This is a genomic window from Alterotamlana spongicola (assembly GCF_035818475.1).
In the GTDB taxonomy this organism is placed as follows: Bacteria; Bacteroidota; Bacteroidia; order Flavobacteriales; family Flavobacteriaceae; genus Cognatitamlana.
Window position 1 is genome coordinate 1,114,239 of the sequence record NZ_JAYMGV010000001.1, and the last position, 115,343, is coordinate 1,229,581.

The following is a 115,343-nucleotide window of genomic DNA, read 5'->3' on the forward strand; positions in this document are numbered from 1 at the left end:
TACTTGCCGCACGATCCATACGAGCCAAAAGCTCCCCTCCAAATAAATTATTCAATGGATTGGTTTCACTGGGTAAAACCAAGTCGGTCATTATTGTTCTGGATTGTTCTGGTGTCTTTGCTTTCATCACGTTTTTTTGATGTGCAAAGGTACAGTGCTTTTAAATAGTAATAAACTAAAAGTGTTAATTTATTATTCTACCTTAACAATTGCCATTTTACCTCTATATGGTATGTTTGTACTTGAAAGCAGCGATTCCTGAGCAGTTTTCAAATTATCATGCCTTTCATGATAAATAAAATATTTGCTGCTTTTGCCGTGAAAGAAATAATTAGCGTCAGTCAATCCGGAAGCTTCTAAATCTTTTAAAAAAGAGTCTCTTTTTGAGATATCACTATAGGTGCCTAACACAATGTAATAGCCACTATACATGTTTTCAACATCTCTAATTATTTGAATAATATTTGGGGTTTCACTATAATCTAAATCAATAGTGGGTTCTGAAGCAAGATCAATTGATGGCTTGTCAGCTTTAACAGCAGGATTTATGGTCTCATCTATTTTTTGTTCTGACAATAGAGTGTCTGAAGACATTTTTAAAGACGTAGTTTGTATGTTTTCTTTGTCAGAGTCTATCTTAATCCAAGCCTCTTTGTTATGTGTTTTCCTGATAACACGAATGGCTTCTAAAGCGTCTTTACCGGTTTCATAGCTACCATAAACCACTTCGTATAAACCAGATTTATTAATTCCAATATTTCTTGCTTTATACCCAAGTTCTTTAAGTTGCTTCACTTTTTTAATTGAGTTTTCTTTTACCCTGAAAGCCCCGGCAACAATATGATAATTGCCTGCTTGTTTTGTGACATTTAAATTAATGGCAGGTAGCGGATTTAGGCTAAATGTGGCTTGTTGAATTTTAGCATCAAGTTGCTGCGTAGCTTCTTCAAGTGCAATCTGATTATGTGTTTCAATTTGATTTACATAATATTTTGATGCCGCAAAACCTCCCGATGTTAAAGCTATTAATGCAATAGCCGCATATTTTAAATATGGTTTCGATTTACGTTTTTCAGGAGTAACAGAAATAGGAATAACCTTTTCTATTTGCTCAACCTCTTCTTTATAAACCTCTCGGGTTACTGCAGGTGAAACAAATTGAGATAATCCAAAAGAATCTGTTAAATAATTGAGGTGATAAGTAGGTTCAAATAAAATTTTACCTTCTTTATTAAAAACAATCTCACCAATATTTTTAAAAGTAAGTGTTTCCCCTTGTGTCAAATAAGATTTTAATAGTTTAACACGCTTAGCAACTTTTTTACTAGCAACCTCAAAAGGAATTTTTTCCACATCAGCAATATATCGTGCTAATAATCCATCACTTTGCTGAATTTGCTCATTAAATGAGACGACTTTTTTAGGTGCGTGAAATGTATTTGAAATATCATCAATAGTTGCAGATACACGTTGGGTTAAAAAGGCTCCAAACTCAGGAATGGTAACGCACTCATATCTATAGAGTAAATCGCTAATGTAGGTTTCTAATTGCATAATATCAAAATTAAAAAATTATGCTTTTAATTAAAATTTAGACTTAACTATTTATTAACAGTTCAAAAATTCTTTTATTGTAGCTTAAAAATCAAATAGATAGCATGACAAAAAATGACTTGCTTTTTACATTAGCGTTACAACATGTTCCAAATATTGGAGATATTACGGCAAAAAGACTTATCTCCAATTGTGGTTCTGCTGAGGCTGTTTTAAAAGAAAAAAGACAAAACCTTCTTAAAATAGATGGTATAGGAACGGCTATTTTAAGCGAATTATTTAAGGCACACCATTTAAAAGAAGCTGAAAAAGAAATGGAGTTTATACAGGCCAATAGTATCAAGGTATCCTATTTTCAGGATAATGATTATCCTGAGAAATTAAAACACTGTATTGATGGGCCCATTTTGCTATTTTATTCCGGAAATATAAACCTGAACAATAAGCCCCTGATTAGTATTGTTGGTGCTAGAAAAATTACTACCAATGGTGCTGCTCTTTGTGAAAGTTTAATAGAAAAATTAAAACCCTATGATCCGGTTATTATTTCAGGCTTCGCTTACGGAACAGATATTACAGCACATAAAGCAGCGCTCAAGAATAATTTGCAAACTGTGGCGTGTTTAGCTCATGGATTAAATCAGATTTACCCAAAAGCACATAAAAAATATATAGTTGATATAGAGAAAAATGGGGGATTCTTCTCTGATTTTTGGAGTACTGATGCTTTTGACAAGAACAACTTTTTAAAGCGTAACAGAATTATTGCCGGATTAAGTGAAGCGACTATAGTTATAGAATCTGCCGAAAAGGGAGGTAGCTTGGTTACAGCTGATATTGCGAATTCTTATAATAGAGATGTATTTGCAATACCTGGTAGGGTAACTGATAGCCAAAGCGCAGGGTGTAATAATTTAATAAAGTACCAAAAAGCGCATATGTTGACAACCGCTTTGGATGTCCCATATATTTTAAACTGGAAATTAGAAGATAATAAAAAGCCTGCTGTTCAAAAAAAACTTTTTGTTGAACTGGATGAAACTGAAAAAGTGATTTATAATTATTTAAAGGAAAATGAAAAGCAACAATTGGATGTTGTAGCTATTCATTGTAACCTACCCATTTTTAAGGTAGCCAGTGTTTTATTGACTATGGAATTAAAAGGTGTTATAAGGCCATTACCGGGTAAGGTATTTGAGGTTATTTAACCTTTCTATGTTTCAATATCCAACCTTTTCTCTAACCCTTTTCAAAACATTATCAGCAACTAATTTTGCTTTTTCTGCCCCAATAGCTAAAGCTTTATCCACTTCGTCCAGATTATTCATATAATAGTTATAACGTTCACGTGGTTTTGCAAACTTTTCAATAATAAGTTCAAAAAGTGCTTGTTTTGCATGCCCATAGCCATAACCACCATTTTCATAATTGGCTTTCATGTTTTCAATCTGGGTACCATCAGCTAATAAGCTATAAATAGCAAAGCAGTTACAGGTATTCCAATCTTTTGGTTCTTCAAGCGGTGTACTATCCGTTTGAATACTCATAATCTGCTTACGTAATTTTTTATCGGGTAAGAATATATTAATAATGTTATTCCTGCTTTTACTCATTTTTTCACCATCAATACCAGGAATAAGCTTAGTGTTTTCTTGAATTTTGCCTTCCGGAAGCACAAATGTTTCACCTACTTTAGCATGAAAACGAGAAGCCACATCACGCGTCATTTCAATATGCTGTAATTGATCTTTTCCAACGGGGATTATATTGGCGTCATACATTAAAATATCAGCAGCCATAAGCATAGGATACGTAAACAATCCGGAATTTACATCTTCCAGTCTATCGGCCTTATCCTTAAAGCTATGTGCCAGTGTTAAGCGCTGGTATGGAAAAAAGCAACTTAAATACCATGTTAACTCTGTTACTTGTGGGATATCACTTTGCCTGTAAAAAACTGTTTTTTCAACATCCAGTCCAAAAGCCAACCAGGTTGCCGCAGTAGAGTATGTGTTGTCCCGTAATGTTGCAGCGTCTTTAATTTGTGTTAATGTATGCAAGTTTGCAATAAACAAGTAAGAATCGTTTTCCGGGTTTTCAGCCATTTTAATTGCTGGTAAAATTGCACCTAAAATGTTTCCTAAATGTGGTGTTCCTGTACTTTGTATGCCTGTAAGTATGCGTGCCATAAATTTTATATAAAGCGCAAATTTAAAGATAAGTTATGCAATAAAAAAAAGTGGCATATGCCACTTTTATAAAAATGTAGATATGCTTTATTTTTTAAATAAACCGGCAACAAATAGAATGGCACAGGCTCCAATGGCTCCGGTTATTATATCTCCTAAAACCCCACCAAAAAGTGAAATGTTAAGTATACCAAACAACCAATTACCAACAATACCGCCAATAATACCGATAACAATATTTAAAAGGAGTCCAAAACCGCCTCCTTTCATAAGTTTTCCAGCTAACCATCCGGCAATTGCGCCAATTAACAATGCATAAAGTAAACCCATAATTCTTATAATTTTAAAGTTATTATGTTTTAAAGATAATCAATTTATAATAGTATTTTTGAAGCGCATGAAAATTGTTAAATACATATTTTGGACGTTATACCGCATTTGGTTTTATATTTTGGTAGGCCTGCCAATTCTGATTATGTTCCCGGTGCTTCTTATTTCAATTTCAAAAGAGTCATGGTATTCCTTCTTTTTTAAAATTGCGCGCCTTTGGGCCAAATTTATTCTAATAGGTATGGGGTTTGCTTATCAGGTTGAGCGAAATCAAACCCCTGAACAAGAAAAGAGCTATATGTTTATAGCAAATCATACCTCAATGACAGATATTATGCTTATGCTGGTATCAGTTAAAAACCCTTTTGTTTTTGTTGGGAAAGCTGAATTAGCTAAAATCCCATTATTTGGGTTCTTTTATAAGCGTACCTGTATTTTGGTAGATAGAAATTCGGCAAAGAGTAGACAAGCCGTTTTTTTAAGAGCACAACGCCGGTTACAATCCGGTTTAAGTATTTGTATTTTTCCGGAGGGAGGTGTGCCTGAAGAGCATATTGAATTAGATGATTTTAAGGATGGTGCTTTTAGGTTGGCAATAAATCATCAAATACCTATTGTGCCTTTAACTTTTGCAGATAATAAAAAGCGTTTGTCATATACGTTTTTTAGCGGAGGGCCCGGAAAAATGCGTGCTAAGGTTCATAAGTTTATATCTACAGAAGGGCTAACCGTTGATGATACAAAATTTTTAAATGATAAGTCGCGGGAAGTTATTCTAAATCAATTGCAATTATTTAATAAATAAAAAACTGCTCAGGGGATGAGCAGTTTCTTTGACATTGATTTTCGAGCTTAAATGAAAACCAATATCTAGATCTAACCAAAAACCTAGAATTTAATGGCAAATCCGGTATAAACACCTATAAAAAATGGTGTGAAATTACCGGAAGTATTGTTAAACGTGTTAAACTGATATTTAAACATGGGTTCTAAGTTTAAATCAATTTTCTTAGAAAACTTATAATTTAACCCAAATCCAAAATTAGCACTATAACTTGTTTTATTTAAGTTGTTATCCTCTCCTAAAAAGGTTCTGTTGCCATTGGCATTTTCAGAATAGACTCTATTATTATTCAAGAAAAAAGAACTAAACCCACCAATAACATTTACGCCCAATCTTTTTTGAGAAAGTGAATACTGAAATTCCAGGGGAATTTCTATATAACCAAAAGTTTGATTAATTGATATGTTTGAATTACTAAAAGACTCAGGGGTTTCGCTTGAATTTAAGGCTTCGCCGCTTACAAGAGAAACATTGGCATCATTATTTGATCTTGAATCTACATTTTTTAAGGCACTGCTACTGGTGTTACTAGATTGAAAAACTACCACATTGTTAGTGTTATACCCTAAATTAACCTTGTTTATACCTGAACGAATCTTAAGCTTATTATTAATAGCATAGCTGGTAGCAATACCATAACTCATGTTCACATCACCGGTTTTTGAGTTGTTATTAAATTGTTGGTCAATTGATGAACCCTTCCCTAAAGTGTTAAAGTAAACAGGCGCAGCATTTGGGGCAATACTCCACCTGTTTTGTTTTTCTTCTTCTTCAATTATAGCTTTATCTTTCTCAATGGCTTCTTCAATAGTTAATGTATTATCTTGTGTTTTGTTTTTGGCAACAGTGTTATTTGATGATGCTTTAATAATGTCTTTTGCCTGCGCTTTATCAATCAATATTTCGGTATTGCTTTCAGAATTGTTGTTTATGGGGGTGTCTGTGCTAGGTACAGTTGCAACACTGGTTTTAGAACTTTCTTCTTTAATAGGATTGATGTTTTCTTTGGGGGCTTCTATACTATTTGCAATAGCTATATCCTTTTGGATAGAATCCGTTTTACTACTTTGCGCTATAACATTTTTGTTAGGAACTGTATGCCCTTCGTTTTTATTTGTTGCGGTAGAGTGCTTTGCAATTGATGTTGGAGTCGTTTTAAGTTTTGTTATAGTTGCAGACTCAATGGTTGGATTATCATTTGAAGTTTGATTAGAAGGTATTTCGTCTAAATCATTACTAGTAGCAATGCCAGTATTAGAATCTTTTTTAACCGTGTTTAAAGGAGGTTCGATTAGATTATCATCATTTTCCTGAGAAGTATCTTTTGAATTAACTACCTCAATTTCCGGAGCGTTATCTGTGGTATTGAATACTAAAGTGCCAATAGTTAAAAGAAGCAATAACAGGGCAGCAATACCGGCATAACGCCACCAGATTGGTATAACGCGTCTTCTCTTTTTATTATTGAGTTTAGCTTCAATGTTTTTCCATACAGCATCCCCTGGAGTAGCTTCAAAATCTTTAAAGCTCTCCTGAAATAATCGGTCTATATGTTTTTTTTCACCCATTATAATAATGATTGTGAATGCCCTGTTTTATTATACTCCTCAATAGTTTGCACTAAAATATGCCTGGCTCTTGCTAAATTTGATTTTGAAGTGCCGATATTTATTTTTAGCATCTCCGCTATTTCTTTATGTGAGTATCCGTCAAGAACATACAAGTTGAAAACCAGCCTGTATCTATCAGGTAACTCCTGAATGATCTTTAACAGATAATCAATAGAAACAGCATTGTCTTCAATTTCTATTTCAACATCTTCAATGGTATTTTCATTGACCAGATCAAAAACTTTTTCACTTCTGTAGCGTTGCAATGCTGTATTAATTGTAATACGCTTTACCCAGCCTTCAAATGAACCCTTGCTTTGATACTGCTCTATTTTTTTAAAAATTGTTAAAAAAGCATCCTGCAAATTATCTTCAGCTTCTGCATGACTTCTTGAATACTTCAAGCACAAGGCAAATAACTTACTTGAAAATAGTTTGTATAATTCACCTTGTGCTTTAGTATCATTAATTTTACAATTTTCTATGAGTTGTTTTAAACTCAAGTTAAACACGTATTAATTAATACTTAAATATTATTCAACAACAGGAACTACAATTGTTAAATACTGATCTTCTCCGTTCTCGTCTTCTCCTTGCCAAAACTTAAAGATGTATGAACCATCACTGGTAACTATAAAATTTAAGGTGGCCTCGACCAATTCATCTTCAAGGTTTTCACAACTATCGTTTTCTAACACATAGTTTATAGGAGCAACCGTACGTTCATTATTTTCTTTTAAATAATAAAACTCTTTAAATCCATGACAGGTTGATGGCCTGAAATAAGAGATGGTAATAGGGTATGTTTGCCCTAGTTCAAACTCGTCAGGGATATCAACACTTTCCACAGGTAACACTTCAAAGCTATACCTGGTGTTGTCATCATCAGTGCTGCATGATACACATAGTACTAGTGCTAAGCAAAGTACAAAAAATCTTTTCATAGTAAATTAATTTAGGGTTTAATACATGTTTTGTACATGTTAGATGCTAATGAAAAGAAAAGGTTGCGCGTGAAGCAAAAAAAAATCCCGAATTAACGGGATTTTTTGTTATTTTTCTGAAACCATTGTTCTTACTTTGGTTTCAAGCTCTTCCATGAGTTCAGGATTATCTTTAATCAATGCTTTTACTGCATCCCTGCCTTGCCCCAGCTTAGTTTCGTCATAGCTAAACCAAGAACCGCTCTTTTTCACAATTTCATAGTCTACAGCTAAATCTAAAATTTCACCAACTTTTGACACACCTTCACCGTACATAATATCAAACTCAGCCATTTTAAACGGTGGAGCTACTTTGTTTTTAACCACTTTAACTCGGGTTTTGTTACCAGCAACGGTACCATCAGATTCTTTTATTTGTGTAGAACGTCTGATATCCAATCTAACAGAGGCGTAAAATTTTAAAGCATTACCCCCGGTTGTAGTTTCAGGGTTTCCAAACATCACTCCAATTTTTTCACGCAATTGGTTAATAAAAATCACGGTACAATTAGTCTTGCTTATTGATGAGGTCAGTTTTCTTAATGCTTGTGACATTAAACGTGCATGCAGCCCCATTTTAGAGTCTCCCATTTCACCTTCAATTTCGCTTTTAGGGGTTAAAGCTGCAACAGAATCTATAACAACAATATCAATAGCACCAGAACGAATTAAATTATCTGCAATTTCAAGGGCCTGCTCACCGTTATCCGGTTGTGAAATAATTAAATTATCAATATCTACACCCAGTTTTTCTGCATAAAATCTATCAAATGCATGTTCGGCATCTATAAAGGCAGCAATACCACCGGTTTTTTGTGCTTCTGCAATGGCATGCAAGGTTAACGTAGTTTTACCTGAAGATTCCGGGCCATATATTTCAATAACTCTGCCTCGAGGATAACCACCAACACCTAAAGCAATATCTAAACCTAACGAGCCCGATGAAATAGCATCTACATCTTCTATAGCGGCATCGCTCATTTTCATTACAGTGCCTTTTCCGTAGGCTTTATCCAGCTTGTCTAATGTAAGCTTTAATGCTTTTAATTTAGCGTCTTTTTCACTACTCATTTATATATTTTTTTCTGATGTTAAGCATGCTAAAATACTATATCTTTTGTCAGGATACAATAATAGTTTTCAACATTAAATTCCTAAAAAACAAGCATAGTTTTCTTTTTCTAAAAATAAATTTAAGGCTTAGACGCAACCATCTTTTATATTCTGCATCTACAAGTTAGACTAAGGAAAATTTTTTGCTTGAATCTATAAAAGAAGAATTTATTTTAGACTAACTCAAACTAAACTAAGAAAAAGGCACTTAAAGAATGTTTTAAGTGCTTTTTTTATACAATACATTGTGACAATCCTTTAAAATTGTACTTTTGCAGCTTAAAATATTCTTTTAAACCTTAAAAATTAGTATAGCATGCAACTGTACAATAAATTAAGTGCAAAAGAAAGAGCAGCGTTAATCGAGAAAGTAGGGAAGGATCGATTAACACTTTCTTTTTATCAATATGCCAAAATTGGCAATCCTCAGGAATTTAGAGATCAATTGTTTATTGTTTGGGATAAACTGGATGTTTTGGGCCGTATATATATAGCTCATGAAGGCATCAATGGACAATTATCATTACCGGCAGATCGTTTTAATGCATTTAAAGCGCACTTAGATACTATTGATTTTCTAAAAGACATTCGACTAAATATTGCTGTAGAGCAGGATAATATGTCCTTTCTGAAACTTAAAGTTAAAGTCCGTAATAAAATTGTTGCAGACGGTTTAAACGATGATGCTTTTGATGTTACTAATAAAGGCATTCATGTTGGTGCAGATACTTTTAATACACTTATTGAAGATGAGAAGACCGTTTTGGTTGATATGAGAAACCATTACGAAAGTGAAATAGGACATTTTAAAAATGCTATAACGCCGGATGTTGATACTTTTAGGGAATCCCTGGATATCATAGAAAATGATTTGAAAGATCATAAAGAAGATAAAAACCTGGTTATGTATTGCACAGGAGGTATTAGATGCGAAAAAGCCAGTGCCTATTTTAAATATAAAGGTTTTAAAAATGTATTTCAGTTAGAGGGCGGTATCATAGAATATACCAGACAGATAAAAGCACAAAATCTTGAAAATAAGTTTATTGGTAAGAATTTTGTTTTTGATGAACGCAGAGCAGAAAAAATAAGTGATGCTATCATAGCACATTGCCATCAATGCGGGACCCCTTTTGATGTGCATACCAATTGTGCCAATGATGCATGTCATTTACTATTTATACAATGTGATACCTGTAAGGAGGAAATGAATAACTGTTGTTCCACCAATTGTATGGAAATACATGCCTTACCATATGAAGAGCAGAAAGCCCTTAGAAAAGGACAGGGAAACAGTAATGATATTTTCAAAAAAGGACGCGCAGACCATTTGCCGGGCAAAAAGGATTTAAGAAACATTTTTGAAACTCTAAAAGGAGATAAGAGGTAAACATATATACTATGCAAAAGATAGAATTAATGGCACCTGCAGGAAATTTTGAATCACTTCAGGCTGCCTTAGATAACGGTGCAGATTCAGTGTATTTTGGAGTAGAACAGTTGAATATGAGAGCCAGGGCATCTATAAACTTTACCTTAGATGACTTACCGGAAATATCTAAACGCTGTAAGGCTAAAAACGTAAGAAGCTATTTGACTTTAAATACTATTGTTTATGATCATGATTTATCCATAGTAAAAACCTTGGTTAAAAAAGCAAAGGAAGCTGATATTACGGCAGTAATTGCTATGGATCAGGCGGTTATTGCTATGGCCAGGGAAGCTCAAATGGAGGTGCATATTTCAACACAAATCAATATTACAAATATTGAAACAGTGAAGTTTTATGCTATGTTCGCTGATACCATGGTGTTAAGTCGTGAGTTGAGTTTACGCCAGGTAAAAAAAATTACAGAGCAGATTGAAAAAGAACAAATAAAAGGGCCTTCAGGAAACCTTGTTGAAATAGAGATTTTTGGTCATGGGGCACTTTGTATGGCTGTTTCGGGGAAATGCTATATGAGTTTGCATTCTCAAAACTCATCAGCAAATAGAGGGGCATGTAAGCAAAACTGCCGAAAAAAATATACGGTTATAGATCAGGAAACCGGTTTTGAAATGGAGTTGGATAATGAGTATATAATGTCCCCCAAAGATTTATGTACCATTGATTTTTTAGATGAGGTTGTAGATGCGGGCATTAAAGTTCTAAAAATTGAAGGCAGAGGTAGAGCACCGGAATATGTTGCAAAGGTTATAACATGTTATCGGGAGGCTGTTGATAGTATTGAAAATGGTACGTATAGTAAAGATGAGGTCATATCCTGGATGCAAACTTTAGAAACTGTTTATAACAGAGGGTTTTGGAGTGGGTATTATTTGGGGCAAAAATTGGGAGAGTGGAGTAAAGGTTCAGGGTCTCATGCCACACAGAAGAAAGTTTATATAGGTAAAGGCACACATTTCTTTCCAAAAGCTATGGTAGGTGAATTTAAAATTGAGGCCTATAACATTAATGTTGGCGATACTATTTTGATAACGGGACCAACTACCGGAGCTCAGGAGTTGGTGGTTGAGGAGTTGTTGGTCAATGATCAGAAGTTAAGCGAAGGAACAAAAGGGGATATGGTAACCATAAAACTACCATTTAGAATTCGTCAATCAGATAAGCTTTACAAAATTGTTGAACATAAAGTAGAAGCGTAATGGTAGTTGTTACATTACAGCGAAATAAGTGTATTGGGTGCAATTACTGTGTGGAATTGGCACCAAGTCAGTTTCAAATGTCTAAAAAAGATGGTAAATCGGTATTGCTGCATTCCAATGATAAAAAAGGCTTTTTTACTTTAAAATCTAATGACGATTTAATTTTTGATGAATGTGACAATGCTGCAAAAGCCTGTCCTGTAAAGATTATAACGGTAAAACAGGTTTAACTAATTAAAATAGTCCTTTTTAAGTCCTGATAATAATCATATATTTACAGATTAGAAAACAGGTATGAATCTCCATTCGTAATAATCTAATTATTAACGAATTCAATATATAAAATATGGCTTGCGCAAGTTGCTCAACTAAAGACGGCTCCCCAAAGGGCTGCAAAAATAATGGTACTTGTGGGACAGATAGTTGCAATAAACTAACGGTGTTTGATTGGTTGGCTAATATGTCTCTTCCAAACGGTGAAAATCCTTTTAATTGGGTTGAAGTACGTTATAAAAATGGAAGAAAAGAGTATTACCACAACACAGAAAACCTCACCTTAAGTATAGGAGATATAGTTGCAACACAGGCTAAAGCAGGGCATGATATAGGTATGGTTACCCTTACGGGGGAATTGGTGCGTGTTCAAATGAAACGTAAAAATATACCTGACTCAATTGACGAATCCTTAAAAGTTTACAGAAAAGCAAGCCAAAAAGATATTGATGTTTGGCAGACAGCACGTGATAAAGAAGAACCCATGAAGGTTAAAGCACGTCAATTTGCTATTGATTTGAACTTGCAGATGAAAATTTCTGATATTGAATTTCAAGGTGATGCCAGTAAAGCTACATTTTATTATACAGCAGAAGAACGGGTAGATTTTCGTGAACTGATCAAAGTTTTTGCAAGAGAGTTTAGAACCCGAATTGAAATGAGACAAGTTGGGTTTAGACAGGAAGCTGCCAGACTTGGTGGTATTGGATCTTGCGGTCGGGAATTATGTTGTTCAACCTGGTTAACAGATTTTCGTTCAGTAAGTACTTCGGCAGCACGCTATCAGCAATTATCATTAAACCCACAAAAATTGGCCGGACAATGTGGAAAGCTAAAATGTTGTTTAAACTATGAGTTAGATACTTATCTTGATGCCTTAAAAAATTTCCCAAAAACAGATACTAAGCTTTATACAGAAAAAGGAACAGCAGTTTGCCAAAAAACAGATATTTTTAAAGGACATATGTGGTATGCTTATGAAGGCGAATGGATGAATTGGCATAAAATAACTGCAGACCAAGCTAATGAAATTATTGAATTAAATAAGCAAAAGAAGAAAATTACCAGTCTGGAGGAATACGCTTTAGACCTGGCAGAAGATACTAAAGCAGAGTTTGAAAACGTTGTAGGTCAAGATAGTTTAACACGTTTTGATAGTCCAAAACGGAATAAAAAACGTAGAAATAATAAAAGGAAGGGACATCAGGGTAATAAAAATACAGCATCAAACAAAAATGCGACACCAAACAAAAATCCAAACCAAAAGAATAAAAACAGAAACAACAGAAGAAAACCTCAAAATAATAAAAATGCTTCAAAATAGAGTTTTGTTATTTTTTTTAATGAGTTCTTTTGTTTTAGCATCATCCTGTGATTCTAATCGTGTGTTTGATGACTATAAACCTGTATCAAATAAGTGGCATAAGGATTCAGTAGTTAGTTTTAAAATTAACCCACCAGATTCTATCAATGCCTATAACCTGTTTGTTAATTTAAGAAATACCAATGCTTATAAATACAATAATTTATTCCTGATTGTTGAAATGGTTTTCCCTCATGGTAAAACAATAAAAGATACTTTAGAGTATAGAATGGCTGAGCCCAGCGGAAAGCTTTTAGGAACAGGCTATACTGACGTTAAGGAGAATAAACTATGGTATAAAGAACAGGTGGTTTTTAAAGAAGCAGGAACGTATACGGTTAACATTCAGCACGCCATGAGAGAACAAGGTAAGGTTAATGGCGTTATAGAGTTAGAAGGTGTAACAGATGTAGGTTTTAGAATTGAAAATATTAGTAATTAAAAAGTTTTATTGAGTGATTTTGTTAATACGAAATACAATCAAGATATATTAATACACTAGTACATGGCAAATGCAAAAAAAATAACAAAGGCAGTTCAAGACTTTTCAAAATACATTCGTTGGTTTTGGATACTATTTGCAGTTGGAATAGTATCTGTACTGCTATTATTTTTATTAGCTTCATGGGGGGCTTTTGGTGAGATGCCCGATCATACGGTTTTAGAAAACCCCAGAACAAATCTGGCTACAGAGATTATTTCTTCCGATGGGCAAACATTAGGAAAGTTTTATTTTAATGATAACCGAACCCCAGTAAGTTATGATGAATTGCCACAGCATTTAGTTGATGCTTTAGTGGCCACTGAAGATGCACGTTTTCATGATCACTCCGGGATTGATGCTAGGGGAACGGTAAGAGCTTTTGTTTTTCTTGGAAAAAGGGGAGGAGCCAGTACTATTTCACAACAATTGGCTAGACAATTATTTATCGGAGTAAGAGATAAAGAAAGTACAACCAGTGCCATTTTACAAAAGATACAAGAATGGGTTTTATCAATTAGGTTAGAACGTCAATATACTAAAGAAGAGATTATAGCCCAATACTTTAATATATATGACTTCCTAAATAATGCTGATGGTATTAGAAGTGCAGCTCGAATTTATTTTGGAAAAGAACCTAAAGATTTATCGTTGAAAGAATCTGCTATGTTAGTGGGCATGTTTAAAAACTCAGCATTGTATAATCCTTTAAGGAATCCTGTGGGAGTAAAAAACAGAAGGAATGTAGTGTTGGCTCAAATGTATAAATATGAATACATTGATGAGACAACAAAAGATTCACTTCAGCAAACAGAGTTAGATATTAAATATACACCAGAATCACACCGTGAAGGGATTGCAACTTATTTTAGAGGATATTTAGATGGGTTTATGAAAGATTGGATAAAAGATAACCCAAAACCAGATGGATCTAAATACAATTTATATAATGATGGGTTGAAGATATTTACAACTATAGATTCGCGTATGCAAAAGTATGCAGAAGATGCCGTACAACAGCATATGCCCAGGTTACAAGCTGAATTTTTTAATCAAAATACACCAAAACGTAATCCAACAGCTCCGTTTTTAGATCTTACAAAGGGTGCAATAGATACCTTATTATGGCGTTCAATGCGGCAATCAGAGCGATGGAGGCATATGAAATATGATTTAAAAAAGCCTAACAAAGAAATAGAAGAATCGTTTTATAAGCCTGTTAAGATGTCTGTTTTTACATGGAAAGATGGTAAGCCTTCAGAAATTGATACCATTTTAAAGCCTATTGATTCTATGCGTTATTACAAGTCTTTTTTAAGAACCGGAATGATGTCTATGAATCCGCAAACAGGTCATGTAAAAGCCTGGGTAGGAGGTATGAACTACAGACATTTTCAATATGATATGGTAAAACAGGGAAAGCGACAAATAGGTTCCACATTTAAGCCTTTTGTTTATACCGCTGCTATTGATCAATTGCATTATTCGCCTTGTGATGAATTTCCAGATACGCCCTTTTGTATTGAAGCCAATAAGTTTGGAAATCCTGAAGAATGGTGCCCTAAAAACTCCGGTGGAGAAAATGATTATGGAGGGACTAGAACCTTAAAAAATGCATTAGCAAATTCTGTAAATACGATAACAGCCAGGTTAATAGATAAAGTTGATCCGCAAACGGTTGTGGATTTAGCAGAAAAACTGGGGATAGAATCTGATATGTTACCAGTACCATCCATAGCTTTGGGAACACCTGATATTAGTGTGTATGAAATGGTTGGCGCCTATGCTACATTTGCTAATCAGGGTGTGTATACCAAGCCGGTAATGGTGACTAGAATTGAAGATAAAAATGGAACCTTGTTATATCAATTTAAACCGGAAACACGAGATGTTTTAAGTGCCGAAACAGCCTATGTAACGGTTAAGCTTATGGAAGGTGTGACCGAAGGAGGGTCAGGAACCAGATTAAGGCATTCCTATGCGAAAAACAGAACCGATTATAAAGAAATTATTACAGGTTATCCTTATGAGTTTAAAAACCCAATAGCAGGAAAAACAGGAACCACTCAAAACCAAAGTGACGGATGGTTTATGGGCATGGTACCAAATTTAGTAACCGGTGTTTGGGTAGGCGGTGAAGAAAGAGCTGTTCATTTTAAAACCATTACCTATGGTCAGGGTGCATCAATGGCATTGCCTATTTGGGGGTTATATATGAAAAGTTGTTATGCTGATGAAGATTTAAACATCTCTAAGGAAGAGTTTGTTGAGCCCAAAGAATTGTCCATTAATGTAGATTGTACTAAGGTTATTGATAATACTGCTGATGACAATCCTATTGAGGATGATGTTCCGGACGATTTGGAGTTTTAGAGTATTAATAATAAGTAAACGTATAAAATATAAAAGCCATTCTATCTTAGAGTGGCTTTTTTGTATGTCATTCAGAGCATATTGTCATTCTGAACGCAGTGAAGAATCTAAAAAGAAACTCACTCACTTTTAATGTGTTATAGTCTTTTAAATTAAGCTTGGCTAGACTGAGATTCTTCGGTCATTCCTCTCTCAGAATGACAAACTATTTATTTGGAATACTATGTCATTCAGAGCATAGCGAAGAATCTAACATTAGTAGTTTCGATTTAACTTGAGATCTTTGAAGATATTATCAGAATTAAGATTCGAATGACAAAGTGCTTGTTTGAACTATCCTGTCATTCAGAGTGTAGCGAAGAATCTACTTTCATAGCAAAAAGGTTATTAAGAACAATATGGAAAATCTTATTACATTTATATCAAATGAAAACTAAAGGCACACATAGTTATTACGTCTACATACTCACCAATAAAAATAAAACCGTGCTTTATGCAGGTGTAACAAATAATCTCAAAGAGCGTTTATCTTTTCATCAAAATCCTGAACCGTTTTCCAAAGCTTTTACTTGGTTTATTATGAGCATTTTTTTGAAATTGAAGAGACTATTAAAAGAGAAAAACAAATTAAAGGGTGGAGTAGGAAAAAGAAAGAGAACCTTATTACAAATTTTAACACTTTCTGGTCCTTTTTAAATGATAAAATATAAAGATTCTTCGGTCGTAACCTCCCTCTGAATGACAATCTTTTGTTTAAGTGTACTATGTATGTCATTCAGAGCATTGCTGAAAACAAAATATATTTAGTTTGAAGGTAGCTGGCAAAGCTAGTCGAAGAATTTAAATAAGCAATGCCAATAAAAACAAATTAAAAATAAGTGTTGAAATAGGAAATAGGCATTGGTCTATGGTTTTAATTCGACTTGAACATTCTTAAATGATATTATCTGAATAAAGATTCTTCAGTCGTAGCCTCCTTCTGAATGACAAATGTTTTTTATTTGTCATTAATTTCAACTTATCATTGAATTATTCGTAATTTTATAACGCAAAAACTGAATAATAATGATAAATAAAAAAGTTGCTCATGTTAAAGAAGCACTCAAAGGTGTTTCTGATAATATGACTTTAATGTTAGGGGGCTTTGGACTAAGCGGAATTCCGGAAAATTCAATTGCAGAGTTAGTTGATCTTGGTGTTTCCGGGTTGACCTGTATTTCAAACAATGCCGGTGTAGATGATTTTGGATTAGGCTTATTGCTTCAAAAAAAGCAGATCAAAAAAATGGTGTCTTCTTATGTAGGAGAGAATGATGAATTTGAGCGTCAAATGCTTTCGGGCGAATTGGATGTAGAACTCATCCCTCAAGGCACACTGGCAGAACGCTGTAGAGCGGCACAAGCAGGATTTCCAGCGGTGTATACCCCGGCGGGTTATGGAACTGAGGTTGCAGAAGGTAAAGAAACCAGAGAATTTGACGGAAAAATGTATGTTCTGGAATATGCCTTTAAAGCAGATTTTGCTTTTGTAAAAGCCTGGAAAGGCGATGAAGCCGGAAACCTGATCTTCAAAGGAACTGCCAGAAATTTTAACCCCAATATGTGTGGTGCTGCAAAAATAACAGTTGCCGAAGTGGAAGAGTTGGTTCCTCTTGGAACATTAGATCCCAACCAAATTCACATTCCCGGAATTTTTGTACAGCGTATTTTTCAGGGAGAAGTGTACGAAAAACGTATTGAACAACGTACGGTGAGATCAAAAAGTTAAAAATTAAAAGTATTTAAAGTGTGCTTAAGTTTAACTTCAAATACTTTTGGCACTTCTAACTTAAAACTTATAATATGTTAGATAAAAACGGAATAGCACAACGAATAGCAAAAGAAGTACAAGATGGCTATTATGTCAACCTGGGAATAGGGATACCAACTTTAGTGGCCAACTACGTGAGGCATGATATAGAAGTGGAATTTCAAAGTGAGAATGGGGTATTAGGGATGGGGCCTTTCCCTTTTGAAGGCGAAGAGGATGCTGATATTATTAATGCTGGAAAACAAACTATTACAACATTACCGGGAGCTAGTTTTTTTGATTCGGCTATGAGTTTTTCAATGATAAGAGGGCAGCATGTAGACCTAACCATTTTAGGAGCTATGGAAGTTGCTGAAAATGGCGATATATCTAATTGGAAAATACCAGGCCGTATGGTAAAAGGTATGGGGGGAGCAATGGATTTAGTAGCCAGTGCTGAAAATATTATTGTAGCTATGATGCACACAAACAAAAGGGGCGCATCCAAGCTTCTTAAGGCATGTACTTTACCTTTAACGGGGGTAGGATGCGTTAAAAAAATTGTAACCAATCTTGCGGTTATTGAAGTTACTGATAAAGGATTTAAGCTATTGGAACGGGCTCCCGGAGTTTCAGTTGAGGACATAAAAAATGCTACTGAAGGGGCCTTAATTGTTGAAGGAGATATCCCGGAAATGAATCTGTAAAAACCGAGGTCTATAACTTGATCGATAAAGTATCGATGAAATGTTAAATAAAAATGCATTTCATCGATTTTTTATGTTTTTAAACGAATATTCGAAAAATATATTTGATATTAGCAGTCCCCAAAAAAACCAAATTAATATATAGATTCCCCAAATCTATCATAAATTTTAAAACTATGAATATTGCAACAAATCTACCTGAACGACCTACTGATGATGAAAGCAAATTCAAAGAAACTTTAAAAGAAAATTTGCAGTTTTTAAGAAGTTTGTTTTATTTAACAAAAAAGGTTTTCATGCTTTAGCCTAATACTAAGTGCATGATTAAATAATTAACGTCGTTTAGAACAATAAGTTTTAAATGACGTTTTTTTTAGATCCCTTTTGGGATTGCTTCTATTAATTTTTTGGTATAATCTTTTTTAGGGTTACTATAGATCACATCAGCATCGTCCAGTTCCTCAATCTTTCCTTTATTCATAACCAACAATTGATCTGACATGTATTTTACCACAGCTAAATCATGTGATATAAAAATATAAGTAAATCCAAAATCTTCTTTTAAAGAGTTTAGCAGGTTTAATACTTGGGCTTGAACAGAAATATCTAAGGCCGATACAGATTCATCACAAACTATTAATTTTGGTTGTAAAGCAATGGTTCTGGCTATACCTATACGTTGTCTTTGTCCACCAGAAAACTCATGTGGGTATCTGTTAAAATAATCTGCAGATAACCCTACTTTGTTTAAAATATCTATAACTTTTTCTTTGCGTTCTAAATCAGAATTATAAAGATTATGAACTTTCATAGGTTCTAAAATAGCCAATCCAACTGGTGTTCTGGGGTTTAGTGAAGAATAAGGGTCTTGAAAAATAATCTGAATATCTTTTCTGATTTTTCTGATTTCTGATTTAGATAAGTTAGTAATATCAATACCATGATATAAAACTTGACCAGCGGTGGCTTTATCTAACTGTAAAATGGCGTTCCCTAAGGTAGATTTTCCACAACCAGACTCCCCAACAAGCCCTAAAGTTTCCCCTTCATAGAGTTTAAAACTAACATCATTAACAGCCTTAAAAGATTTTGCTTTGGTAAATAAACCAGCTTTTGAAAGGTATTCTTTTTCAACATTAATAACCTCTAATAATGGTGGTTTATTGTAGAGTTGTTTGTGGGTTTTATGGCGCTGCTCAGACGTAACTATTTCATTAGAAATATTATCATTTAAAAAATCTTGTATAGTGGGCAATATTTTTAATCTGCTGTCTAAAGACGGCCTGGAGTTTATTAAGGCCTTGGTGTAATTATGTTCAGGATTTTTAAATATATCTGTAACTAAACCTTGTTCTACAATATTACCCTTATACATAACCAAAACACGATGAGCAATTTCAGAAATTAAGGCTAAGTCATGTGTGATAAAAATGATACTCATTTTGGTTTCGGCCTGTAAAGCTTTTAAAAGCTCAATAATGTCTTTTTGAACGGTAACGTCTAAGGCTGTAGTTGGTTCGTCAGCAATTAAGATGTCCGGTTTGCAGGCTATGGCCATGGCAATCATAACCCGTTGTTTCTGACCGCCTGATAGTTCATGTGGATAGGCTTTAAAAATACGTTCGGGGTTAGGTAGTTTTACTTTCTCAAAAAGAGATATGGATTCAGCTTTGGCTTCGCTTTTTGTGAACTCTGTATGTTGTGATAGGATTTCCAATACTTGTTTTCCACAGGTCATAGAAGGGTTTAAAGAGCTCATGGGCTCCTGGAAAATCATAGCTATTTTATTGCCTCTGATGTTTTGAAAAGCTTGTGAAGAAAGCAAGGTTAAATCTTCATTTTCAAAAGAGATTGAACCGGTATTGATTTTTGAAATTTTCTTTGGAAGCAATCCTAAAATGGCCAGGGAAGACACGGATTTCCCAGAACCGGATTCGCCTACAATACCTAATATTTCATCGCTGTTTAAATGATAAGAAATACCATGAATAACGTCATTATCTCCAAATGAAATGGACAAATCCTTGATTCTTAATATGGGGTTTTCAGTCATTTAGATATGAATAATTTCATCATCAGTTAAAAGATCATCACCTCTTAATCGCAAAAATATCTGAGCTACAGCAATGGTATCTTTTTCGCAGTAGATGATGATACGGTCAATGTCCTGGTCTTCATAATACACCCTATACACTTCACTGCCGTCAATATCATCTTTAGGAGATGGTATACCTAGAACATTAGTGAGTAATTTTAATGAGGTATAGGTTTTGTAATCACCAAATTTCCACAATTCAAGTGTGTCTAAATGCGGAACCTCCCAGGGTTTTTTCCCAAAAAGATTGAGTTTGTAAGGCAGTTCTATGTTGTTAATTATCATACGGCGAGCAATGTACGGAAAGTCAAATTCCTTACCGTTATGCGCACAAAGCAAATGTTTGGTTTGACTAAAATGGGAAATCAATAAGTTTTTAAAATCTTTTAAAATTTTAATTTCATCACCAAAAAAAGATGTGGTTCTAAAGACTCTTAGGTCATTCTGAATGTTAAAATACCCCACAGAAATACAAACTATCTTTCCAAATTCTGCCCAAATGCCGGCCCGTTCATAAAATTCTTCAGCCGTATAGTCCTCTTTACGTTGATATAGCGATTTTTGCTCCCAAAGGGATTGTTTGGTTTTATCTAGGTCTGAAAAGTGTGGAGTTTCAGGAACCGTTTCAATGTCCAGAAATAATATGTCTTCTAAATTAAGTTTAGAGATCATAATCTAACATTTTATAACCCTCTTTAATATAAGCAAAAATATCTGAAGTAAAAGGCCCAACAAAAGCTCCTGACACTTTATCTTTTCCTTTTGAGTGACCAAGCCTTACAATAATAATATTATCATTTGGCTCTACAATAACATATTGACCAAGGTGGCCGCGCATCATAAAAAATTGCTTATTACCAATATTCTTTAGCCACCATCCATAGCCATATTCTGGATTTTTAGCAAAACGTGGTTTTAAAGATTTTGCTATAAAAGTGGAATCTAAAAGCTGCTTTCCTTTCCATTTTCCATGATCTTTATATAATTTACCAAATCTGGCAAAATCTTTAGCGTTACTGGCTATACAACAATATGCTTTTACCAGGTCGTGTCCTTTACTATCTACTTGCCATAGGGTAGGGTTTTCACATCCCAGAGGTTTCCAAAAGCTTTCGGTTAAATAATCATAAAGTTTTTTCCCGGTGGCTTTTTCAATAACCATAGCCAGCATTTGTGTATCTCCACTGGAATATTTAAAGTTTTTTCCCGGTTCATCAACCACCTTAAGCCCCAGCATAACTTTTTCCAGGTCATCATCAAAATAGGCACGGGTTACAATTGAAAACGGGGAATAGTATCTTTCATCCCAGGAAGTTCCGGAGGCCATGCTGGATAAATCACCAACGGTCATTTTAGCCGATAAGCCTTCATTAAAAGTTGGTAAAAAATCACTAACAGGCTGATCTAGACTCTTTATATACCCATCCTCAATGGCTTTTCCTAAGAGGCCTGAAACATAACTTTTAGCCATTGAGAATGAATTTGACCTGGAATTTTCACTAAAGCCATCATAGTAATTCTCAAACCAAATACTGTCATTTTTTATAATGACATAGGCAATGGAGCCATTAGTTTTGTTAATAGAATCCAAGCCTTTGGTTTCTTTAACAGTATTGTAATTTTTATGATTTGGCCAGGGCTGAGGACTATCATTTTCAATAGTTTGATTGTCAAAATATTTATAATCTTCTAAAAAAGCGGTGGTATGTCCCTTTAAGTAAATAGTTCTAACTGCTTTTATAAGGTAATCGGTATCTGTTATATAGAGCCCTAAAACTGTTAGCCCTAATACAATGACTACCCATTTAGCAAGTTTTTTAAGGAATTTCATAATTAAGATATTTAGGCGAACTAAATATAATAATTAAAATGCTATCGTAAGATTTAGCCTTCTCAATTTTCAAAAATAGATTCAAGAATAATTTTTAAGCCCCAATTCAAACTATCCCGGGCTTCAATATTGGATACATTACAAACATCTTTTGAGACAGAAATCTCATAAAATGAAACATACTATCACAAAATGAGTGAATATTCATAGCAAAAGGGTTTAGACGATTTTTTGAAACTTTAGATATCCCTGTTGATTTAGAGAATTCTCAAAGAGAGTCGGCTAAAGAGGAGGTTATACATCAGGTTATGGCTACGGCTCAGGACTATGATATGTAAATCAAACTTTAAAATAAACTTTGTTGTTTATAAGGGCTTTCATGCTCTAATAACCATTTTTTACGATGCAATCCTCCTGCATAACCAGTAAGAGAACCATCACTTCCTATAACACGGTGACATGGTGTAATAATCCATAAGGGGTTTTTGCCATTGGCATTAGCCACAGCTCTAATAGCTTTAACATCGCCCAACTGTTTGGATAAGTCTAAATAAGATATTGTTTTTCCATAAGGAATTTGTTCAAGCTGTACCCATACTCTTTTTTGAAAATCAGTACCCTGAGGGTTTAGTGTTAAATTGAATTGCTTTCTGTTGCCTTCAAAATATTCATTGAGTTGAAACACGCAATCTTCCAGTACTTCGGGAATAATATCAGTGACTTTTTCTTCAGAATTCAGAACAATAACTGAGCAAATACCATCCTTATCACCTGTTATTTTGGTAAAACCTAAAGGAGAATTGATAATGCATGTTTCCATTATTCGGTGGTATTATTATCTTCAAATATCCCTAACTTTTTTGCACGCTTTTCCCAGCTTTTTCTGGCAAGAACCTGTAAGTCTGACACATCATCACTTTCATCCATTATCTCTAAGCCCAAAAGGGTTTCAATAACATCTTCCATAGTCACTAACCCGCTTACAGAGCCATACTCATCAACTACCAATGCCATATGGTTTTTACTTTCTATAAGTTTATCAAAAAGAGTTGGAATGGGAAGGTTTCTATTTATGACTATAATATCGCGCTTAAGGTCGGCTAATGTTTTATGGCCATTATCTAGGGCCATTTCTTTAAAGATTTCATCTTTTAAAACAAGGCCTTTAATGTTATCGGGGTCATCAACGTATACCGGAATCCTTGAAAACCTAAGGTTCAGATTCTTTTTAAAGAAATCTTCAACCGTTGTGTTTTCATCTTCGGTTTTCATTACCGTTCTCGGGGTCATTATGTTTTTGGCAAATACCTCTTTAAAGGTTAAAAGATTCTTGATAACCTTACTTTCATTTTCCTGGAAAACACCTTCTTCATGGGCCATATCAGTCATTACCATAAAGCTTTCCCGGGTTAAAATACTACCGTGTCCATTACCTCCAATAAGCTTTGTGGTTAATTGAAGTAACCATAAAATGCCGGTCCATTTTAATGGAAAAATTAAAGCAGATAGCGCTTTAGCCGTAAAATTTGCTAAACCTCTCCAATAGGTGGCTCCTATGGTCTTTGGAATTATTTCTGAAGCCACTAAAATTAAAAAAGTCATAATAGCCGAAACTATTCCAACAGTATTAATGCCAAAAAGCTCAATTTTATAGGGTAGTTTTTCTGCTTCAATACCTACCATCATAGCACCTAAAGTATGTGCTATGGTATTGAGGGTAAGAATGGCGATAAGCGGTTTGTCTACATCCTTTTTTAAACGTTCTAAAGTTAATGCATAATCTTTGCCTTCCTGCTTCTTAACATTTATAAAGGTAGGTGTTACACTGAGTAAAACGGCTTCAAGAATAGAACATAAAAAGGAAAAGAAGATGGAAATGGTTGCCCAAAAGAGTAATGTGCTCATTAAAAAGTTTTTTATTTAAAAGCTAATTTACGAAATCAATTTCACAACATCTTTAGCAAAATAAGATGCTATAATATCTGCTCCTGCTCGTTTAAAAGCCGTGGTGGTTTCCATCATAATTTGATCATGATCCAGCCAACCTTTTTCGGCAGAAGCTTTAATCATGGCGTATTCTCCGGATACCTGATAAACGGCAACGGGAACATCAACTTCCTCTTTAATGTCCCGTAAAATATCTAAATATGAAATACCCGGCTTTACCATAACAATATCTGCACCTTCGTCAATATCCATTTCAGTTTCTCGAATAGCTTCAAAACGGTTACCATAATCCATTTGATAGGTTTTTTTATCTTTTGGAATATCAGCCAGATCTACCGGAGCAGAATCTAAGGCATCTCGGAACGGGCCATAAAATGCAGAGGCATATTTAGCCGAATAACTCATAATGCCGGTATTGGTAAACCCCTGGTCTTCTAAAGCTTCTCTGATGGTTAAAATACGTCCGTCCATCATATCACTTGGCGCTACAAAATCAGCACCTGCTTCAGCATGTGAAAGACTCATTTCTGCTAAAAACTCAGCAGTGTTATCATTAATAATTTGTCCGTTTTCAATAATGCCGTCATGGCCGTAAGCTGAATAGGGGTCCAGCGCTACATCTGTCATCACTAACATCTCCGGACATACATTTTTAACCGTTTTAATAGCGCGTTGCATTAAGCCATTAGGGTTTAAAGCTTCGGCACCTTTATTATCTTTTAAACTATCCGGTACCTTTACAAATAGTAATACCGATTTTAAGCCCATACTCCAAAGTTCTTTGACTTCGTTTTCCAGTAAATCCAGGCTATAACGATAGTAATTGGGCATTGACGGAATCTCATCTTTAACCCCTTTTCCTTCTACAACAAATAATGGTACTAAAAAATCGTTTGGACTGATTATAGTTTCTCTAACCAATGAACGAATGGCTTCGTTGGTTCTTAATCTTCTGTTTCTTCTTAATGGGAACATTGTTTCTTGTTTTTGCAGATTTAAGACCTGTCAGGTTTTCAAAACCTGACAGGTCTTATCTGATTTTGTTATACCCAGTTCACAGGGTTTTTTAAAACGTTTATTAATTTTTCTTCTTCACTGCCGGCTTCCGGATGATGATCATACACCCATTGTACATGAGGAGGTAAACTCATTAAAATGCTTTCTATACGCCCGTTGGTTTTCAATCCGAAAAGTGTGCCTTTATCATGTACTAAGTTAAATTCTACGTAACGCCCGCGACGAATTTCTTGCCAATTTCTATGTGCTTGTGTATATGACAGCTCTTTTCTTTGCTCAACAATAGGCGTATAGGCCTCAAGGAAACTATCTCCAACTTCCGTTACAAAGTCATACCACTGTTCCATGCTCATGGTATTGGAGGCTTTACAGTAGTCAAAAAACAAACCACCAATACCTCTGGCTTCGTTTCTGTGTGCATTGTAAAAGTACTCATCACAGCGTTTTTTGTAAGTGGGATAAAATTCAGGGTTATGTTTATCGCAGGCCATTTTACAGATTTGATGAAAATGTTTGGCATCTTCATCAAATAAATAATAGGGTGTAAGGTCTTGTCCGCCACCAAACCATTGATCTACAATGGCACCGTTTTTATCATACATTTCAAAATAACGCCAATTGGCATGTACTGTAGGGACCATAGGACTTTTAGGGTGGATGACCAGGCTTAGGCCGCAGGCAAAAAAGTCAACATCACCAACTTTAAAATAAGCCTGCATAGATTGAGGTAATTTACCATGCACTCCGGAAATATTAACCCCTCCTTTTTCAAATACGTTTCCATTTTCAATAACACGGGTGCGTCCGCCTCCGCCTTCCGGACGTTTCCAGATATCTTGTTGGAATTTGGCCTTACCGTCAATAGCTTCAAGCTTTGAGGTGATAGTGTCCTGTAAGTCTTGTATGTATTGGTAAAATTTATCTTTCATTGCCGTTTTAGATTAGTCTTTCAGACCTGTCAGGTTTTCAAAAGCTGACAGGTCTGATTTGTGTGCATGTTTAAAGTTTACTACACCACCAAAGATATTTAAAATATAATTTTGTTCTTTTGAAAGTGGCGTGTTATTAGAATTTATATAGGACTGATAAGAGGAGAACTTATAACTTGTAAAGCTTTTTACAATATTGTGTTTTTCTGGGTTTTTATGGATGTATAAAACTAAATTTTTTAAATAGTTTTCATCGAGAATTTTGATTCGTTTATAAGGCCGTTCAAAAAGTGTTCCTGTTCTGTTTTGTTGTTTGTTGAACGCTTTTGCATAAGCATTAAATAGATTAGAAAAAGCCTGAGTGGCTTCATCTTTAAGTACTTTAACAATGAGGTGAAAATGATTATTCAATAAGCAGTAGGCAATAATATCAATATTTTCCACCAAATGTCTTTCCATGAGTTTTAAAAAATAACTCATATTATCTTCATTTCTAAATGTAATACAGCTATTTATCCCTCTATTGAATATATGATAATAATGATCTTTTTCTATTTTTTCCACTGCTTTTGATTTTTGAGGCTTTTGAGACCTGTCAGGTTTTTAAAACCTGGCAGGTCTGTGTGTTATTCAATTTCATTATACAATTCATAGAGCTCCATATTTAGCGGAGCCTCTCCGGGAGGTGTAAATTCGTTCTTCAATGTTTTTATCCAGGTAAAATTACAATTTTCAGCTACTTTTATACTTCCAATATTACTTTTATGTACAATAATTTGGAGCGTGTTTAGTCTTAATGTCTCAAAAGCATAGTCTGATAGTATATTAATGGCTTCAGACATTAGGCCTTTTCCTTTATGCTCATAGTGAATACAATAGGCAAATTCACCTTGTTTCTTTGACCAATCCAATTCTTTTAAATAGATTAAACCAATTAGACTATGTGTTTCCTGCTCTTTTATTGTAAATAAAAATTCTTCTTTGAGTTCAAATTGCCTGGTTTTTTTCTGAACAAAAAACTTAGACAGATCCGGTGTGGTATTTTGCTGTATTGTCTTTGGAAAATAACGTTTTAAGCGATCTTCATTGGCAACCACAAAATTGCAAACATCCCAGGCGTCTTTTAACGTTATGGGGTCAATATAATATGAAGCAAAACTAAGTAGCATGAATTGATGTGTTTTTCAGTTTTAGCGCTTCAATAGTTCTTATTGATGCTGCTGTAACTGAAAGTGGAAGGACTAAAATTACACCAATAAAGGGAATTAATAAAAATAGAATGAAAACAATACCATTGCCTATGGCAAGCCCGCGATGCTTTCTCACAAACTGTATACTTTCCTTGTATTTAAAATGGCGTTCCAGCGTATAGTCCATATTACCAAAACCGGCATAATAAGACTGTACCATAAGAAGCAGTATTGTTGAAAAAATATTGACTACAGGGATAAATTTAAGCAAGAGGATGGGTAGGGTTATCAATAGCTCTACAATTAAGTTTCTGCCATTAATACGGATGCCTCGCCAGAGTTGTTGCATAAAGGAGGTATCTCTATGTGAAGGTGTTTGGTTTTGGGTTAAATGATATTCTATTTTTTCTGAAACGGGGCTCATAAATGGTGCAGACAGTGCCATAATGATATGTTTGAATACAATAAGCCCTATTACAATGATTATTAATCCGGATAGAATCTGGAAGGTGGTATTTAACCAGGAGTAAGTGCTCCAGCCGGGGAATATACTTATAATGTAATTGGCTATATTATCAGACAATCCGTAAGCCGATCCAAAAATGATACTGGCCGTAATAACACTGATCATCATAGGAATAGCATAGTATTTCCAAAGTTTTAGTTGGGAAATTAACCTGAAAGCACCAAAATATGCTTTAATTCCAGAAATGATGTGCTTTATCATAATGTTACTATTGCGTTAGGGATTGAGGCACTTGTTGAAGCTCCCCGACAAAGGAGGGAGCGACTGCCGAAAGCCTGACCTGCTTTTGTAACCATAAGTTGGTTTTTAAAACGTTATGTTACATAAAGAAGCAGGGAACGCCCATTTTTTCAAGCAATTTACTTGAATACCATTAATTCCCATACGCTTTTACAGCGTCAATAAACGCTTTGGCATGATCCAACGGAATGTTTGGCAGGATACCATGCCCCAGGTTTACAATGTATTTATCTTTACCAAATTCATCAATCATTTGATGTACCATTTTTTTGATTTCTGCCGGTGGTGACAGTAAGCGCGACGGATCAAAATTACCCTGGAGTGTTATGTTATTTCCGGTTAAATAACGTGCATTTCTTGGAGAACAGGTCCAGTCTACACCCAAAGCAGAGGCCTTACTTTTTGCCATTTCATTAAGTGCAAACCAACAGCCTTTACCAAAGGCTATTACCGGCGCATCATCTTTTAAGGCTTCAATAATCTGGTTGATATATTGCCATGAAAACTCCTGGTAGTCAGCAGGTGAAAGCATGCCTCCCCAGGAATCAAAAATCTGAACCGCATTACAGCCTGCTTTTACTTTTTCTTTTAAATAGGCAATGGTAGTGTCAGTGATTTTTTGAAGTAACTGATGTGCTGCAACCGGGTTGGTAAAACACAATTCTTTGGCTTTATCAAAAGTTTTACTGCCCTGACCCTGTACACAGTAGCACAAAATGGTCCATGGTGACCCTGCGAAACCTATTAATGGAATATCATTATTAAGGAGTTCCTTAGTAGCCTTAATAGCCTGATAGACATAGTCCAGTTCTACAGTAACATCCGGAACAATAACGTTATCCACGTCTTTTTGAGTGCGTACCGGATTAGGTAGGTAAGGACCAAAATTGGGTTTCATTTGTACCTCAATATTCATGGCCTGGGGAATAACCAGGATATCACTAAATAGAATAGCGGCATCCATACCATATCGTCTGATAGGTTGTACGGTAATTTCACTGGCTAATTCCGGTGTACGGCAGCGTGTAAAGAAATCATATTTTTCACGTATTGCAATAAACTCCGGAAGGTAACGTCCGGCCTGACGCATCATCCAAACCGGTGGACGATTAACCGTTTCTCCTTTTAGTGCTCTTAAAAATAAATCGTTTTTTATCATAGTTATTCGTCTTTAACTGTTAGTTTTTAGTTGCTGATGTTATGCGTTTGCCAGTACCAGTAACTAAAAACAAGTAACTACTATATATAATGTTGATTAACCAATTCAATCACGCTTTCCACTGTTGGGACTTTTGCCACACGAACATCTTCAAAATGTTTTCTGGCTTCTTTTGCAGTGGTTTCTCCAATACAAAAGGCAATAACTTCTGATTGGTTGTTCTGAACAAAACTATCTACTGTTGATGGGCTATAAAACATAACGCCTTCAATAGAATCTGCAACTTTAAAACCATCAAATTTAGTTTGATAGGCTTCAACTTCATTAACTTTTATGTGATTGTCTTCTAAAATTGTAGGTAAGGCATCTAATCTAATATCACTACAAAAATACGTGACTTCAGTACCTTCAATATAATCAACAAGGTATTCTGCCAACTTTTGTGCATTCTTTTCAGTGTGTTTTACTTGCCCTATTTTCTTTTCCACTAATCGTTTTGTTCTTCTACCTACGCAATAAATATTTTTAAACTGTAATTCATTAGGTGAAAAGTTTGTTGTTAAAGCTTCAACAGCATTTTTACTGGTAATGATTACATTTTGAATGTCGTTTTTTACTAAACGCGAATGTATTCTATTCAAACTTATCTTAATGAAATCTGAACTATCTGCAACTACATTTTCATGAAATAGTAAGCGCTGCCCTTCTGTAAAGGACTTGGTTGAAAATACGTTGGTTTTTTTACCGGATTGTTTAATCTTGTCCATTAGGCGTTTACCACCGTGTTCAATAACAAAATCTGCACAAAACCGGGCTAGGTCTTTATGTTCGCCCAATTTTTTTACACGGGTAACATCAATTCGTTTTGAACCGTCTTCACTAAGTAAAACACCTTTAAAGTTAACCTCTTCATTTTTAATATAGGCTAAAGCCCCAATTGGTGCAGTGCATCCGCCTTCCAATCTGTTTAAAAACTCACGTTCAATACCGGTGCAGATCTCTGTTTCTTCATGATTTAATGCGGCACAGGCTTCTAAAGAAAATTGGTCTTCCTCTAAAGCGGTAATCATTATAGCGCCTTGTGCAGGAGCTGGAATCATCCAATCCAGGTTGATAGCTTCTTCAGGGCGTATTCCAATTCTACCTATACCTGCAGCTGCAAATATGGCACCGTTCCATTCATTATTGTCCTCTAGTTTTTGCAAACGGGAGTTTACATTACCACGTAGATCTACAATGGTATGTGTTGGAAACCTGTTTAACCATTGCGCACGACGTCTTAAACTACCGGTGGCTATAACGGCATCTTTTGCACCTAAAAACTCCTCATTATTTTTAAAAACCAGGGTGTCATTAACATTGCCACGCTTTAAAACGGCAGCCTGAACAATCCCTTTTGGCAAAACAGTTGGGACATCTTTTAAAGAATGTACAGCTATATCTATGTCATGATTTAACATCGCAATATCTAAGGTGCGTGTAAAAATACCGGTAATGCCCAGCTCATAGAGTGGTTTGTCAAGAACTAAATCTCCAGTTGATTTTACCGGAACAAGTTCTGTTTTGTGTCCTAAATTTTCAAGTTGTTGCTGTACAATGTTGGCCTGCCATAGTGCTAATTCACTATCGCGAGTACCAATTCTTATGGTTTTAGACATGTTTTGTTGAAGGTTCTAACTGGAACACTTTTTTAATAAGTTCTAGACTTTCGTCTGTAGAAATATTATCATCCTTTAAATGATGCGCAAAGTGGTTAGTGATTTTTTGAATGATATTGTTACTGATCAACGCGGCCTGAGCTTCGTTGAAATCTGCATTTTTTCTGCGTTGTACATCCAATTCTGCGGCAGCAAAATCAGATAATTTATGTTTTAAAGCTTTGATTGTTGGCGCAAATTTTCTGGTTTCCAGCCAGCTGTTAAATTCAGCTTTCACTTCTTCTATAATAACTTCTGCTGTTGGAATATGCGCTTTTCTGGCTTCCAGAGTTTGATCTGTGATTTGAGATAAATGGTCTAAATGTACCAGAGATACATTGCTTAATTCCTCAACATTAGCATCCACATTTTTAGGAATAGACAAATCTAAAATCAATAACGGTTTTTCTGTTTGGATAATATGCTTGTCTATAGTTGGGCGTTGTGCCCCTGTTGCAACAATCAATATATCGGATGCCGTGATTTCTTCCTGAAGATTAGCATAATCTTTTACTATCAAATTAAACTTACCGGCTATTTGCTCTGCTTTGGTTTTAGTTCTGTTAATTAAAGTGATATGCTCATTTTTGGTATGCTTTACCAGATTTTCACAGGTGTTCCTTCCTATTTTTCCGGTTCCGAACAACAAAATATTCTTATCAGAAACGTTTTTAATAGTGTTAAAAATATATTGTACCGATGCAAAAGATACTGAAGTAGCCCCAGAAGATATATTTGTTTCGGTTTTTATACGCTTACTGGCTTGGATAACGGCATTGACCAAACGTTCTGTAAAATGGTTTAATAAATCGTGTTTTCTGGAAAGTTTTGCGCTTTTCTTTAATTGACTTATAATCTCAAAATCGCCAAGAATCTGACTGTCTAAACCAGAGCCTACCCGAAACATATGAGCTATGGCATCTTTGTTTTTATAGATATAAGCCACTTCCCTAAACTCTTCAACAGTTCCACGTGTGTTATCACAAAGTAATTGAATGAGCTGATACGGGTGTTGTGCAAAACCATAAATTTCAGTTCTGTTACAGGTAGAAGTAACTACCAAACTTTCAATATCATTTTCTTTGGCTTGATTAAGCAATATCAGTTTAGAGTCTTCATCCAAACTAAAGCGTCCTCTTATATCTGCATCGGCTTTTTTATAACTCAAACCAATGGCATAAAAGTAATTACTTTTTGATATGTTGTATTTCTGCATGCTTATACCTGAAATTGTGAAGCAAAAATATATGGAAGGTTTAAAAAAAAGTAACGCTAAAAGAACTTTTAATATCGTTTGTGGTTTTTTAGCGTTGTTTTTTTATAAAACATGATAAAAGTCATATTTTTGTAGTGAAACAGGCAAGTTTTGTCAATTTAATTTAGAACCAGTCTAAATAGAAAAAGAATGAATCAAGATTTAAATCCGGAAAAAAGTGTCGCTAAAAGTTCTTTTGAGGAAACACAGGTAGAAGATGGGGTTATTGTTTTAGCATATAAAAATGAAGCCCATGAGGTGCAATCTGTTGCAAAAGAAATAGATAGCGATTATATCCAGTTTCATTTTTGTGTAAAAGGATCAAGCCAGTTTGTATTTAATGAGGGGAGATACCGATTAAATATTCTTGAAGAAAACTCATTATTATTGTATAATCCACAACGCGAACTTCCAATACATTTAGAGATCAATCCGCATTCCTGGATTGTATCCATTTTGATTTCCATTAAAAAATTTCACAGTTTTTTTTCGCATGAGGCCGATTATATCACCTTTTTAAGTGAGGATAACAGGGATAAAAAATATTATAAAGACGGAATGATTTCGCCATCAATGGCTATTGTTTTAAATCAATTGATCAATTATAACCTCAATCAGTCCATCAAACCCTTATATTTTAAGGGTAAGGCCTATGAGTTGTTGAGTTTGTACTTTAACAGAAATGAAGATGCCAATATTGAGCAATGTCCGTTTTTAGTTGATGAAACCAACGTTATAAAGATTAGAAAGGCTAAGGATATTATTATTTCACGAATGGCAGAACCGCCAAGTTTGCAGGAATTGGCAGATGAAATAGGATTGAGCTTGAAAAAGCTTAAAGAAGGGTTCAAGCAAATTTATGGGGATTCGGTCTTTAGTTTTTTATTTGATTATAAAATGGAAGTCGCTAGAAAGTTATTAGAGTCCGGTGAAAATAATGTCAATGAAGTGGGGCATAGAGTTGGATACAGTACATCCAGTCATTTTATTGCAGCGTTTAAAAAGAAATACGGTACCACACCGAAGAAGTATGTGATGTCTCTGAATTAATAAATGTGTTTAAATGAAATACTTAACTCCGGAAATAGCATCGTTTTATAAAGGTATTAATGAAAAAACTTTAGCCCGAACCACTATGTCGTGCGGTATTTTTCAAGATTGTGACTATAATGAAAACCGATCTAAAACCTACTATCAGCAATGTATTGAAAACAAAGATCGCTAATTTAAATTGAGCTTGTTTATTTGGCATTGCAATTTCTATCGTATTTTTGTAACAACTAAAACTGTAAATGAAAAAAGGAATTCTACTAGTCAATCTTGGATCACCGGACAGCCCGGAGCCAAAAGATGTCAAAAAGTATTTAGGTGAGTTTTTAATGGATGAGCGGGTAATTGATATTCCTTATACGGCCAGGGCTTTACTGGTACGAGGTATCATCTTAAAAACAAGGCCAAAGGCATCGGCAGCAGCGTACAAAAAAATATGGTGGGATGAAGGTTCTCCTTTAATTGTGCTATCAGAACGCCTTCAAAAAAAAATTCAGGAGCAGGTTAATGTTCCTGTTGCTTTGGCCATGCGTTATGGGAGCATGACCATAAAAAACGGGCTTCAGGAGTTGGTAGATAATGGTGTTGATGAGGTGCTGTTGTTTCCCTTGTATCCACAGTTTGCCATGGCTACTACAGAGACTATAACCGTACTTGCTGAAAAGCTTAGACAGGACTTTTTTCCAAACCTGAGCATAAAGTCGGTTCCCGCATTTTATAATAAACCGGATTATATTGAAGTCCTTTCAAATTCAATTAAGAGGCATTTGCAGGATAAAGATTATGAGCACTTGCTATTCTCTTATCATGGTGTTCCGGAACGGCATATCAGGAAAAGTGATGTTACAAAATCCCATTGCAAGATTGATGGAAGCTGTTGTGCTACATCAAGTAAAGCACATGAGTTTTGCTACCGTCATCAATGTTTGGAGGTCACTCGTTTGGTAGCTGAAAAGCTTCAGTTAGAGGCAGGGTGTTATTCAACATCATTTCAATCGCGTTTAGGGTTTGACCCGTGGTTGCAACCTTATACAGACAGAACTATTGAACGTTTAGGTAAAAAGGGTATTAAAAACATGGCTATTGTTACTCCGGCTTTTGTGAGTGATTGTCTTGAAACCCTCGAAGAGATTGCTATGGAGGGCCAGGAGATTTTCCATGAAATGGGCGGTAAAACATTTACAACCATTCCTTGTTTAAATGATGACCGGGAGTTTGTTGATCTATTATCAAAATGGATAAACAACTGGGTAGAGACCCCTGTTACAATACACTAGTTTATGGAATACTACGGCTATATAAAATCATTTCATCTTATTTTTATAATAACCTGGTTTGCGGGTTTGTTTTATATTCCGCGCTTATTTGTTTACCAAATAGAAGCCTTTCATAAACCGTCTCCCGAAAAAGAGATTCTTGGTAAGCAGCTTAAACTCATGGCCAAACGGTTATGGTTTATTATAACATGGCCTTCTGCAATTTTAGCCACTGTATTTGCTATTTGGTTGCTTATTTTACAACCGTATTGGTTACAGCAACCCTGGATGCAGGTTAAATTGGCATTTGTGGCCCTGCTCTTTATTTATCATTTAAAAACACATCAGTACTATAAACAACTACAACGTGATGAGGTAAAGAAATCATCAAGTTTTATGCGTATTTGGAATGAGGGCGCCACCTTTATTCTTTTTGCTGTTATATTTTTGGTGGTCCTGAAAAGTGCCATCAATTGGGTTTGGGGTATTATTGGCATTATTGTATTGGGAATACTTATTATGTTGGGCTTTAAGATTTATAAGAATATCAGGGATAAAAACCCTGAAGCGTAAAGTGATTTAATCTGCTTATTGCGATATTTTTAAGAACTTCAGACATATAAAAAAATATAGCAGAACACCTTAAACAACCATATTTACTAAGGTTTAGTATATCATTTGATTTTTAGATCAGCCTTAGGAGGTTTGGTGCAATTATTGCTATATTTAGTGAGTCATAAATTATACATGAAATTAAAAAAACTCTCTTTACGTACCCGCATTTTCTTGGTCATGATACTACTTGTATTACTGGCTTCTATATTAATTTCAGCGGTAGCTATATACCAGTATAGGGAGCAGAGTCAAGATTATCATAAAGGGCGTTTAGAGCGTAAAGAAGAAAATATCAGAACCGATATCAAACGGTTTTTAAATAGCAGGTATAACACCTGGGAAGTAAAAACAGAGAATATTCCGCTGATTTTCAAAGAGGAAATATATAATATAGCCGATATACATAAACTTCAGGTGAACCTTTATGATTTGGAAGGTGGACTCCTTATCTCTTCAAAGGCCGGATTGCAAAACAATGTAACAGACGATTGTCTTGATGCACACATTATGAATGCATTGAGCAATACCATTCAGTTTAATGATGCCTTAGAAATTGCGGAACACAGGTATGTAGATAAACATAAAGAAAATGGAGAAACCTTTTTGTCCTCATACACCTATATAACAGATAGCAGGTCTAAGCCAATGGCCATATTAAACATTCCTTATTTGGAGAAAGACGATTTTTTAAACAAGGAATTGGAAGAATTTTTAACCCGAATTGGTTATGCGTTTATGTTTGTGCTGCTTATGGCTATAGCCATTGCTTTTTTGCTATCAAAGTTTATTACCAAATCCTTAAAGTCTATTAGCGATAAAATAAAAGCAACCCGGCTTGAGCGTCTCAATGAAAAAATTGAAGTAGATGATACCAGTGAAGAGATTTCTATTTTGGTGAACTCCTATAATAGCATGGTTGATGAGCTTGAAGAAAGTGCGGTGCAGCTGGCAAAAAGTGAACGGGAGCAGGCTTGGAGAGAAATGGCAAAGCAGGTGGCTCATGAAATTAAAAATCCGTTAACGCCCATGCGACTAACGGTTCAAAACTTTCAACGTAAGTTTAATCCGGATGATGACAACATACATTTAAAAGTAGACGAGTACAGCAAAACATTAATCCAACAGATAGATACCATGAGCTCTATTGCTTCAGCCTTTTCAAATTTTGCTAAAATGCCCGCACAGCAAAATGAAACACTTAATGTGGTGAAAATTGTAAAGCTGGCCTTAGATATTTTTAACGAAGACTATATTGCTTTCACACCGGATAAAGCAGAGATCATTGCAAAGTTTGACCGAACACAACTTATTAGAGTGGTTACCAATTTGGTTAAAAACGGCATTCAGTCCATGCCTGAAAATAAAACCCCTAAGATTGTCATCTATGTTGGCGAATCTGGTGATAATGTGGTAATAACCGTTGCCGATAACGGATCGGGAGTGGCCGAAGAGAACAAGGACAAAGTATTTGAGCCAAAGTTTACTACCAAAACCAGCGGTATGGGACTTGGTTTGGCTATGGTCAAAAACATATTAGAAACTTATCAGGGGAGTATTTCATTTGAGTCTGAAGAAGGCCTGGGGACTACGTTTAAGGTGATGTTTCCAAAAGAATAATCATTTTGTTTTAACATTAAAAACAGAAATCATGAGTTACAGCAACATACTTTTTGAAGCCTATAGTGGCATAGCAACTATTACTATCAACCGCCCCAGTAAGTTAAATGCTTTGAATAAAGACACTATTAACGAATTGCATTTGGCATTAAAAGAAGCGGATAGTAATAAAGACATTAAAGTTATTATTCTAACAGGTAGCGGTGAAAAAGCTTTTGTAGCCGGGGCTGATATCAGTGAGTTTGCTAATTTTAATATAGAAGAAGGTACTAAACTGGCGGCAAAGGGTCAGGCTGTGTTATTCGATTTTATTGAAAATTTGTCTACCCCTGTTATTGCAGCTGTTAATGGGTTTGCACTTGGTGGCGGTTTAGAGTTGGCCATGGCTTGCCATTTTAGATTGGCTAGTGATAATGCCAGATTAGGCTTGCCCGAAGTGTCTTTAGGGCTTATTCCCGGGTATGGCGGCACCCAGCGTTTACCACAATTAATTGGTAAAGGGCGTGCTATGGAAATGGTTATGACCGCCGGAATGATTGATGCCAATAAGGCCTTAGACTATGGCTTGGTAAATCATGTGGTTGCCCAGGAAGACCTGATGCCACTATGCAAGCAAATAGCAACTAAAATATTAAGCAATTCTTCAGTAGCTATTAGTGCGGCTATTACCGCTGTTAATGCAGTTTTTAAAGCTGGCGTCAATGGGTTTGATGTAGAGATTGAGGAGTTTGGAAATAGCTTTGGAACCGCCGATTTTAAAGAAGGTACTACTGCTTTTCTGGAAAAACGAAAGGCTGATTTTCCGGGGGAGTAGGGGATTGTTTAGCTTGTTTAGCGTTTAGTGTAAAATGCATTTTTATACATTTTAGACTGTGTTAGATGCTATTTTTGATTTATAATTACCCTTTATCAATTTATTACGAAGCTTTTTAATACATTTAAGAATTTCTAATCTATTCTTACTACTTTTAATCCATTTCGGGAGTCGACTAGCCAAACTTTTATTTATATTAGGAATTCGTTCTCTTAAGTCTGATTCAACATACCTTTCTAAAAAATCTAAATGCTCCAGATTCATTGCCCAAAGTATTTGACCACAACAAGGCACTTTTAAAAAATCCTCCATTTCAACTGTTATTGGAGCTAGTTTATACCATGAATCTATAGGCTTAAATTCTTTGTGATGTCCACAATGAATGCATGTTACCTTAAGGTCAAAAAAGTCCACAGGTTTACCGCATTTAGGACAGTAAACAATCCTATAATTGTAAAATTGACTAAATAGTTCTCCTTTGTCTTCAAATTTCTTCACTGTTGTCTAATAATTCACTTAACCAATATAAATCTAAAATGTTCGGTTCAATTATATGTCTTTGGTCATTAGTATCAATAAATATTATTTTAGATGTAGCTATAATAATATTCTCACCAAGATGGAGGTAGTAATTGGGTCAGCAATTAGCTGTTTGGCGTAAAACCAGCTATCTCCTTCAGTTGTGACTGATAAACCTTTAGGGTTTTCACCTCTCGGCTATGTAACATCAAGTAATTCCGGAAATTTTGTTCCTTTTTTGACAAGGTTTTCAAATTCTTTCCATAGTTCTTGCCTCAATAATATGTATTTGTCAAAATATTTCATCCCTCAGTTATACCTAATGTCAAACAAAGCTAGTCGAATTTTCTTAAAGTATCAAGCTTGATCACCTCCCCCATTTTGTTAATAACCCATTTTTTATTTAACAGTTTTTAGTATAAATAATACCTAATTTTAAAGAGCTATTCCACTCTGGTTTACATCCTGAATTTTAAGTATTATGAATCCCGAATCTGTTATAAAAGGCCGTGGCGCACAGCGTAAGGTGCACAATCGTTTTTTTGAATTAAGTCATGAGCTGCGTGATGACTTCCTGGAATTTTGTCAAAAAGAAGGCGAAATCCCGGATAAAAATAAAACCCGATACCTTCGGGTATTTCCTAAAACCATTATTAATCAGGTAAAAAGCCCGGATGTGGGTATGATGTATAGTATGAATCCCTATCAGGGCTGTGAACATGGCTGTATTTATTGCTATGCCAGGAATACCCATGAATATTGGGGCTTTGGTGCCGGTTTGGATTTTGAACGTAATATCTTAGTAAAAAAAGAAGCTGCAAAACTACTGGAAGCCCATATTAAAAAGAAAAGCTGGAAAGCGCATACTATTGTATTATCGGGGAATACAGACTGTTACCAACCGGCAGAACAGGAGTTTGGGATTACACGGCAATGTTTGGAGGTGTTTTTAAAGTATAAGCACCCGGTGGGTATTATAACTAAAAATGCCCTTATTTTAAGAGACCTGGACCTGTTAAAAGCGTTGACTAATGACAATCTGGTGGCTGTTAATGTGTCCATCACGTCACTGTCAGAAGAGACCAGGCGCATTTTAGAACCCAGAACAGCCACTATTAAAAGACGTTTACATACAGTTAAAGAATTAAGTGAGAACGGTATTCCCGTTAATGTGATGCTGGCACCTATAATCCCCTCTATAAACAGCCATGAGATCTTAGCATTGGCTAAAGCGGCCTCAGATCATGGGGCTTTGTCCATAGGGCATACCATTGTTCGGCTTAATGGTGCTATAGGAGAACTATTTACAGACTGGATAAAAAAAACCATGCCGGATAGGGCCGAAAAGGTTTTGCGCCAGATAGAAGATTGCCATGGCGGCACATTAAATGATTCAAGATATGGTACCAGAATGCGAGGCGAAGGCAAGATCGCTCAACAGATCAATGACCTGATAAAACTGGCAAGGCTTAAGTATTTTAAAGATAAAAGCATGCCCAAATTAAATTATGATTTACATGAATCTTATAAAACCGGTCAATTAAAGCTGTTTTAAATATAAAAAGATGAGCCATTACAGCCCACCTTTTCAACTAAACTAACTAATAAACTAAATTTTAATTGATCTTTTTTGTGAATTCTCTGCCTTTGGTATGAAAGACAATTTTAAAATGGCCTTCGTCCAAACCTCTTAATTTATATACCCTTTCAATGACTTTGGTGTTTTCAATCTTTTCTGAGTATATATGCCCTGAATTACTAACATCGGTTCTGTAAAAATCAATGTGAAGGGGCGTTTTGTCTAAAGATAGTTTTGAAACAAAAATAAGATCACCTTTTATTCTAACGAACGGTTTAAAGATGGTTTCCTTTTTTTCTTTGTCAAATAAAACAACGTTGTGCTTAACGGTAAATGGTATGATGTTAATCTCAAGGTCTTTATCAACCTCAAACATATAAGAGCCATTAGGTAAGGTAGTTAAGTCAAAACCTTTGGTGTAAACACCGGTTGTTTGCATAGACTCCTTATATAAAATATTCCCATTTTCATCTTTAATAGACAGTAAGTCGCCTTTCTTTATATGGTATAAAGTAAGGGAGGTTCTCTTAGCTTCATTTTTAATTTTGAAAGATGAAGCATCAGTGGCGAAACTTAACAGGGTAGCAAACAATGTTACCATTAAGAATCCTTTTTTTAAGTGTTTAATTACGTTTTTCATGATTTGGTTTTTAACGTTCAACACTACAAATTTATATTGATTGTAGTAAGTTTAAAACACTGATATTGACTAATTTATGTGCTAAATTATCTGTTGTTTTTACATCAATTTTGAGTTAAGTTAATCTAGTATAAAACCAGGTTAAGCCAGTATAGTTTTACTAAAAGATTACATGATGCATTGAAGCGATTATAGAGGCCAAAAAAGTTTTAGCAGATTTATGATAAAGGAAAAGTTAAAGCAAAAAAAAGTGGGTTACCACCACCCACTTTTCAAACTAAACTAAACTAAATAAGACATTAAACTAACTATTAATGAATATTGTGATCTCCTTGTTATCAGAGTGTATTGTTATTTTATAATTTTCTTTTTCTGTATGTAACGTTTCAACGAGACAAAGATATATTGCAAATATAAGGTGCAAAACATCAATTTTAGCTAATTTGTATGCTATTTTAACTGTTAAGCTTGTGTTAATAGCGTGTTAAGTTAAAATAGCACATAATAGAGGTAATTATATATATAATGTATGCATAATAAATAGTAATTTTGTTCTCAAATTAACCTGCTATGATTACAAAAAAGCCTACATTAAAAAAGATAAGCCCTGGTTTTGGTAATTCATTATTAGTGAAGCAACATGTTGAGCAAGTAGATAAGAACGATGCCTATTGGCATTTTCATCCGGAATTAGAGCTTATATATGTTAATAAAGGTCAGGGAAAAACCCATATTGGAAACCACTTGTCGTATTTTAATAATAGCCAGCTTATATTAATTGGATCTAATTTGCCACATAATGGATTTACAGATAGATTAACGGCCAATGGTACCGAAACAACCATTCAGTTCAAATCAAATTTTTTAGGGGATGATTTTCTTAATGTTCCTGAAATGTCACATATTGTCTCCTTATATGATAGAGCAAAAAAAGGCATCAGATTTCAAATTGATACCAAAAAGAAGATTGGGCGTAAAATTGAAAAATTATTAGAACACAATGGTCTTAAGCGTGTTTTAAAATTTTTAGAAATCCTTGATTTTTTAGCTAAAACCAGCGATTATACCTTATTAAATGCTGATGGCGTAGCTTTTGAAACTGAAGCACAAGACAGTGCTAAAATCGGCATTGTTTTTAAGCATGTGAATAAGAATTTTCAAAAACATATTGCTTTAGATGAAATTGCAGACAAAGTAAGTATGACGGTACCGGCGTTTTGTAGATTTTTTAAAAAAGCTACCGGAAAAACATTTACACAGGTGGTTAATGAGTACCGTGTTGTGCATGCTACAAAATTATTGTCTGAAGAAATTGAAATGAGTATTGCTGATGTATGCTATGAATGCGGATTTAATAATTTCTCTCATTTTAATAAAACCTTTAATGATATAACCGGAAAAAGTGCATCCAATTACAGGAAAGAAATTAAAAAGATGATCAGTTGATAGGCCTTATCAAGATAATGTTTTACCGATTGATTATAATGCAATAGCGTCTTGAGTATTCTTGAATAATTTCATTGAAAGCAAATTGCAAAACGGACTGTGGGATAATCTTATTTTTATAAAGATTTCTCGTCGTTCATTCCTCACTCTGTCGAAATGACAAATTAAATCCAGTTAAATTATTTTTTGCCGTTCCACTCGTTGTAAAATTGATCTAAAAAGCCTAACATATAGTTATGTCTGTCTTGAGCAATTTTAGTGCCAGTTGGTGTGTTCATCCTGTCTTTTAAAAGCAATAATTTTTCATAAAAATGATTGATGGTAGGAGCATTAGAGGCTTTGTATTCAGCCTTGCTCATATTTAAGTTGGGCTTTATATCAGGATTAAATAGAGCTCTGTTTTTAAATCCACCATAATTAAAGCAACGTGCTATACCAATGGCACCAATAGCATCTAATCTGTCTGCATCCTGTACCACGTCTAATTCTGGAGATTTGAATTTTTGAGTTTCATTGCCGCCTTTAAAGGAAATGTTTTCAATGATATTAACCACATGCTCAATTACTGTTGAATCTACATTAAGTTTAAAAAGAAATTCCCTGGCCAATTTAGGACCTAAAGTTTCATCACCATTATGGAATTTACTGTCGGCAATATCATGAAGCAGGGCAGCAAGTGATACAATAAATTCATCAACAGGTTCTGTTTTGGCTATCAAGAGACTGTTTTTATAAACACGCTCAATGTGAAACCAATCATGTCCCCCTTCAGCATCGACAAGGGTTTGTTTAACAAAAATGATGGTTTTATTAATTATTTCTGCTGAAGTCATAGCTATTAAATTTCTTGTAGAACAGAAGTGCCATTAGATTTATCTCCCGATGTCCATTCCCAACGCTCATAAAGTTTTATCTTTCCGTTGGTATCAATCTTTGGTTTAGAAATACAAATACCAGTCATTAATTCACCACTGGAATTAATCTGATGGTACCTCATGTCAATATTGCCTTGGTTGTCAACCACACCAATTAAATGCCCTTCTATAATATGATCTCCTTGATAGGTAGCTGTTAAAATGTTTCCCTTTTGTTTATAAACAAAAATAGTGTCAGAAGTGGTTTCACTGTTTTCTGAACTGGAAATAGGTTTAAATCTTTTGTTATTATAGTTAATCAATTGTAAACCATTGATTTATTTAATAATAGCCGGTTCCACCCATTTAAATTGAAATGAGTTCTCCGGTATTTTCATGCGTTCAGACAAGCGGTACATTCTGGCAGGAAGTTTCATTAAATAGTCTCTGGCCTTTTCAGCCTCGTCATTCAATCCGGTAATTTTATCAATTTCCCAACGCTCAATCAATTTTTGTAAAATATCTACGTAATCTTTAGACGTATAAACTCCTATACGTTGGGCAGTATTTGAAAATTCTTCAAAAGCTGACCCTATTTTCCCTCCCGTTTCTCTTAAAAAATGGGCAGGCATAGTTATTTTTTGCTTCATCATATAATGAAACGCCATCATCATTTGGCTGGGATCCACTTTAAAAATTCGCTCAACAAAATCAGAATAGGCATGGTGATGACGCATTTCATCTCCGGAAATGATCTGACACATTTTTGCCAATCTTTTATTGCCCTTTTTTCGGGCTATTTTAGCAACCCGATTATGGGAAACATAAGTGGCTAATTCCTGAAAGCTGGTATACACAAAGTTCTTATAAGGATCTCTGTCTGTTCCTATATCAAAACCATCAGCAATTAAATGCTGTGTTGTGATTTCAATTTCTTTCATATTAACTCTACCGGAAAGGTAAAGGTATTTGTTTAGTACATCGCCATGTCGGTTTTCTTCAGCAGTCCATTGTTTTACCCACTTAGCCCAACCATTAACACCATTAACCTGTTCAACTCCTTCCACATCCATCAACCAGGATTCATAGGTAGGTAAGGCTTCTTCAGTAATCATATCGCCTACTAAAACCACCCAAAAATCATAAGGCAAATCTTTGGCCAACTCTCTGATTTCTCTTATTTCTTCAAAAAAATCATCATCGGGATTTTCTGAATTTGGCAAAAAATCTGTGGGTTGCCAAATAGTTTCAATAGGAATTAAATATTTTTCCATTAAGGCATCGACGTCTTTTTCCAAAAACTTCATGACTTCTAACCTCTTATTCTTTAAAGACATCTGTGTTTTTTTAAGATTGTATACTACCTTTAATAGTGGTTTCAATACTATTAATAAGCGCTTCTTTATTTGCAAAGGTACTAACTTTTATAGGCTTATGTACTGTAAATGTAATGTGAGTGCCTAAACTCATAGGAAATTTTCCGTAACGGACTATTTTCCAGGAGTTATTAATGGTTACAGGAACTACCATAGCTGAAGGAATTTTTTTAAATAGAATTTCCAGGCCTTTGGTTTGAAAGGGTTTAGGTGTTCCGTTTTTGCTTCGGGTACCTTCAGGAAAAATAACAGCGGCACGCTTATTAGTTTCTATATATTCACCAAATTTCATAAGTGCAGGTAGAGATTGCCTTGGGTTTTTTCTGTCAATTAAAGCAGCTCCGCCATGACGCAAATTATATGAAACACTGGGAATGCCTTTTCCCAATTCTATTTTGCTAATAAACTTAGGATGATGTTTACGCATATACCAGGTAATAGGGTATATATCATGTAAACTTTGGTGATTGGCAACAATAATAAGGGGTTGATTGGTTTCTATATGGTGTGGATTTATATAAGTAAATCTTGTACCCAAAACATTGGCACATCGCATTAAACAAAGTTGTAAAGCATCAACACTTAATTTATGAGCCTGGTAGCCAAAAACATTAAAGCAAAACCATTGAATAGGATGAAATATTACCAATGTTAAGAAAAAACACAGATAATAAATAGCGGTTACAGGATATGATAATAGTTTTAACATGCCCCAAAAATAAGTAAAAACTTAGTTTTAATACTCAGCGATACAGGTGTTATTTTCGCATTTTATATTTGAGGGCGGATTGACAAATGCACAATCTGAAACCAAACCCCATTTTGAATTAAAGCTACGTTCTTTTTCATTATAGTTTTCTACCAGATTCTCAAGTTTTTCGGTATCAATAGAGGTGGAGTAGATAAGATAAGCCCATGGCCCGCCACAGGGTTTACTTCCCAGGCCAATATATTTACATTCTACACTTTCATTGTAAACAGAAGTACTTGCAAGTAACTCGATTTCAGTTTTTAAGCGAATTAATTCAGCCTGATCACTCTCAAAACCGGAAGTGCCATCATCGGTTTTGCATTGGGTACTCAGTAATGTGAAAATCAGCAGTACAAAAAGGGACAGAAGTATTTTATTCATCTATATAAGGTTTACTTATAGATGAGAACACAAGAAAAGAGTTGCGTTTAAAAACAAAAAAACCACGAAAAGTGTTCGTGGTTTTAATTTATCTAAAAGATATTCTTTTTATTTAGAGCTGCTGTTAACAATGATCGTTATAAGCATCAACCAAATTTTCTGCAATAAGTTCTGCTGGGCGGCCTTCAATATGATGACGTTCTAACATATGAACCAATTCTCCATCCTTAAATAAAGCCATACTGGGTGAACTAGGGGGAAACGGTACCATATAACCACGGGCAGCGTCAACAGCCTCTTTATCAACACCTGCAAAAACCGTTACAATATGATCTGGTTTTTTAGCATTTTGTAAACTCATTCTGGCACCCGGACGTGCATTGGCTGCTGCACAACCACAAACTGAATTTACTACAACTAATGTTGTTCCTTCTTTGGCTAAAGCTGCATCAACAGCCTCGGCAGTATGTAATTCTTCAAAACCAACATTGGTTAAATCTTCGCGCATTGGTTTTACTAATTCTGCTGGATACATATTTTTAAATTTAAATAATTAACATTTTCAGACTACAAAGATACCAATTGTGTAACAAAAGTGTAAAGCAATCAACTAACAAATATTATATTTACCCATAATTAAAATCTATTATTTGCATGAGTTTTTCAAAATGGATAGGAGGTGCTTTAGGCTGGTCTTTTGGTGGTCCAATTGGCGCTATAATTGGTTTGGCCATTGGAAGTGTTCTAGACAATTTAAGTAACGGAAGTGAGGGATCGTTTTCCGGTAGAGACTATAGGACAACCAGAACAAGACAGCGTCCTCAAACCCAATCTGGAGACTTTGAGGTAAGCCTTCTTATATTGGCTTCTGTTATTATTAAAGCAAACGGTAAGCAAGACCAACGTGAACTGGATTATGTGCGCCAACAGTTTGTTGGTATGTATGGCAAGGAACGGGCAAACCGGGCGTTTAAGCTTTTTAAAAGCATCAATAAACAACAGATCTCTGTAAGGCCGGTGTGTTTACAGATCAGACAAATGATGGACCATGCGTCTCGTTTACAGCTGATCCATTTTTTATTTGGTATAGCAAAGGCTGATGGGATTGTTACTGAGGATGAGGTAAAACAAATTTATACCATAGCTGGGTATTTGGGTATTAGTCCTAGAGATTATGAAAGCATTAAGGCCATGTTCTATAATAGTAGCGATAATGCCTATAAAGTGTTGGAAATAGACAAAAATGCCTCTGTTGATACTATTAAAAAAGCCTATCGTAAAATGGCTAAAAAATACCATCCTGATAAGGTGATTCATTTAGGCAAAGAACATCAAAAGGGTGCAGAGGAAAAATTCAGGCAGGTACAAGCAGCGTATGAACAGATTCAAAAGGAGCGTGGATTTTAATTAATTGGATTATAATTAGCATCAATATAATCAATAGCCTCCTGTTGCGATAAAACGGCAAATTTTTTATACCGCTTATGCACATCAACAATTTCGTCTAAAGCTTTTTCAACTAAAGTTTTATTTTCCCATGTATTGAGATGGGCGACAACAGTTTTTAAACAGCCATTTTTATAGGTTATTTGACCGAGTACATGGATTAGCGTATCTGTAACTCGTTTGGCTTCATCAAATTCAAGTGTTTTAAGAAGCGGTAAAATATCTTGTGGGTGGGTGCGTCCCCGTAATTCTATACCATGACATATCTCCCGCCTTACTTCTTTATCAGGGTGTTTTAGATAAGTTTTTGCCCAATCAAGCACCGGAACAGGGTTCTTTTGCCCCATTTTCTTAACAGAGCCAATAACAACATTCCTAACAGTGTGGTGTTTGTCAAATAAAGCGGTGTCAAAAAAATGTTGAACTGTTTTAAAATGAAACTTTCCAATTTCTCCGGCCGCATTTACAACGGTTTGACGTACTTTATCAATCTTGGAATTTAATAAATCGTTTAGGCTTGAAAGTATAGTTTGCTGTAATTCAGGTTTAGAATAAAAGCATTTTCCAATAGCTAAATATCCTGTTTTTCTAATGTAAGTATCCGGATCTGAGAAATAGCGTGTAATATGTTGGGTGTTACCATTTGATAAATCGTAAGTGATATCATCATTGATAGTTTTAACCAGTATATCACGTGCTTCCTTTGATAAATCGTAAAACCCCATTTTAATGAACTTCCAGTTTATACCCTACACCATGAATATTTATAATATTGATAGAGGTATCATCTTTAAATTTTTTGCGAAGTTTAGAGATAAAAGTATCTAAGCTCCTGTCAACAAAAACACCATGGTCTTCCCAAATTTCCTTTACAAGAGTATCTCGTTTTACCACCTGGTTTTGATGGGCGCTTAGTATGGCCATGAGCTCACATTCTTTTGTCGAAAGCTTGATCTCAACCGAATCTTTGATCAGTTTATTTTGATCTTTATAAAATCTATAAGATCCAATTTTTGAAAAAGGAAGTCCGGTCTGATTCAGCGTTTTTTGCTTTTGTTTTCGATACATAAAGCTTAGGCCAGTAATGATAAGCAAAACAATCAATAACAGATAATACTTATTTGCACTCCAAAATGATAACGTATCAAGAAACAAAACATGAATGGTATAGCAGGCGTTAGGGAGGTTTCTTCCACTACAGGGTACTATGTTTTGCTCTGTTAATCCCGTGATCTTAAAACTGTATGATACGGTTTCACTATGGCAATTAATAACTTCAACAATATAGCGCTTAGGTAAATCAGCATTTTTTAAACTATGACTTATGACATTTACCAAACTATCCGGAGTTATTGAGAGGGTGTTTTCAAATGTAATTTTATAGCTGTTTTCATTTAATTTGGTAATCGGTAAAATCAAGGAACTGGAATCTTTATTTATTAAAAGCAGTCTATTACCCACATCCCTAAGAGCCACTTTTACGTTCTCAGAGAAATGATTTTGAGTCGTGTTTTTATGGCATCCTGCCAATAGAATAACTAATGGTATCAGTAAGAATGGATTTATAATATGGGTCTTCAGTTTCATTGGTTTTAAATGAGACAAATAAAATGATTTTTCAAAAAATTTAAATCCGTTTCACACTTCTTTTACACTTTTTTCACAAGAATAAAAGGCATCATCTCTAATTTTAATCAAAACTTTTTAGATATGAAAAAAAATAATGTACTCTTAGTATTGATGCTATGCGTAGTATCTTTAATCTGGTCACAAAATGCTACCAAAATTGACACGACTTCAAGTGTTATTAAATGGACAGGTTCAAATCTGTTTAAATATAATAAACATTTTGGGACGGTTACGTTCTTAAATGGAGAGATAATAAAATCTAATAATATCATTATCGGAGGTCATTTTGAGATCAACATGAATTCCATAATCAATACAGATGGAAAATATAATGAAATGCTGGTTTGGCATTTAAAGAATGAAGATTTTTTTAATGTGGAGAAATACCCGGTATCCAGATTGGAATTCATTGAGGTCACGGCTACAAGTACCAATACCATTGCCGTAAAAGCAGATCTGACCATTCGTGATATTACAAACCCTATTGAGTTTACACTAAACCTTGAAGAGGTTGAAGGAAAACAAATATTCACTTCAAAATTTAGCATTGACAGAACCCGGTGGGGTATTGAATACAACTCAAAAGGAATATTAAGTACATTGAAAAATGAGGTTATTTCAGACTTAATTGATTTTGAGGTTGTTGTTGAAGCTATGGATAAAGGTAAGTGCTAATAAAAATCAGCTTAAATATTTTGTAAATTTGGTTAGGATCATAAAAACCTACCATGAAAAATATTTTTGCTTTAGAAGAAACCAATACCCTTATTGATAGAATAAATAAGCTGGAACCTACGTCAAAACCATTGTGGGGTAAAATGAGTGTAGATCAAATGCTGGCACATTGTAATGTAACCTATGAAATGGTTTATGATAATAGTCACCCAAAGCCAAAGGGATTAAAAAAAACATTGTTGAAGTTGTTTGTTAAATCGGCAGTTGTCAATAACAAGCCTTATAAAAAAAATGGAAGAACAGCCCCTCAGTTTTTGGTTACGGATTCCAGAAATTTTGTAAAAGAAAAAGCCAGGTTGGCTGATTATTTAACAAAAACCCAAAGTTTAGGGGCAGACCATTTTGATGGGAAGGAATCACATTCGTTTGGCAAGTTAACCACACAAGAATGGAACAATATGTTTTATAAGCATTTGGACCACCATTTAAATCAGTTTGAGGTTTAACTAACATGAATGCTTTTCCTGGATAAAACAAAAAGACCAACTATACAATAGTTGGTCTTTTTGTTGTTGTAATAGTCAGAACTTATAAGCTGGTATATGTTCTTGTTTCGTCACCTTTTACAAAGATCATAACTAATTTATCATTAGTATTCATGTAACTGGCTCTTAATTCCCAACCTTCATATTTGGTTGCTTCAATTAAGCATTTACGAACATCTGGGTTGTTTAAGTTTAAACGTAGTTCAGTAGCATTAACCGTAACTGTAAGTAGAAGCATCAAAGATGCACATAGTAAAGTTATTTTCTTCATTTTGAGACTTTTTAGTGGATTAATAAATTTTGTGTAAATCTATAACATATCACACTAGTTCCTAAAAATTATAGTTGATTGACCCATATCTACCGATAAATCAACCATTCTGCCCAAAATTAAGGCCTGATTATCCTTTTCGTGACCTGCCGGCATATTAAAGGCTATAGGAAAATTATATGCTGCCAGGGCATCTAAAATAAGCTGCTCAACTGAGGTGCCCCAAAGCGTTGTGTTTTTTCTAAGTTTGGTCATGTCGCCAATAATAACACCCTTACAATTGTTAAAATACCCGGCGCGTTTTAAACTTTGCAACATACGATCAATATGGTATTTATACTCCCCAATTTCTTCAATGAATAAGATCTTACCGGAAGTATCAAGGCTTGCATCAGAACCCAACATGGTATGGAGCATGGTTAAATTACCACCTACCAACAGTCCGGATGTGTTACCGGTTTTATTATATTTTGAACCTTTTAAATGATAACTTAACGGTTTACCAAAAAGTGTATTTTTAAATGTAGAAATGCTGGCTTCAATTTCAGATAAATCTTTAGTTAAACTCACACACATAATAGCGTGTAAACTCTCAACACCTATATTATGAATTTGATTATGAATAGCAGTAATATCAGAATAACCAATAACCCATTTAGGGTTTTGTTTAAATGCCTCCCAATTTAGTTTATCTAAAATTCTAACCGAACCATAGCCACCACGAGCACACCAAATAGCTTTAATATTGGGATTGTCCATAGCATTTTGGAAATCTTCACAGCGTTCATCATCAGTTCCGGCAAAGTGATTAGCCTGATTGAAAATATGTTTCCCTACAACAGTATGTAAGCCCCAGCGTTTTAATAAGGCTTTGGCTTGTTGGATTTCACCTGTTCGGTTTTTTAAAATTCCTGACGGAGCAACAATAGCAACAGTATCTCCGGCTTTTAAATATGGTGGTTGTTTCAAAGTATTGTTTTGTTTTTCAAAAGTTGAATTTTGTGCCGAACCTGTACTTATCCCAAGGAAAAAGGTAACACAAAACACGCTTATTTTTATTAGATTTTTAGACATAAGGTAAATGTACATTTTTTTTCTAAATAGCTTCTTAATTGACTATTTTTGTGGCTTTAAAAATATTTTTAGAACATTTGCCTCTTCGAGTGCAGTCGAGAGGTTTTAAGAGTGTATTGTCAATGGGAGGTCCCGACTGCGCTCGACCTGACATAATAGATATTAAAAATGAACAAACCAAAACGATATACCGTCACTACAGCATTACCTTATACCAACGGCCCCATTCATATTGGGCATTTAGCAGGAGTGTATGTACCGGCTGATATTTATGTACGCTATCTGCGTTTAACCGGCAATGATGTGGCTTTTATAGGAGGAAGTGATGAACATGGAGTGCCAATTACCATAAAAGCAAAAAATGAAGGCGTATCTCCTCAGGATATTGTAGATAAGTATCACGCGATCATAAAAAAATCATTTGAAGATTTTGGGATTACTTACGATAATTATTCACGTACATCAGCTCCAATACACCATGAAACCGCTTCAGAGTTTTTTAAAACCCTGTATGATAAAGGTGAGTTTATTGAAGAGTCTACAGAACAATTGTATGACGAGCAGGCCAATCAGTTTTTAGCAGACCGTTTTGTGGTAGGCACCTGTCCAAAATGTGGTAATGAAGAAAGTTATGGCGACCAATGCGAAAATTGTGGAACCAGTCATAATGCCACAGATTTAATTAATCCTAAATCAGCTATAACCGGAAATGTACCTACCCTAAAACAAACAAAACACTGGTTTTTGCCTTTAGATAAGCATGAAGCTTTTTTAAAAGAATGGATTTTAGAAGGTCATAAAAAAGATTGGAAACCAAATGTTTACGGACAGGTAAAATCATGGATTGATGATGGTTTGCGTCCGCGTGCCGTAACCAGAGACTTAGATTGGGGTATTCCGGTTCCTGCAGAAGGCGGAGAAGGTAAAGTGCTGTATGTTTGGTTTGACGCCCCTATAGGATATATTTCCTCTACTAAAGAGTGGGCTCAAAGAGAAGGGAAAAATTGGGAGCCCTATTGGAAAGATAAGGACACCAAGTTGGTGCATTTTATAGGAAAAGATAATATAGTATTTCACTGTATCATTTTCCCATCCATGCTAAAAGCTGAAGGGAGCTATATTTTACCGGAGAACGTACCGGCTAACGAGTTTTTGAATTTAGAAGGCAACAAATTATCCACTTCAAAAAACTGGGCTGTTTGGTTACCGGAATACCTGGAAGAATTTCCTGGTCAGCAGGATGTATTACGATATGTGCTAACTGCCAATGCCCCGGAGACTAAGGATAATGATTTTACCTGGAAAGATTTTCAGGCCAGAAATAACAATGAGTTAGTGGCTGTTTTTGGAAACTTTATTAACAGGGTAGTTGTACTAACCAATAAATATTACAATGGTCTTGTTCCAACACCGGCTGAATTATCTCAGTTAGATGAAGAAACTTTAGCCGCTGTAAAAGCTTATCCAGATGTTATTGCTAGTTCCATTGAGCGTTACCGTTTTAGGGAAGCAGGACAAGAACTTATGAATTTGGCGCGTTTAGGTAATAAATACCTGGCAGATGAAGAGCCTTGGAAGGTTATTAAAGTGGATGAAGAGCGTACTAAAACCATTATGTATGTCGCACTTCAAATAGCTTCAGCTTTAGCTACATTAAGTGAACCGTTTTTGCCTTTTACTTCAGAAAAATTAAAAAAGATATTAAAGATCAGTTCCAATGATGCAATACAGGAGCATCGTATTGAGAATTCATGGAACTCTATTTCAACTAAAGACGTGTTGCTACCAGCTGATCATCAAATAGGAAAAGCCGAATTGTTATTCTCTAAAATAGAAGATGCTACCATTCAAGCCCAATTGGATAAGTTGGAAGCTAGTAAAAAGGCCAATGAAGCAGCAAATAAAACTGTAGACCCTCAAAAAGACACTATTACTTTTGAAGATTTTACAAAGCTAGATATGCGTGTAGGGACTATTATTGAGGCAGAAAAAATGCCTAAAGCCAAAAAACTTTTGGTTTTAAAGGTAGATACGGGCATTGACATACGCACTATTGTTTCCGGTATTGCCGAAAGCTTTACAGCCGAAGAGGTTGTAGGTAAACGTGTAACGGTTTTGGTAAACCTTGCACCCAGAGCTTTACGGGGTGTTGAAAGTGAGGGTATGATTTTAATGACTGAAAGTGCTGATGGTAAATTGGTTTTTGTGAATCCGGATGATGTTAATGTGTCTAACGGATTGCAGATAAGCTAGTATGTATCAATTATTAATGGAATTGTGTTACCAGGGGCTATTTAAATTCTTGACAAAGCTTTAGAATAGGTAATGTTATAAGTCTGTGGTGCTCTAATCCATAAAAGTTTAATCAACGTAAATAATAATACACAAAAAGGTGACCTTTTCTTAAAAGGAGTGTCTTAATTATTGATTACTTTTAACTAACTTTATAAAAACCAATATTTATGAAAAAAATAGCATTGATTTTAGTGACTTTAAGCCTGTTGGCCTGTGGCGGTTCAAAAACAGTGAGAACGTCTAAAAAAGTCATTAAAGGCGATTGGACCTTAAGTTCAATTACATATAGTAAATCCGGGACATATAATGTTACCCTTTTGAATGACGAGAACAAGGAATGTTTTGAAAACAGTACCTGGAAGTTTATTCCTAATAATAATACAGGGATATATTCTATTAATGGTGTGGGGTGTAGTAGCGGAGACCGTAATTTTATATTTACCATTCAGGAAGTTGACGAGCTTACAGGACTGTATGATTTTTTGTTAAAACCAACAGATTCCAGGGGTAAGTCAGTAACCAATACTGGGTTTAGATTAACGTTAGCAGCCTTGTCTGATACGGTAATGACCTGGGAACAGACGCTTTCTGTGGAAGGAGAACCATTTGTAATCTCTATGAACTTTTCAAAGCTTTAGTTAATAAAGCAAAACTAAAAATCGATTTTTCACATATTAAATAAACAAAAAACATGAAAAGAATATCAAGTGTACTATTAGCCTTAGTGATGGCAGTTACTTTAGTGAATTGTAAGGCTGTGCAAAATGCGAATAACAAACAAAAGGGAGCCGTTATAGGGGCTACCGGTGGAGCTATATTAGGAGCAATTATTGGAAACAATGTTGGAAAAGGCGGTAATGGTGAGTTAGGAGCCGTAATTGGAGGTGTCATTGGAGGAGGAGCCGGAGTGCTTATTGGAAATAAAATGGATAAGCAAGCTCAGGAGATTGAGCAGGAGGTTCCAGGTGCTCAAGTAGAACGTGTAGACCAAGGGATAGTAGTTACTTTTGAAGATGGTAGTGGGGTATATTTTGACACCAATAAGTATAATATTAATTCGGCATCACAAACAACATTAAATAAATTGGTTGGGATTTTTAAAGAAAACCCGGATACAAATTTATTAGTAATAGGTCATACCGATAGTACAGGAGATGCAGGTTATAATATGACACTTTCAAAGAATAGAGCAACATCTGTTACAAATTACTTAAAGCAAAATGGTGTAAGTTCAGGACGTTTAACCACCAATTGGTTTGGAGAAACAAAGCCTGTACATGATAATGCTACTGCTGAAGGTCGTGCTAAAAACAGACGTGTAAATATTGTTATTTTACCAAATGAAGATATGATTGAGGATGCCAAGCGAGAAGCCGGTAACTAAAATAACATATTCCTTAAATATAAAATCCTGTTTAAATTTTAAACAGGATTTTTTTTGTATTTTACTTAGGGTCTTGAAGGGGGTGTAATGTTTATAACAAACAAAAGACTAATGGGGCATGCAAAAAACATTCACAGAATTTTCTACAAACGCTATTTTAAAAATAGGAGATGAATCGCTTTTAGAAGCTTATAAAATAGCTAAACAACCCGATTTATATACCTTTATTAGAACAAGTGATTCTACAGCAGAGATCGTTGTAGATAGTATCCCTTATATTATTCAGCCAAACAGTGTTTTGGTGCTTACAACAGTTCAGTATTTTCAATTTAAATCAGGGCAGAATTTAGTGGTCTATCAGTTTAACAGGGAGTTTTATTGCATAAAAGATCATGATCAGGAGGTAAGCTGCGCCGGATTATTGTTTTTTGGAAATGTACATTTTCCAATAATAGATTTATCTGTTGAGGAACAACGAAAATTCAAAATATTGCATGAAGTCTTTTTAGATGAATTGGAAACCAAAGATACCATCCAGGCAGAAATGTTAAGGATGCTTATGGCTCGATTTATAATCATCAGTACTCGGTTATTAAAAGCAAAAGAAGGTTTTGTAGAAACCGCCCAAAACGCTAAAATAGACTTGTTACGAAAGTTTAACCTATTAGTTGATGCATATTATAAAAGTGAACATAGTGTATCGTTTTATGCAGAAAAGCTGTTTAAGTCCCCAAAAACCTTATCCAATACTTTTGCAAAGTTAAACACAAGCCCATTACAGATAATTCATGAACGCATTATTTTGGAAACCAAGCGCCTTTTAATCTATACAGATAAAACTGCCAAAGAAATAGCCTATGAAGTAGGCTTTGAAGATGCCTCACATTTAAGCCGCTTGTTCAAAAAGCATACACAGTTATCACCTTCAGACTTCAAAAAACAACTTAAAAAAGCGATTTAGGGAAAAATTGACAACTACAAGGGTGTTATTATCATTTTATAATACCCATTTCTGATTCATCTTTGCAGTGTATAATTAAAACATCAAAGTCATGAATTTAAAACATATATCTATCTTCAATTTAATAGAAATATTTAGAGGAAAAAGAAAAGACGTGTTGAATACAATCACACCTAAAACACATTGCGAACAAAATCATATCTCAGATTTTTATTGTGATGCGGAGAAGCCACATATTACTTCATAAATAGTGGTCTTATTCTAAAAAGGAAAAATTGACAACTCAAAAGGAAACCTATACATGGTATCGCTCTTATAAAGGCGGCATCTTTGTACTAGGAATTACAAACCACAAAATTCGAAATAATAAATAAATTAAAAATTAAAATTATGAGCACATTTAATGTTCCAACAAGAGAAGAAGTAAGTGAAAATAATCAGGCTATTTTTGACAACTTAAACAAAGCTTTAGGATTTGTTCCAAATTTATATGCCACTTATGCATACAGTGATACAGCTTTAGAGAATTATTTAACATTTTCAAACGCTAAAACATCTTTATCAGCTAAAGAAAGAGAAGTTGTAAACTTAGCGGTAAGCCAGGTGAACAACTGTATTTATTGTTTATCAGCCCATACCGCAATAGGGAAAATGAACGGGTTTAATGATGAACAGATTTTAGAACTGAGAGCTGGAGAAGCTTCTTTTGACAATAAATTGGACGCTTTAGCAAGATTAGCCAAAAACGTTACAGAAAACAGAGGTAGAACAGATGCAGGAGTATTGGAAAATTTCTTCAATGCAGGCTATACAAAAGGGAATTTAATAGATGTAATTTCTTTGGTAGGCGATAAAACCATCTCAAATTATATTCATAGCACTACACAGATACCCGTAGATTTTCCAGAAGCACAACCTTTGGAAACTGAAACCGTATAATAAATAAACCTAAATAATTAATCAAGAGTACATAACTCACAACATTTAAAAACAAAAATCATGAAAAAAGTAATCTCAATTTTAGCAATAGTATTAGCATTTACATTCAATTCTAATGCACAAGATAAGATGAGTAAAGCAACAAAAACTATTGCTTTAGAGCAAACTAAAGGGGAGTTCACACAAAAGTCCTTAACCGTTAATGAAGGTACTTATGTGTTTAAAGTATCCAATAACCATGTTGGCAAAGATGTAGGTTTGGTATTGGTACCAAAAGGGAAAGATGCCAGTAACCCGGAAAACCATATTAAAACGGCTTATGTAACAACAGTAGTTAAAGATGGTAAAGTTGAAAAAACAAAGCCTACTACATTAACAAAGGGAGAGTATGTTTATTTCTGCCCGTTAAATCCAACACCACAATATACACTTACAGTTCAGTAAGTTTAAGTTTGGTTGATTAATAGTTGAAAAGGTTATCCTAAGTTTAGGATAACCTTTTTTTATAGCAGTATTGCTTTGAAAGAAGTAAAGGAAATCTGTAACTTTACAAAAAAGGAATATTATGTTATCAAAAACTATTGAAGAGTCATTAAATAATCAAATACGAATAGAAGCAGAGTCCTCTCAAATTTATTTGGCTATGGCATGTTGGGCAGAAGTAAAGGGATTGGAAGGCGTTTCTAATTTTATGTATGCACAATCTGATGAAGAGCGAGAACACATGCTTAAACTTGTAAAGTTTGTAAATGAGCGGGGCGGGCATGCTAAAATTTCTCAATTAGCAGCTCCAAATGTAACGTTTAAATCATTTAAAGAAATGTTTGAAAAATTATTTGAGCATGAAGTGTTTGTATCTCAAAGCATAAATGAATTAGTGCATATTAGTCTTCAGGAAAAAGACTATGCAACACACAACTTTTTACAATGGTATGTTGCAGAACAGATAGAAGAAGAAGCTGTAGCTCGTACTATTCTGGATAAAATAAATATGATTGGAGATGATAAAGGAGGTCTGTATCTATTTGATAGAGATATTGAAAATTTAACCGTTACAACTGCAGCAACAAATGCCCCTGAATAATTTTAACATTTTAAGCTTATTTAGATTTAATAAAAATAATTATATTTGCCCACAGATTTGAATATCATAATTCTACTGTGGGTAAAAAGAAACAAAAAAAAGCAATAAAAAAGCTAAGAAAGTTAGGAATAGACGTTCCTGATAAAGTTAAAAGCAGTTGTTGTAAAAAGTTTAAAAAAGGAGAAAATAAGCGTTGTTCAAAATGCCCTTGCTTTGATTTAATAAAGAAAGTAGCTTAAATACTTTTAAAAACAGATAAATTAAAAGACCTGTCAAGTTTTAAAACCTGGCAGGTCTTTTTAAATTAGCAGCATGATAGATTATATAACTACCAAGACCCAACTTCCTGAAGTATCTGTAAAAAATACTATTGAACTACTCAATGAAGATTGTACAATTCCTTTTATATCCAGATATAGAAAAGAACGTACCGGAAATTTAGACGAGGTTCAAATAGGAGAGATTGTAAAATACAAAGAACAGTTTGAGGCTATAGAGAAGCGTAAACAAGTTATATTAAAAACCCTGGAAGCGCAAGAAGTTTTAACGTCTGAATTAAAACAAAAGATAGAATCTGCCCCTAATTTAGCTGTACTGGAAGACCTGTACCTGCCCTTTAAAAAAAGCCGAAAAACCAAAGCTGAAAAGGCACGTCAAATGGGGCTTGAACCCTTGGCTAAGATTATTATGAGTCAAAATGCAAATGACCTGGAATCCATAGCATTTAGATATGTAAAAGGAGAGGTCAATGCCGTTGAAGAAGCCTTAAAAGGAGCACGACATATTATTGCCGAATGGATTAATGAACGTACCGATATAAGAAATCATATTCGCTATCAGTTAGAGCGTTTTGCCATGATTTCAACAAAAGAGGTAAAAACCAAAACAGCTAATGAAGAAGCACAAAAGTTTAAAGATTATTTTGATTGGGAAGAGCACTTAGGCCGTATACCTTCACATAGATTATTAGCCATCCTAAGGGCGGAAAAAGAAGGTTTTATAAGAGTGAAAATCAATATTGATGATGACCGTGCTTTAGATAAGATTGAAAACAGAATAATCAAATCCTATAATGCCTGCGCTGATCAAATTGAAATAGCCATTAAAGATGCATACAAACGTTTGCTGTTACCCTCATTAAGTAATGAAGCACTTGAAATAGCTAAAGAAAAAGCAGATGACGCTGCTATTCATGTTTTTGCCAAAAACCTAAAACAATTACTATTGGGTTCACCACTAGGAGAGAAGCGGGTCATGGCTATAGATCCGGGTTTCAGAACAGGTTGTAAAGTAGTCTGTTTGGGTGCTCAGGGTCAATTAAAATATAATGAAACCATTTATCCACATCCACCAAAAAGTGATAGCTCCGGTGCTATGAAAAAGATAAGCTCATTAGCCGATGCTTATAAAATTGAGGCCATAGCTATTGGAAATGGAACAGCATCCAGAGAGACCGAAGCTTTAATTAGAAAAATTCGATTTAAAAATGATGTCCAGGTGTTTGTGGTGAGTGAAGCCGGGGCCAGTATTTATTCCGCCTCTAAAATTGCCCGTGAAGAGTTCCCGGATTATGATGTCACCGTTAGAGGATCAGTATCTATAGGCCGCCGTTTACAGGACCCTTTGGCAGAATTGGTTAAAATTGACGCAAAGTCTATTGGTGTTGGGCAATATCAGCATGATGTAAGCCAAACAAAGCTTCAAAACGCTTTAGATTTGGTTGTTGAAAATTGTGTGAATGCCGTAGGCGTAAATATTAATACAGCCAGTAAGAGTTTATTGGGTTATGTTTCTGGGATTGGACCTAAGCTTGCTGAGAATATGTTTAATTACAGAAAAGAGCAGGGTGTATTTCTATCAAGACATGATATTAAAAATGTACCGCGTTTAGGAAATAAAGCTTTTGAACAATCTGCTGCGTTTTTAAGAATAAAAGCCCCGGAAAACCCCTTAGACGATTCAGCAGTTCACCCTGAACGTTATGTACTAGTTGCAAAAATGGCGAAGGATTTAGGTAAATCAGTTAGAGATTTAATAGGCAATAAACAGGTACTTCAAAATATAGATCTAAAAAAATATTGTACAGATTCAGTAGGTTTATTAACACTTGAAGATATACTTAAAGAGCTTGAAAAACCAGGATTAGATATCAGGGAGCAAGCTAAAGTTTTTACATTCAATCAAAACATAAAAACCATTAATGATTTACGAGAAGGACAATTGCTTCCGGGAATAGTAAACAATATAACAAACTTTGGATGTTTTGTAGATGTAGGTATAAAAGAAAGTGGTTTGATCCATGTATCAAACCTGTCCGATAGCTTTGTAAAGGATGTGAACGCGCATGTGCATTTACATCAACAAATCATAGTAAAAGTACTTGAGATTGATATTCCCCGTAAGCGAATTCAATTAAAATTACATAAATAATATATTGATTTTTAGTGGATTATGTTGTTTTGTGTTAATTTTAACAATTAAAATTTGGATTTACTAGACGAGTGGTCATATTTTTGCCGAGAAGTTCTATTTTATGTCTAAAACACTTAAACATGATGCCAAAGCAGATTTCCTTTTAGAAAAAGGAATGGAGATTTTATGGAGTAAAGGCTACAATGCTACAAGTGTAAATGATATTGTTAAGGCTGCCGATGTTCCTAAAGGCTCTTTTTACTTTTATTTTGATTCTAAAGAAGACTTTGTGGTTAGGGCAATTGAAAAGTATTTCAATGTAATGTTTACTCCGGCACGAGAAATTTTAGAAGATAAATCAAAATCACCAAAGACACGACTATTAAACTTTCATGAATTCAGAACAGATGTTCTTAAAGATGAAATGGGTTGTAGTATGGGCTGTATGGCATGTAATTTAAGTAGTGAAATGGCTGAACATAATGAAAAAATTCGTACTGCCATATTGCTTAAAACAGAGTTAGTCTTGTCTTTAATAACCGATGTTATTCAAGAAGCTAAAGATCTGGGAGAAATAACAAACCCGATGAAAGCAGAAGATATAGCTGCCTTTATTGAAGATGCAGGAAAAGGAGCAATGGTAACTATGAAAGAAATGAAAAGCTCGTATCCCATAGATAACGTTATGACTATGGTAAAGGAAGTACTGCTTAAATAATTTTTTTTAAATTAATTATAGACGACCGGTCAACTATTTTTTATTTAAATACTTGTCCTCTTTAATGATATAAGAAGCGTCTTAACAATAGAATGAAATGAAAAACAATCACGGTTAATATAATCGACCGGTCAACTATTAAAAACCAAACTATGAATGCATTAAAAAAGGCAAGTAATGCCACCAACGTATTTGCGAAGCATTGGGCCAACTTCGTAATAAAATTTAAATGGCCAGTCTTAATTGCTGCGTTATTATTAGCAATAGGGTTAGGATCTCAGGGAAATATGGAGTTTGACGGAGACTACCATGTGTTTTTTAGCAAATCAAACCCTGAACTTGAAGCCTTTGATGCGCTTCAGGAAAAATACACCAAAGATGATAATGTCATTTTGGTGCTCACTCCATCTAACGGTAATATTTTTACCAGAGAAAACTTAACAGCCATAGAAGCATTAACAGCCGAAGCATGGAATACTCCATATTCTTCAAGAGTGGATGCCGTAACCAATTTTCAGCATACCAGTGCAGTAGGGGATGATCTTTATGTTGATGATCTGTCTTATGAATCGTCTCTTAAAACAGATGCTGAAATTAAAGAAATAAGAGAGAAAGCTTTAAAAGAACCCTTATTAGTAAATAGAATTATTAATAAAGAAGGTAGTGTTACGGCTATTAATATAACAGTTAGGTTGCCAGGGGTAGATATTAACGAAATCCCGGGCGAGGTGACGCCTTTTGTTAGGAATATGATTTCTGATTTTAAGGAAAAGCATCCTGATTTTGAGGTGCACACCTCAGGTTTAATTCCCATGAATACAGCCTTTTTTGAAGCTTCAATGAATGATTTAAAGCTTACAATGATTATGCTAATTATTGTAATAATAACCACACTCATTCTTACCAGAAACTTGGTCAGTACGTTTGCAACCCTTATCGTTGTACTGTTTTCAATAATTAGTGCTGTGGGATTTGTTGGGTTAATGGATATAAAATTAACACCTCCCTCATCAGTTTTCCCTACTATGATTCTCACACTGGCGGTTGCGGACAGTATACATATTCTGGTTACCATGTTACAAAAAATGCGTAAAGAGGGGCTAACCAAAATAGATGCTTTAAAGGAATCTATGCGCTTAAATTTTATGCCTGTTTTTATTACAAGTTTAACTACCGTTATAGGGTTTTTAACCATGAATTTTGGAGATGTGCCACCGTTCTGGGATTTAGGTAATATTACAGCTTTTGGTATGAGTATGGCCTTCCTGTTTTCAACTACGGCTTTACCGGCTTTAATGGCCATATTACCTGTAAAGGCTAAAGTTAAAAAAGAAGGAAAAAAAGAAAGCCTGGGCATGTATAACACCTTAGGAAACTTTGTAGTTCAACAACCTGTTCGCCTTGCTATTATTTCAATAGTTGTGATTTCAGGATTGACCTTTTTGGCTACAAAAAACACCTTTAACGATGAGTTTATAAACTATTTTGATGAAACCGTTGAGTTTAGAAGCAACACTGATTATATCAGTGAAAACCTCACGGGGATTTATAATGTAGAATACTCCATTGGTAGTGGAGAAAGCGGCGGAATTAACAATCCTGAATATCTTAAAAACTTAAATGCTTTTGAGAACTGGCTTAAAGAACAACCGGAGGTTATTCACGTTAATGCCTTTAGTGAAGTGGCAAGGCGGGTAAACCGCTCCATGCACGGAGATGATGAACATTTTTATCGAGTGCCTGACAATCGTGAGGAAGCCGCACAGTATTTATTGCTATATGAATTGTCATTACCATTTGGACTGGACCTTAACAATCAAATTAATGTAGATAAATCTGAAACACGGGTTACAGTAACTATTGAAAATGTGTCCAGTGCAGAAATGATAGCCTTTTCAAAACGTGGTGAAAAATGGTTACGGGATAACGCCCCGGAAGCCATGCATACCATAGGTGTAAGTCCAACATTAATGTTTTCAAAACTAGGGTTCAGGCAAGCAGAAAGTATGTTTAAAGGAAATATTGTAGCCCTTATATTAATTTCTCTGGTACTCATGTTGGCTTTAAAAAATTTCAAACTGGGGCTGTTAAGTATTATACCTAATGTAACACCCGTATTGGTTGGTTTTGGTATTTGGGCATTATACAAAGGGCAAATTAACACCGGAATGGTTATAGTTTTTGGTATGACTTTAGGAATTATTGTTGATGACACAGTTCATTTTATGAGCAAGTTCTTAAGGGCCAAAAGAGAACTGGGATATGATTCAAAACAAGCGGTAATATATGCCTTTGAGACCGTTGGTAAAGCACTGGTTACAACAACTATAGTGCTATTAGCTGGATTTGCTGTCCTGTCAACATCATCATTTGCATTAAACAGTTATATGGCAAGAATTACGGTAATAATCATTTTAGCGGCGTTGATTATAGATTTTATACTACTACCATCTCTGTTAATACTAACCAGTAAAAAAGAAGACGCGGTAGTCCAACAAAATATAGAGCAAATAGCTTTAGATAAATAAACCATATTAAAAATTCAAAAAATGAAAAGAATAGTTTTTACAATAGCAATATTAAGTACAGTATTAACCGGAGCACAATCTGCTGAAGCACGTGGATTAGAAATAGCAAAGGCAGCCGAACAAGCAGATTTAGGATTTAAAAGCTCAACAGTGAACTTAAAGATGGTCTTAAAAAACAAAAATGGCCAGACCAGTGAGCGTTCATTAACAACAAGAACCCTGGAACTTACTGAAGACGGAGATAAATCGTTGATTGTATTTAATAGCCCAAAAGATGTAAAAGGCACTTCAACCTTAACATTTACACATAAAATAGGCTCGGACGATCAATGGTTGTTTTTGCCATCAATTAAACGTGTAAAAAGAATTTCGTCAAATAATAAATCCGGGCCTTTTGTAGGCAGTGAATTTGCCTATGAAGATTTGTCTTCAATTGAAGTAGAAAAATATACCTATAAATTTATTAAAGAAGATGGAGACCTTCTGGTGGTAGAGCAAGACCCGGTAGATCCTAAATCCGGTTATACACGTCGTTTGGTAACCTATAACAAAAACAAAGGGTACAGGATTGAAAAGGCAGAGTTTTATGATCGAAAAAATGCGCTTTTAAAAACCCTGGACTATTCTGATTATAAACTCTATAAAAATAAATTTTGGAGAGCAGGTACGTTTACTATGATAAACCATCAAAGTAACAAGGAAACCATACTAATGTTTTCTGATTATAATTTTGATGCTGATCTAACCGAAGAAGATTTTACCCAAAATGCTCTCATGCGAGCAGGAAATTAAGTTTGACTAACTCAAGTAAGCAACACCTTAAGCAATCATTATTTTGTGATGATTTGATGATTAATAGCAGGTTGTTTTTAGGTGTTGCTTTTTAAATGCAATTGTATTATGCAAAGACATTTTGTTTTTTGTGCAGTAATAGTTCTTGAATTAGTTCTTAATTCAATCCAGGCACAATCAAAAGAAAATACATTACAACAAGACTTTGAATTGGAAGTAGAAGCAGAATACCGGTATTTTTATGAGGCCCCGGCATTTAACGGGCAAAAGGATCATTTCCCTTCATTAGCCTTCACGCCGGAATATACGATTAAGTGGAATAAGGGCTATGAAGCTATAAATTTTATAGGTTTTTTTAGACTTGATAGAGATGATGCCCGTACACATTGGGATATAAGAGAACTCTACTACCAAAAAGCAAAACGTAACTGGGAACTGAGCCTGGGTTTAAAAAAGATCTATTGGGGGGTTACAGAAAGTAATCATTTAGTGGATATTATAAACCAAACGGACGGCGTAGAATCTTTTGACGGTGAACAGAAATTAGGGCAACCTATGGTACATTTTACTTTAACCACAGGCAGTGTGGGTAATTTTGATTTCTTTTACCTGCCATATCATAGAAAACGTACTTTTCCGGGAGAAAAAGGAAGATTACGATTTCCATTTGTTATAACTAAAGATGATATAAGTTATGAGAGTGACGCCCAGGAATGGCGGCAGGATATAGCGTTCAGATGGTCTCATTATTTTGGTGCATTTGATGTGGGAATATCACACTTTTATGGAAACGGACGTGAGCCTTTATTTACTTTTGAACCCAATGGAAACTTAAATGCTTTTTACCCGGTAATAAACCAAACAGGGTTAGATTTGCAAGTAACCCATAATGCCTTTTTATGGAAACTGGAATCTATTTACCGTTCGGCAAAGGCTCAGGATTTCTTTGCTTTAGTCGCAGGATTAGAGTTTACTTTTAGTAATATAGATGGGAATGGTTTAGATATTGGACTACTGGGAGAGTATCTTTATGATGAACGAGATGAACTGGCCTTAAACGCTTTGCAGAATGATGTGTTTTTAGGAAGCAGGATAGCGTTTAATGATACTCAGGATACCTCAATATTGATAGGTGGTATTTCTGATTTAGAATCAAGTAGCAAAATTTTTAGTATTGAAGCCTCCAGGCGTTTTGGGAGCACATGGACCGCTGAAATTGAAGCCAGGGTTTTTAATAGTATTGCTCCCGATGAATTTATTCTTTCTAATTTTCAACAAGACAGTTTTTTCAGGTTTACAATACGTAAATATTTTTAGACTAAAGACAAAACGTTATAAGTAATAGTATGGTACATTTTTCTTTAGAATCAGGGAATGATCATAAAGGTCAAGGAAAGCGTCTTGATTTTGAATTTAAAGAGTTTGAAGCCATTTTTAAACAATGTTTGATAGAAACAAAAGACCAAAGGACTATACAAGATAAGTTTGACACTGATTTGGTTGGACGTTTTTTAATAAACAGCTGGTTTGGAACCTTGCCCAGGATGAAATCTGTTGATGCCGTAAAACCATTGGAAGGTTTTAAGAATTTTATACTTCAGCAATTATTAAATTAATTCTGGCTATTGTATATATGCTGTGAATATAGAAACGCATCGGTTATATTTGTTTAACAAAAAAAGGAGAGACAGAACCTATACCGTTTTCTAAACTTATATAATAAAAACAAAAATGCAACCTTACTAGGTTGCATTTTTGTTTTACAGAATGGTATAGAATTATCTATTCATATTCTTTATTTGGTCTACAAAAGTATCCAGGTCTACCCCGTTATTTACAAGAGTTAAAGCTTTGTCAACAATGTATTTAACGTTTACGGCATGAAATCCAAGACCAACGCCAATTTTGTTTAAAAGTTTGTGCTCAGAGTTCCCTTTAATTTGGTCTACATGTACCATACGTACCAGATCATATAAACGTTCTAAGCGTTTTTCATAAGATACCGGCGGATTTATTGGATGCGATTTATAATCCTTTAAAATTTGCTTATATTTTTCTTCACCAATGTTTAAGTTGTGTGCTAATCGGTCTAAAAACGCCTGCTCATCAGGAGTAATAATTCCGTCATCCATAGCCACACGAACTATAGCAGCAAAATGTCCTTCATTTCGCTCTTTAAAACCACCATCAAATAACTTTGAAAACGACATATATCTTATTCTTTTTATATTGCCACAAACGTACATATTTTTTTTAAGATTCTAAATTGAATTATTAATTTTTTGAGAGCTATAATAAGGGGTAGGTTATCTTGAATGAGGTTGAAGGGTTACAATCCTTAATCATGGTTTTACGTTAAAAAGAATATTGTTGTTCTTAAGGAATTACACTCAAAATTATCAAGGCAAGTTCTTATATTTGCATCTCAAAACAAAATTAGGTGAGTAAATCAGCCTTGTCTCAAACCTACATTCAGGTTTTGCAAACGCAAAATCTGCAACATACTATTGCCCAACCTCAAAGTAAAGTACACTTAAAGGGCCTGGTAGGATCTTCGTTTTCATTTGTAATTTCTAGTACTTTTAAAGAAGTACAAAAGCCGTTTTTACTAGTGTTTAACGATAAAGAAGAAGCAGCACATTATCTTAATGATTTAGAGCAACTCTGTAATGAAAAAGATGTGTTATTCTACCCGGGAAGCTACAGGAGGCCTTACGATATTGAAGAGACAGATAATGCTAATGTCTTGTTGCGTGCAGAAGTTTTAAATCGTATCAATTCACAGAAAAAACCAGCTATAATTGTTACCTATCCCGATGCACTCTTTGAACAGGTGGTTACAAGAAAAGAATTGGAGCGTAATACACTTAAAGTAGGTGTAAATGATAATCTGTCTATTGATTTTGTAAATGAGGTCTTATTTGAATATCAGTTTAAGCGTGTAGATTTTGTTACGGAGCCCGGTGAGTTTTCGGTACGTGGGGGTATAGTAGATGTATTTTCATTTTCACATGATGAGCCTTATCGCATTGAATTTTTTGGTGATGAGGTAGATAGTATTCGTACTTTTGATGTGGAGACCCAGCTTTCCATAGAGCAGATAAAGAAAATTAATATCATCCCCAATGTCGCCAATAAACTGGTTGAGGAAAAACGTCAAAGCTTTTTAAAATATATAGCTCAAAAAACAGTAGTAGGTTTAAAGAATGCAGAGTTATTCTTTTCAAGAATTGATGATTTTTACAACAAAGCTGAGGAGGCCTTTAAAACACTTTCAACTGATATTAAACATGCGGAACCGTATGAGCTTTTTTGTAATTCAGAGTTGCTTAAAAAACAACTTTTAGAGTTTTCAATTATAGAGTTTGGGAGTACTTCAGTTTTTAATAATGGCAATAAAATTGTATTTAATACCACGCCACAACCGGCATTCAACAAACAGTTTAACCTATTAATTGAAGATTTAAATTCTAATCATAATAAGGGCTATACTAATTATATAGCATGCGTTAGTGAACAGCAGGCTAAGCGGTTTCAAGATATTTTTGATGATGTTGAAGAAGAGGTGTCATATCAAACCGTAGTATTGTCTTTGCACCAGGGGTTTATTGACCATGATACTAAAATAGTATGTTATACAGATCACCAGATTTTTGAACGTTATCATAAGTTTCAGTTAAAAAGCGGTTATGCTAAAAAGCAGGCCATTACATTAAAAGAACTTACCAATTTAGATGTTGGAGATTATGTGACTCATATAGATCATGGTATTGGACGTTTTGGCGGACTTCAAAAAATTGACGTAGAAGGCAAAAAACAGGAGGCCATTAAATTAGTTTATGGCGAGCGTGATGTCTTGTACTTAAGTATTCATTCCTTGCACAAAATCACCAAGTTTAACGGGAAAGACGGTAAACCACCCAAAATATATAAGCTAGGAAGTAACGCATGGAAAACCCTTAAGCAAAAAACCAAAGCACGTGTAAAGCATGTAGCATTTAACCTTATTAAACTTTACGCCAAAAGAAAAACCCAAAAAGGCTATCAGTACAACCCGGATAGTTATATGCAACATGAATTGGAAGCTTCTTTTATTTATGAAGATACTCCGGACCAAAGTACCGCTACTGCAGATATTAAAACGGATATGGAAAGTGAACGCCCCATGGATAGGTTGGTCTGTGGTGATGTAGGTTTTGGTAAAACCGAAGTAGCTATTAGAGCAGCCTTTAAGGCTGTAGATAACGGAAAGCAAGTGGCTGTTTTGGTGCCCACTACCATACTAGCCTATCAACATGCCAGAACGTTTAGACAGCGCTTAAAAGATTTTCCGGTAACCGTAGATTATTTAAATCGGTTTAGAACAGCTAAGGAAAAAAGAGAAACACTTGAAGCTTTAGAACAAGGTGGGGTAGATATTATTATTGGAACCCATCAACTGGTAAATAAAAATGTTAAGTTTAAAGATTTAGGCTTGTTAATAGTTGATGAAGAACAAAAATTTGGAGTTGCGGTAAAAGAGAAGTTAAAGACTATTAAAGACAATGTGGATGTACTGACCTTAACGGCTACACCCATCCCAAGAACATTACAGTTTAGTTTAATGGCTGCAAGGGACTTATCGGTTATTACTACTCCACCACCTAACCGGTATCCTATAGAAAGCCATGTTATTCGCTTTAATGAGGAAACCATTAGAGATGCTGTGAGTTATGAAATTGAACGTGGAGGCCAAATCTTCTTTATCCATAATCGTATTGAAAATATTAAAGAAGTAGCAGGCATGATTCAGCGCTTAGTACCAGATGCAAAAATTGGTATAGGCCATGGACAAATGGATGGTAAAAAACTGGAGCAACTTATGTTAGCGTTTATGGATGGCGCTTTTGATGTTTTGGTGAGCACAACTATTGTAGAAAGCGGATTGGATGTGCCAAATGCCAATACCATATTTATCAATAATGCCAATAATTTTGGATTAAGTGATTTACACCAAATGCGTGGTAGAGTAGGACGAAGCAATAAAAAGGCATTTTGCTATTTTATAACACCGGAATATTCAGCAATGACTGATGATGCCAGAAAACGTATCACAGCGCTTGAACAGTTTACAGAATTGGGTAGTGGTTTCAATATTGCCATGAAAGATCTGGAAATTCGTGGTGCAGGAGATTTACTGGGAGGAGAACAAAGTGGATTCATTAATGAAATTGGATTTGATACCTATCAAAAGATATTGAATGAGGCTATTGAAGAACTCAAGGAAAATGAGTTTAAAGAGTTGTACAATGAGCCCGAAGGTGATAAAGTTTATGTAAAAGATGTCACTATTGACACAGATTTTGAATTGTTATTCCCAGATAGTTATATTAATAATATTGCTGAAAGGTTAAACCTTTATACGCAACTAAATAATTTAAAATCGGAGGACGAATTATCTGTTTTTGAAAAAGAATTAGTTGATAGGTTTGGAGAATTGCCTAAACAAGTGACCGATTTGTTAAAAAGTGTCCAAATAAAGTGGCTGGCCATTAGAATAGGGTTTGAAAAAATTATAATGAAACAAGGTAAATTGATAGGCTATTTTATAAATGACCAACAAAGTAGTTTTTATCAAAGCTCCGGTTTTACCAAAGTATTGAAGTTTGTACAAACCAATCCTGCAGCGTGTAAAATGAAAGAGAAACAAACCAGAAACGGATTAAGGTTAATGTTGACCTTTGATAATATAAAAACAGTAGAACAAGCTTTAAATGCTTTACAACCCATTGTGGCTTAATAATTGTTTTGATTTTAATTATATGACAATGAGACGTTTATTTTTTATAACATTTTTAATTCCGGGTTTGCTGTTAGCGCAGCATAGTATAAAGGGTGAGTTTTCTCCTGCTAAGGATTATAATGTGCTTTTATTGTATAAAGTTACTCCAACAATATCGGAGTATGTTTCAAGTACTAAAGTAGATGAGGAGGGGCATTTTGAGTTTGAGCTGGATTCTACAGTTGTAAAAGGGGTGTACAGAATAGTGTACGCTGTCCCACAGGAAGATTATAATTTTGATATAATTTATAACGGAAAAGAAGATATTGAGTTGCGTTTTAATTCTGAAACAGGTGTAGCCTATAAAAGTTCATTTGAAAATAAACTATTGGCATCCTATACCAATAGTATGTCTATGGTTACCCATAGTATAGGAAACTATTTCAGGCAAAAAAGCAAGGATACTACAGCTTTAAAAGCCATATTTAAAACACAAAAAGAGACGCAATCCAGTTATGAAGAAGCTGCTAGAGGCACTATAGTTTTTGAGTTTATTAAAGCTAACAAGCCTTATACCCCGGATAAATATTTAGATATTAGAGCATATATCAGCGCATTAAAAGCACATTATTTTGATGCTATAGATTTTAATAATGCAACGCTTCAAAGCTCTAATTTCTTATCAGAAAAAATGTTGAATTATGTTTTTGGAATGTCTTCTAAATCAAAAGATAATTTGACAAGTTATAAAACCAATATAGATGCATTTTGTGATAAAATGAAAACGGTGCCCAAGGAGATTAAACGGGTTTTGCTTTTAGATTTATGGCAGCAAATGGTAGATTTAAAGCTTGAACCTGTTGCAAATTATATTTCTGAAACGTATTTAATGGATGTTGCAGTAGCTTTAAATGATCAGGAACTTTTACATGCGTTAATTTTATATAAAGACCTATCTAATGGTGCTAAGGCTCCAGACTTTTCTATAGAGCTAATTGAAAATAATAAAAAAGTTACCAAAAAGTTAAGCCAGTTAGATGCTGCCGAGCAATATATTATTGTGTTTTGGAGTAGTGGATGCTCTCATTGTTTAGATGAGGTGCCACAGTTACAAACCTTTATTAAATCAAAAGAAAAGAATAATGTAAAAGTTGTAGCCATTGGTTTGGAAGACGAACCCATAGCATGGAACGCACTAATTGAAAAGTACCCGGAATTTATCCATGTTTATGGTAAGGATAAATGGGATAATGAAACTGCGAACAATTATGGCGTTACATCAACACCTACCTATTTTGTTTTGAATAAGAATAAAGAAATTATTGCAAAACCTGAAAATTTTGATGCTGTAAAAGCTTTTTTTGATAAGGACTAACTCTGTGTTATTTTAGAGCTTTATCAATTTGATAAGTCATTCTTTCAATGAGATCACTTTTATAGCCAATTTCAAATAATTGAATGGTTCCCTTTCTGTCAATCACAATATTAGTTGGATATGCAGAAACCCCAAATTTATCAGCAATCCATTTTCCATCAGGAACGATATCATAATTAAATTTCTTTTTACTTAAGAAATCAGAAAGCCTATATTCAGGATCAGTTGCTATGGCTATAAAGTTTACTTTTTGATCATGATCATTGTATATCTCTTTTAATTTGTTTAGTTGTGGAATCTCTTTTTTACAAGGGGGACAAGTAGTAAACCAAAAATTAAGAACAATTACCTCTCCCTTCATATCCTTACTTAATAATTTTTCGCCCTCCATAGTGAGCATATTGAATCGTTTTAAAGGTTTTCCTATATTTTCAAATCTTGCTTTTGCATAACGCTCTTTACTTTTGTTCTTTATGTTATCATACTCTTCCTTAGTATAAATTTTATAATCATCTAATGAAAATATCGAAGGGTCTAATTTTTTGTGATGAATAGTTTTTGCAACTACCTGATAATGTCCATATTTTTTACTGTATCCTGGATATTCGAGTAAAAACCCATCAACCTTATATTGATTGCAATAGCGTAAACCTAATTTTTTAGTATAATAAATATCTCGTGGTAAACCTTTAACCATTTGAATGGCTTTATTGCATTTCAAACCTAAAATAGTTTTACTTTCTTCAGGTTGCAGACTAACGTCCGTATTTGGGTTTTTAAAATCATAAGCAATTCCTGATTTTGATGTTTTGGAACTCTGGCTACAACGATACAATTTTTCTTTATCGTAATCCAAAATGACAAAGCTATTCACATTTATGTTTTTGTAAATCTTTTGCTCTTTCATTTTGCTTCCATTAAAGACCACAACAATATTGTCATAATAATCGAAGGCTTCTTTCTGCGCGTTGGTTAATTCATTATCATAAATAATTTCATAATTAATTATAACTTCTGATTGAATCCTATTAGCACCGGGATATTTCCATTGAGCATATATAGATTGGCTAAAGAAAAAACAGATAATGAATAAAACAGGAATGGTTTTTAGAGGATAGTAGGCTTTCATATAAGCTAAAATAAAAAAATAAATGTCATAAATTCCTTATATTAGGAATATACGTGTTTTACTTTTTAAAAATGATAAAAAGCGTTTTCTAAATGCTCAATATTAAAGTTAGTGCCTTCTTTAATAATGGCAATAATATCAAAGCGTACTTCAACATCTAAATTGTTGGATATAACATATTCATCTACGGCTTTTACCAAACGTTGGATTTGTTTTGGTTTTACAAAATCCTGTGGGTTTCCAAAGTCGGCTGTAGATCGGGTTTTTACTTCAATAATAGCCAATGTATCGTGGTGATGTGCTATAACATCCACTTCGGCTTTATCAAATCTGTAATTACGTTCAATAATATCATAGCCTTTTTTTAAAAGAAAGTCTACCGCTAATTGTTCGCCTTTTTTACCAAGCTCATTGTGTTGTGCCATTGTGCTAAGATATTATTTTTGTTTTTTGAAAGGAAGAACGATTAGATTATGTCAACCATTGAATATCTTAAATTTAAGATTCTTCGCTGTGCTCAGAATGACATAGTGCCCTAAACAAACGGTTTGTCATTCAGAAGGAGGAAACGACTGAAGAATCTTTATATCTTATCATTTAAAAAAGACCAGGAAACATTAAAATTTGTAATAAGGCTCTCTTTCTTTTTTCTACTCCATCCTTTAATTTGTTTTTCTCTTTTAATGGCCTCCTCAATTTCAAAAAAATGTTCATAATAAATCAAATAAAAGCATTTATACTTAGCAGTAAAAGCTTTGGAAAACGGTTCAGGGTTTTGATGAAAGGATAAACGCTCTTTGAGATTATTTGTGACACCTGTATAAAGAACGGTTTTATTTTTATTGGTGAGTATGTAGACGAAATAATTATGTGTGCCTTTAGTTTTCATTTGATATAAATGTAATAAGATTTTACATTTTGTTCTTAATAGCTTTTTTTGCTAAGAGATAGATTCTTCGACTAGCTTTGCTGGCTACCTTCAAACAAAATACATTTTGTTTTCGGCAATGCTCAGAATGACACAGTGCCCTAAACAAACGGTTTGTCATTCAGAAGGAGGAAACGACTGAAGAATCTTAGCTTAGGCAGAATTAATTTAAAAGACTATAAAGCATTAAGATATGATGTGAGTTTCTTTTCAGATTCTTCGCTGCAACTCTGAATGACATTAGCCTCTAAACAAAAAGAAATCGTCTTTCATATGTTCAATTTTACCATCTTCATTGGTAATGATATAATCAATGGCCTGTGACGTAAAATCTTCACCTTTTTCAGTTAGGGATACAATGTTTTTGTCTAATTGAATCATATTGTTTTTTAAAGCCAGATCCAAAACTGTTTTGGACCGTACTTTTTGCCAATTGATATGTTCATTAAGGTGATTGACATGGCGTTCCCTTTTTTCGGAATGATTTTTTAGGTGTAATAAAAAGGTTAAAAGAGACACTTCTGTACGTTGTTGTTTTTCTCTGTAAAGCACGGCAATAACCCCTTTGTTGGGTGCAAATAAATAAACCAACAAAAAAACCAAGCCCAACATGGTTGTTATGGATCCTGCAATAGAGGCATCCAGTCCATGAGCCAGCCAATACCCGGAAATAGCACAAAACACGCCAAAACAGATGGAGTAGGTGAGCATGCGTTTTAAATCATTAGTAAGCAAATAGGCTGTTGCTGCTGGTGCAATCATGAGTGCTACCACTAAAATAGCGCCAACGGCATCAAAAGCGCCAACGGTTGTAATGGAAGATAAGGTCATTAATCCGTAATGAATGGCTATAGGCGAAAACCCTAGGGAGGCTGCTAATCCGGCATCAAATGTACTTACTTTTAATTCTTTGAAAAAGGCTATTAGCAAGCCTATTGTTATAATTAAAATGCTTCCAATAACCCAGAGCGATTTGGGACCTATATCAATACCGGATATCATTAATCTGTCAAATGGTGCAAATGCTAATTCACCAAGCAATACAGCATCTACATCCAGGTGTATATCATTGGCATTTTTGGCAATCATAATAACTCCAATACTAAATAGAATAGGGAATACCAAACCTATGGCTGTATCTTCTTTTACAAGTCCTGTTTTTTGAATATATTCTACTAATACTACGGTTATAATTCCGGTTACTGCAGCCAAAAGAATAAGCAATGGAGAATTCAAATCCTGAGTTATAAAGAACCCAATAACAATGCCTGGTAAAATAGAATGGCTTATAGCATCACTAATCATAGCCATTTTTCTGAGTACTAAAAATGTACCCGGAATAGCACAGGCAATGGCAACTAAACTGGCAATGAGCTGTATTTCAAACTGGGCACTACTCATGGGTTTCATTTTGTTGATTATACAAATTGGTTGCTGTTTTAAAGCCTTCTTCGGTAAGGCTCCACATATTGCCTTCTATTCTTACGTAATTTTTTCTAACTAATTTTTGAAGGGAGCCTTTTGTAAAACCTTGGAAATTATTTAAAATTTTAATAGCATGGGGATGTGAAATATTCTCATGGGTTTCTGCTATACGAAACATAAAGGCTAAGGTTTTATGAAGTTGCAGATCCCGTCTGTTTTTTATAAACCTGATCTGTTTAAATAATAAGCCTCTGCTTGGAGAAAAAATGAATGAGAACACTACAAAAATTCCGGCAATGATTACTATAACCGGCCCTGTAGAAAGATTGTTTTGACTAGCGCTAATAGCTGTTCCAAAAACGCCTGCAAATGCGCCAAAAACAGCAGCCAATATAACCATAACCCCTAAGCTGTTTGTCCATTGTCTTGCAGCAGCAGCAGGGGCTAATAACATAGCACTCATCAAAACAACACCCACGGTCTGTAATCCAAGAACAATAGCTAAAACTATAAATGTAGTGATTAAAATATCTATGAATTTGGTGTTGAATCCTAAAGTTTTGGTATAATCAGCATCAAAAAGAAGCATCTTAAATTCTTTCCAAAAGAGCAATAATACCAACAGGCAAAAACCGGTTACAATGGCCATCATCCAAACATCACTTTCAACCAGCGTAGCAGCTTGTCCAAAAAGGTATTTATCTAATCCTGCCTGATTGGCATTGGGTTGTTTTTGAATAAAGGTTAGTAATAACATGCCAAACCCAAAGAACAAGGATAGGATGAGCCCTAATGCTGTATCTGATTTTAAATGAGTTTTACTTATAATACCACGAATCCAGAACGTTCCAATGAGTCCGCTAACCAAGGCTCCCAATAATAAGATGTTGCTATCTTTGGCCCCGGTGATCAAAAAAGCTATGGCTATACCCGGTAAGGCAGCATGTGAAATGGCATCACCCAACAAGCTTTGCTTCCGTAGTACTGCAAAACTTCCTAACATACCGGTAACAGCACCAAGAATTGCGGTTCCTAATGTTATGGTTCTTAGGGTGTAGTCTGTGAAAACTAGTTTTATGTATTCTGTGAAGTCTATAGTGCTTAGTTTTTAGAGGTTAGTTTTTGATTTGAAACCGCTGCTCTAGTAAATTGAGAAGATAAAGCATAGCGTTCTGTTTTTGGAAAGGTGTCGCTAATTTTATAGATTAAATCAACAAAGTCTAAAGCTTTATTATAAACTTTTAAATCTTCAAATTTGAATTTTATCTCTGACATAAATTTTAGTTCATTTTTCTAACCTCTAAGGTCAAGTGACTAATTACTATTCCTGAATACTCACTTTATAATTGATACCATAGGTTTTTGTTAAATTATCATCATTGAAAATATCTTTTACTGGCCCGGTAGCTATCTTTTTTACGTTTAAAAAGGTTACCCAATCAAAGTATTCCGGAACGGTTTGTAGATCATGATGTACTACAATAACAGTTTTCCCGGCTTTACGTAATTCTTTTAAAATATTAATAATTGCAATTTCGGTTGTGGCATCTACCCCTTGAAAGGGTTCGTCCATGAAATATATTGATGCATTTTGTACCAGTGCCCTGGCTAAAAATATACGTTGTTGCTGCCCTCCTGAAAGCTGACTTATTTGTCTGTTTTTAAATGCTAACATGCCTACTTTTTCTAAAGCTTCTAAAGCGGCTTTTTTTTCTTTTTGCCCCGGACGTTTTATCCAGCCTAAGCTTCCGTAGGTGCCCATCATTACTACATCTAATGCTGTTGTTGGAAAATCCCAATCTACACTGCCCTTTTGCGGTACATAAGCAACTAATGCCCGTTGTTTTTCATAAGACTTACCATAGATACTAACGCTTCCTGCTATAGGTTTTAAAATGCCTAAAATAGACTTAATAAGTGTTGATTTTCCGGCGCCGTTGGGGCCTACAATGGCCATGAGTACTCCTTCCGGGATTTCTAAATCTATATCCCAAAGTACAGGCTTGTAATTGTAAGCTACTGTTAAATCATCTACCTGTACAGCAATATTTCTTTGTGAATTGGAAATTTTTTCTTTAGCCACCTTATTTTATTTTTACTTTAAATGTTCCTTTTGTCTTGATACAAAACGAACTAAAAATCAAATCCATCTGAGGAAATTCCTTAGGAACAAGCATTTTAAAAATCTCATGCTTGGAGTTGCGATTCGCTGTTACGTTTTTCGCTCATTATTTCTACAGGTTGATGATTCCAACCTAGTTGGAAATTCAAGTTCAATTTATATTTTCAGTGTTATTATTCGATGTATTGATATCATTTTACTTTCCTATTTATTTTAGCCCTGATAGCAACGGCATCCTTTTTTGAGGGACGAAAAAAAGATACAGTGGATAGCAGGAAACAGCTCCAAATTATTTTAAAGCATTTACTATGGTATTCACATTATATTTAAACATACCGATATAGGTACCTTCAATGGTTCCGGTATCTCCTAATGCATCTGAGTATAATGATCCTCCTATTTTAACGTCATGCCCTTTTGAGTTAACCGCGGCCTGTAAGGCTTCAATAGTACGTTTAGGTACTGAACTTTCAACAAAAATAGCTTTTACATTATGTTCAATAATAAAAGCAGATAATTTCTGGACGTCTTGTACTCCTGCTTCTGTTGCTGTTGAAAGCCCCTGTAGACCAACCACTTCAAATCCAAAAGATTTACCAAAATAGTTAAAAGCATCATGTGCGGTAACTAAAATACGCTTTTCTTTAGGAAGTGTTTTAATGGTTGATTCTATTTGTGTTTTTAAAGTTTCTAATTGTTTGATATAGTTAGCGCCGTTGGTTTCAAAACTGGCTTTTTGTTCCGGAATGGCTTCTGCTAATTTTTTAACTATAAATTGTGTGGCTTGAATCCAATAGTCTGTGTTAAACCAAATATGCGGATCATAGTTTGATGCAAAATATTCAGAACCAATTAGGGTATTTCTATCTAAGGCGTCTGAAATAGCAATGGTTTTTTTGTTTTTCATTTTTTCAAAAACTTCAACCAGTTTACCTTCCAGGTGCAATCCGTTGTAAAAGATGATGTCAGCATCAGCCAATTTAGAAACATCACCTTCGCTGGCTTTATATAAATGCGGATCTACACCACTACCCATTAGCCCTTTTAAATTGATATGATTTCCTCCTATGTTTTTAACCAAATCTGTGATCATAGAGGTTGTGGTTACTACATTGAGTTTACCGTTGGTCTCTTTGTTGTTTTTACAACTTAAAAAGACCAGGGTTATTACTAAGAATACTATTGTTTTTTGCATGGCTAAATTTAATTTAAAGTAAATCTTAATCCAAAAAATAATCGTCTCCCCTGATTGGGGGCAAACACATATGATGGATCAAAGGTAAGCGCATAAGGATTGTTATCGGTAGGTAGAACACCACCGGGTTGTACTATAATGGTTTGTCCGGTGACAGGGCTTGTGGCTGAAACGGGTTGATCTGTTTCATTGAAATCTACATCCTTATCAAAAGGATCTTCAGAACGGGCTATAATAAAAGGATTGCCTTTGTTTGGTGTCCAGTTCAACAGGTTCTTTATGCCTCCATAAATTTCAAAATTTGTGATGCCATTATAGGTGAATTGTATGTTCTGAATACTCCAGGTAGGTGAATATTCGCTTCGTGGGTCTAGTTCTCCCAGTAAAGGTAAACGCATTGGGCCATATATGTTTCCGGTGTAATCTATGGTAAGATTTGTTGGGAAATGCCTGTATGATAAGGACCAGACTCCTGAAAAACTTTCGGTTAAAATTTGTTTGGTTCTTATACCGTCTTCTTTTTTTGATACATCTTGAAGTGTAGCACCTATGGAACCTCTTATACCACTACCAAAAACGGCATCAATATTTAAGCTTATTCCTTTTGTTGTAGAGTATCCGTCTAAGTTTCTGTAGAATATTTTATTGGGATCGGTGTCATAATCCGGAATTATGGCATTTGTAAAATAGGTATACCAGGCTGATGCATCAAAAGTAAATAGCATGCCTTGTTTGGCATAAAGCTTTTTTAGATAGTTTAGTGTTACATTGTAGGATTGTTCGGGTTCCAGGGTGCCTTCAATAATAACATCTCTTGCTCCGGTTAAAGCAGCATGTTCCTCTGTAAACAGGTTAACAACCCTAAAGCCTGTTCCTGCATTTAATCTGATAATATCATCTTCTGTGGGTTTATATCTATAGGCTATTCGTGGTGTGAAAATAGAACCATGACGCTTATCATAATCGTAACGTGCTCCTAATAAAAGGCGTTGTTTTTCACTCAAAGTAATTTCATCTTGAACAAAAACAGATGGTATGGTAACTTCATCAGGTCTTTCTGTGGCTGGTGTATTATCATTATAGAAATTATAACGGGCGGCTAAACCAAAAAGTAGATCATGGTTTTCCAATGGTTTGTCCCAAATTAACTGCCCGAAACCAATACGTTGTTTTGCCAGATATGGCGTGTCTCCATAAACTGAATTTTGATCATGATCTGAATATGAGAACTGTAAGGTCATTTTTTCTTCTATAGGTAGCTGATAATTTCCAATCAGTTCATAGCGTGAGGTATAAATACTTTCTCCGTAGACCTGGTCACCTCCTCTAAAACCTTTATTCCATTGCATTTCACCTCCCCATCGGTCTTCATAAAAATAACGGCCGGCTAATGAAAAAAGCCTGTTGTTCTTTCGTTTAAAGCTCCATTTTTGGAATACTGAAATACGATCCTGAAGTGTAACGTCTGTGAAATTATCGTTATTATTATCTATAGGGTTTGCATAGTTATAATAATTAGCTCCCACCAAAACATTGGCTTTTTTACCAACATTGGCTTTAAATCCAAGATCAACATTGGCTTCGCCCCAACCGCTTACAAAGCCATCGGCAAAAAATAAAGGCGCATGTTCCGGTAATTTGGTAATGATATTAATCAAGCCGCCTACAGCCTCGCTACCATATAATGATGATGCCGGGCCTTTTACTATTTCTACTTGTTCTATTAATGAATTTGGAATGCCGGACAAACCATAAACGGTAGATAAGCCACTTACAATGGGCATACCGTCAATTAGAACCAAGGTGTACGGGCCTTCTAAACCATTAATGTGAATATCACCGGTATTACAAACATTACAATTAAGTTGAGGCCTTACACCGTTTACATTTTGCAAGGCTTCAAAAATATTGGGTGTTGGATTTTTTTTAAAGAACGCCGGAGAGTAAACTTCAACAGGTACAGGACTTTCCAGTCTGGATACCGCTTTGAGGGTACCGGTAACGATAACTTCGTTTAAGTGCTCTGTTTCTTCCAATTCAAAATTAACTACAACTGTTTTTTCTCCGGTAATAACTACACGTTTTTCTACATTTTTATAACCGGTAAAAGAAGCTACTATAGTATAAGTTCCATTAGGTATGTTATTAATGGCATAGTGCCCGTTCTCATCACTGGAACTCCCTTTTACCGTGTTTTTTATATAAATATTTACATAAGGTAATGGGCTATTTAAAGCTGTTGTTTTTCCGGTGATTTTTTGAGCGTTTACTACAAAGCTTAAAATACTTATTAGAAATATACTTAGGTTTTTCACAAATAAATTTTTTGCAAATATAAAATAATTTTTAGATTAGTCTAAAAATTATTTTAACGTTATAATTATTATATATTTGTGGTAAGACTAAAATTTAAGTATGATCACCCAAACAGAAGAAAATTATATCAAGGCTATTTATCATTTGGGAAAATATGGAGCCAATAACGTAAGTACCAATGCCATTGCTAAAGAAATGGAAACAAAGGCATCGTCTGTTACAGATATGGTTAAGAAGCTTTCTGAAAAAGGCTATGCAAATTACAGGAAATATCAGGGTGTAAGCTTGACAGAACTGGGGAAAGAGATCGCTATTAATATTGTAAGAAAGCATAGGCTTTGGGAGGTTTTTTTAGTTGATAAACTAAATTTTTCATGGGATGAAGTTCATGAAGTAGCAGAGCAATTAGAGCATATAAAGTCTAAAAAGCTGATTAGTCAGCTGGACGAGTTTTTAGGATTTCCTGTGCATGACCCGCATGGTGACCCTATTCCTGACCATATGGGGAACATTAAAAAAGTTGATAAAATCCTGCTTTCTGAGGCTAAAGTTGGTGATGATTGTATTTGTGTTGGGGTTCAGGATTCGTCGTCAGAATTCTTAAAGTATTTAGATAAAAATGGGATTGCCCTTGGAACCGGATTAAAAGTTTGTCACCGAGAACCGTTTGACAATTCTATAACCATAAGGTTAAAAGACCAGGAGCTCATCATATCTAATATGATCGCAAACAATTTGTTTGTAAAAGTGTCTTAGTTTTAAAAATTAATGACAACCACAGTTATCATCTCCACATGCTTTTTGGGGTTTTGATTTTTTCCAGAAGAATTTTTTAATCAGAAAGAAGCATGCCAAAATCAAGGCACTAAAGACTAATATATTTTGAATAACAGTGTTCATATGTATTCAGTCGAATTTTTCTTGTAATTATTTCAAAAACTGAAAAGCAATCAATGCTACAATATATGCAAAAAAGCTCATAATAACCAGTTGTAAAACAGGCCATTTCCATGTATTTGTCTCTCGCTTTACAATAGCTAAGGTACTCATACATTGCATGGCAAAGGCATAAAATAGCAAAAGGGATATTCCTGAAGCAAATGTAAAGAGAGGACCACCTAAAATAGGGTTTACCTCATTTGCCATTTTGCTTTTAATGGTTTCTTCATCATCACTGCCAACACTGTAAATAGTAGCCAGGGTACCTACAAAAACTTCGCGTGCGGCAAAACTGCTTATTATGGCAATACCTATTTTCCAATCATAACCCAATGGCCTTATGGCTGGTTCTATAGCACGACCTGCAATACCTATAAAAGAATGTTCTAATTTGTGAGAAGCTATTTTGTTTTGTAATTCGTCTTCATTAAGGTTTTGGGATGTATATTCCGTTTTAATAATATTATCTGCATTATTAAATTGTTCGCCCGGGCCATATGAAGCTAAAAACCAGAGTACTATTGAAATGGCTAAAATAATTTTACCGGCTCCAAAAATGAAGGCTTTGGTTTTTTCAATGACTGTTAATGCTACATTTTTAAAAAGCGGTAGTTTATAGTTGGGCATTTCAATCACAAAAAAAGATTTGCTTCTTATTTTAAGTGCTTTGTTTAGTAAGTATGCTGAAAAAACAGCTGTTCCAAACCCTATTAAATACAGAAGCATCAGTGTTAATGCCTGGTAACTTAAACCTAAAAAACGCCCTTCAGGAATAACCAATGCTATTATAATTAAATATACAGGAAGTCTTGCAGAACAAGTTGTGAATGGTGTCACTAAAATGGTGATTAAGCGTTCTTTCCAGCTTTCAATATTTCTGGTGGCCATAATTGCTGGAATGGCACATGCTGTACCAGAAATAAGAGGTACAACACTTTTTCCGCTTAAACCAAAACGTCGCATAACTCTGTCCATTAAAAAGACCACGCGGCTCATATAACCACTTTCCTCCAGAACAGCTATAAAGAGAAATAAAAAGGCTATTTGCGGAATAAAAATAACAATGCCTCCTAAACCGGGAATAATACCCTCTGCCAATAAATTGGTAAAAGAACCTTGAGGCAGGTTATCTTTAACCCATTCGCTTAGCAAAGCAAAAGCGTTATCAATAAAATCCATGGGTACAGTGGCCCAATCATAAATGGCTTGGAAAATAAGCAGTAAAATGAAAAAGAAAATAGCATACCCCCAAACCTTATGAGTTAAAATTCTATCTAGTTTTGATCTTAAATCTTTAGCCTGGCTGGCATCAATAGTTTGTCCAACTTTTAAAACAGTATTAATAAATTGATAGCGTTTTATGGTTTCTTTTTGCTGCAAACGTTTTAAATCCCCGCTGCTTTTAGTCTTAAAATCGGCAACTGCTTCAAAATCTTTTCTATCGGTTTTGCCAAAATTGACATCTTGTGTAATGACCAGCCATAATTTGTATAACAATTGATTTGGAAAAGCCTTGTGAAGGTTTCCAAAATATAATGGGTCAATAGATTTAATGTCTAAACAAGGTTTAGCTGAAACTTCCTTATGGTTGGCTATTAAATTTTTCAGGTGATCAATGCCCTCATTTTTTCTTGTACTTATCAGTGCAATTTTAGTTTGAAGCTGTTCCTCTAAATAATCAATATCTAATGAAATGCCTTTATAGCTCATTCTATCAGCCATATTAATGACCAATAGTGTTGGAATCTGTAAATCTTTTATTTGTGTAAAAAGTAATAGGTTCCGCTTTAAATTTTCTACATCAGTTACTACTACGGCAATATCAGGGAAATCTTTATCGTTTTGATTTAACAATAATTCTATAACCACATTTTCATCAAGCGAAGAGGCATTAAGACTATAGGTTCCGGGTAAATCTATAATATGAGCTTTAACACCCCTGGGAAGTTTGCAAATACCTTCTTTTTTCTCAACTGTAATACCGGGATAATTCCCTACTTTTTGGTTTAGTCCTGTTAAGGCATTAAAAACTGAAGTCTTGCCGGTGTTAGGATTGCCTATCAGCGCAACATTGATTTGCTTACTCATTAGCTGCTTTTTCAATTAATATATGAGAAGCCGTTTCTTTTCTAATAGCCAGATGTGACCCGTTGATATTTAAATACATAGGATCTTGAAAAGGGGCCACTTGAACAAGTTCAACGGCATTACCTGGTAAACATCCCATTTCAAGAAGTTTAAGTGGAATATGAACAGACGAAACATCAGTAATAATGGCGCTTTCTCCTCGTTTTAAATGTGCTAAAGTGTACTGCAAGCTTATTTAGATTGATTTTAAAGAAGCAAAAATAGTGTAAAATATCAGGCTAAAAAAATTGTTCTTTAAAAACTATTTGGTGTATTCTTTTTTTAATATGACTATATCATTAAGCAACCTATCAATATCTTTGGTATTTGTACCGTCGTAGAATCCTCTAATCTGGCGTTTTTTATCAATAAGCATAAAATTCTCGGTATGTATCATATCAAAAGGGCCACCGTCTCCATGGTCTTTTACTGCTAAATAACTTTTTCTGGCCAGCTTATAGATCTCTTTTTTATCACCGGTGACCAAATTCCATTTTTTATCATTAACCCCTTTTTTTAAAGCATAGCGTTTTAGTTGTGCTACAGAATCAATGTCGGGGGTTACAGAATGTGAAAGGAGCATGATGTCGTTGTCATCCATAATTTTATTCTGTATTTCAGCCATATGATTAGTCATGATAGGGCATATGGTCTGGCAGGTAGTAAAAAAGAAGTCTGCTATATAAATTTTGTTGTTATAATCTTGGTGTGTTATGGTTTTTCCATTTTGATTGATCAGGCTAAAGTCTGCTATTTTATGGTATTTTTTTTGATGCTGAATAGTACTGTCTACTAACTCGGTACTTATCATAGCCGGCTGGTAAACGGGCAGTGGCTGGTAAACATTTAATGTGTTATAGATGAGTGCAATAATGATGATAGAAATAACCCCGAAAACAAGAGCAAAAATCTTATAGTCTTTAAAAAATGATAGCATGAAGTAATAAGTAAAATTTAATGCCTACAAAAATACAATGAAAAAATAGACTTGTAAGTTGATATTGAAACTTAAATTCGTGTTAAAACCATGACGTTTATTTAATAGGTTTTTCAAAGTTGGTTTAAAAGCTTACTTTTGTGCGATTATAAAAAAATGTTAGACCATAATATATGGAGTTTGTTATAAAAATATCTCAGTTTTTGTTAAGCCTTTCCTTGTTAATTATTTTGCATGAATTAGGGCATTTTATTCCTGCAAAGGCTTTTAAAACCCGGGTAGAAAAGTTTTATTTATTTTTTGATGTTAAGTTTTCTTTGTTTAAAAAGAAGATAGGGGAAACGGTTTATGGTATTGGATGGTTGCCTTTAGGGGGCTATGTGAAAATTTCCGGAATGATTGATGAAAGTATGGATACTGAGCAAATGGCACAAGAACCACAACCTTGGGAATTTCGCTCTAAACCGGCATGGCAGCGTTTAATCATTATGCTTGGTGGAGTCACAGTCAATTTTTTATTGGCTATACTTATTTATATAGGGATGAGTTATTTTTACGGAGATAACATTTTACCCAATGAAAATATAAAAGACGGACTGTTAATTGAAAGTACTGTGGCTAATAAAGCAGGGCTTTTAACCGGGGATAAGATCTTAGCTGTTGATGGTGAGACTATTGAAACGTTCTCTGAAATTTCAGAAAAGGTATTGTTTGGGAAAGAGATTCTTATTGAGCGCGACGGAAAGCAATCAACAGTAAATATGCCTGAAGATTTCTTAGCACAGCTGATGGATGCTAAAGAAAAAGGTTTTATTAGTTTAAGGCAACCATTTGTGGTGGTTCAGGTTCCGGACACTTCTTATAATAAGAGCAGTGGACTCAAAGCGGGTGATATTATCATTGGAATGAATGGCAATACTACCAAGTATGCCGATGAAGTTAAATTAGCCCTTGAAACATATAAAGGACAACAGGTAACAGCAACGGTAAAACGTGATGATAATGAAATTACTGTACCACTTGAGGTTAGTGATGAGGCTAAATTAGGCCTTGTGATTGCCGGAGGGTCAACATCTGAAACTTTAGAAGCCTTAGGCTATTATGATTTTGAAGTAAAGGATTATGGTTTTTTTGAATCATTTCCTGTTGGTTTAAAAAAATCTAAAGATAGAATTGTGTCCTATTGGGATCAATTAGGAGCCATTTTTACACCCAGTACAGGAGCTTATAAGGGTGTAGGTGGATTTAAGGCTATTTATGATATTTTTCCAAGTACCTGGAGTTGGCAGGTATTTTGGGGAATAACCGCCTTTTTGTCTATTATGTTAGGTGTTTTAAACTTACTGCCAATTCCTGCTTTAGATGGCGGACATGTAATGTTTTTACTATATGAAATGGTATCTGGAAGAAAGCCGGGAGATAAATTTATGGAGTATGCGCAAATGGTAGGCTTTTTTATTTTGATAGCCTTGGTTTTATTTGCCAACGGTAATGATATTTATAAAGCTATTTTTGGATAATTTTTTAAAAAAATATTTGCAGTAATTAAAAAACCAGCTATATTTGCACTCGCTAAAGCAAAAAAGTATCTTCCTCTTTAGCTCAGTTGGTTAGAGCATCTGACTGTTAATCAGAGGGTCCTTGGTTCGAGCCCAAGAAGAGGAGCATAATTAGACAAGCCATCAGAAATGATGGCTTTTTTTGTGCCTAATTTTTGCGAAGCCCTATTAACTCTAGTTAAAAGCTCTATTACCTCACTTTGTTTCTTGGTTCGACATGCATTTTTAGAAATAATTAATTTTTCCGGAAACATCAAACCAAGTAAAATGTTCTGTTGCTCAAAGTTACTATCTTCAAAGAGTTGAGGTATTTTTTTAATTGTTTCACATGCTTTATTAATAGTTTTATTTGATACCTCTTGTGCATCCTTAATCATTTGTAATTCTGCTTTTAAATCTCTTAAATTTTGATTGTATCTATTTGAGATTCTATTAAAAGTATCTATACCAATATCTTCATTTATTAATTTGTCCTCAACAGTTTCAAGAGCCTTTATAGTGTCTTCTATTTTCTTTTCAATTACTATTTTATCTTTTAGTTTATTTCCTCTTTTTTCCTGTTGTACATCAATTAATATTTCTTTGTAAAGTGCTAACACATTATCGCTAACAGATATTTCTTTTAATATGTCGTTTTTAAGCATTGTATGCGCCTTTTCAGAACGAATACGATTCTTGCATCCCTTTCTACAATGATAATAGTAATAAGTGCCCCCATTCCCCCTAGATGGGCTGCCAGTTAAATTACCCCCACATAATTCACATTTTAAAAAACCTCTTAATGGCAAATCCTCATTTTTTTTACTTGGAAATTTTGCTTTTTTCTTCTTACCAGTAAATATGTTTTGAACTTTATTAAATGTTTCGATATCGACTATAGCTTCATGTAATCCTTCAATCCAGTATGTATCATCCTTTTCAAATTCAGGAACTTTAGTCATTCCGGTATATACTGGATTCTTTAGCACATTATAAAAAGACTGTTTGCATCCAGTATAACCACGATTTCTAAAATCTTTTCTTAACTCTTCGAAAGAACCAATGCAAAGAGATGCTTCGTGGAAAATCTCTCTTACTAAATTTGCGTCTTCATTAGGTGTTAGAGAAGCATATTTATCATACCAAAACCTTTTATATCCGTATGGTGTACGACCAATCCAAGCTCCTTCTTTGGCTGCTTTATGCATACCATTTCTCGTTCTTTTAGATATTTTATCATTTTCAATCTCTGGTGACACTAGATATATTGATAACATCATTTTATTGTCTGGATTTGTTAAATCCAACATCTGCTCAACAGCGTTTATTTCAATTCCCCAATTATCGAAATTTCTTAATTTAGTTAAAGCTTCTTCCATGTTTCTAGAAAACCTATCCCATTTTGTAAATAGTACTTTATCAAGAGACTTACGATTTGCTTTAACATACGCTTCTAACTTTTGCCATTCAGGACGATTAAAATTTTTAGCAGAATGGTCTTCTTGAAATTCAGCAATTATTTCATATTTATTTACTTCGCAGTATCTTTTTAATACCTCTAATTGATAATCTCTACCATGACCATTATTTGCTTGGTCATCTGTACTTACTCTTGTATATATTATTACTTTCATTATTTATTTTTTTAATTATTAAACTTTTCTACTTTTTATTATTTTTTACTTTTTTATTTACTTAGCTGGATTTCAGCTATTTTGTATAACACTTTTCTTATTTTCTCTATTTCTTCTTTTGAATATTTAATCCCATTTTTATTTAAGATTTTACTGCATTTTGTAACATTTAACACTACTATTTAAATTAAACAAGGCTCATTGAGATTTATTTTTTCTTTAATGAGCTTATTCTTTTAACGTCCTCTGCTGTGCTAAACCCTTATGCGGTGCAAACGTGACGTGAGATAAAATCTCAATTTTAGCCATAGAAATAGCTAGATGCATATACTTATGGTATAGCACCAATTAGTTTTAAAAATATATTTTCCGGAATTTTAAAAACTAGAGACGCAATAAGGCTATCAACACTTAAAGACATCTGAAAACTAAAACTGATTTTTTAGCTATACACAATTATTTATAACTTCCATCTGAATAATCACGTATATGGCAATTATATATAATTTTTTCTTTGGTGTCAAGTTTTTTTTAGATTTTTTTCAATAAAAGTTGAAAATGACGGCCCTATTTCTATTGTTTTAACAAGATAAATGAGAATAATTAAATTAAATTATTTTTTTTGCGTAAATCAACTCTTTGCTATCTTCTTAAAAAATTCTGCTTTTCCTTGTAATGCAAGTCCTTTTTTCATCCAATGCATATTATTAAGTAATAATTTGAATTGCTTTTGTGTTACTCTTATTTTATTCATAATTAATACCATCTTCTATTAAATTATTTCCCAAAATGTCCCAATCAGTTCCGTTCATACCTTCCTTGGTACAATAGAAAATACAAGGTTTGTAATCATCATATTTTTCAACGTGGATTCTATTGCCATCAAATAGATTTTCTAAATCCTTTTTTACAGAATAATGATAATTAGCATCTTCAACATCTAAAACGAAATGATTATGATGTGCTTCATCTCTATTTGAAAATGATTCAGTTGTATAAAACATTCTTATACTCGATTCAGCACCATATTTATTTTCTAAAAAATGATATGTTTTGTCCATAACATCTCTACAAGCATTTTTACTAAGTTCATTGGAGTATGAAACTGTGCACCACCATTTCCATGGCATTTTAAATAATTTATGCTCTAATGAATCTGTTTTCTTCAAACATTTTATAGTATTTAAATAGCTTTTATTATCTAAAATAATTTTGAAAATTTTTGAAGAAACATAATTTTTTAATAAGCTATAATGATATTTATCAGGTCGTCCTTCTATAACCAATTTGGTATTGGGGTTATTCTTTATTAAATCCTTTTTTAATCTTTTTATCGTTCTTTCATTCTTATTAGCCAATTTGGCAAATTCTTTTGTTACATAATATTTTTTAAATTCCATTAGTTAAGACATGGGTGCATCAATCCCAATACAAGATGCCTCTCGTTATTATAATTAAATAGTAGATAAAACTCCTGTAAAAGTCAATACTTTAAAAGATATTTTTTTCATTATCTAAGTAGACAAATGTCCACATATTGATTTTGGTCTGAAATAATTACTACTATTTATAAATATGTTAGAGTTATACTAAAGACCAAAAAGTTATAATCTTTTTATAAGAAAGGTAATTTGTTATAGGTAAAATGTCTATTTAGTTTTTGTAACAAATCTTAGGGAGTGAGGTATTAACCAATTAGAGCCATTCTTGAAAAACCGTTAAAAAAGACTAAAAGTTGATATTTTAGGCCTCTTTGTACCCATACGCAGGAACCTTTTTAACTTTTATTTTGGGAGATGTATTTATCGAGATTTACTGATTGTAATATCACGTCTATTTCCATTAGGGTCTAGCAACATACCTTTTAAGTTGCCATTACAATCTATAACAAGCATTCCTCTTGTTCGAGAGTTTCGGGAAGCGTCAAAATTACCACCAGTTACCATTAAGTCAGTTATGCTTATTTGGTTATTAACTAGTAATTTCCACTTGCCTTCCAATCGTTTTCTATTAACAGTTATGATGATTTGGCTTTCAACCCATTGGTCTCTAGCGTGGTCGAAGCGGTCAGTAAATCTAACATTACCACTACCATTTAACTTATAGTTACGCTCTTTGGTTAGTTGTTTTAATAACTCGTTTGTAGATAGCGAGCAATAATTTACATTATTGGTTTTATTGGTATTGTTTCTATTATACTGGCTATTTACTTCGGTTTGTTCAATAGGTCTATTATTAGTTCTATTTGTTCTGGACGTTGGATTAGAAGCTCCCCAGATGTCATCCCCGAATGGGATATAGATTAGGATTAGTGCTGCAAATATGATATAACCCCAATAATTATCATCTTTTTGTTTTTTAGGTTTTTCCATGATATTGATTTGTTAATTCAAATATATTAAAAAACAATATAATGCGGAATTTTTTCCGCATTATTCTTTAAGACAAGCCATTACTTTGTTTAATATGGTCAGTCTAAAGAAAAAAATATGTAATTATATTGCTGAAGAATGGATTAGTAAATCTAAATCTAATCGACAGTTTGCTGAAGACCATGCCATTGATGAAAAAGTAGTTAGAAGAATTTTAAAACCTGAAGGTAGTGGTATTTCTTTGACAACTTTGGAGAGAATATGTGAAGCTCGTGAGATTAAAATCTCCGATTTTTTTCAAATGATTGGTGAGTAAATGTTAAAAAAATAAGCTAAAGAACTGAATCAATATATTTATCATCATTGTATATTTGTTTAGCCCATTCATAGAAATTGCCTAAATAATCTTCATCTTCCTCATTTGTTGGTCTAGGTTTGCTTTCTACTTGTCTATTGATGTCGTCTAATATAGATTTATAGCTTTCATTTAAAGCTTCTGCCCTTAGGTCATTAAAATCTAACATCATATCGATTGAATAATAAATAGAATGTAGCTTATAGGTGATTTCAAGATACTCATCTGTTTTTTCATGATTGCCATCATGTTCTTTTTCCAAATCGTAGAATATAGCTTTATTGTTAAGTAAACTCTCCGTATGCATAAAATCAACAATTCTGTTTCTAAATTCTTCTTTCCATTTTAATCTAGCTTCTAATTTAACATTCTGCTTCATCCTATGCAAAGCAAAGAAACCAGCTAATAAAACAGTTACTATAGGAATTAATATTTTAAAGACGTCTAGCCACCAATTAATATCATTCATAAATCTTTCGTTCGAATTCAATTTGCAAAATTGAAAATAACCTATCTATAGAATATTATTCAATTCGTCAGTTATTAAAAAATATAATCTTTGTAACATAAAGAAAAGTGTTACAATAAACTGTCCCAAGAGATACATAACAACAAAAGTAAACCCCATTTCAATATACTGGTAACAATCAGTTTTTAAAATATGATTTAAAAGAATTAGTAAAAAAATAAGAATACCTAAAATTATATTGTATAAAGTAATCTTAGCAATTTGTGTCATTCCAATTTTAAAACTTTTGAAATTGTCTTTGTCTTTATTGGGATTTAATTGTTCAGCTTTAATTTTTGAACCTATACTTAATAACAATGAAAAGAATAACCCAGTAAAAATAGCTATACCAGTGGTAATGTAACTTTCTAAATCAGAAACCGAAATGTTTTTCCATAATGATAACCCCCCTAATGCCAATGGTACTATATAGAACATCGAATAAAATGTGAGCTTTCTCCAAAACCCAACTATTTTTTCATCATCACTATCCTTTTGTATACTATCTAGGGCATCATTTCTAATATTCTTAATTACATTGAAGTCCAACATGATTAATTATAATTTAGCTTCTTTTTTTACTTGTGCCATTTCTAAATCTACTAATTTTTTCATTTCTTCAAAAACAGGAGAATTATCTATATCAATACAATTATTAGGAACTAAGATGCTTGGAATAATGTTAATAGTTTCTTCGCTATCATCTAATACTACGGTTCTTGCTTGCTTGTAGCCATCATCATCACAAACGTATGTTGCTCTTATTTCATAATCTCTATTACCAATAGAAAACCCATGCTTTTTTAATGCATCTTTAAATTCTTTTTTATCTATGGTATTATTACTACTATATTTAATATTACTTAGTTTAATCGTTGCTTGTCTAGCTTGTACCGAATTTGTATCAAAAACACTCCTTTTACTTACAAGAATAACATCTCTTAGTGATGAACGTCTCATAAATTCTTTTTGACGTTTTTTGGTTGTGGTCGCACTAACTTTACGACCAACTAAAGAATAATTATTCTCATTTAATACTTTCTTCAAGATAGCATCAAAAATTGGTTTAATACTAAGAGAGCCATATTTTTGTAAAAAGATATAACCTGATTTTGAATTTGCCGGTAACCATATACGAGCAAAAAACTTAAGTCCTATGGTTTCTTTATCAGACAACTCACTGGTATCTCCATTTTCATCAATAAGGTACTGCTTTAATCCTGTAATACCACCATTTATTAATATATCAATTGTTCTAGTATCTTTGTTAAATTCATTTTCTTCCAGAATAGCACCGTGAGTATTCTTATCATTTTTAAAAGTTCCTAAATCAAATACTTTTACAACATCTTGAACAAAACCTGTTTCAAATTTATTGTGTTCTTCTGGGTATGATTCACTTAAAAAAGTATTGTTATCGATTGCTTCTGAATCTTTTGAATGTCTTTTTTTTATTCTAAATGAGTACATTCCCAAGAATAAATTATGCGCCATATATTTTTATTTAAATATTTGTATTTGAAAATTAAACTATTCAATAAGTATATTTATAAACTAATAGTAAATATAGTTTATCTTATATAAACAAATTCTACGGAAATCCGCAGTGCTATTAACTTTTCAAGGAGAGGTTATAAATATACAACTTACATTTAAAATAAGAAATTAATTACAAAATATAATTGTTTTATTTTTTTGAAATTATTAAATCAAGTAGCTTAAAATGTTTATTGATAATGTCATAGAATGAAACAAACCTCATCAATTCTTTATTAAAATGGTTTGAAATAATAATATTATGGGAGCAAAAAAAGTTTAACAGAAATGTTGGCTTTTTTGTTAATGTTAGCTGTCATACTACATCACCAAGTTCTGCAAAAAGAATAATTGTATGTATGAAGTTAAAAATTGGGTTAAGCACATGGCTTCAAATTAGCATATATAATTTATATGTTATTTTGACGAAAATCTTCAGTTATTTTGAAACCAACACTAGCTTTATGTTTTTCGTTTTTTTTCTTCTCAATACTTGATAGACTTACCATATCTACTCCTAATTCACTCAATTTATTGTCAAGATATATCTTATTAACGACCCTTTCTTCAATTGGGAAAATGATATCTTCCTCATTAGCCAAGTGATTATCATAATTATTAAAAGGGATGAAGATTTGATATGAAATTATACCATAGGAAAGTAATAAAGTATAATAAGGCATTTTGTGAGTGTTTTTACATATCTTTTTTCTTAACAATACGGCTATAGGTTCTGGAAACATAGTTGGATTTCCACCGATTTTACGAAATACATTAAAAAAGGGATTGTTCTTATGTTGGGTAGAATTTTCAGACATTAACCAATTAACGGTGTTACTATATTCGGAGAACTCATCATCTGGCAACATGCATAAAGCTATCTTCACTAATGATTTATATACATCATGAGGTACATATGATGGCATTGTTACATTGATATTCATTCGTTCATTTTCTTCATCATAAACAAATGCATCTTCATTTTCTGGGTCATGGTTTTTCTGAACTATTGTTCCAAATTCTTTAGCTTGAAAATCACTTGTTTTAGTTTTGAATTTCGGAAAACCTTTTTTTCCTCTAATAGTTGAAAGGGTGTTAAATATTCCAGCAAAATTGAATAACGAATCTTCTAATTGACCGAAATATTGGTTGCAATTATCACATTCGAAATAGGAAAAATATTTCTTATTACCCATAAATTCTGGCATAATATGAGCTTTCATTTTAAATGTAGTTTCTTTTGAGTTTTTACCACAAAATCGACATTCTCTATCTTTTTTGTTTCCTAGAAATATTTTCTTTTCAGGGGTTAGTATATAAAAGCCATTATATGCTTTAGAAAATAAACTGTCTTCACCGACACATGGGATAATTGAAACTTTTGTCATTATTAAAGCACTTTTTTACGGATAATATTTTATAGATATTATTATCATTCAACTATTACTTTTATCTTTATTTAAGATAATAAATAAAAGTAAAAAAACTATGATAGAGAAGCATGAGTTTAATGGATTTACATATAAAATGGATACCATCAAAGGTGATTTAACAGGTTTTGAACTTGTTCACGGAAAGGCTAAACCAAAATCAATTTACAAATATTATGGGATTAGTTCGTTTTCTATCGATGCATTAAAGAATGGATATTTTTATGCTTCACATCCAATGGAACTCAATGACCATCTTGATTCAAGTAATTTTCTACTTGGAGCTTCTAAGCCAATAGATTATGAGTTTTATGAGAGGTTTTTAGGAGAAGCATATGGTAAAGAAATAGAACAATTGAAAAAGTATTATGATGATGACAGTGTGAGTAAAGATGGTATATTTTATTCAACAGGTTTCATATCAGAATTATGGCAAGTTATGTCCAACATTTTTGGTATAATATCATTAACAAGTCAAGATAAAAGCGATTTGATGTGGCCTCATTATACAAACGAAAAAGGTTTTCAAATAATGTTTGAGACTGAAGAATTGGAAACGAGTATTAAGGCGCAGATTGGTGATGACGAATGTCTAGGGTTATTTCCTATGAATTATTGTGAAAATCTTTACCCTATAGATTTAAGTGACTTTAGCTTCTTTCATACACCATTTTTATATTTAACTAATGTAAAAAAGAATTCTTGGGCTTATGAAGATGAATGGCGATTTATAGTAAGCAAAAAGAATATGGGTATTCCATTTAGTAAAGTTGGCTTAGACCCTAGGGATGACCATAAAGGTGATAAAGAAAATAGACGAGCTTATTACGATAAAAATATTATTAAAGAAATTACGCTTGGGAACAATTTCTTCACAGGAAGAGAATTTGACATTGATAGGAGTGCTAAAGACTTCATTATTGTTAAACCATTAAAGTCTAAGAATAATTGGAACTATCAAGACCACATAGACTTTTTAGAGTATGTCTATGAAAATTTTAGTGATAGATTATATTACTCAGGTAAAACTTTCAATATCAATGACGGTGACCAACCTTATCTTATAAGAACCAAAGAAAGGTTAGAAATTGAAAATTTAGGCGATAATAAGTATAAGTTAACTAGAACCAACGATTTTTATTGAAAATCTATACTTTTAAGAAAGTCATTAACTTAATCATAGTTTTTCGATTATTCGAAAGTTCTCGCAACTAGCATGAACTCAAAAACACTTACTATTACTCTCGTAGAATAAAGCAAACTTTGTCAATTCTTCATTAAACTGGTTCGACATAACCATATTAAGAGGAGCAAGTGTAAAAAGCCTTAACATCAAGATGTTGAGGCTTTTTTATTTTTTTTAGGCTCCATAGTTCAAGGGATAGAACAAAAGTTTCCTAAACTTTAGATCCAGGTTCGAATCCTGGTGGAGTCACTGTTTTTTACAAGACTTTTTTAATTTATACAATTCTCGATCCCGGAAAAGGGTAAAAAATCAAATATGCTGTTCTTTTTTAATACTAAACTATTTAAGAAACAGCTGCTTTAACCGCTTCAACAGTTTTTTTGGAATTTCCTATAAAAATTTGATCATCAACAATAATTACAGGCCGACTTAAAAAGGTATAATGCTCTAATATATAATGTTTAAAATCACGTTCTGTCAATTCCTGGCTTTTTAAGTCCATTTCTTTATAAAGTTTTGAACGCTTACTAAAAAGTGCTTCGTAGCTTCCTGCCAGTGCTTTCATCTGTTCAAGTTGTGCTACGGTGATCTCTTCGCTTTTTATGTCTTGTAGTATAAATTCAGAAGAGAGGTTAAGTTCTTTTAAAATTCTTGAACAGGTACTACAGGTTTTTAAATAATATACTTTTTTCATATTGTGTAATGTTTTAAAAAGCAAATTAAAACTATATTTATCGAAAATTTAAATAATATGGATTTTACATTTCAGGTTCTCAATAATATCAGAACAATCTTTAATAAAATTATTGAAAACAATACTTTAGAAGATCTAAATAAAGTGCCTAAAGGGTTTAATAATAATATTATATGGAATATTGGACATATAGTGGTTACTGAACAATTATTAGTGTATAAATTATCCGGATTAGAAACAGCACTTTCTGAAGAGATGATCAATAAGTATAGAAAGGATACAAAACCTAATGGGCATGTTAGCCAGGAAGAAGTTAATGAAATAAAAGGTTTATTGTTTTCTACCATTCAAAAAACACAAGACAATTATAATAAAGATCTGTTTAAAAACTATAATGCCTACACGGTTTCAACTACTGGTAATACATTGAATAATGTTGATGAAGCTCTGCAATTTGCAGTTGTTCATGAAGGACTTCATTACGGATACGTCATGGCTCTTTTAAAGGCTATTAAAAACTAAAAGAGATTCAACCTCATTAAAGGGGATTAAAAACTCTGTGATACCACTCAAATAAGGAGCAATTTCATAGGCATTGTATAGTAAAACCACACCATCTTCATTATAGGAGATGTTTTTGGGTAGATTAAATGTGTTGATGTCCAGGGCTAGGTCCTTATCAGAAACAGACTTTTGAAAATAAGGCTTAGCTATTTTGTTAAAGGCCATAAGATTATTGAACAGCTTTTCATTAGGAATCAAATGTCCTGATTCTGCTTCAAAATTTAAAAAGGAGATGTGTAATGAGCCATGGGCGCCTCCGGTGTTGACGTAAGATGTTATAGAAATACTAATAATTTCATCAGATTGGTATAATATTTCCCCGTCAATCTGTGCTTCCCAAACCTGAATGCTTTCAGGAAAATCCGTTTTAAAAGAGATATAGTCCGTATTAAAGCGTTTGATGCCTTCTTTAACTGAAGTTGCCGGATTATCAATATCATCAATATGCAATGCACTTATCACAAGTTTTTCTATCTCAGCATTTATTTGACCGGAAACCTTTTCATGGCCTTGGGCTTTAGGAATATTAATGTCTACAATATTGTTTTTAGGAACAGAAATATGGATTTCTGAAAAAGAAAGGCTAGGCTCTTTTTTACATCCTGAAGCAATAAGAAGAAAGCAACTGAATATGAGGACATTTTTTAGGCGCATTATTTTAAATTTAAAAAGGGAAATGACATTTGGTTTAGAACAGTAAATAGCAATAATGTTAGGGAATGTTGATGCGTGGTAGTTTAATCTAAATAAAAGATATAACCAACATTTAACCATAACAGCCAATCGTTATGTTTATTGGAGTCTAATTGATGATTAAGGCCATCAACCCAATCACTATTAAAATAATATTGGCCTCTAAGGTCCAGCATCAAATCAGAAACCTTGGTAAGCTTATAGCGAACACCAATACTTGTTACAAGAGACCATGTGCTTCCGGGTGATGCATCAACCGACCCCGGATCCCATAAAGGATAAAAATTACTGGCATCGGTAACATCTCCAATAGCATCTTGGTTTGGATTTTCATAAGTGGTACTGACTTCAGGAGTAAAATAAGTATAATGAATACCTAAGCTTATAAACGGTGCAAAACTATAAGCAAACCCTTGAAAATCACGAATACTCAAAGGGAAAAATTCAAGCTGGGTACCAATATCCAGATTTTTAGCTACACCTTTATGGCCTCTTAGCTGTTTAGCTCTCTCACTTTGCTTACTGGGGTCTACCCATTTTCCAAAATGTTCCAGATTGGTTCTGTTATATGACAATTCATTCCTTAATTTAAAATGGTCATTAAAATAAGTGTCGGTGGTATAACAGTTACAATCTGCGCTGTATGAGAAATTCAGATAATGCACTATTCCTATTCCATAACCCATATTTCCAAAGTTGGTTTTAGGGTTGTCTCTAATACCATAATCTGATCTAAATTGTACAGGGCCAGCTATAACACCCAGTTCATGAGAAAAGCTAAGTTGTGCATTTGAAGTGTATACTAAAACAAACAAGCAAAATGCAGAAGCAAAATGTTTCAATTTATGCATAAAGAGGTTTGTTTTTTGAGGCATTATCTCAAACAAATATATAAAAAGAGATTAAAGAAACAAATATTAAAAAGAGACTATAACTCAAATGAAAAATAAATATTGCGAAATATAAAATAAAGACTAATATTTTTTGAAGATAATGTATCTTTGCCTCAATAAATTAATTATTCAATAATTTTAATGCATTAATTGTGTCTATGAAAAGTAATGTTGAAGCATTTTTAGAACTGGTAAAACAAAGAAATGGAAATGAACCAGAGTTCTTGCAAGCCGTGGAAGAGGTTGCAGAAACTGTAATTCCTTATATCATCAAAAATGATATATATTATGGCAAAAATATTTTGCTCAGAATGGTTGAACCTGAGCGTGTAGTAATGTTTCGAGTTTGTTGGGTTGATGATGAAGGAGAAATTCAGGTTAACAGAGGCTATCGGGTTCAAATGAATTCTGCAATTGGTCCTTATAAAGGAGGGTTGCGTTTTCATCCTACTGTTAATTTAAGTATTCTAAAATTTTTGGCTTTTGAACAGGTGTTTAAAAACAGTCTTACCACATTGCCAATGGGAGGCGGAAAAGGTGGTAGTGATTTTAATCCAAAAGGAAAAAGCGACAACGAAATTATGCGATTTTGTCATGCATTTATGAGTGAATTGTTTAGACATATAGGACATAATACAGATGTCCCTGCTGGTGACATTGGAGTAGGAGCCAGAGAAATTGGCTTTCTTTTTGGAATGTACAAAAAGATAAGTAATGGGTTTACCGGGGTATTAACCGGAAAAGGAATGTCCTGGGGAGGTTCATTAATTAGACCAGAAGCAACCGGTTACGGGACAGTATATTTTGCTCAAAAAATGCTTCAAACCAAGAATGATGATATAGAAGGGAAGGATGTGGTAATTTCCGGATCCGGAAACGTGGCGCAATATGCTGCAGAAAAAGTACTCCAGCTTGGCGGTAAGGTTTTAACACTGTCTGATTCCTCAGGATATATATATGATGCAGATGGTATAGATGCAGGAAAGTTAGCTTACGTTATGGAGCTAAAAAATATAAAAAGAGGCAGAATTAAGGAATACTTAGAAGTTTATCCCAATGCCAAATTTGTAAAAGGAGAAACGCCCTGGGGTGTTAAATGCGATATTGCATTACCTTGTGCTACACAAAATGAACTCAATGAAAATGATGCAGAAATACTTCTAAAGAACGGTTGTACTTGTGTAAGTGAAGGGGCCAACATGCCCTCTACTAAAGAAGCCATATTGGCATTTCATAAGGCTAAAATATTATTTGCTCCAGGTAAAGCTTCTAATGCCGGAGGTGTTGCAACCTCAGGTTTAGAAATGACTCAGAATTCTTTAAGGTTTAAATGGTCAAGAGAAGAAGTTGATAATAAGCTTAAAGATATCATGTCTGATATTCATGCATCTTGTTTAGAATATGGTAAGGATGAAAATGGCTATGTAGATTACGTAAGAGGGGCCAATATAGCTGGTTTTGTAAAAGTGGCAGACGCTATGTTAGCTCAGGGTATTGTATAAAGAAAAATCAAACAAATATAAAAAAGCTTCCTAATTCAGGAAGCTTTTTTGTTTAAAGTATATTATTTTAAACTAAAACTCGTTAGTTATAAATATATTTGAATAACCAAAAAGTAAAAGTATTTATGTCCAAAAGAATAGTAATTTTTATACTTTGCTTATTTCCTTTATTGCAGTTCTCTCAGGATTTCTCTGCACAGTGGGAGGGACATTTTTCATATAATAACATAAAGGATGTTAGTCAGGGAAATAATAAAATTTTTGCAGCGGCCGATAATGCTATTTTTAGTTTTGATATTCAAACAAATGAAACTAAAGAGATTACAACTGTTAGTGGCTTATCCGGTGAAACCATATCAACCATTCATTATAGTGAAACTTATGAACTGTTAGTTGTAGGTTATGAAACCGGACTTATTGAAATAGTTTTTGATAATGATACCAAAGTAATAACTGTGGTAGATATTTTAGATAAGCCTACAATTCCGCCTAATAACAAAATGATTAACCATTTTAATGAATTTGAAAATGTTGTATATATATCAACAGGTTTTGGAATTTCTGTTTTTGATTTGGATAGGTTAGAGTTTGGAGATACTTATTTTATTGGTAGTGGAGGGTCTCAAATACCAGTAACCCAAACTACCATTTTTGAAGGTTTTATTTATGCCTCGTGTTTTGCGGGTAACGGTATAAAAAAGGCAGATGTTTTAGACCCTAATTTAATAGATTCCAGAAATTGGCAAACTATTGGTTCTGGCAATTGGATGAGTATAGAAGCTCAATTGGATAAATTATACGCTACAAATACTAACAGGAAAATTTATAGTGTGGTAAATGATGTAACCAATGAAATATTAACCTATACAAACACGCCATTAGATTTAAGATCAGTTAATCAAAATTTGATTGTTACAACACAAGATGAAGTTTTTGTTTATGATGTAGATTTTAATGTGATTTCTCAGGTGGGGATCGATCCCCTTTTTGAGACTTCATATCGTGTAGCAACAGTAGATCAGGACAATATTTATATTGGGACTAAAGACTTTGGTGTGCTGAAAACGCCTCTTAATAATCCTATTGTTTTTGAAGAGATTCATCCGGATGGCCCTCTGCTGAATATCCCATTTTCTATTCAGGCAGAACCAAATGGATTGTGGGTAACATTTGGTGAATATAACCTGTTTTTTAACCCTTATCCTTTAAATAGCAGAGGGATAAGCCATTTAAAGGATGATGAGTGGATCAATAACCCTTATAGTGAAGTTTTAGAGGCTAAATGTTTAAATTCAATTGCCGTAAGCCCCTTTAATAATACTCAGGTGTTTTTAAGTTCTTTTTTTAATGGATTATTAGAAGTTAATGAAGACATTCCAACTATTTTATATAATGAAACCAATAGCGGCTTAGAATCTTTGGTTTTACCAGATAATCCGGATTATATAGATATCAGGGTTGGTGCTTCGGCTTTTGATAACAATGGATTACTTTGGACCATTACCAGCAGAATTGACAGACCGTTAAAATCTTATAACCCTAATAATAATCAATGGGAGTCTTATAGTTTTACTGATATTATTCCGGATGGCTTTTCTGATGAACTGGGGTTTAAGGACTTGGTCATTGGTGATGACGGAACCAAATGGGTGGCTGGTTACAGAAATGGCCTTATTGGGTTTAATGAAAACAGAGGCAATACACTTATAAAAAAAATAGAAGAGGAAGACCAAAACATGCCAACCGATTTTGCAACCGCATTAGCAATTGATAACCGAAATCAATTATGGATAGGCACTTTCAAAGGGCTTAGAGTTTTATATAATACTTCAAATTTTTTCACAGATGATAATATAAGAGTTGAAGAAATTATTATAGAAGAAGATGGAATTGCTAAAGAGTTGTTATTTCAACAAAATATAACGGATATTGAAGTAGATGGTTCTAATAATAAATGGATAGGAACTTCAGATTCCGGGCTGTTTTATTTTTCCCCTGACGGTCAAAAAACCATATTTCACTTTACAAAGGATAATTCACCATTACCATCAGATGGGATAAGAGATGTCTCAATTGATGGGACAAAAGGAATAGTCTATATTGCCACAGAAAAAGGTTTGGTTTCATTTCGTTCAGGAAGTTCCAGTCCTATTGAAAATTTAGAAAAGGCTTTTGCGTATCCAAATCCGGTAAGGCCCGGGTTTAATATGCTTGAAAAAAAGATTAAGATCAAAGACATTTCAGAGCATGTAAATATTAAAATTACCGATATTGAAGGTAATTTAGTTGCCGAGGCACAATCAAGAGTTAACCAACGTCACAACGGTTATAATCTTGAAATTGACGGCGGTACCGCTTATTGGAATGGGAGGAATCTGGCTAATAATACAGTAGCATCAGGGGTGTATCTTGTTATGCTATCAGATTTAGATACTTTTGAAACCAAAGTCATAAAACTAATGGTTGTTAGGTAATGATTATTTCTACTCAGGCTATTGTATTGTCAAAGTTAAAATTTAAGGATCATGATTTAATCGTTAAATGCTATACACAACAAAAAGGCGTGGTTAGCTTTTTATTAAGAGGGGTGTTAAAAAGCAAAAAAGGACAATTAAAAGTGGCGCACTTTCAATTGTTATCTCAATTGCAAATAATCATGAATTTTAAGAATAACAGATCCTTACAGCATATAAAAGAGGCTAAGCTCAGTTGTATGTACGTTAGTTTACATACCCATGTATTAAAAAGTGCAATAGTTATGTTTTTATCAGAAGTACTGAACAGTACGTTGCAGGAAGAAGAACAAAATGAAAACCTGTATAGTTATTTGGAAAATACATTGTTATGGCTGGACTCTCAATCTGAATATTCTAATTTTCACTTGCTGTTTTTGCTAAAACTGACCAAATATTTAGGGTTTTATCCAGACGTAACACATATTGATTACCCTTATTTTGATCTTATAGAGGGGAGGTTTAAGTTGAAAACGGTAAATAAATATAGTATAGCAGGAGAAAATATAGTACTTCTAAAACAGCTTTTAGGCACAACATTTGATGCATTACCAAATATTAAGATCAATGCAAAACAAAGACAATCTTTTTTAAGTATGATTTTGCTTTATTTTGAACTACATTTGGGGAGTTTTAAAACGCCTAAATCACTACAAGTTTTTAATCAAGTTTTTAGTTAAAACATGAAACCGTTTTCTGCTCTTTTACTCTTTCTACTTGTTACAATATCTTTTCAGGCTCAAAATGTAAAAGTTTTAAACAAAATAACTAAGGAACCTATATTTGGAGTAGCTATTTATAATTTAGATAAATCTAAAAGCACCGTTACTAATTTTAGAGGAGAAGCAGAACTAAGTGAGTTTTTGGAAACAGAAACCATTTATTTTAAACATTTATCACATGTTTTAAAACAGCTTACCAAACAACAATTGGGAACTTCTAATAAAATATATTTAGAATCAAATACCCAGGGGCTTCGGGAGATTGTTATATCGGCTTCAAAATTTCAACAGAGTAAAAAAGATATTCCTCAAAAAATAATTAGTATAGATTCCAGAAATATTGAGTTTAATGTACCACAAACCAGTGCAGATGTATTGGAAAACTCAGGACAGGTTTATGTTCAAAAAAGTCAATTGGGGGGAGGTAGTCCTATGATTAGGGGCTTTGCAACTAACAGGTTGTTAATCACCGTTGATGGTGTAAGAATGAATAATGCTATTTTTAGAGGGGGCAATCTGCAAAATGTCATTTCAATTGATCCGTTTTCTATTCAGAGTACAGAAGTGACCCTGGGATCTGGTTCTGTAATTTACGGAAGTGATGCTATTGGTGGGGTGATGAGCTTTTATACTCAAAAGCCATTGTTATCCTATACAGATTCCTTGAATTTTAGTGCTAATGTTTTAGGGAGGTATGCGTCTGTCAGTGAAGAAGGAACGGGGCATTTTGATTTCAATTTAGGATATAAAAAATGGGGTTTGGCAACAAGTGTTAGTTATACCAATTTTAATGATTTAAAAATGGGAAGGCATGGGCCCGAAGATTATTTGAGATTTGAATATATTGAAACTGTTGGAGGTCTTGATAAAATTGTTAAAAATAGTGATCCGCTAACACAAAGGTTTTCTGGTTATAATCAAGTTAATGTGATGCAAAAAGTGCGTTTTGAGCCCTATGAGAATTTAAGTTTTGACCTGGGATTATTTTATACCGCTACATCCAATATTCCAAGATATGACAGGTTGCTCCGCTATAGAAACGATGAACTGCGTTCTGCTGAATGGAATTATGGGCCACAGCAGTGGTTTATGACCAATCTACAGGTAACAAAACTAAGCAGCGGATCAAATTTGTATGATAAAATTAAAGCCACTATAGCCTATCAAAATTTTCAGGAAAGCAGAAGCGATAGAGATTACCAATCTTCAATACGAAATGTAAGAGAAGAAGCTGTTGATGCGTATTCTTTTAATATAGATTTAGAAAAAACACTTAGCCCTAAAACAAAGGTGTTTTACGGAGCAGAATATGTTTATAATAAAGTGATGTCTCTTGGACAAGAAGAGGATATTTCAAATAATACAACTACTAAAACGGTTTCTCGGTACCCGGATGGAGCCACCTGGCAATCTGCAGCAGTTTATTCCAGTGTAAAATATAAGCCTAATGCTAAGTTTGTTTTTCAATCAGGATTAAGGTTTAATCATATTATTTCCAGGGCTGATTTTATTGAAAATAATGCATTTTTAAACCTGCCTTTTGACAGGTCAGAAAACAGGTCTAGTGCGTTAACGGGAATAGCTGGCATAAGCTGGTCTCCAAACAAGATTTTGCAGTGGAAGTTAAATGCGTCATCAGCTTTTAGAGCCCCTAATATTGATGATATAGGGAAAGTATTTGATTCAGAACCCGGCTCTGTAGTGGTTCCAAATGAACATTTAAAACCGGAATATGCCTATGGTGGAGAGCTTGGATTAAAATTAGATTTTGATAATAAGCTTATATTGGATATGAATACGTACTACACGTATTTAGACAATGCATTGGTACGTAGGGATTATAGTTTAAATGGGGAAACAGAAATTATTTATGATGGTGAATTAAGTAATGTCCAGGCTATACAGAACGCTTCAAAAGCCTGGATTTACGGATTTGAAATAGGATTAAAACTAGCTCTGACCAATCAGCTTGATTTAAGTGCTCAGTACAATATTACTGGAGGAACTGAATCTGAAGGGAATATAGAAGTCCCGGTAAGGCATGTAGCACCAAATTTTGGAAATACGCATTTAACCTGGACTGATAAAGCGTTAAAATTAGACCTGTTTGCCAGGTATAATGGTGAGTTGTCATACAATCAATTAGCTCCATCAGAAATTCAAAAAGACTATATTTATGCGTTAGATGCCAATGGAAACCCTTATAGTCCATCCTGGTACACCCTTAATTTTAGAACCCAATATCAGGTAACAGCCTCAACTTTGGTGACAGCTAGCATTGAAAATATTACGGACCAACGTTACAAAACCTATTCGTCTGGAATAGCTGCTGCCGGCAGAAATTTCATCCTGGCTTTAAAATATAGCTTATAAAATTTCTTATATAAGGAATACATAGTATTTACTCCACTCTAAATTAATATTGAAACTATTTTTTAATGACTTTTTGGGTTACCCGATCACCATTTGATAATGTAATTTTGACAATATATATACCATGTAAATGAGGTAATTTATAAGTTTCAGAACTGCGGATACCGCTTAATTTGTATAATTGCCTTCCTGAAAGATCAAATATTCTAACAGTTTTAATTTTTAAGTGATCAGAGGTTGAGATTTGTATGTGATCATCATCTAAGGCTTTAATGTTTACAACATCAGTATTATTGGCGTCTGTTTCATTCACAGTTAAGGTATTGGCCTGAAAAACAATTTCAAAGCGTTCGTTAAACTCACCGGCATCAGAGGTAAATGTATAATCTGAGGACGATAGATCATGTATTCTATTTAATGTGTTATCTTTTAGGTATATGGGGTTTTTAGCTAAAAAATTGCCTTTGGTCTGAGCGATTGAAAATTTGTAAATGGTTGGCGTATTAACGTTAGTTATGTAACCTAGCTTAATAGTTTCATTTTTATTAATACTATTAATATGCTTACCCTGAATTGCATATTTTGCATCTTGATTTTCTATGGATGAATATAAAATTGAAGTAAACCCGGGAGAAATTAATTTAGGAGCATCAAAAGCATGGCCGTCATAATTATCTGTGGCATTATTAACATAACCAACCAGTATTTGATTAAAGATACCGTTATCAGAGGTTAAATTTACCCAAAGCCTGTTTTCTAAAGAGTTTTGGGTACTTGATTGTTTTGAGTTTGCACTTTTAAAAAACTGATTGTTACTAGAGTTATCAGGTGTTCGCATAGCATTGGTGAAAGTAGCCGTACCGGCCGACAAGGCCTTAACAAAAAAGCCCTGACCAGAAGGTACAAATCCATTAGGGATGGCAGTGGGAACTCCTCCTGCAGTGCCACCGGTACCAACAGTAAAAGTGGCATAATCATTAATATTGAAATTATATCTTTGATTTCCGGGGTTTGCTTTATCCGGAGGTGAGGCTTGAGACCAAAAGTACGCAACACCATCTATAATTGAAGCATTAGCATAATGAAAGGCTGCAAAGTCAATTGCAGAGGGATAGGGGTTTCCAATAAGGTTCAAGCGATTTCCGGTATTGGCAGCATTAAAGGTAATATTTACAGGTACATTACCAGTATTAAACGCCCCTTCAAAAGTAGCATAGTCTGCAGCATTAGGAACATAGAGTTGACCGGTTGTTACGGCATAACCTACTCCGGGAGTAATAGAGGTACTAAAAAAAGCTCTCTGCCAGTCATTGCCATCATCATCAATATTATCTCCATCGTTATCAATAAAGTTATTAGCATTAAACCAAAACCGTCTGCCTATGTTAGGAAATACATTTCCAATAGTTTCCCCAGCTACAGGTGAGCTCCAATAGGTATAATAATACCATTCTGCCTTAGGAGGAGTTTCTTTATTGACCTTGGCCAACCCTCCGGGATTTACAGTAAATGTTCCCCCTGATCTGTTTTGAACAAAATTACCCTGAGTTTCAACGATTAAAGTACCATCTACAGTAACCTCATTTTGTATGGCAAGATAAGTACCATTTTCAACAGTTAGTGTAACCCCGGGGTCAATGGTCAAACTACAGGCATTGAAATTACCAAGGCTTGTACTGTAATCAGAAGAAATTATAACAGCTGTGCTTAGATTGGGAGTACCAATCCAGCTACCATTGTACGTGACGGTTGAGGCACATGTACCGACAGCTGAGCAAGTATATGTACAGGTTCCAAAAACAGGCCTGTCAGCAACAGTATTTGAATTTGTTTGATACCAGTTGGTGGCATTAACGTTGGCTGCGGTTTCTAAAATAAGCTCCAGATTAGAGGTTTCGGTACACAAATATTCATGATTGTCAAAATTACCTAAGTCAATAGCGGTAATACCTTCTGTTAAACCGGGAGGTACTGCGCTATCGTCTCCATTGGTGCCATCTACGGCATCTGTCCACCCGTTGGCATTTGCAAAATGTACTGCGTATAGAAATGTTGGATTAACAAATAGACTGCCCTGATAGGCAATGAGTTGATCTCCGGGTACGTATCTGAAAAGAAAGCCATTCTCAGTTTCTACAGCACTGCCTGTAGAGGCCGAATATGTATTTGATCCGGTGTCTGTAATAACTATTTCTGTACCACATGACAGATCAGATGCTGCCGTCCAGGTTACAATCCCTTCAGGAGTGGGCTGGCCTGAACCACTTAATATAACCCCACCTTCTACATGCCAGCTTTTGTCGGTAAAACCAATTTCAGTACCACTAAGCACATCGGTTAGTAAAAGAAAAGAAAATTCATTAGGCGGACGAGCATTCACCCCGGTTATAACAAGGTCGCCTTCTTCCAGGGTAGTTTGTCCAAAACTTAAACTACATATTAAAAGCCAGGCTGATAATACAACAATTTTTTTCATAGCTATTAAGTTTTAAAAATCTGAGGATTTGGCTTTTTATAAGTATGGAATAGTATATTCCTTTTTTAACACGTAATTACCGTAGCCTCGTTAACAGAACATTCGTTTTAGTCAGGCTATTGATTTACCCTACAAAATTATAGCTTAAGGTGTTTTTAAAATTTACCATATGGTAAGTAACGGTGAAATGCTTAAATATTCGATAATTGTGATTTTGATATTATGTTCCAAATTTCCTTCCTTGCAGTATAGCTTTTACCTTGTGTTTTGTAAAAAACTAAGATTTGGCTTTTATAACTTTTTATGTGTTTTGTTTGTTTATCCTTGTTATTTTTGAAAACATGCAGCAATTAAAAAAAACATATACGTTACAAGAAGCTACCAAAAAACTGGAGCATTATTGTGCGTATCAGGAACGTTGCCACCAGGAGGTTAGGGCAAAGTTAGAATCCATGTATATGATACCTGAAGCCATAGATGTGGTTATAGTTCATCTTTTGGAGCATAACTTTCTTAATGAAGCACGTTTTGCCAAAGCATTTGTAAGCGGTAGGTTTAAAATAAAACATTGGGGGCGCTGCCGTTTAACTATAGAGCTAAAGAAACGAGGTATATCTGAAATTAATATCAATCAGGCACTGGCAGAGATAGAGGAGGAGGACTATATTGAGGTTTTTACAGGTTTAGCTGAAAAAAAAGTAAAATCTATAAAAGAACATAACGTTTTTAAGAAGCGTAAGAAATTTGTTGATTATTTCCTGTATCGTGGCTGGGAGTCTTATTTAGTGTATGAAAAAGCTAATGAGCTAATTAAATAATTGAGGTTTATCTTAATTGCAGGAAGTGAAAGCTCATAAAAAAAGCAATCTGAATAAACAGATTGCTTTTTTAAAAATGATAATAAGGTCTTATAAACTAAAAGCAGCACCAAAGCTAATAGTAAACTGATTGTGTAATTTTTCAGCCGGAGTTAAAGTACCGGTGTCATATTTAGCTAACGGGGTGTTAAGCTCTGTATAAAGGCCAAAACCGCTGGTAAAAAAATAACGCATACCTAAATGGCCTCCAAAATTTTTAAGACTAAAATTTAATCCCGGGTAAATATCAAAGTTTTCATCAATGTTTAAAACATTGCCAAGGTTGGCATTAAAACGTCCTTTTACATCAAAACGGTGTTTGAATTTAGCATTTATAGCATCTTCAACACTTAAAGCGTAAGTTGAAGACACGCCTAATGAGATGTTCTCTCCAAGGCCAAAATCATAACTGGCATTAATACCCGTTGCATTGCTTTGAACATTTGCACCTACTTGAAACTTGTTGTCATTTGCACCAATATATGCCTGAGAATTTACTAGAGAAATACTTAATAGAGTAGCTAATAAAATTAATTTTTTCATGGTCTATGTCTTTAATTTAAGTCGGCAAAGATATTATAAGTTTATTAAAAACAAACTTAAATTTAAAGCTGTTTATGGGTTCTTATTACAGCTTGCTCATTTTTCCAATCAATCCATTGCTGGCCTTTAATTCTGCGCATTAAATTATCATAATTACGCATTACAAGAACGTTGTAAACGGCTTTGCCAAAGTTTTTAGGATGTCTGGCAATAGCTCTCAAACTCATTGAAAAACCAGGTGTCACATAACGCATATAATGCCAATACCCTTCAGGGATGTATAAGACTTCGCCATGATTGAGTTGCGTTTTAAAGCCTTTAGCTTTTTTTAGCATAGGCCACTTTTCAAAATCAGGGTTATTAAAGTCAATATCTTCTCTGGTGATTAAGGAATGTGGAATTTTATAAAGGAAATCATTTTGTGTTTGGTCAAACAAAATACATTCTTTCTTACCTTCAAAATGAAAGTGAAAAATATTGGCCAGATCAATATCATAATGCATGAAGGTGTATGAATCACGTCCACCAAAAAATAGCATAGGTATGCCTTTCATAAGGCGTAATCCAAAATCAGGAAATGTAAAATCCTTTTGTAATTCGGGTATTTCTTTAAGGGCATTCCACAAAAAAATACGAAACTTAGTAGGTTCACGTTTTAGTAAATCAATATATTCACTAAGTTTCATCCTGGCATGTGGCTCATTAAAACCATCTCTGTAATCTACCGGCCTGTCATCATAAAGCGGAACTGTTAAATCACCACCAACACGTTTCATATAGTCTAAATTCCACTTAGTATAGGCGGGCCAATCTTCAATAAAATTCTCAATAACCACAGGCTTTTGTGGCTTAAAATAGAGTTTTAAAAAATCCGCTTTGGTAATGGTTTTTACCCGCGGAACGGTTTGTAAATTTAAAGACAAGGTTTTGTTTGTTTGATAGGGTAAAGTTAATAAATCAGTATTAAATTGTAAATTTATTTTTAGGGTTCACCTGCCTTTATCCTGGATGTATTTGGAGAACAGGAGAGGGGCTTACGTGTGTGTAAGGGCGCTATCTTTTTAAACTACAAGATAACATCAAACAAGGCTATTGTTTTAGTCCTTAACTCAATAAAATAGAACTATTAAAATGTAATTACTTTGTAATAAAAGAGCTCTTTTATTTTAAAACTTTGGACTTTGCTTTAGCGGCTTCATTACGTTCAATAGTATGGTCCGGGCGTGTCCATTTAGGTTTTTCTCCCAAAGATTTATATTGAGAATCTTCAGATTCAATCGTTTGTGGCTGCACTTTTTTGGTAAATGGCTTTTGAGGCTTCATCCCCAAAAGAGCAAACATTTCCATATCTTCATTCACATCAGGGTTTGGAGTAGTTAATAGCTTATCTCCCGCAAAAATAGAGTTAGCCCCTGCAAAGAAGCACATGGCTTGTCCTTCTCTGGTCATCTGTGTTCTACCGGCACTTAAGCGCACCTGAGTTTCCGGCATTACAATTCTTGTAGTTGCTACCATACGTACCATATCCCAAATAGAAACAGGTTTTTGATCTTCTAAGGGGGTGCCTTCAACAGCTACTAAAGCATTAATTGGTGTTGATTCCGGTTGCGGATTTAAAGTAGAAAGTGCTACAAGCATACCCGCTCTGTCCTCTTCACTTTCTCCCATACCAATAATACCACCACTACAAACGGTAACATTGGTTTTACGAACATTATCTATAGTATCTAAACGGTCTTGATAACCACGGGTAGAAATAACCTCTTTATAGTATTCCTCTGAAGAATCCAAGTTATGGTTATAGGCATATAATCCGGCTTCGGCTAAACGCTTGGCCTGGTTTTCGGTAACCATACCAAGTGTACAACAAACTTCCATATCCAGCTTGTTAATGGTACGAACCATTTCTAAGACCTGGTCAAACTCTTCACCGTCCTTAACATTTCGCCATGCCGCACCCATACAAACACGAGAGCTACCGGTTGATTTGGCACGTAAGGCCTGAGCTTTAACCTGTTGAACAGACATTAAATCGTTGCCTTCAATATCAGTATGATAACGCGCTGCTTGCGGGCAATAACCACAATCTTCAGAACATCCCCCGGTTTTTATAGATAATAATGTTGAGACCTGAACCGTATTAGGGTCATGGTGTAACCTGTGTACAGTAGCCGCCTGGTAAAGCAACTCCATAAAAGGTTTGTTATATATCTCTAAAATTTCTTCTTTAGTCCAGTTGTGTCTAGTCTCGCTCATAATTAGGATAGTTAATCAACGCCAAAAATACTAATTAAATAACACAAACATTTATTTTTTAATTATTAAGTATCACTACCGGTATAATACTGAAAGGTACTTTGTTTGAGGTAATTTAACTTCAAGATGGCTATATCCTGTTATATAAAAACCATTAACGCTTAAATATGAATAGAATAAGCGTATTTCTAAAGCACCCAAATAAGAAGATTCCGTTCTATTACTTTAAATATTTACACAGAAAAGCAGTTACTAATTATTTAGACTATGTCTGTTTTAAAGAATAATTAAAATAAAAAAGCACCACTTTAAGTGGTGCTTTTTATAAATTTAATCTTCTACTATATCAGTAGAATTATCAACATCTTTTTTAGGAGGTATCTTCTTTGGCTTTATTTCAACCGTTTCAGCGTCTTCTACTTCTTTACCACTCAAATATTCGGGCAATTGCATGCCGGCCATGTTAAACATGTCCTGTAATGGTGGTACAGATTTATACATACCTGATAAGAAATTAGCGGTTGAAGATTTACCATTTTTAGAACCACCGTTTTCCCAAACGGTAACTTTATCAATCTTAATGTTTTTAATGGCCTCTGCCTGGGTTTTAACAAGTTCCGGAAGCTTGTCTGCAATGAGCAATAGCACAGCATCCTTGGAGTCGTTTCCGGCAGCTTTAACAATCTGGTCTAAACCTGCTGCTTGTTTGGTCAATACTTCATATAAACCTTCAGCTTCAGCCTGGGCTTTTAATAAGATTGCATCTGCTTGTCCCTTGGCAATTCTTCTAATATTTTCAGCTTCAGCCTCTGCATCAATCTCTACCTTTCGTTTATCGATTTCAGCTGGGACAATAATATCAGCTAACTGAGAAGAGCGCTCTCTTTCGGCCCTTGCTACTTCAGCTTCTTTTTCAGCGGCATAGGCTTCTTCTAAGGCTTTTGCTGCTTGTACTTTTTCTGCTGCTATGGCACGCTTTTCAGCTTCGGCTTCCCGTTCTCTACGCTGCGCATCAGATTCAGCGATAGAAATTTTTGCAATATTTTCGCCATCAATAGCTCGGGCATTAGCTTCAGAAGTTTTGATCCGTTCCTCTTTTAACGCCTCAGCTTCACCAATTTTAGCCTGAGCAACGGCGCTTGCTGTTTGAACGCGCTCTGTTTGACTGGCATTAGCTTCACCAATTTTAGCCTGGGCGTTTGCAGCGGCAACCTGGGTTCTTTCATTTTGCATGGCGTTTGCCTCACCAATTTTGGCTTTAGCATTCAATTCAGCTACCTGAGTTCTTTCATCCTGTACGGCATTGGCCTCTCCAATAGAGCCATCTCTGGTTTTTTCTGCAACCGATTTACGTGCTGCATTTATAGCATGGGCTGCGGCTTCTTTACCTAAAGCTTCAATATAACCTGACTCGTCAACAATATCTGTAATGTTTACATTGATAAGTTTTAGCCCCACTTTTTTAAGCTCAGATTCTACACTTTTTGAAATATTTGATAAAAATTTATCCCGATCTGAGTTAATTTCTTCAATGTCCATTGAGGCTACAACTAAACGCAATTGTCCAAAAATAATTTCTTTGGCCAGTTCCTGTATATCACTCATAGCCAAACCTAATAAACGTTCAGCAGCATTTTGCATAACACCCGGTTCTGTTGAAACACCTATGGTAAAACGCGACGGTACATTAACTCTAATGTTTTGTTTAGAAAGAGCATTTACCAGATTTACTTCTATTGATATAGGAGTTAAATCAAGAAATTCATAATCTTGAATAACAGGAAAAATAAAAGCTGCTCCACCATGAATACATTTGGCAGATTGACCGCCACCTACTTTACCATAAACTACCAGTATTCGATCAGAAGGACAGCGTTTGTAGCGTCTAATAAGAATAATGAAAAATAGAAAAATGAAAAGAATTGCTGCAATTACAGCCATAGGAAAGCCTATATTAAAGGCTTGAAGTGAAATTGTTAATAGCATATATTATTTGTTTAGTTGTTCTACAATTAAGATACCGTTTTTGGTAACTTCTTTTACGGTAACTACTGTTCCTGATTCTAGTTTGGTTTCAGAGTCTGTTAGAGCTTCAAGTTCTCTTAGAGCACCCTGAATTCTTATATGGGCTTTTCCAATGGAAGACCTGTTAGCTCCTATAGTTAGGTAAACCTCTCCTACACCGCCAATAGCATTTTTATAATTTAATGTTCCACTATCATTTAATTTGTGCATATAATAAAACATAGCAGCCATGATTGACATCATGATTAATCCGCAAATTAAAGCCACAATTATGGTTGTGGGCTTAGAAAATCCGGCATCAATACAGGCTATACCACTCCAGCCAAAAAGGGTAAAGAAACCCACTAGGTTTTTAAAGGTGATAAATTGAAATCCAATACCGGTGTCTGCATCAATTTCGGTATCTGTATCCATGTCGCCTGCATCACCACCAACAAATGTTGTAATGATAACAATGGCAAATATCAACGATCCTAAAAGGGCGATGCTCCAAAATACCTTTGGAAAGAGTTCTAAACCTGAATACCACTCCATAGTCTTAACGAATTAAAAAATTAATGATTTAAATGTAAGACTATTTAAATACCCTTACAATATTATTTTGAAAGTAAAATAGAAACCGCATTTCCGCCAAAGCCTACGGCATTAACCAGAATATTTTTAAACTTTTTAGGAGGAGTAGCGTTATCTATATAAGGTACATCAATGAACTTTTGATGCTGTAACATGAGAACAGCAAGTTCAATATTAAGAGCTCCGGATGCTCCAAAGGTGTGACCTATCTTCCACTTATTGGTAGTTAAAGCTGGTGTTTTGTTACAAAATATTTTTTCTATGGCTTTAAATTCTGAAAGGTCACCTTTTACAGTACCGGGAGCGTGCATCACTATAGCATCTACCTCATTGGGATTTAGTTCTCCCAAAGCCATTTTCATAGATTTTTGGAAACATTTGGCATCACTGGATATAGATATGTTGTGTTTTAAAATTTCGGTGGCATAGCCATAGCCTTTTATTGTAGCCAGTGCATTTTCTTTAATACCGCGTTCTAAGCAAACCATAGCGGCACCTTCACCTAAAATCATGGTGTTTTTGGACTTGTTAAAGTCTAATGCCCTACAGGGAAACGGATAGGTATCATCAGCCTTGGCATAGATCTTTAGGGCCTGCATTTGTGCAATGGTAAATGGGGTAAGCGGAGCTTCACTACCTCCCACTAAAAATTTATTGCACATCCCGGAATTTATCCAGGCTATACCATTAAGCATGGCATGAAGTGCCGTAGAGCAGGTTATAGAATGGCTGATTTCCGGACCTTGGGTTTGTAAGTCATGGGACACCCACGATGAAATATTCCCCAAAGTCGTGGTAGGAGAGCTTAAGGTTTCTGCTTTATTATTTTTTAAAAACGAATCGTAGTACGTTTCAAAGAGCCCGGTAGCTCCCCTTGATGAGCCTATGTTTATTCCAAAGTTATCAGAAGGCTTCCAGTTGGCCTGTTTTATGGCTTGTCTGGAGGCATATATGGCATATAAAACGGAATGATCCAGCGATTTATATTTACTGTCAGACTGTCTTAATCTTCCAATCTCCTGTTGGGCTTCTTCTGGTATTTCAGCAACAAAAACAGGTGTTTCTAAAACCTCTTTTGTGGTTAAGCAATGCTGGTTGTTTTGATAACTTTCCCAGGCTTCTCCTGGTGTTTTTCCCAGTGGAGAAATGGAGGAGATTGCAGTAATTGAAATATGTTGTTGCAAGAGCTTTATTTTGCATGCAAAAATACATTTTCTTAAATTTAAACAACAGTATAATTAATAAAATTAAGACCTCCTCAAAATTTCAAATACGCCAGAAGTCCAATCTGGACTTCACTGTATCCATTGGTTTCCCATGTGGAGTCATTGGTATAACGGTATCTGAAGAAAAATTTATTATCGCTATTTTTTGAAGGCGTAAAAAAGGTTGACAGTTCATACCGATGAAGCCAGCTTTTGCTTAGCTTTCTATGGTCAACAAAATCCTGTCCGGAGCTTACAGCAAAAAACTCTTCATTGTTTGGTACTATGGTTCTAAAAGGCCTGAATCTTATATAACCACCAAACCGTTCCTCCGGTCTTATCCATAGCATGATATCAGGATATAACCGGATCATATTTGTGATTTTTTCAATGGTTCTTGTTGGCGGTGGCGGTTCCTGGTTTGAAGTAGTTGCCCTTTCATCAACCACTTTGATTCTACCATAATGTGCTCCGGCATTAAGTTCTAATCTGGTTTTTACCAATGGAAAATCAAAAGAAGCAATGTTCAGGTCTACTCCCACCGAAACATTTTCATGCTTTACCATTTCAAGATAGGTGGTGTAAAAGTCAACAACTTCCACATTGTTTTCAAATCGGTTGGATTTGAATAAGACCAATTCTCTATCATCTTGTCCAATTTTTTGCCAGGACAGGTTAAAGTTTGCATAATTAGCAAATCCAAAGTTTGAGCTTCTGCCAAAGCCTAAATTCATTCTTTTGGTCCAGATAGGTATTTTTTTATTGACCTCCATTTGAAGCAAGCCGTTTTCAGCATCTTGTTGAAAACCATTAAAATCTGTATAAGTATTTACACTTAGTATTTTAGAAG

The 115,343-nt window shown here is 34.3% G+C and carries 111 protein-coding genes and 2 tRNA genes (2 of these 113 cut by a window edge); 49 read left to right on the plus strand and 64 right to left on the minus strand.

Annotated features, from left to right (window positions below; genetic code table 11):
• Together VOI54_RS04915 and VOI54_RS04920 are read right to left on the minus strand one after the other, a co-directional pair.
• Positions 1 to 127, minus strand: partial view of an acyl-CoA thioesterase gene (locus VOI54_RS04915; protein WP_326281603.1) — the start only. 383 nt of this gene lie to the left of the window's left edge; 127 of the gene's 510 nt are visible here — the first part of the coding sequence; its start codon is at positions 125 to 127; its stop codon lies beyond the left edge, outside the window.
• Between the two features lie 65 nt (positions 128 to 192).
• Entirely contained in the window at positions 193 to 1,554 is a 1,362-nt protein-coding gene (locus VOI54_RS04920; RefSeq protein WP_326281604.1) for an HU domain-containing protein, read from the minus strand.
• A 104-nt stretch (positions 1,555 to 1,658) separates the two neighbouring features.
• On the opposite strand from VOI54_RS04920, the gene dprA reads away from it, so the two are divergent.
• On the plus strand, positions 1,659 to 2,762 hold the full coding sequence (gene dprA / locus VOI54_RS04925; RefSeq protein WP_326281605.1) for a DNA-processing protein DprA: 1,104 nt from the start codon (positions 1,659 to 1,661) through the stop codon (positions 2,760 to 2,762).
• A gap of 12 nt (positions 2,763 to 2,774) precedes the next feature.
• Here the strand turns inward: dprA and trpS are convergent, their stop codons facing one another.
• Positions 2,775 to 3,743, minus strand: a complete 969-nt coding sequence (trpS, locus tag VOI54_RS04930) for a tryptophan--tRNA ligase (protein WP_326281606.1) — start codon at positions 3,741 to 3,743, stop codon at positions 2,775 to 2,777.
• Between the two features lie 87 nt (positions 3,744 to 3,830).
• Entirely contained in the window at positions 3,831 to 4,073 is a 243-nt protein-coding gene (locus VOI54_RS04935) for a GlsB/YeaQ/YmgE family stress response membrane protein (RefSeq protein WP_326281607.1), read from the minus strand.
• Positions 4,074 to 4,140: 67 nt separating this feature from the next.
• Here VOI54_RS04935 and VOI54_RS04940 point away from each other — a divergent pair, with 67 nt between their 5' ends.
• Positions 4,141 to 4,878 (plus strand): lysophospholipid acyltransferase family protein, encoded by a 738-nt coding sequence (locus VOI54_RS04940; protein ID WP_326281608.1) that lies wholly within the window; start codon positions 4,141 to 4,143, stop codon positions 4,876 to 4,878.
• A gap of 83 nt (positions 4,879 to 4,961) precedes the next feature.
• Here VOI54_RS04940 and VOI54_RS04945 read toward each other — a convergent pair whose 3' ends face one another.
• From VOI54_RS04945 to recA, 4 genes are all read right to left on the minus strand, one after another.
• Positions 4,962 to 6,485 carry a porin family protein gene (locus VOI54_RS04945; RefSeq protein ID WP_326281609.1) on the minus strand — a complete coding sequence of 508 codons (1,524 nt, stop codon included), beginning with the start codon at positions 6,483 to 6,485 and terminating at the stop codon, positions 4,962 to 4,964.
• Positions 6,485 to 7,030, minus strand: coding sequence for an RNA polymerase sigma factor (locus VOI54_RS04950; RefSeq protein WP_326281610.1), 546 nt, complete (start codon positions 7,028 to 7,030; stop codon positions 6,485 to 6,487). Before VOI54_RS04950 ends, VOI54_RS04945 begins: the two co-directional genes overlap by 1 nt.
• A 30-nt stretch (positions 7,031 to 7,060) precedes the next feature.
• Positions 7,061 to 7,471, minus strand: coding sequence for a hypothetical protein (locus VOI54_RS04955; RefSeq protein ID WP_326281611.1), 411 nt, complete (start codon positions 7,469 to 7,471; stop codon positions 7,061 to 7,063).
• Positions 7,472 to 7,579: 108 nt separating this feature from the next.
• Entirely contained in the window at positions 7,580 to 8,581 is a 1,002-nt protein-coding gene (gene recA / locus VOI54_RS04960) for a recombinase RecA (RefSeq protein WP_326281612.1), read from the minus strand.
• Between the two features lie 358 nt (positions 8,582 to 8,939).
• Between recA and trhO the strand changes: the two genes are divergently transcribed.
• From trhO to VOI54_RS05005, 9 genes are all read left to right on the plus strand, one after another.
• The gene (gene trhO, locus VOI54_RS04965) at positions 8,940 to 10,013 is read left to right on the plus strand and encodes an oxygen-dependent tRNA uridine(34) hydroxylase TrhO (protein WP_326281613.1); all 1,074 of its coding nucleotides are present in this window, start codon (positions 8,940 to 8,942) and stop codon (positions 10,011 to 10,013) included.
• An 11-nt stretch (positions 10,014 to 10,024) separates the two neighbouring features.
• Positions 10,025 to 11,269: a peptidase U32 family protein gene (locus VOI54_RS04970; protein WP_326281614.1), complete on the plus strand. Its 1,245-nt coding sequence runs from the start codon at positions 10,025 to 10,027 to the stop codon at positions 11,267 to 11,269.
• Positions 11,269 to 11,499 (plus strand): ferredoxin, encoded by a 231-nt coding sequence (locus VOI54_RS04975; RefSeq protein WP_326281615.1) that lies wholly within the window; start codon positions 11,269 to 11,271, stop codon positions 11,497 to 11,499. The genes VOI54_RS04970 and VOI54_RS04975 overlap by 1 nt, the downstream gene beginning before the upstream one ends.
• 116 nt (positions 11,500 to 11,615) lie before the next feature.
• Positions 11,616 to 12,866, plus strand: coding sequence for a PSP1 domain-containing protein (locus tag VOI54_RS04980; RefSeq protein ID WP_326281616.1), 1,251 nt, complete (start codon positions 11,616 to 11,618; stop codon positions 12,864 to 12,866).
• Complete coding sequence (locus VOI54_RS04985; RefSeq protein ID WP_326281617.1) at positions 12,853 to 13,347, plus strand: gliding motility lipoprotein GldH; 495 nt, start codon at positions 12,853 to 12,855, stop codon at positions 13,345 to 13,347. Before VOI54_RS04980 ends, VOI54_RS04985 begins: the two co-directional genes overlap by 14 nt.
• 63 nt (positions 13,348 to 13,410) lie before the next feature.
• Complete coding sequence (locus tag VOI54_RS04990; protein ID WP_326281618.1) at positions 13,411 to 15,759, plus strand: penicillin-binding protein 1A; 2,349 nt, start codon at positions 13,411 to 13,413, stop codon at positions 15,757 to 15,759.
• A 426-nt stretch (positions 15,760 to 16,185) separates the two neighbouring features.
• The gene (locus VOI54_RS04995) at positions 16,186 to 16,455 is read left to right on the plus strand and encodes a GIY-YIG nuclease family protein (RefSeq protein WP_326281619.1); all 270 of its coding nucleotides are present in this window, start codon (positions 16,186 to 16,188) and stop codon (positions 16,453 to 16,455) included.
• Between the two features lie 369 nt (positions 16,456 to 16,824).
• Positions 16,825 to 17,526, plus strand: a complete 702-nt coding sequence (locus VOI54_RS05000; RefSeq protein WP_326281620.1) for a CoA transferase subunit A — start codon at positions 16,825 to 16,827, stop codon at positions 17,524 to 17,526.
• 74 nt (positions 17,527 to 17,600) lie between these two features.
• Complete coding sequence (locus VOI54_RS05005; RefSeq protein ID WP_326281621.1) at positions 17,601 to 18,254, plus strand: 3-oxoacid CoA-transferase subunit B; 654 nt, start codon at positions 17,601 to 17,603, stop codon at positions 18,252 to 18,254.
• A 373-nt stretch (positions 18,255 to 18,627) separates the two neighbouring features.
• Here the strand turns inward: VOI54_RS05005 and VOI54_RS05010 are convergent, their stop codons facing one another.
• From VOI54_RS05010 to hemA, 13 genes are all read right to left on the minus strand, one after another.
• Positions 18,628 to 20,307: an ABC transporter ATP-binding protein gene (locus VOI54_RS05010; protein WP_326281622.1), complete on the minus strand. Its 1,680-nt coding sequence runs from the start codon at positions 20,305 to 20,307 to the stop codon at positions 18,628 to 18,630.
• Positions 20,308 to 21,021: a 3'-5' exonuclease gene (locus tag VOI54_RS05015; RefSeq protein WP_326281623.1), complete on the minus strand. Its 714-nt coding sequence runs from the start codon at positions 21,019 to 21,021 to the stop codon at positions 20,308 to 20,310.
• Positions 21,011 to 22,180, minus strand: coding sequence for a serine hydrolase domain-containing protein (locus VOI54_RS05020; protein ID WP_326281624.1), 1,170 nt, complete (start codon positions 22,178 to 22,180; stop codon positions 21,011 to 21,013). Before VOI54_RS05020 ends, VOI54_RS05015 begins: the two co-directional genes overlap by 11 nt.
• Before the next feature lie 346 nt (positions 22,181 to 22,526).
• Positions 22,527 to 23,000, minus strand: a complete 474-nt coding sequence (locus VOI54_RS05025; RefSeq protein ID WP_326281625.1) for a methylated-DNA--[protein]-cysteine S-methyltransferase — start codon at positions 22,998 to 23,000, stop codon at positions 22,527 to 22,529.
• A complete protein-coding gene (locus VOI54_RS05030) occupies positions 23,000 to 24,085 on the minus strand; it encodes a CNNM domain-containing protein (RefSeq protein WP_326281626.1) in 1,086 nt (361 codons plus the stop codon). The genes VOI54_RS05025 and VOI54_RS05030 overlap by 1 nt, the downstream gene beginning before the upstream one ends.
• 27 nt (positions 24,086 to 24,112) lie before the next feature.
• The gene (gene hemB / locus VOI54_RS05035; RefSeq protein ID WP_326281627.1) at positions 24,113 to 25,102 is read right to left on the minus strand and encodes a porphobilinogen synthase; all 990 of its coding nucleotides are present in this window, start codon (positions 25,100 to 25,102) and stop codon (positions 24,113 to 24,115) included.
• Between the two features lie 68 nt (positions 25,103 to 25,170).
• Positions 25,171 to 26,073, minus strand: coding sequence for an oxygen-dependent coproporphyrinogen oxidase (gene hemF, locus VOI54_RS05040; RefSeq protein WP_326281628.1), 903 nt, complete (start codon positions 26,071 to 26,073; stop codon positions 25,171 to 25,173).
• 12 nt (positions 26,074 to 26,085) lie between these two features.
• The gene (locus tag VOI54_RS05045; protein WP_326281629.1) at positions 26,086 to 26,637 is read right to left on the minus strand and encodes a transposase; all 552 of its coding nucleotides are present in this window, start codon (positions 26,635 to 26,637) and stop codon (positions 26,086 to 26,088) included.
• Between the two features lie 62 nt (positions 26,638 to 26,699).
• Entirely contained in the window at positions 26,700 to 27,242 is a 543-nt protein-coding gene (locus VOI54_RS05050) for a GNAT family N-acetyltransferase (protein ID WP_326281630.1), read from the minus strand.
• Entirely contained in the window at positions 27,232 to 27,990 is a 759-nt protein-coding gene (locus VOI54_RS05055) for an EI24 domain-containing protein (RefSeq protein WP_326281631.1), read from the minus strand. Before VOI54_RS05055 ends, VOI54_RS05050 begins: the two co-directional genes overlap by 11 nt.
• A 172-nt stretch (positions 27,991 to 28,162) precedes the next feature.
• Complete coding sequence (hemE, locus tag VOI54_RS05060; protein ID WP_326281632.1) at positions 28,163 to 29,188, minus strand: uroporphyrinogen decarboxylase; 1,026 nt, start codon at positions 29,186 to 29,188, stop codon at positions 28,163 to 28,165.
• Positions 29,189 to 29,268: 80 nt separating this feature from the next.
• Complete coding sequence (hemC, locus tag VOI54_RS05065; protein WP_326281633.1) at positions 29,269 to 30,846, minus strand: hydroxymethylbilane synthase; 1,578 nt, start codon at positions 30,844 to 30,846, stop codon at positions 29,269 to 29,271.
• A complete protein-coding gene (gene hemA / locus VOI54_RS05070) occupies positions 30,839 to 32,101 on the minus strand; it encodes a glutamyl-tRNA reductase (protein WP_326281634.1) in 1,263 nt (420 codons plus the stop codon). The genes hemC and hemA overlap by 8 nt, the downstream gene beginning before the upstream one ends.
• A 189-nt stretch (positions 32,102 to 32,290) precedes the next feature.
• Between hemA and VOI54_RS05075 the strand changes: the two genes are divergently transcribed.
• From VOI54_RS05075 to VOI54_RS05100, 6 genes are all read left to right on the plus strand, one after another.
• Positions 32,291 to 33,190: a helix-turn-helix transcriptional regulator gene (locus VOI54_RS05075; protein ID WP_326281635.1), complete on the plus strand. Its 900-nt coding sequence runs from the start codon at positions 32,291 to 32,293 to the stop codon at positions 33,188 to 33,190.
• Positions 33,191 to 33,203: 13 nt separating this feature from the next.
• Positions 33,204 to 33,365, plus strand: a complete 162-nt coding sequence (locus tag VOI54_RS05080; RefSeq protein ID WP_326281636.1) for a hypothetical protein — start codon at positions 33,204 to 33,206, stop codon at positions 33,363 to 33,365.
• Positions 33,366 to 33,432: 67 nt separating this feature from the next.
• The gene (hemH, locus tag VOI54_RS05085) at positions 33,433 to 34,467 is read left to right on the plus strand and encodes a ferrochelatase (protein WP_326281637.1); all 1,035 of its coding nucleotides are present in this window, start codon (positions 33,433 to 33,435) and stop codon (positions 34,465 to 34,467) included.
• 3 nt (positions 34,468 to 34,470) lie between these two features.
• On the plus strand, positions 34,471 to 35,019 hold the full coding sequence (locus VOI54_RS05090; protein WP_326281638.1) for a CopD family protein: 549 nt from the start codon (positions 34,471 to 34,473) through the stop codon (positions 35,017 to 35,019).
• A 174-nt stretch (positions 35,020 to 35,193) separates the two neighbouring features.
• Entirely contained in the window at positions 35,194 to 36,678 is a 1,485-nt protein-coding gene (locus VOI54_RS05095) for a sensor histidine kinase (RefSeq protein ID WP_326281639.1), read from the plus strand.
• Positions 36,679 to 36,709: 31 nt separating this feature from the next.
• Positions 36,710 to 37,492 (plus strand): enoyl-CoA hydratase/isomerase family protein, encoded by a 783-nt coding sequence (locus tag VOI54_RS05100; RefSeq protein ID WP_326281640.1) that lies wholly within the window; start codon positions 36,710 to 36,712, stop codon positions 37,490 to 37,492.
• Positions 37,493 to 37,543: 51 nt separating this feature from the next.
• Here the strand turns inward: VOI54_RS05100 and VOI54_RS05105 are convergent, their stop codons facing one another.
• On the minus strand, positions 37,544 to 37,906 hold the full coding sequence (locus tag VOI54_RS05105) for a hypothetical protein (RefSeq protein WP_326281641.1): 363 nt from the start codon (positions 37,904 to 37,906) through the stop codon (positions 37,544 to 37,546).
• Positions 37,907 to 38,492: 586 nt separating this feature from the next.
• Between VOI54_RS05105 and VOI54_RS05110 the strand changes: the two genes are divergently transcribed.
• Complete coding sequence (locus VOI54_RS05110; RefSeq protein WP_326281642.1) at positions 38,493 to 39,566, plus strand: PA0069 family radical SAM protein; 1,074 nt, start codon at positions 38,493 to 38,495, stop codon at positions 39,564 to 39,566.
• 61 nt (positions 39,567 to 39,627) lie between these two features.
• Here the strand turns inward: VOI54_RS05110 and VOI54_RS05115 are convergent, their stop codons facing one another.
• Entirely contained in the window at positions 39,628 to 40,230 is a 603-nt protein-coding gene (locus tag VOI54_RS05115; RefSeq protein WP_326281643.1) for a hypothetical protein, read from the minus strand.
• Positions 40,231 to 40,800: 570 nt separating this feature from the next.
• On the opposite strand from VOI54_RS05115, the gene VOI54_RS05120 reads away from it, so the two are divergent.
• The gene (locus VOI54_RS05120; protein ID WP_326281644.1) at positions 40,801 to 41,676 is read left to right on the plus strand and encodes an AraC family transcriptional regulator; all 876 of its coding nucleotides are present in this window, start codon (positions 40,801 to 40,803) and stop codon (positions 41,674 to 41,676) included.
• 179 nt (positions 41,677 to 41,855) lie between these two features.
• Here the strand turns inward: VOI54_RS05120 and VOI54_RS05125 are convergent, their stop codons facing one another.
• From VOI54_RS05125 to VOI54_RS05150, 6 genes are all read right to left on the minus strand, one after another.
• Entirely contained in the window at positions 41,856 to 42,509 is a 654-nt protein-coding gene (locus VOI54_RS05125) for an HD domain-containing protein (RefSeq protein ID WP_326281645.1), read from the minus strand.
• 5 nt (positions 42,510 to 42,514) lie between these two features.
• Positions 42,515 to 42,853: an avidin-fold protein gene (locus tag VOI54_RS05130; RefSeq protein ID WP_326281646.1), complete on the minus strand. Its 339-nt coding sequence runs from the start codon at positions 42,851 to 42,853 to the stop codon at positions 42,515 to 42,517.
• A 15-nt stretch (positions 42,854 to 42,868) separates the two neighbouring features.
• Complete coding sequence (locus VOI54_RS05135) at positions 42,869 to 43,867, minus strand: acyl-ACP desaturase (RefSeq protein WP_326281647.1); 999 nt, start codon at positions 43,865 to 43,867, stop codon at positions 42,869 to 42,871.
• A 10-nt stretch (positions 43,868 to 43,877) separates the two neighbouring features.
• Positions 43,878 to 44,615 (minus strand): lysophospholipid acyltransferase family protein, encoded by a 738-nt coding sequence (locus VOI54_RS05140; protein ID WP_326281648.1) that lies wholly within the window; start codon positions 44,613 to 44,615, stop codon positions 43,878 to 43,880.
• Between the two features lie 27 nt (positions 44,616 to 44,642).
• Entirely contained in the window at positions 44,643 to 45,038 is a 396-nt protein-coding gene (locus VOI54_RS05145; RefSeq protein ID WP_326281649.1) for a hypothetical protein, read from the minus strand.
• Between the two features lie 124 nt (positions 45,039 to 45,162).
• A complete protein-coding gene (locus VOI54_RS05150; protein ID WP_326281650.1) occupies positions 45,163 to 45,573 on the minus strand; it encodes a BrxA/BrxB family bacilliredoxin in 411 nt (136 codons plus the stop codon).
• 119 nt (positions 45,574 to 45,692) lie between these two features.
• Between VOI54_RS05150 and VOI54_RS05155 the strand changes: the two genes are divergently transcribed.
• Entirely contained in the window at positions 45,693 to 46,445 is a 753-nt protein-coding gene (locus VOI54_RS05155; RefSeq protein ID WP_326281651.1) for a TerB family tellurite resistance protein, read from the plus strand.
• Here VOI54_RS05155 and VOI54_RS05160 read toward each other — a convergent pair.
• A complete protein-coding gene (locus tag VOI54_RS05160) occupies positions 46,442 to 47,209 on the minus strand; it encodes a HEAT repeat domain-containing protein (protein WP_326281652.1) in 768 nt (255 codons plus the stop codon). The genes VOI54_RS05155 and VOI54_RS05160 overlap by 4 nt on opposite strands.
• Position 47,210: 1 nt before the next feature.
• Positions 47,211 to 48,071: a helix-turn-helix domain-containing protein gene (locus VOI54_RS05165; RefSeq protein WP_326281653.1), complete on the minus strand. Its 861-nt coding sequence runs from the start codon at positions 48,069 to 48,071 to the stop codon at positions 47,211 to 47,213.
• A 123-nt stretch (positions 48,072 to 48,194) separates the two neighbouring features.
• Between VOI54_RS05165 and VOI54_RS05170 the strand changes: the two genes are divergently transcribed.
• Together VOI54_RS05170 and VOI54_RS05175 are read left to right on the plus strand one after the other, a co-directional pair.
• Complete coding sequence (locus tag VOI54_RS05170; protein WP_326281654.1) at positions 48,195 to 48,788, plus strand: YceI family protein; 594 nt, start codon at positions 48,195 to 48,197, stop codon at positions 48,786 to 48,788.
• Positions 48,789 to 48,841: 53 nt separating this feature from the next.
• A complete protein-coding gene (locus tag VOI54_RS05175) occupies positions 48,842 to 49,294 on the plus strand; it encodes a DUF1569 domain-containing protein (RefSeq protein ID WP_326281655.1) in 453 nt (150 codons plus the stop codon).
• An 82-nt stretch (positions 49,295 to 49,376) separates the two neighbouring features.
• Here the strand turns inward: VOI54_RS05175 and VOI54_RS05180 are convergent, their stop codons facing one another.
• Positions 49,377 to 49,604, minus strand: a complete 228-nt coding sequence (locus tag VOI54_RS05180) for a hypothetical protein (protein WP_326281656.1) — start codon at positions 49,602 to 49,604, stop codon at positions 49,377 to 49,379.
• Positions 49,605 to 49,658: 54 nt separating this feature from the next.
• Positions 49,659 to 50,678, minus strand: a complete 1,020-nt coding sequence (locus tag VOI54_RS05185; RefSeq protein WP_326281657.1) for a S66 peptidase family protein — start codon at positions 50,676 to 50,678, stop codon at positions 49,659 to 49,661.
• Between the two features lie 168 nt (positions 50,679 to 50,846).
• Here VOI54_RS05185 and metG point away from each other — a divergent pair, with 168 nt between their 5' ends.
• The 13 genes from metG to VOI54_RS05250 all read left to right on the plus strand — a co-directional run bounded on the left by metG (position 50,847) and on the right by VOI54_RS05250 (position 65,407).
• On the plus strand, positions 50,847 to 52,931 hold the full coding sequence (gene metG, locus VOI54_RS05190) for a methionine--tRNA ligase (RefSeq protein WP_326281658.1): 2,085 nt from the start codon (positions 50,847 to 50,849) through the stop codon (positions 52,929 to 52,931).
• A gap of 209 nt (positions 52,932 to 53,140) precedes the next feature.
• Complete coding sequence (locus VOI54_RS05195) at positions 53,141 to 53,611, plus strand: lipocalin family protein (RefSeq protein ID WP_326281659.1); 471 nt, start codon at positions 53,141 to 53,143, stop codon at positions 53,609 to 53,611.
• A gap of 53 nt (positions 53,612 to 53,664) precedes the next feature.
• A complete protein-coding gene (locus VOI54_RS05200) occupies positions 53,665 to 54,357 on the plus strand; it encodes a YiaD family glycine zipper/OmpA-like lipoprotein (RefSeq protein ID WP_326281660.1) in 693 nt (230 codons plus the stop codon).
• Positions 54,358 to 54,475: 118 nt separating this feature from the next.
• Positions 54,476 to 55,318, plus strand: coding sequence for a helix-turn-helix domain-containing protein (locus tag VOI54_RS05205; protein ID WP_326281661.1), 843 nt, complete (start codon positions 54,476 to 54,478; stop codon positions 55,316 to 55,318).
• A gap of 390 nt (positions 55,319 to 55,708) precedes the next feature.
• Positions 55,709 to 56,257, plus strand: a complete 549-nt coding sequence (locus tag VOI54_RS05210; protein ID WP_326281662.1) for a carboxymuconolactone decarboxylase family protein — start codon at positions 55,709 to 55,711, stop codon at positions 56,255 to 56,257.
• A 60-nt stretch (positions 56,258 to 56,317) separates the two neighbouring features.
• Complete coding sequence (locus VOI54_RS05215; RefSeq protein ID WP_326281663.1) at positions 56,318 to 56,701, plus strand: cupredoxin domain-containing protein; 384 nt, start codon at positions 56,318 to 56,320, stop codon at positions 56,699 to 56,701.
• 121 nt (positions 56,702 to 56,822) lie between these two features.
• Complete coding sequence (locus tag VOI54_RS05220) at positions 56,823 to 57,341, plus strand: ferritin (protein ID WP_326281664.1); 519 nt, start codon at positions 56,823 to 56,825, stop codon at positions 57,339 to 57,341.
• Positions 57,342 to 57,653: 312 nt separating this feature from the next.
• A complete protein-coding gene (locus VOI54_RS05225; RefSeq protein ID WP_326281665.1) occupies positions 57,654 to 59,771 on the plus strand; it encodes a Tex family protein in 2,118 nt (705 codons plus the stop codon).
• 103 nt (positions 59,772 to 59,874) lie between these two features.
• Positions 59,875 to 60,471 carry a TetR/AcrR family transcriptional regulator gene (locus VOI54_RS05230; protein ID WP_326281666.1) on the plus strand — a complete coding sequence of 199 codons (597 nt, stop codon included), beginning with the start codon at positions 59,875 to 59,877 and terminating at the stop codon, positions 60,469 to 60,471.
• Between the two features lie 152 nt (positions 60,472 to 60,623).
• Positions 60,624 to 62,999: an efflux RND transporter permease subunit gene (locus tag VOI54_RS05235; RefSeq protein ID WP_326281667.1), complete on the plus strand. Its 2,376-nt coding sequence runs from the start codon at positions 60,624 to 60,626 to the stop codon at positions 62,997 to 62,999.
• 21 nt (positions 63,000 to 63,020) lie between these two features.
• On the plus strand, positions 63,021 to 63,791 hold the full coding sequence (locus VOI54_RS05240) for an outer membrane lipoprotein-sorting protein (RefSeq protein WP_326281668.1): 771 nt from the start codon (positions 63,021 to 63,023) through the stop codon (positions 63,789 to 63,791).
• A 108-nt stretch (positions 63,792 to 63,899) separates the two neighbouring features.
• The gene (locus VOI54_RS05245) at positions 63,900 to 65,108 is read left to right on the plus strand and encodes a hypothetical protein (protein ID WP_326281669.1); all 1,209 of its coding nucleotides are present in this window, start codon (positions 63,900 to 63,902) and stop codon (positions 65,106 to 65,108) included.
• Between the two features lie 29 nt (positions 65,109 to 65,137).
• Positions 65,138 to 65,407 (plus strand): TetR family transcriptional regulator C-terminal domain-containing protein, encoded by a 270-nt coding sequence (locus VOI54_RS05250; protein ID WP_326281670.1) that lies wholly within the window; start codon positions 65,138 to 65,140, stop codon positions 65,405 to 65,407.
• A gap of 162 nt (positions 65,408 to 65,569) precedes the next feature.
• On the opposite strand, the gene VOI54_RS05255 is transcribed toward VOI54_RS05250, so the two are convergent.
• The gene (locus tag VOI54_RS05255; RefSeq protein WP_326281671.1) at positions 65,570 to 66,001 is read right to left on the minus strand and encodes a tellurite resistance TerB family protein; all 432 of its coding nucleotides are present in this window, start codon (positions 65,999 to 66,001) and stop codon (positions 65,570 to 65,572) included.
• Positions 66,002 to 66,231: 230 nt separating this feature from the next.
• Between VOI54_RS05255 and mfd the strand changes: the two genes are divergently transcribed.
• Both mfd and VOI54_RS05265 read left to right on the plus strand, forming a co-directional pair.
• Positions 66,232 to 69,570, plus strand: coding sequence for a transcription-repair coupling factor (mfd, locus tag VOI54_RS05260; RefSeq protein WP_326281672.1), 3,339 nt, complete (start codon positions 66,232 to 66,234; stop codon positions 69,568 to 69,570).
• Positions 69,571 to 69,598: 28 nt separating this feature from the next.
• Entirely contained in the window at positions 69,599 to 70,927 is a 1,329-nt protein-coding gene (locus tag VOI54_RS05265) for a TlpA family protein disulfide reductase (RefSeq protein WP_326281673.1), read from the plus strand.
• A gap of 7 nt (positions 70,928 to 70,934) precedes the next feature.
• Here the strand turns inward: VOI54_RS05265 and VOI54_RS05270 are convergent, their stop codons facing one another.
• The 9 genes from VOI54_RS05270 to VOI54_RS05310 all read right to left on the minus strand — a co-directional run bounded on the left by VOI54_RS05270 (position 70,935) and on the right by VOI54_RS05310 (position 80,041).
• Complete coding sequence (locus VOI54_RS05270; protein WP_326281674.1) at positions 70,935 to 72,056, minus strand: TlpA family protein disulfide reductase; 1,122 nt, start codon at positions 72,054 to 72,056, stop codon at positions 70,935 to 70,937.
• Between the two features lie 65 nt (positions 72,057 to 72,121).
• Positions 72,122 to 72,481 carry a YraN family protein gene (locus tag VOI54_RS05275; RefSeq protein ID WP_326281675.1) on the minus strand — a complete coding sequence of 120 codons (360 nt, stop codon included), beginning with the start codon at positions 72,479 to 72,481 and terminating at the stop codon, positions 72,122 to 72,124.
• A gap of 158 nt (positions 72,482 to 72,639) precedes the next feature.
• Entirely contained in the window at positions 72,640 to 72,945 is a 306-nt protein-coding gene (locus tag VOI54_RS05280; protein WP_326281676.1) for a GIY-YIG nuclease family protein, read from the minus strand.
• Positions 72,946 to 73,224: 279 nt separating this feature from the next.
• Positions 73,225 to 74,385, minus strand: coding sequence for a metal ABC transporter permease (locus VOI54_RS05285; RefSeq protein WP_326283138.1), 1,161 nt, complete (start codon positions 74,383 to 74,385; stop codon positions 73,225 to 73,227).
• Entirely contained in the window at positions 74,378 to 75,505 is a 1,128-nt protein-coding gene (locus VOI54_RS05290) for an iron chelate uptake ABC transporter family permease subunit (protein WP_326283139.1), read from the minus strand. The genes VOI54_RS05285 and VOI54_RS05290 overlap by 8 nt, the downstream gene beginning before the upstream one ends.
• Positions 75,506 to 75,510: 5 nt before the next feature.
• Positions 75,511 to 75,684: a four helix bundle protein gene (locus VOI54_RS05295; RefSeq protein ID WP_326281677.1), complete on the minus strand. Its 174-nt coding sequence runs from the start codon at positions 75,682 to 75,684 to the stop codon at positions 75,511 to 75,513.
• A gap of 46 nt (positions 75,685 to 75,730) precedes the next feature.
• The gene (locus VOI54_RS05300) at positions 75,731 to 76,492 is read right to left on the minus strand and encodes a metal ABC transporter ATP-binding protein (protein WP_326281678.1); all 762 of its coding nucleotides are present in this window, start codon (positions 76,490 to 76,492) and stop codon (positions 75,731 to 75,733) included.
• 328 nt (positions 76,493 to 76,820) lie between these two features.
• Entirely contained in the window at positions 76,821 to 77,726 is a 906-nt protein-coding gene (locus tag VOI54_RS05305) for a metal ABC transporter solute-binding protein, Zn/Mn family (protein ID WP_326281679.1), read from the minus strand.
• An 8-nt stretch (positions 77,727 to 77,734) separates the two neighbouring features.
• Positions 77,735 to 80,041 carry a TonB-dependent receptor gene (locus VOI54_RS05310; RefSeq protein WP_326281680.1) on the minus strand — a complete coding sequence of 769 codons (2,307 nt, stop codon included), beginning with the start codon at positions 80,039 to 80,041 and terminating at the stop codon, positions 77,735 to 77,737.
• Between the two features lie 100 nt (positions 80,042 to 80,141).
• On the opposite strand from VOI54_RS05310, the gene VOI54_RS05315 reads away from it, so the two are divergent.
• Positions 80,142 to 80,798 (plus strand): metal-dependent transcriptional regulator, encoded by a 657-nt coding sequence (locus tag VOI54_RS05315; protein WP_326281681.1) that lies wholly within the window; start codon positions 80,142 to 80,144, stop codon positions 80,796 to 80,798.
• A gap of 171 nt (positions 80,799 to 80,969) precedes the next feature.
• Here the strand turns inward: VOI54_RS05315 and feoB are convergent, their stop codons facing one another.
• From feoB to VOI54_RS05330, 3 genes are all read right to left on the minus strand, one after another.
• On the minus strand, positions 80,970 to 83,069 hold the full coding sequence (gene feoB, locus VOI54_RS05320) for a ferrous iron transport protein B (RefSeq protein WP_326281682.1): 2,100 nt from the start codon (positions 83,067 to 83,069) through the stop codon (positions 80,970 to 80,972).
• The gene (locus VOI54_RS05325) at positions 83,062 to 83,298 is read right to left on the minus strand and encodes a FeoA family protein (protein ID WP_326281683.1); all 237 of its coding nucleotides are present in this window, start codon (positions 83,296 to 83,298) and stop codon (positions 83,062 to 83,064) included. The genes feoB and VOI54_RS05325 overlap by 8 nt, the downstream gene beginning before the upstream one ends.
• A gap of 72 nt (positions 83,299 to 83,370) precedes the next feature.
• Complete coding sequence (locus VOI54_RS05330) at positions 83,371 to 84,045, minus strand: SCO family protein (RefSeq protein WP_326281684.1); 675 nt, start codon at positions 84,043 to 84,045, stop codon at positions 83,371 to 83,373.
• Between the two features lie 173 nt (positions 84,046 to 84,218).
• Between VOI54_RS05330 and rseP the strand changes: the two genes are divergently transcribed.
• Together rseP and VOI54_RS05340 are read left to right on the plus strand one after the other, a co-directional pair.
• Complete coding sequence (rseP, locus tag VOI54_RS05335; protein WP_326281685.1) at positions 84,219 to 85,565, plus strand: RIP metalloprotease RseP; 1,347 nt, start codon at positions 84,219 to 84,221, stop codon at positions 85,563 to 85,565.
• 71 nt (positions 85,566 to 85,636) lie between these two features.
• Positions 85,637 to 85,710: transfer RNA gene (locus VOI54_RS05340), tRNA-Asn, on the plus strand.
• Here the strand turns inward: VOI54_RS05340 and VOI54_RS05345 are convergent.
• The 3 genes from VOI54_RS05345 to VOI54_RS05355 all read right to left on the minus strand — a co-directional run bounded on the left by VOI54_RS05345 (position 85,676) and on the right by VOI54_RS05355 (position 89,589).
• Positions 85,676 to 87,217, minus strand: a complete 1,542-nt coding sequence (locus VOI54_RS05345; RefSeq protein WP_326281686.1) for a recombinase family protein — start codon at positions 87,215 to 87,217, stop codon at positions 85,676 to 85,678. The genes VOI54_RS05340 and VOI54_RS05345 overlap by 35 nt on opposite strands.
• A gap of 746 nt (positions 87,218 to 87,963) precedes the next feature.
• Positions 87,964 to 88,617, minus strand: coding sequence for a hypothetical protein (locus VOI54_RS05350; protein ID WP_326281687.1), 654 nt, complete (start codon positions 88,615 to 88,617; stop codon positions 87,964 to 87,966).
• 402 nt (positions 88,618 to 89,019) lie between these two features.
• Positions 89,020 to 89,589, minus strand: a complete 570-nt coding sequence (locus tag VOI54_RS05355; protein WP_326281688.1) for a hypothetical protein — start codon at positions 89,587 to 89,589, stop codon at positions 89,020 to 89,022.
• Positions 89,590 to 89,683: 94 nt separating this feature from the next.
• Here VOI54_RS05355 and VOI54_RS05360 point away from each other — a divergent pair, with 94 nt between their 5' ends.
• The gene (locus VOI54_RS05360) at positions 89,684 to 89,905 is read left to right on the plus strand and encodes a helix-turn-helix domain-containing protein (RefSeq protein WP_326281689.1); all 222 of its coding nucleotides are present in this window, start codon (positions 89,684 to 89,686) and stop codon (positions 89,903 to 89,905) included.
• Between the two features lie 16 nt (positions 89,906 to 89,921).
• Here VOI54_RS05360 and VOI54_RS05365 read toward each other — a convergent pair whose 3' ends face one another.
• The 4 genes from VOI54_RS05365 to VOI54_RS05380 form a co-directional block, all read right to left on the minus strand.
• On the minus strand, positions 89,922 to 90,413 hold the full coding sequence (locus VOI54_RS05365; protein WP_326281690.1) for a hypothetical protein: 492 nt from the start codon (positions 90,411 to 90,413) through the stop codon (positions 89,922 to 89,924).
• Between the two features lie 45 nt (positions 90,414 to 90,458).
• A complete protein-coding gene (locus VOI54_RS05370) occupies positions 90,459 to 91,004 on the minus strand; it encodes a hypothetical protein (RefSeq protein WP_326281691.1) in 546 nt (181 codons plus the stop codon).
• A 6-nt stretch (positions 91,005 to 91,010) separates the two neighbouring features.
• Entirely contained in the window at positions 91,011 to 91,946 is a 936-nt protein-coding gene (locus VOI54_RS05375; RefSeq protein ID WP_326281692.1) for a hypothetical protein, read from the minus strand.
• A gap of 452 nt (positions 91,947 to 92,398) precedes the next feature.
• A complete protein-coding gene (locus tag VOI54_RS05380) occupies positions 92,399 to 93,376 on the minus strand; it encodes an HNH endonuclease (protein ID WP_326281693.1) in 978 nt (325 codons plus the stop codon).
• A 100-nt stretch (positions 93,377 to 93,476) separates the two neighbouring features.
• Here VOI54_RS05380 and VOI54_RS05385 point away from each other — a divergent pair, with 100 nt between their 5' ends.
• Positions 93,477 to 94,562: a DUF2971 domain-containing protein gene (locus VOI54_RS05385; RefSeq protein ID WP_326281694.1), complete on the plus strand. Its 1,086-nt coding sequence runs from the start codon at positions 93,477 to 93,479 to the stop codon at positions 94,560 to 94,562.
• A gap of 219 nt (positions 94,563 to 94,781) precedes the next feature.
• A tRNA-Arg gene (locus VOI54_RS05390) sits at positions 94,782 to 94,853 on the plus strand.
• Between the two features lie 94 nt (positions 94,854 to 94,947).
• Here the strand turns inward: VOI54_RS05390 and VOI54_RS05395 are convergent.
• Positions 94,948 to 95,298 (minus strand): arsenate reductase family protein, encoded by a 351-nt coding sequence (locus VOI54_RS05395; RefSeq protein WP_326281695.1) that lies wholly within the window; start codon positions 95,296 to 95,298, stop codon positions 94,948 to 94,950.
• Between the two features lie 57 nt (positions 95,299 to 95,355).
• Between VOI54_RS05395 and VOI54_RS05400 the strand changes: the two genes are divergently transcribed.
• A complete protein-coding gene (locus VOI54_RS05400) occupies positions 95,356 to 95,820 on the plus strand; it encodes a DinB family protein (protein WP_326281696.1) in 465 nt (154 codons plus the stop codon).
• Here VOI54_RS05400 and VOI54_RS05405 read toward each other — a convergent pair.
• The gene (locus tag VOI54_RS05405; RefSeq protein WP_326281697.1) at positions 95,800 to 96,516 is read right to left on the minus strand and encodes a DUF3298 and DUF4163 domain-containing protein; all 717 of its coding nucleotides are present in this window, start codon (positions 96,514 to 96,516) and stop codon (positions 95,800 to 95,802) included. The two genes, VOI54_RS05400 and VOI54_RS05405, sit on opposite strands and share 21 nt — an antisense overlap.
• Positions 96,517 to 96,599: 83 nt before the next feature.
• Positions 96,600 to 97,406, minus strand: coding sequence for a THC0290_0291 family protein (locus tag VOI54_RS05410; protein ID WP_326281698.1), 807 nt, complete (start codon positions 97,404 to 97,406; stop codon positions 96,600 to 96,602).
• A gap of 200 nt (positions 97,407 to 97,606) precedes the next feature.
• Here VOI54_RS05410 and gdhA point away from each other — a divergent pair, with 200 nt between their 5' ends.
• The 4 genes from gdhA (at position 97,607) to VOI54_RS05430 (ending at position 104,558) form a co-directional block, all read left to right on the plus strand.
• Positions 97,607 to 98,950: an NADP-specific glutamate dehydrogenase gene (gdhA, locus tag VOI54_RS05415; RefSeq protein WP_326281699.1), complete on the plus strand. Its 1,344-nt coding sequence runs from the start codon at positions 97,607 to 97,609 to the stop codon at positions 98,948 to 98,950.
• A gap of 125 nt (positions 98,951 to 99,075) precedes the next feature.
• Positions 99,076 to 101,424 carry a type IX secretion system anionic LPS delivery protein PorZ gene (gene porZ / locus VOI54_RS05420; RefSeq protein WP_326281700.1) on the plus strand — a complete coding sequence of 783 codons (2,349 nt, stop codon included), beginning with the start codon at positions 99,076 to 99,078 and terminating at the stop codon, positions 101,422 to 101,424.
• Positions 101,424 to 102,143, plus strand: coding sequence for a DNA repair protein RecO (gene recO, locus VOI54_RS05425; RefSeq protein ID WP_326281701.1), 720 nt, complete (start codon positions 101,424 to 101,426; stop codon positions 102,141 to 102,143). Before porZ ends, recO begins: the two co-directional genes overlap by 1 nt.
• A 3-nt stretch (positions 102,144 to 102,146) precedes the next feature.
• Positions 102,147 to 104,558 carry a TonB-dependent receptor gene (locus VOI54_RS05430; protein WP_326281702.1) on the plus strand — a complete coding sequence of 804 codons (2,412 nt, stop codon included), beginning with the start codon at positions 102,147 to 102,149 and terminating at the stop codon, positions 104,556 to 104,558.
• Between the two features lie 55 nt (positions 104,559 to 104,613).
• Here VOI54_RS05430 and VOI54_RS05435 read toward each other — a convergent pair whose 3' ends face one another.
• Positions 104,614 to 107,034, minus strand: a complete 2,421-nt coding sequence (locus tag VOI54_RS05435; RefSeq protein ID WP_326281703.1) for a RemA C-terminal-like gliding motility protein — start codon at positions 107,032 to 107,034, stop codon at positions 104,614 to 104,616.
• A 341-nt stretch (positions 107,035 to 107,375) separates the two neighbouring features.
• Here VOI54_RS05435 and VOI54_RS05440 point away from each other — a divergent pair, with 341 nt between their 5' ends.
• The gene (locus VOI54_RS05440; RefSeq protein WP_326281704.1) at positions 107,376 to 107,852 is read left to right on the plus strand and encodes a regulatory protein RecX; all 477 of its coding nucleotides are present in this window, start codon (positions 107,376 to 107,378) and stop codon (positions 107,850 to 107,852) included.
• 90 nt (positions 107,853 to 107,942) lie between these two features.
• On the opposite strand, the gene VOI54_RS05445 is transcribed toward VOI54_RS05440, so the two are convergent.
• The 7 genes from VOI54_RS05445 to VOI54_RS05475 all read right to left on the minus strand — a co-directional run.
• The gene (locus tag VOI54_RS05445) at positions 107,943 to 108,434 is read right to left on the minus strand and encodes a DUF6646 family protein (protein WP_326281705.1); all 492 of its coding nucleotides are present in this window, start codon (positions 108,432 to 108,434) and stop codon (positions 107,943 to 107,945) included.
• Between the two features lie 62 nt (positions 108,435 to 108,496).
• Positions 108,497 to 109,357, minus strand: a complete 861-nt coding sequence (locus tag VOI54_RS05450) for a cupin-like domain-containing protein (protein WP_326281706.1) — start codon at positions 109,355 to 109,357, stop codon at positions 108,497 to 108,499.
• Between the two features lie 238 nt (positions 109,358 to 109,595).
• Positions 109,596 to 110,690: a biotin synthase BioB gene (gene bioB, locus VOI54_RS05455; protein ID WP_326281707.1), complete on the minus strand. Its 1,095-nt coding sequence runs from the start codon at positions 110,688 to 110,690 to the stop codon at positions 109,596 to 109,598.
• 330 nt (positions 110,691 to 111,020) lie between these two features.
• Positions 111,021 to 112,676 (minus strand): flotillin family protein, encoded by a 1,656-nt coding sequence (locus tag VOI54_RS05460; protein WP_326281708.1) that lies wholly within the window; start codon positions 112,674 to 112,676, stop codon positions 111,021 to 111,023.
• Positions 112,677 to 112,679: 3 nt separating this feature from the next.
• Positions 112,680 to 113,249, minus strand: a complete 570-nt coding sequence (locus tag VOI54_RS05465; protein ID WP_326281709.1) for a hypothetical protein — start codon at positions 113,247 to 113,249, stop codon at positions 112,680 to 112,682.
• A 62-nt stretch (positions 113,250 to 113,311) separates the two neighbouring features.
• Positions 113,312 to 114,472, minus strand: coding sequence for a beta-ketoacyl synthase N-terminal-like domain-containing protein (locus tag VOI54_RS05470; protein WP_326281710.1), 1,161 nt, complete (start codon positions 114,470 to 114,472; stop codon positions 113,312 to 113,314).
• A gap of 74 nt (positions 114,473 to 114,546) precedes the next feature.
• Positions 114,547 to 115,343: the 3' portion of a hypothetical protein gene (locus tag VOI54_RS05475; protein WP_326281711.1), read on the minus strand. Its footprint extends 2,023 nt past the window's final position; 797 of the gene's 2,820 nt are visible here — the last part of the coding sequence; its start codon lies off the right edge, out of view; it ends in the stop codon at positions 114,547 to 114,549.

What these genes read in the sequence shown, in the direction of transcription:
- VOI54_RS04920 (WP_326281604.1), bottom strand. Translation starts at nt 1,554, where the DNA reads ATGCAATTAGAAACCTACATTAGCGATTTACTCTATAGATATGAGTGC.
- dprA (WP_326281605.1), top strand. Translation starts at nt 1,659, where the DNA reads ATGACAAAAAATGACTTGCTTTTTACATTAGCGTTACAACATGTTCCA.
- trpS (WP_326281606.1), bottom strand. Translation starts at nt 3,743, where the DNA reads ATGGCACGCATACTTACAGGCATACAAAGTACAGGAACACCACATTTA.
- VOI54_RS04935 (WP_326281607.1), bottom strand. Translation starts at nt 4,073, where the DNA reads ATGGGTTTACTTTATGCATTGTTAATTGGCGCAATTGCCGGATGGTTA.
- VOI54_RS04940 (WP_326281608.1), top strand. Translation starts at nt 4,141, where the DNA reads ATGAAAATTGTTAAATACATATTTTGGACGTTATACCGCATTTGGTTT.
- VOI54_RS04945 (WP_326281609.1), bottom strand. Translation starts at nt 6,485, where the DNA reads ATGGGTGAAAAAAAACATATAGACCGATTATTTCAGGAGAGCTTTAAA.
- VOI54_RS04955 (WP_326281611.1), bottom strand. Translation starts at nt 7,471, where the DNA reads ATGAAAAGATTTTTTGTACTTTGCTTAGCACTAGTACTATGTGTATCA.
- recA (WP_326281612.1), bottom strand. Translation starts at nt 8,581, where the DNA reads ATGAGTAGTGAAAAAGACGCTAAATTAAAAGCATTAAAGCTTACATTA.
- trhO (WP_326281613.1), top strand. Translation starts at nt 8,940, where the DNA reads ATGCAACTGTACAATAAATTAAGTGCAAAAGAAAGAGCAGCGTTAATC.
- VOI54_RS04970 (WP_326281614.1), top strand. Translation starts at nt 10,025, where the DNA reads ATGCAAAAGATAGAATTAATGGCACCTGCAGGAAATTTTGAATCACTT.
- VOI54_RS04975 (WP_326281615.1), top strand. Translation starts at nt 11,269, where the DNA reads ATGGTAGTTGTTACATTACAGCGAAATAAGTGTATTGGGTGCAATTAC.
- VOI54_RS04980 (WP_326281616.1), top strand. Translation starts at nt 11,616, where the DNA reads ATGGCTTGCGCAAGTTGCTCAACTAAAGACGGCTCCCCAAAGGGCTGC.
- VOI54_RS04985 (WP_326281617.1), top strand. Translation starts at nt 12,853, where the DNA reads ATGCTTCAAAATAGAGTTTTGTTATTTTTTTTAATGAGTTCTTTTGTT.
- VOI54_RS04990 (WP_326281618.1), top strand. Translation starts at nt 13,411, where the DNA reads ATGGCAAATGCAAAAAAAATAACAAAGGCAGTTCAAGACTTTTCAAAA.
- VOI54_RS04995 (WP_326281619.1), top strand. Translation starts at nt 16,186, where the DNA reads ATGAAAACTAAAGGCACACATAGTTATTACGTCTACATACTCACCAAT.
- VOI54_RS05000 (WP_326281620.1), top strand. Translation starts at nt 16,825, where the DNA reads ATGATAAATAAAAAAGTTGCTCATGTTAAAGAAGCACTCAAAGGTGTT.
- VOI54_RS05005 (WP_326281621.1), top strand. Translation starts at nt 17,601, where the DNA reads ATGTTAGATAAAAACGGAATAGCACAACGAATAGCAAAAGAAGTACAA.
- VOI54_RS05010 (WP_326281622.1), bottom strand. Translation starts at nt 20,307, where the DNA reads ATGACTGAAAACCCCATATTAAGAATCAAGGATTTGTCCATTTCATTT.
- VOI54_RS05015 (WP_326281623.1), bottom strand. Translation starts at nt 21,021, where the DNA reads ATGATCTCTAAACTTAATTTAGAAGACATATTATTTCTGGACATTGAA.
- VOI54_RS05020 (WP_326281624.1), bottom strand. Translation starts at nt 22,180, where the DNA reads ATGAAATTCCTTAAAAAACTTGCTAAATGGGTAGTCATTGTATTAGGG.
- VOI54_RS05025 (WP_326281625.1), bottom strand. Translation starts at nt 23,000, where the DNA reads ATGGAAACATGCATTATCAATTCTCCTTTAGGTTTTACCAAAATAACA.
- VOI54_RS05030 (WP_326281626.1), bottom strand. Translation starts at nt 24,085, where the DNA reads ATGAGCACATTACTCTTTTGGGCAACCATTTCCATCTTCTTTTCCTTT.
- hemB (WP_326281627.1), bottom strand. Translation starts at nt 25,102, where the DNA reads ATGTTCCCATTAAGAAGAAACAGAAGATTAAGAACCAACGAAGCCATT.
- hemF (WP_326281628.1), bottom strand. Translation starts at nt 26,073, where the DNA reads ATGAAAGATAAATTTTACCAATACATACAAGACTTACAGGACACTATC.
- VOI54_RS05050 (WP_326281630.1), bottom strand. Translation starts at nt 27,242, where the DNA reads ATGCTACTTAGTTTTGCTTCATATTATATTGACCCCATAACGTTAAAA.
- VOI54_RS05055 (WP_326281631.1), bottom strand. Translation starts at nt 27,990, where the DNA reads ATGATAAAGCACATCATTTCTGGAATTAAAGCATATTTTGGTGCTTTC.
- hemE (WP_326281632.1), bottom strand. Translation starts at nt 29,188, where the DNA reads ATGATAAAAAACGATTTATTTTTAAGAGCACTAAAAGGAGAAACGGTT.
- hemC (WP_326281633.1), bottom strand. Translation starts at nt 30,846, where the DNA reads ATGTCTAAAACCATAAGAATTGGTACTCGCGATAGTGAATTAGCACTA.
- hemA (WP_326281634.1), bottom strand. Translation starts at nt 32,101, where the DNA reads ATGCAGAAATACAACATATCAAAAAGTAATTACTTTTATGCCATTGGT.
- VOI54_RS05075 (WP_326281635.1), top strand. Translation starts at nt 32,291, where the DNA reads ATGAATCAAGATTTAAATCCGGAAAAAAGTGTCGCTAAAAGTTCTTTT.
- VOI54_RS05080 (WP_326281636.1), top strand. Translation starts at nt 33,204, where the DNA reads ATGAAATACTTAACTCCGGAAATAGCATCGTTTTATAAAGGTATTAAT.
- hemH (WP_326281637.1), top strand. Translation starts at nt 33,433, where the DNA reads ATGAAAAAAGGAATTCTACTAGTCAATCTTGGATCACCGGACAGCCCG.
- VOI54_RS05090 (WP_326281638.1), top strand. Translation starts at nt 34,471, where the DNA reads ATGGAATACTACGGCTATATAAAATCATTTCATCTTATTTTTATAATA.
- VOI54_RS05095 (WP_326281639.1), top strand. Translation starts at nt 35,194, where the DNA reads ATGAAATTAAAAAAACTCTCTTTACGTACCCGCATTTTCTTGGTCATG.
- VOI54_RS05100 (WP_326281640.1), top strand. Translation starts at nt 36,710, where the DNA reads ATGAGTTACAGCAACATACTTTTTGAAGCCTATAGTGGCATAGCAACT.
- VOI54_RS05110 (WP_326281642.1), top strand. Translation starts at nt 38,493, where the DNA reads ATGAATCCCGAATCTGTTATAAAAGGCCGTGGCGCACAGCGTAAGGTG.
- VOI54_RS05115 (WP_326281643.1), bottom strand. Translation starts at nt 40,230, where the DNA reads ATGAAAAACGTAATTAAACACTTAAAAAAAGGATTCTTAATGGTAACA.
- VOI54_RS05120 (WP_326281644.1), top strand. Translation starts at nt 40,801, where the DNA reads ATGATTACAAAAAAGCCTACATTAAAAAAGATAAGCCCTGGTTTTGGT.
- VOI54_RS05125 (WP_326281645.1), bottom strand. Translation starts at nt 42,509, where the DNA reads ATGACTTCAGCAGAAATAATTAATAAAACCATCATTTTTGTTAAACAA.
- VOI54_RS05135 (WP_326281647.1), bottom strand. Translation starts at nt 43,867, where the DNA reads ATGTCTTTAAAGAATAAGAGGTTAGAAGTCATGAAGTTTTTGGAAAAA.
- VOI54_RS05140 (WP_326281648.1), bottom strand. Translation starts at nt 44,615, where the DNA reads ATGTTAAAACTATTATCATATCCTGTAACCGCTATTTATTATCTGTGT.
- VOI54_RS05145 (WP_326281649.1), bottom strand. Translation starts at nt 45,038, where the DNA reads ATGAATAAAATACTTCTGTCCCTTTTTGTACTGCTGATTTTCACATTA.
- VOI54_RS05150 (WP_326281650.1), bottom strand. Translation starts at nt 45,573, where the DNA reads ATGTATCCAGCAGAATTAGTAAAACCAATGCGCGAAGATTTAACCAAT.
- VOI54_RS05155 (WP_326281651.1), top strand. Translation starts at nt 45,693, where the DNA reads ATGAGTTTTTCAAAATGGATAGGAGGTGCTTTAGGCTGGTCTTTTGGT.
- VOI54_RS05160 (WP_326281652.1), bottom strand. Translation starts at nt 47,209, where the DNA reads ATGGGGTTTTACGATTTATCAAAGGAAGCACGTGATATACTGGTTAAA.
- VOI54_RS05165 (WP_326281653.1), bottom strand. Translation starts at nt 48,071, where the DNA reads ATGAAACTGAAGACCCATATTATAAATCCATTCTTACTGATACCATTA.
- VOI54_RS05170 (WP_326281654.1), top strand. Translation starts at nt 48,195, where the DNA reads ATGAAAAAAAATAATGTACTCTTAGTATTGATGCTATGCGTAGTATCT.
- VOI54_RS05175 (WP_326281655.1), top strand. Translation starts at nt 48,842, where the DNA reads ATGAAAAATATTTTTGCTTTAGAAGAAACCAATACCCTTATTGATAGA.
- VOI54_RS05180 (WP_326281656.1), bottom strand. Translation starts at nt 49,604, where the DNA reads ATGAAGAAAATAACTTTACTATGTGCATCTTTGATGCTTCTACTTACA.
- VOI54_RS05185 (WP_326281657.1), bottom strand. Translation starts at nt 50,678, where the DNA reads ATGTCTAAAAATCTAATAAAAATAAGCGTGTTTTGTGTTACCTTTTTC.
- metG (WP_326281658.1), top strand. Translation starts at nt 50,847, where the DNA reads ATGAACAAACCAAAACGATATACCGTCACTACAGCATTACCTTATACC.
- VOI54_RS05195 (WP_326281659.1), top strand. Translation starts at nt 53,141, where the DNA reads ATGAAAAAAATAGCATTGATTTTAGTGACTTTAAGCCTGTTGGCCTGT.
- VOI54_RS05200 (WP_326281660.1), top strand. Translation starts at nt 53,665, where the DNA reads ATGAAAAGAATATCAAGTGTACTATTAGCCTTAGTGATGGCAGTTACT.
- VOI54_RS05205 (WP_326281661.1), top strand. Translation starts at nt 54,476, where the DNA reads ATGCAAAAAACATTCACAGAATTTTCTACAAACGCTATTTTAAAAATA.
- VOI54_RS05210 (WP_326281662.1), top strand. Translation starts at nt 55,709, where the DNA reads ATGAGCACATTTAATGTTCCAACAAGAGAAGAAGTAAGTGAAAATAAT.
- VOI54_RS05215 (WP_326281663.1), top strand. Translation starts at nt 56,318, where the DNA reads ATGAAAAAAGTAATCTCAATTTTAGCAATAGTATTAGCATTTACATTC.
- VOI54_RS05220 (WP_326281664.1), top strand. Translation starts at nt 56,823, where the DNA reads ATGTTATCAAAAACTATTGAAGAGTCATTAAATAATCAAATACGAATA.
- VOI54_RS05225 (WP_326281665.1), top strand. Translation starts at nt 57,654, where the DNA reads ATGATAGATTATATAACTACCAAGACCCAACTTCCTGAAGTATCTGTA.
- VOI54_RS05230 (WP_326281666.1), top strand. Translation starts at nt 59,875, where the DNA reads ATGTCTAAAACACTTAAACATGATGCCAAAGCAGATTTCCTTTTAGAA.
- VOI54_RS05235 (WP_326281667.1), top strand. Translation starts at nt 60,624, where the DNA reads ATGAATGCATTAAAAAAGGCAAGTAATGCCACCAACGTATTTGCGAAG.
- VOI54_RS05240 (WP_326281668.1), top strand. Translation starts at nt 63,021, where the DNA reads ATGAAAAGAATAGTTTTTACAATAGCAATATTAAGTACAGTATTAACC.
- VOI54_RS05245 (WP_326281669.1), top strand. Translation starts at nt 63,900, where the DNA reads ATGCAAAGACATTTTGTTTTTTGTGCAGTAATAGTTCTTGAATTAGTT.
- VOI54_RS05250 (WP_326281670.1), top strand. Translation starts at nt 65,138, where the DNA reads ATGGTACATTTTTCTTTAGAATCAGGGAATGATCATAAAGGTCAAGGA.
- VOI54_RS05255 (WP_326281671.1), bottom strand. Translation starts at nt 66,001, where the DNA reads ATGTCGTTTTCAAAGTTATTTGATGGTGGTTTTAAAGAGCGAAATGAA.
- VOI54_RS05265 (WP_326281673.1), top strand. Translation starts at nt 69,599, where the DNA reads ATGAGACGTTTATTTTTTATAACATTTTTAATTCCGGGTTTGCTGTTA.
- VOI54_RS05270 (WP_326281674.1), bottom strand. Translation starts at nt 72,056, where the DNA reads ATGAAAGCCTACTATCCTCTAAAAACCATTCCTGTTTTATTCATTATC.
- VOI54_RS05275 (WP_326281675.1), bottom strand. Translation starts at nt 72,481, where the DNA reads ATGGCACAACACAATGAGCTTGGTAAAAAAGGCGAACAATTAGCGGTA.
- VOI54_RS05280 (WP_326281676.1), bottom strand. Translation starts at nt 72,945, where the DNA reads ATGAAAACTAAAGGCACACATAATTATTTCGTCTACATACTCACCAAT.
- VOI54_RS05285 (WP_326283138.1), bottom strand. Translation starts at nt 74,385, where the DNA reads ATGAGTAGTGCCCAGTTTGAAATACAGCTCATTGCCAGTTTAGTTGCC.
- VOI54_RS05295 (WP_326281677.1), bottom strand. Translation starts at nt 75,684, where the DNA reads ATGTCAGAGATAAAATTCAAATTTGAAGATTTAAAAGTTTATAATAAA.
- VOI54_RS05305 (WP_326281679.1), bottom strand. Translation starts at nt 77,726, where the DNA reads ATGCAAAAAACAATAGTATTCTTAGTAATAACCCTGGTCTTTTTAAGT.
- VOI54_RS05315 (WP_326281681.1), top strand. Translation starts at nt 80,142, where the DNA reads ATGATCACCCAAACAGAAGAAAATTATATCAAGGCTATTTATCATTTG.
- feoB (WP_326281682.1), bottom strand. Translation starts at nt 83,069, where the DNA reads ATGAGTAAGCAAATCAATGTTGCGCTGATAGGCAATCCTAACACCGGC.
- VOI54_RS05330 (WP_326281684.1), bottom strand. Translation starts at nt 84,045, where the DNA reads ATGCTATCATTTTTTAAAGACTATAAGATTTTTGCTCTTGTTTTCGGG.
- rseP (WP_326281685.1), top strand. Translation starts at nt 84,219, where the DNA reads ATGGAGTTTGTTATAAAAATATCTCAGTTTTTGTTAAGCCTTTCCTTG.
- VOI54_RS05345 (WP_326281686.1), bottom strand. Translation starts at nt 87,217, where the DNA reads ATGAAAGTAATAATATATACAAGAGTAAGTACAGATGACCAAGCAAAT.
- VOI54_RS05350 (WP_326281687.1), bottom strand. Translation starts at nt 88,617, where the DNA reads ATGGAATTTAAAAAATATTATGTAACAAAAGAATTTGCCAAATTGGCT.
- VOI54_RS05355 (WP_326281688.1), bottom strand. Translation starts at nt 89,589, where the DNA reads ATGGAAAAACCTAAAAAACAAAAAGATGATAATTATTGGGGTTATATC.
- VOI54_RS05360 (WP_326281689.1), top strand. Translation starts at nt 89,684, where the DNA reads ATGGTCAGTCTAAAGAAAAAAATATGTAATTATATTGCTGAAGAATGG.
- VOI54_RS05365 (WP_326281690.1), bottom strand. Translation starts at nt 90,413, where the DNA reads ATGAATGATATTAATTGGTGGCTAGACGTCTTTAAAATATTAATTCCT.
- VOI54_RS05370 (WP_326281691.1), bottom strand. Translation starts at nt 91,004, where the DNA reads ATGTTGGACTTCAATGTAATTAAGAATATTAGAAATGATGCCCTAGAT.
- VOI54_RS05375 (WP_326281692.1), bottom strand. Translation starts at nt 91,946, where the DNA reads ATGGCGCATAATTTATTCTTGGGAATGTACTCATTTAGAATAAAAAAA.
- VOI54_RS05380 (WP_326281693.1), bottom strand. Translation starts at nt 93,376, where the DNA reads ATGACAAAAGTTTCAATTATCCCATGTGTCGGTGAAGACAGTTTATTT.
- VOI54_RS05385 (WP_326281694.1), top strand. Translation starts at nt 93,477, where the DNA reads ATGATAGAGAAGCATGAGTTTAATGGATTTACATATAAAATGGATACC.
- VOI54_RS05395 (WP_326281695.1), bottom strand. Translation starts at nt 95,298, where the DNA reads ATGAAAAAAGTATATTATTTAAAAACCTGTAGTACCTGTTCAAGAATT.
- VOI54_RS05400 (WP_326281696.1), top strand. Translation starts at nt 95,356, where the DNA reads ATGGATTTTACATTTCAGGTTCTCAATAATATCAGAACAATCTTTAAT.
- VOI54_RS05405 (WP_326281697.1), bottom strand. Translation starts at nt 96,516, where the DNA reads ATGCGCCTAAAAAATGTCCTCATATTCAGTTGCTTTCTTCTTATTGCT.
- VOI54_RS05410 (WP_326281698.1), bottom strand. Translation starts at nt 97,406, where the DNA reads ATGCATAAATTGAAACATTTTGCTTCTGCATTTTGCTTGTTTGTTTTA.
- gdhA (WP_326281699.1), top strand. Translation starts at nt 97,607, where the DNA reads ATGAAAAGTAATGTTGAAGCATTTTTAGAACTGGTAAAACAAAGAAAT.
- porZ (WP_326281700.1), top strand. Translation starts at nt 99,076, where the DNA reads ATGTCCAAAAGAATAGTAATTTTTATACTTTGCTTATTTCCTTTATTG.
- recO (WP_326281701.1), top strand. Translation starts at nt 101,424, where the DNA reads ATGATTATTTCTACTCAGGCTATTGTATTGTCAAAGTTAAAATTTAAG.
- VOI54_RS05430 (WP_326281702.1), top strand. Translation starts at nt 102,147, where the DNA reads ATGAAACCGTTTTCTGCTCTTTTACTCTTTCTACTTGTTACAATATCT.
- VOI54_RS05435 (WP_326281703.1), bottom strand. Translation starts at nt 107,034, where the DNA reads ATGAAAAAAATTGTTGTATTATCAGCCTGGCTTTTAATATGTAGTTTA.
- VOI54_RS05440 (WP_326281704.1), top strand. Translation starts at nt 107,376, where the DNA reads ATGCAGCAATTAAAAAAAACATATACGTTACAAGAAGCTACCAAAAAA.
- VOI54_RS05445 (WP_326281705.1), bottom strand. Translation starts at nt 108,434, where the DNA reads ATGAAAAAATTAATTTTATTAGCTACTCTATTAAGTATTTCTCTAGTA.
- bioB (WP_326281707.1), bottom strand. Translation starts at nt 110,690, where the DNA reads ATGAGCGAGACTAGACACAACTGGACTAAAGAAGAAATTTTAGAGATA.
- VOI54_RS05460 (WP_326281708.1), bottom strand. Translation starts at nt 112,676, where the DNA reads ATGCTATTAACAATTTCACTTCAAGCCTTTAATATAGGCTTTCCTATG.
- VOI54_RS05465 (WP_326281709.1), bottom strand. Translation starts at nt 113,249, where the DNA reads ATGGAGTGGTATTCAGGTTTAGAACTCTTTCCAAAGGTATTTTGGAGC.